The sequence below is a fragment of the Rhodococcus sp. GA1 genome (assembly GCF_024321955.1).
GTDB classification, from domain to species: domain Bacteria; phylum Actinomycetota; class Actinomycetes; order Mycobacteriales; family Mycobacteriaceae; genus Rhodococcus; species Rhodococcus pyridinivorans.
The window spans coordinates 1,438,115-1,552,398 of the sequence record NZ_CP097186.1; the positions used below are offsets into that span (position 1 = coordinate 1,438,115).

Here is a 114,284-nt window from a genome sequence, read left to right on the forward strand (position 1 = left end):
GGCGCGGTGGACCCGTCCGAGAAGAAGACCGTCAGTTGCGCCCCCTGACCTCCACCCGCCACGACGTGGTTGTTGGTGAGGATCAATCCGTCCGACGACAGGACCACGCCCGACCCTTCACCCGCGCCGGTGCGTCCTGCGACCTCGATCCGCACGACGCTCGGCACGACCTTGTCGGCGACGGCCTGCACGCTGCCCTCGGGGGCAGCGGCGACCGACTGGGTATCGGGCTTCGGAGCGTCGAGGGAGTTGACGACCGGTCCGGACGAATCGCGCACCGACCACGCGCCGACCGCGCCACCGATGCCGCCGCTCACCAGCGCGAGCGCGATGGCCCCCACGGCGAGGGCGGAGCGACCCGGCATCCGGCCAAATCCTGCGGTCGGTGGCGGAGGTGCCGACTGCTGGGGTGTCTGCGGGTAGGGGCCGGTGTATCCGCCGGGGCCGTACGGATGGGGTTGCGGTTGCGGTGCTCCCGCGCCGCGGGTGGGGTCCTCACTCATTCGTCACTTCACCTTCGTCCGCCGGGGCCACCGGACGCATACGGGTCGACGTCGGCGTGCGGTGGCCGATGATGCGGGGTGCGTCGAGCACCTCCGCGCTTCTTCGTCAAGCATGGACCGGGCAGCTGAGAGTCGCCTCAGAAGTACCCGCGATTCTGCTGTCGAATTCACTCGATCTCGGTGGGGTGTGTCTCTCCGTCGAGGGCCGGTGTGCCGGGCAGCACGATGCGGATCAGCGCGCCGCCCCGATTCGACCGTTCGACGGCGATCGTCCCGCCGTGCTTCGTGACCATCTGTCGCACGATGGCCAGTCCCAGACCGGATCCCGGCATCGACCGCGCGGTCGTCGCCCGGTAGAACCGTTCGAACACCAGTTCGCGTTCCTCCTCCGGGATCCCCGGGCCGGCGTCGTCGACGGTCAGCTCCATCAGACCGCTGGCGATCTGCCGCATGTTCACGACGACGTCTTCCCCCGCCGGGCTCCACTTGGCCGCGTTGTCGAGGACGTTGACCACGGCGCGGGTGAGTCCGGCCTGGTCGCCGAAGACGAACCACTGCTCGGTGGTGGCCCGGAACTCGATGTCGGTACGCCGTCGACGCGCACGTTCGAGACTGCGGTCCACCACCTCGGCGACGTCGACGACCTCGAAGACCGTCTCCGGCGCATCCTCACGAGCGAGGTCGACGAGATCGCCGACGAGCGTCGACAACTCCTCGATCTGGCCGATGACGTCGGCCCGCAGCTCGGCCATGTCCTCGTCGGGCAGGCTCGGTGCACCGGGACGGCTCGCGGCGATGAGCAGTTCCATGTTGGTGCGCAGCGAGGTCAGGGGTGTCTTCAGTTCGTGGCCGGCGTCGGCGACCAGCCGGCTCTGCCGTTCTCGCGACTCGGCGAGCGCACGCAGCATCATGTTGAAGCTCTCGGTGAGGCGGGCGAGCTCGTCGTGGCCGGTCACCCGGATGGGCCGCAGGTCGTCGGTGCGCGCGACCCGCTCGGCGGCGGCGGTGAGCCGGGCGACGGGACGCAGACCGGTGCGGCCGACGGTCGCGCCGACGGCGGCGGCGAGCACCACCCCGCACCCGCCGACGATGAACAGCACACTCGCCAGGCGGTTGAGGATCTCGACGGTGGGACGCAGTCGCTGCGCGATCACGACCGTGCTGCCGTCGGGCATGCGCTGGGCCAGTACGCGCTGCTGGGCGACGGTGCGCAGCGACGACTCCCGGTCGCCCTCGGCCACCGCCAGTTCGGGTTCGCCGATGGGCACCGACGAGCCCGGCGGCACGTACCTGCCGAGATCCGGGTAGATCAGGGCAACGCTGATGTCGGAGCTGTAGAGCTGGGCCCCACCGATGTAGCGCGGGTCGTAGGTGATGAGGGTGCTCGACTCGACGAGCGCGGCGGCCCGCGCCCGCAACTGGGTGTCGACCTCCGAGTACAACGCCCGCGAGACCACGGCGTAGGCCGCGATGGAGGTGACGGCGACGGCGAGCGCCACTGCGCCGGCCGCGAGAAGTGTGACGCGGATGCGCAGCGGCACCGAGCGGGTCAGGAGAAGAGGTGGTCGCATCAGGTCGCTCACGGCGGGGTCTCGCGCAGCACGTACCCGACGCCGCGCACCGTGTGGATCAGGCGCGGTTCCCCACCGGCCTCGGTCTTGCGTCGCAGATACCCCACGTAGACCTCGAGGGCGTTGCCGGAGGTCGGGAAGTCGTAACCCCACACCTCCTCGAGGATGCGGCTGCGCGTGAGAACCCTCCTCGGGTTTGCCATGAGCATCTCCATCAGGGAGAACTCGGTGCGGGTGAGGCTGATCGGCCGGTCGCCGCGAGTGACCTCGCGGGTCGCAGGGTCGAGGCTGAGGTCGGCGAACCGCAGCACCTCGTCGGCGGACGAGTCCGGGTCGGGCGCGGCACGACGCAGCAGCGCCCGCAGTCGCGCGAGCAGTTCCTCGAGCGCGAACGGTTTCGGCAGGTAGTCGTCGGCCCCCGCGTCGAGACCCGCGACCCGCTCCGAGACGGAGTCGCGCGCCGTGAGGACGAGGATCGGCAGGTCGTCGCCGGTGCTGCGGAGCCGGCGGCACACTTCGAGGCCGTCGACGCGCGGCATCATGACGTCGAGCACCATCGCATCCGGACGCGACGTCGCGACCTGTTCGAGGGCGTCCTGCCCGTCCGTCGCGAGGTCGACCGTGTATCCGTTGAAGCTCAGTGACCGGCGCAGCGACTCCCGCACTGCACGGTCGTCGTCGACCACCAGAATGCGCATGATCACCATTGTGGCCTGCGCCTACTGAGAGCGCGCTGAGAACCCGCGGTGGCCGGCGGGCTCTACGACTCAGTCGGTCCGCGGGTCGACCTCACCCCTGTGCACGGCCTCGACGAGCCTGCGGGGCACCTTCACGGTCGTTCCGTCGACCGTGATCGGCACGAGATCGGGGACCTTCGCCGTCCACTGCGACCGGCGGTGACGGGTGTTGGAGCGGGACTTCCTGCGTTTGGGGACTGCCATGTCGTTCTCCTTCGATGTCGGGACGTGCGGGATCAGGGTCGGCGCCGGCCGTACTTGCGTTCGAACTTCTCGACGCGACCGGCGGTATCGAGCAGGCGGGCGGCGCCCGTCCAGAACGGATGCGAGTCGCTTGTGACGTCGACGACGATCAGCGGGTAGGTAAGGCCGTCCGACCAGACGGTCGTGCGTTCGGATGTCGCGGTGGAGCGGGTCAGGAAGGTGGCGCCGGTGTTGGCGTCCTGGAAGACCACGGGGTGGTAGTCGGGATGCAGGCCTGATTTCATCGGTGTCCTTCTCTCTCGTTGTCGCGGCGGTCTGCCGGGAGGTCGTCACAAGGGTCTTCGTGGAATCGGCCGAAGGGGTCGCGCCAGGTCGGCCACAGATCGGGGCGGGCGAACTCGTCGTCTGTCACGACCGCCGCGCGCAGCGTGCGGTCGATGAGTTCCGAGTCGGCGTCGTGGACGAGGACGACGATGCTCGTGTCCCGGTCGCCGTAGCGTTCGTCCCAGCGCAGCGACGCCATCGCGCGGCGTTCCGCCGGGATCTCGCGCTGCTGATCGGGAGTCATCGACGCGAGCCATGGCCCCGCGTGAGCGACCCGCAGTCCTCCACCGGCTGATTCGACGAGCAGCGCATTGTCGGGTTGGGTGGCGACCCACAGTCGCCCGCGGGCGCGCACGACGCCGTCGAGCAGCACGTCGATCGCGTGGTGGAGACGTTCCGGATGGAACGGCCGGTCGGCGGAGAACTCGACGAGGCGGATTCCGCAGTCGTCGTCGAGAGGCGGTTGACCTCGCAGGAGAGGCGAGTGCGCCCCGTCGATCGCCCCCCGACGAGCGGTGGCGGGTATCTCCCGGAGGAGCCGCTCGACGTCCGGTTCCCCCGCCCACGCGATCGGCGCGTCCGGGGCGAGTCGGGTGAGCACCGCGTGCAGGCGCGCCTGCTGCCAGCCGTCCGCTCCGGGGAGCACCACCAGCGCATCGGCGAACTCGACCTGGCCGACGACGACCTGCGCCAGGGTGCGGTCGTCGTCGACACGCTCGTTCAGTTCGTCGTCGCCCGTCGCGTCCTCGAGCCAGGTTGCGGCGTCGAGGCAGGTCACGACGCCGTCCACCCGGACATCGAGGGACGCGGGTCCGTCGACACGACCGACGATCCCGCTCACCACGACATGTTCGACTGCCCAGCACAATGCCTCGGGTTCGAGTTGCGGGTCGAGGTGCAGCACGATCCGGTCGACGCTGCTGTAGTCGCGCATGCGGCGCAGAAGCGGCAGCAGATCCTCGCGCAGTGTGCAGGAGACGCACCCGTGCGCGAGTTCGAGGATCTCGGTGCGTTCATCCTCGACGGTGAGCACGGAGCGGCGGAGTACGCCCTGGTCGAGACCGGACAGGTCATGGTGGACGACCGCGGTGCCCGGACGCAGTAGTGACCGCGCGGCCTGCGCAGTCCGTCCGCGCCATCCGCAGACGATGACGAGCGGCGTCCTGATGTCCACAGCATCCCTTTCGATAACGATTGTCATTAACAATGTCAAAGCGTACAGTTGGCGGCGCACTTTGTCGAAAATGATTGTCGTTACCTACGAAAGGAGCCGACGTGTCGGCCACGTGCCAACTCACCGGGCGGCGACCCGGTTTCGGGAGATCCGTATCGCACTCCCATGTCCGCACCAACCGGCGGTGGAACCCGAACATCCAGCGCAGAACCTATTTCGTACCCTCGCTCGGACGCCGGGTCGCGCTGAACCTGTCCACCAAGGGCATCAAGATCGTCGACCGCGACGGCATCGAGAGCGTTGTCGCACGTCTGCGTGCCCGCGGGGAGAAGTTCTGATGGCAGCACGCAGCGAGATCCGGCCCGTCGTCAAGCTTCGCTCGACCGCCGGGACCGGCTACACCTACGTCACCCGGAAGAACCGCCGGAACGATCCCGACCGTCTCGTCCTGCGCAAGTACGACCCCGTGCTGCGCAGACACGTCGACTTCCGCGAGGAGAAGTAGTCGTGGCGAAGAAATCGAAGATCGCACGCAACGAGCAACGGAAGGCGATCGTGGCCCGGTACGCCGAGCGCCGCGCGGAACTGAAGGAGGTCGTGCGCCGACCGTCGGCCTCGCCCGAAGAGCGCAGCGAAGCCCAGCGGGCACTGCAGCGTCTACCCCGCGACGCCAGTCCGGTACGATTGCGCAATCGAGACGCTGCGGACGGCCGCCCGCGCGGCCACCTGCGAAAGTTCGGGCTCTCACGAGTGCGTGTGCGTGAACTCGCCCACCGCGGGGAACTACCCGGCGTCCACAAGTCGAGCTGGTGAGGAGCGAGATATGGCAGTCAAGCGAGGACCGTCGAAGAAGTCGCGTGCCGTAGAGGGACGCAAGCCCAAGAAGAACCCCCTCTTCGCGGCGAAGATCGAGTACGTCGACTACAAGGACGTCAATCTGCTCCGCACCTTCATCTCCGACCGCGGCAAGATCCGCAGCCGTCGCGTCACGGGCCTGACCCCGCAGCAGCAGCGTCAGGTGGCCGTCGCGGTGAAGAACGCCCGTGAGATGGCCTTGCTCCCCTACGTCAGCAGCAAGTAGGTCGTAGCTTCCGACGCCGCCTCTCCCCATCGGGAGGGGCGGCGTCGTCGTATGTGCACCCGAGACCGGTGTTGTTTTCGAAGATCGGCCGAGAATCACAAACAACACCGGTCTCGACGCTCGCTGCGGTCCGATGGCGGGACGACACTCCGGGGTCCTTAGACTAGGCAACCGTGTCGGGTGTGATCGCGGGGTTCAGTGTCATCTTCGTGATCATCGCCATCGGCTTCACGCTGGGGCGCCTGGGCACCCTCGGGCACGAGGCGCAGACGGTGCTCAGCCGGCTCGTCTTCTTCGTCGCCACCCCCGCGCTGCTGTTCGACGTGCTCGCGACGTCCGACCTGTCGGTGATCTTCTCGCCCAATCTCTACATCGCAGCGGCCACGGCGTTCGCCGTCGCGATCGTGCACTTCGTCGTCGCGAAGCTCTGGCTGCGACGTGCGGTTCCCGAGGCGACCATCGGCGCGCTGTGCGCCGGCTACGTCAACTCCGCGAACCTCGGCATCCCCATTGCGGTCTTCGTGCTCGGCGACGCGTCGTTCGTCGCGCCCCTGTTGTTGTTCCAGATCGTCGTGCTCTCCCCCATCGCGCTGACGATGCTCGACCTGTCGACGATGCGCGCCGGGGTCTCGCTCCTCGACACCCTGCTCGCGCCGTTCAAGAACCCCATCGTCCTGGCCGCCGCGGCCGGACTCGCCATCGCGATCAGCGAGTGGGCGCCTCCCGAGGCGTTGCTGCAGCCGTTCCATCTGCTCGGCGGCGCGTCGGTGCCCGGTGCGCTGCTCGCGTTCGGATTGTCGCTGCAGGGCGTCCGGGTGCTCGAGAAGGGGACGAGCCCGCGCCGCGACATCGCGCTCGCCTCGGTGCTCAAGATCTTCGCCCAGCCGGTGCTCGCGTATCTGATGGGGCGTTTCGTGTTCGGCCTCGACGGCCATGCGCTGTTCGCCGTCGTGGTGGTCGCCGCGCTTCCCACCGCGCAGAACGTGTTCGTCTACGCGAGCGCTTACGGTCGCGGCACGGTGCTCGCCCGCGACGCCGCCCTCGTCACCACCCTCGCCTCCATCCCTGCGATCGGCGTGACCGCCGCCCTGCTGGCGTGATGAACACGCGACACGGGAATACCGTGGGAACCATGCGTTCCGTCGTCCGTGCTTGCCGGGGAATCACCGTCCTCGCGATGTGCCTGCTCATCGCGGCCTGCGGATCGAGTTCGGGTACACCGGACGTCCCCGCGCTGCCCGAGGAACCGGTTCCGGCAGGGGCGACGGCGTTCTCGGCGCGACCCGACATCGTCGATGCGCATCCGCTGACGATCCTGTCGTGGTCGCGGGTGAGCGACGACCGGATCGCCCTGCACTTCGAGACGGGCACCCCCGAGTGCTTCGGCGTCGACGCGACCGTCACCGAAACGGACGACACGGTGACGGTGACGCTCCTCGGCGGCACGCTGCCGGAGATGCAGGACCGCATGTGCATCATGGTCGCCGTCGTCGGCGCCCTCGAGGTCTCCTTGCAGTCGCCGCTCGGCGACCGGGTCGTGACCGCCGGCGCCTGACATATGCCGCATCCTCCGCGTCACTGGCTGCTGTATCTGTGCTTGTCCACGGCCCTGCTGCACGCGGCATTCCAGTCGATCCGTGTCCTGGTCTCCTACCGGATTCTCGCGCTGGGCGGTGACGCGACGACCATCGGTGCCGTCACCGCGCTCTACGCCATCGTTCCGCTGATCGCGGCGGTGCGGATGGGACGTGTCGTGGACCGCGGGCACACGACCGCCATTCTGCGTTCGGGCATCGTCGTCACCACGGTCGGTGCCGGGTTGATCGCTCTCAGTTCGGGATTGTTCGTGCTCGCCGCCGGCAATGTCGTGCTCGGTCTCGGACAGTTGCTCGTCACGGTGTCGGGGCAGGCATTCGTGTCGATCCTGTCGCCGCCGGGGCAACTGGATCGCGGGTTCGCCGGTCTCACGCTGGGTGTGTCGGTCGGTCAGGCCGTCGGTGTGCCCGTCGCCGGCGTGATCGCCGCGACCACCGGCGACGGCAACGGCTCCGTCGAGACCACTGGAGCGTTGCTGGTCATGACGGTGTTTTCGCTGCTCTCCCTGCCGCTGGTGCTGGGGCTCCGCGAGCCGCCCGGCTCCGGTCGCACCGCGGAGGACGGCGCGCCGCAGTCGATCCTGTCGATGCTCGCGACGAAGGGCATGAAGCCCGCAATGCTGTCGAGCCTGGTGGTCCTCGCCTCGGTCGACCTGGTCGTGGCCTACCTGCCGTTGCTCGGTGAGCAGTTCGGGTTCGGTGTGCTCCTGGTGTCGATCCTGCTCACCGCCCGCACCATGGCGTCGATCGTCTCGCGTGCTCTGCTGCCGTGGGCGTTGCGCCGGATTCCGCGCAGGTGGCTGCTCGTCTCCGCGACCGCCGGGACCATCGTGCCGGTCGCGCTGCTGCCGCTCGTGCCGAATCCCTGGGTCATCGGCGCGTTGCTCGCCGTGTGCGGAATGTTCTGGGGCGTCGGCCAACCCCTGACGATGACGTGGGTGGTCGAACTCGTCGCACCGGCCGACCGCGCGTCGGCGCTGGCGGTGCGATTGACCGGCAACCGTCTCGGGCAGGTCGCGGTGCCCATGGTGGCCGGCGCGATCGCCGGGGTCGCCGGTGTCGCGTCGATCTTCTGGGTGACCGCCGCCCTGCTGTCCGCCGCCGCGACGACCACGTGGCGGTCGGTGCGCCACTGAGTTCCCGGGGCGCCTCGCGCCGAGTTCCTACGACCGCCGACGGGCCCGCACGTAGTCGGCGACGACCGCCGCCCCGAGACCGTCGACATCGGGCGCGACCACTCGTCCCCCGACGCGACGCGCCAGCACGTCGACGACCCGCGCGAGCCCCGGATCGCTGCCGAGCCGGAAGATCGTGACCTGGGCGCCGAGCCGCGCGATGTGGTCGAGTTCGCGCACCGTCAGCCCCAGAGTGCGTGCGCTCGGCGGGTAGTCGAAGGCCGCGAAGCCGTCCGGTTCGAGGTGAGCGGTGGGTTCACCATCGGTGACGACGAAGACCACCGGCTGCGCGTTGGGATGTCGACGCAGGTGACGACCCGCGAGCATCAGGGCGTGGTGCAGATTGGTGCCCTGCTCGTAGACGCCGTCGAGCCCGGCGAGTTCGGGCGCGGACACCACACGGGCGTGCCGGCCGAACGCGATGAGCTGCAGCGCATCCCCGCGGAAGCGCGTGGACACGAGATGCTCGAGCGCGAGGGCCGTGCGTTTCATCGGCACCCAGCGACCGTCCATGACCATCGAGAACGACGTGTCGACGAGCAGCGCGACCGCCGCCTGCGTCCGCTGCTCGGTCTCGATCACCTCGACGTCCTGCACCGACATCCGCACCGGCAGACCGGGATTGCGCAGGGTCGCGTTGGTGAGGGTCCGTACGACGTCCCACGGTTCGGTGTCGCCGAACTCCCATGCCTTCGACGCGCCGGTCGGTTCGCCGAGCACACCCGCCCGCCGCGACTCGCGTTGCCCGGTGCGCGACGAGATGCGGTTGACGACGTCGCGCAGCGCCGCTTCGCCGAGCCGGCGCATGGCCTTGGGCGACAGTCGCCACTGCCCGTCGGCACCGCGGTCGAAGAAGCCCTGTCGCTGCAGTTCTTTCTCGAGCTCGGCGAGGGTGCGTGCATCGGCCGCGGCCTCGGGTCCGAGATGACGGGCGAGCGCGTCGAGGTCGATGTCGTCGAGGGACGCCCCGGCGTACTGCTGCGACAGCTGCTCGGCGAGCTGGTCGAGTTCGGACAACTCCTGCAGCGCCGAGGTGGCCTCGCCGAGACCCATGCCCTGTTCGCCGCGCACCTGCTCGGAGCCGGTCCAGTCCTCGCCGGGACGCGCGGCCCGCAGGTGGCCGTCGAGACGGTCGAGCTGGCTCATCAGATCCGGGGATCCGAACGCCTGCTGTGCGAGAGCGTCGAGTTCGTCGCGTTGCTCGGGGGTGAGGGAGTTGCGCAGCCGCTGCGCCGCCGCGGCCCGCTGTGCGAGGGAGTCGAGCAGTTCCTCGACGTTCTGCGGGTTCTCCGGGAAGAACTCGCCGTGCTGGGCCATGAACTGCTCGAAGTCCTCCTCGGTGTCCTCACCGCGGGAGTGCTTGTCGAGCAGGTCGTTGAGGTCCTCGAGCATCTCCGAGATGCGTTGCCGGTCCTCGTCGGTGGCCCCCTCGAGCGCCTGCTTCATCCCGGAGAAGCGCTGGTCGAGCATCTCCCGGCCGAGCAGGTCGCGGATCTTCTCGTAATCCTGTCGGGCCTGCGCGCTGCGCCAGTCGTAGTCGGCGAGTTCCTGCACGGCCTGCGCCGTCGACGGCGGCAGTTCCTCGATCCGCATCTCGGCGAACCGCGCGTCGTCGTCGAGGGCCCTGGCCAGTTCTTTGCGTTCCTCGAGCACGGCGCGATCGAGAAGCTCGCGCACCTCCTGGAGGGTGCCGTCGAGGTTGGTGCGGTCGAGCAGCTGCCGTCGACGCCGATTCGCCTGCGCGGCAAGCTTGTCGAGGCCACGCATACCGTCGTGACCGCGGCGCAGCAACTCCCGCAGGGCGCGCTTGGGTGAGGCGCCGGCCATGACGTCGTCGCCGATCGCGGCGAGCGCGTCGCGCAGGTCCACCGGTGGGGCGAGCGGATCGCCCCCGGTATACGGACCGTAGCGGGCGGACCTGCTCATCGGGAGTACACCGCCGAGCCGTCGTCGCCGGTGTCCTTGGCGATGCGCCGTGCCAGATACAGACCTTCGAGGGCGAGTTCCACTGCCGCAGCGCGACTTCCGGTGTCGGTGGCACCGAGCCGTTCGGCGACGGCATCGAGCACAGGCAGTTCGGGGAGTTCGTCGAGCAGCACCTTCGCGGTGATCCGCTCACCGGTGACCACCGGCTCGCCCTGCTCGACGGCGGAGACGAGCGGCCCGAGATCGACGCCCGCGAGTCGCGAGCGGGCCGTTTCGGCCGTCGCGCGCCGGAGGAGATGATCGAGGACCTCGAATTCCCTTCCTTCCTCGCCGGATTCGAACTCGACCTTGCCTCGGAGCACCTCCACGACGGTGCCGAGATCGACGGGACGCGCGACCGGATCGTCCTCGCCGAGGACCGCACCGCGATGCAGGGCCGCGGCCGAGACGGTCTCGGCGCCGGCGACGGCGAACCGTGCAGAGACACCCGAACGCTGGTCGACGGACGTCGATTCGCGCAGCAGCCGGGTGAACCGTGCCAGGATCTCGAGCAGATAGTCGGGGACGCGGGCCTGCAGATGCGCCTCCTGCTCGATGACGGCGATCTCGTCCTCGAGTCGCGTCGGGTAGTGCGTGCGGATCTCCGCTCCGAAGCGGTCCTTGAGCGGAGTGATGATGCGGCCGCGATTCGTGTAGTCCTCGGGGTTCGCACTCGCCACGAGCAACACGTCGAGGGGCAGGCGCAACGTGTAACCGCGCACCTGGATGTCGCGTTCCTCCATGACGTTGAGCAGCGACACCTGGATGCGTTCGGCCAGGTCGGGCAGTTCGTTGACGGCGACGATGCCGCGGTGCGCGCGGGGCACGAGACCGAAGTGGATCGTCTCCGGATCACCGAGGCTGCGGCCCTCGGCGACCTTCACGGGGTCGACGTCGCCGACGAGGTCGGCGACCGAAGTGTCGGGCGTCGCGAGCTTCTCGGCGTACCGCTCGCTGCGGTGCCGCCACGCGACGGGCAGGTCGTCGCCGAGTTCGGCGGCCCGGCGGATCGACGCCGGGGTGATGGGCTCGTAGGGATGCTCGCCGAGCTCCGAACCGGCGATGACCGGGGTCCATTCGTCGAGCAGCAGCGGCAGGGTACGTAGCAGGCGGGTCTTGCCCTGACCGCGTTCGCCGAGCAGGACCACGTCGTGACCGGCGATGAGGGCGCGTTCGAGCTGCGGGACGACGGTGTCCTCGAAACCGAGGATGCCGGGCCACGGATCGGTACCGTCGCGCAGCGCAGCGAGCAGGTTGTGCCGGATCTCGTTCTTGACGGACCGTTGCACGTGGCCGGAGGCGCGGAGCTCGCCGACCGTGGAGGGGCGCGGTGTGGGTGACGTCACCTCACCCAAGGTACGACCGAACCGCCGTTTCGGCATCCGCGATCCCGCGACCGGTCCGCCTACACTCGCCGCATGGACACCTGGATCCTGGCGGCCCTGCTCGGGCTGGGGCTCGCGGCCGCCACCGGGCTGCGCACCTTCCTGCCGCTGCTGCTCCTGTCGGTCGCGGTCCACTTCGAACTCTTCGGGGTCGTCCTCAACGAATCGATGCAGTGGCTCGGGTCCACCTCGGCGCTCGTCGCCCTGACGATCGCCACCGCCGTGGAGGTCGTCGCCGACCTCGTGCCGCTCGTGGACAACGCACTGTCCGCCCTCGGCACGGTGACCCGGCCGGTCGCGGGTGCGCTTGCGGCGTGGGCGGCCTTCGCGAGTCTCGATCCCGCGATGGCGGCACTCGCGGGCATCGTCATCGGCGCCCCGACCGCCCTGGCGGTGAGCACGGCGCAGACGGGCACGCGGGTCGCGAGTACCGCGACCACCGCCGGTTTCGGCAACCCGGTGCTGTCGATCGTCGAGAGCGTCGCCTCGTTCGTCACGTCGCTGATCGCGCTGCTCGCTCCCCTGCTCGTCGTCCCGCTGCTGGCGCTGTTCGGATGGCTCGGCGTACGGGGCTACCGTCGGGTACGCCGGGCCCGTTCGTCACGCACGAAACCGACGCCACACCGCGGCGCCCTCGACACGGGCCGGTCCGGCGACTTCTGATAGACACATGACATGTCGGACACCGAGATCACCTTTTCCAGCGGCGACGTGACCCTGCACGGCAGCCTGCGGGTACCCGTCTCCATGAGGGGTCCGGTGCCCGCCGTGCTGCTGCTCGCCGGCAGCGGTCCCACCGACCGCAACGGCGACAGCGCACTGCTCCCCGGATCGATCGGCACCCTGCGGCATCTCGCCGACGTGCTCGAACGCAAGGGATTCGCGAGTCTGCGCTACGACAAGCTCGGCAGCGGTGTGACCGCGCTCGGCCCGTACAGCGTCGAGGACGTCGCCGATCTCGGTTTCTCGACATTCATCGACGGCGCCGCCGACGCGCTCGCCTTCCTCGGTTCGCAGCGCGGGGTCGACCCGGAGCGGCTCTACGTCGTCGGGCACAGCGAGGGCGCGCTGATCGCGCTGTCGCTCGCCCAGGACAACGACTCGATCGCCGGACTCGGCCTGATCGAACCGCTCGCCGTGCGCCTGCTCGACCTGCTGACCGCCCAGATCGACGCACAGCTCGACGCCGTCGTCGCCGCGGGACAACTTCCCGTCCAGATCGCCGATGAACTGCGGGTCGCGCTCACCGGCGCGGTCGAGTCGCTCCGCGCCGACGGCACCCTCAGCGACACTCTCCCCGAGCCGCTGCGCAACGCCGGGCTCGTCCCCACCAACGCGAAGGCACTCGCCGAGGAGGACGCGCTCGATCCGCGGATGCTCGCCGCACAGGTCGCCGGCGACCTGCCGGTGCTCACCGCGGTCTCGTCCAAGGACATCCAGGTGCGGGTCGAGGACGTCGACGCGCTCGACGCGGCACTCGTCCACACCCGTCTGACGTCGCTGCGCATGACGCGCACCAACCACGTGCTCAAGGACATCGGCGACCAGCAGTCGACGGGCGCCGACTACGTCGCCGACCTGCCCTTCTCCGACGAGTTCACGTCCGGTTTCGAGGCGTGGCTCGACAAGCTGAGGGGCTGATCGGCCCACCCCCACGCACGGACGACGCGGAAATAACAAATGTCCATTCCGCGTTGTTCGTGTATGGTCATCCGTTAACCAACTGGTTCACATGAGAAAGGTACGGTCCGATGCGATACAAGCACATGTACGTAGCCGGTTGTTCCGTACCGTTTTCTCACTTCTTCTTCCACTTCGCGGCGGAGCGATCCCGAGAATAGAAGTCACACGACGACTCGTTCTCGGGCACTCGGGGCACATACGCCCCGGGTGCCCTTTCTCTATCCCCGACCGCGACCCGTACAAGATCACCTCGACAGGAGAAACACCATGAAACTGAGAATCGAATCCGGCGGCACCGTGTCGACCGAACTGCCCGAAGACCTCACCGGTCACGCCATCACCATCGACCTGAGCCGGGTCGGCGGTACCGAGAGCGGCGCCGCCTCCGCGGATCTCATCCGCGAGCTGCTCGACCGCGGCGCTGCCAAGCTCGTCATCTCCGAGGGGCGCGGCAAGCGCACCGTCGAACCCACCGCGCACGACAACGGCACCCACGCGCACGCCGCCTGAGCGACGATGCGCGTGGGTGCCGCGCGTGTGTGTTCGTGACTAGTGCGCGAAGTGCCGCGCGCCGGTGAGGTACAGCGTCACGCCGGCCTCGCGAGCGGCCTCGATGACCTCGTTGTCGCGCACCGAGCCACCCGGCTGCACGATCGCCTTCACGCCGGCCTCGGTCAGCACCTGTAGACCGTCGGCGAACGGGAAGAAGGCATCCGACGCGGCCACCGACCCGGCGACACGATCACCCGCACGGGTGACGGCGAGTCGCGCCGAGTCGACGCGGTTGACCTGACCCATGCCGACACCGACGGTCGCGCCGCCCGAGGCCAGCAGGATCGCGTTGGACTTCACTGCACGGCATGCGCGCCAGGCGAATTCGAGATCGCGCAGCGTGGCCTCGTCGGCTGCCTCGCCGCACGCGAGCTGCCAGTTGGTGGTGGAGTCGCCGTCCGCGGTGAGCACGTCGCGCTCCTGCAGGAGCAGCCCGCCGGAGATCTGACGGATCTCGACCGGAGCCGACTTCGGCGAATCGGCGCGCAGGATGCGGATGTTCTTCTTGCGGGAGAGCACGTCGACAGCCCCGTCGGCGTACGACGGGGCGATGATCACCTCGGTGAAGATCTCGGCGACCTGCTCCGCCATCTCGACGCTCACCTCACGGTTGGCGGCGATGACGCCACCGAAGGCCGAGACCGGATCGCACTCGTGCGCGTTGCGGTGCGCGGTGGCGATGTCGTCGGCGATCGCGATGCCACACGGATTGGCGTGCTTGATGATCGCGACGCACGGCTCGCTGTGGTCGTGCGCGGCGCGCCAGGCGGCGTCGGCGTCCTGGTAGTTGTTGTAGGACATCTCCTTGCCGTGGAACTGCTCGGCCTGCGCGAGCCCCGGCTCACCGGCCTCGTTCACGTACAGGGCCGCGGCCTGGTGCGGGTTCTCGCCGTAGCGAAGGACATTCGCGCGGGTCCAGGTAGCGCCGGTCCACGCCGGGAACTGCGACTCGTCGCCCTCGGGCGCCGCGTAATCGCTGTTCATCCAGCTCGCCACCGCGACGTCGTAGGCGGCGGTGTGCTGGAACGCCTGCGCGGCAAGACGCTTTCGCTGCTCGAGGGTGAAACCGCCACCCTCGACGGCGGCGAGCACGTCACCGTAGGCGGCCGGGTCGACGACGACTGCGACCGACGGGTGGTTCTTCGCCGCGGCACGCACCATCGACGGGCCACCGATGTCGATCTGCTCGACGCACTCGTCGGGGCTCGCACCCGAGGCGACCGTCTGCGTGAACGGGTAGAGGTTCACGACGACGAGTTCGAACGCCTCGATGCCCAGATCGGCGATCTGATCGAGGTGGTCCTGCTTGCGGGTGTCGGCGAGGATGCCGGCGTGCACGCGCGGGTGCAGGGTCTTCACCCGGCCCTCGAGGCACTCGGGGAAGCCGGTCAGTTCCTCGACCTTCGTCACCGGCACGCCTGCGTCGGCGATGGTCTTGGCCGTGGAGCCGGTCGAGACCAGCTCGACACCTGCCGCGTGGAGCCCTGTCGCCAGCTCCACCAGCCCGCTCTTGTCGTACACGCTGACCAGCGCGCGGCGCACAGTCTTACGTTCGGTCACCGGGGATCACGGCCTTTCGTCCATCGGAAACAACTCCACGGGTGGCGACGGCGGCGACCATCTCGGCCAGCAGCCGCCGCTCCACAACCTTGATGCGCTCGTGCAGGGTGTCCTCGTCGTCGTCGTCGAGCACCTGCACGGCTTCCTGCGCGAGGATCGGTCCGGTGTCGACTCCCCCGTCGACGAGATGCACCGTCGAACCGGTGACCTTGACGCCGTAGGCCAGGGCGTCGGCGACGGCGTGCGCGCCGGGGAACGACGGCAGCAGCGCGGGATGAGTGTTGATGATGCGGCCGGCGAACCGTTCCAGGAACGCCGAACCCAGGATCTTCATGAAGCCTGCGGACACCACGAGGTCGGGTTCGTGGGCGGCGACCGCGTCGGTCAGCGCGCGGTCCCACGCGGTGCGGTCCTCGAAGTCGCGCAACGCGACGCGGAACGAGGGGATCCCCTCGTCGGCGGCGTGCCCTTCGGCGGGGCATTCGCGGTCGACACCGACAGCGACGACTGTCGCGGGATATCCGTCGGTCCGGGTGGCGTCGAGCAGCGAACGCAAGAGGCTGCCCGTGCCCGAAGCGAGGACGACGAGCCGCGCCGGCGCGGTGGGCGGCAGCTGGTCACGCGAGGCAGTCAGGGTCCACTCCTGTGAAGTCGAGGTGGGTCGGCCGATCGACCGGCCGTAGGAGAGCCTAGTCGGCACCCTTTTCGGCCTTGTTCGCGACCTCCTCGGCGGGCTCGTCGTCGTCCTCGGCGTCATCCTCGTCGACGACCTCGACCACCTCGGCGTCGATGACGTCGTCGGCGTCCGCATCCTCTTCGAGGCTCTCCGCGTCGTCCTCGGCAGCCTCGTCCTCGTCGACTGCGGCCGCTTCGTCCTCGTCGACTTCTGCCACCTCGCGCTCGGCGGCGGTGGTGTCCTCTGCCACAGGAGCTTCGAGTGCCGAGGTCTCGTTCTCGGCCGCCTCGAGTTCTCCGTCGGCTCCTGCATCAGCGGCGTCGTCGGCCTCGGCCGCGTCCGTCGCATCCTCCGAGGTCTCCTCGTCCACCTCGGTGTCGGCGCGCAGTGCCACCGCGGCCAATCGTCCTTCGCGCCACACGAGCAGCTGCGCCGTGATGATGCCGAGCAGGCCCGACCAGGCGAAGACGAGGATGCCGGCGAGCCACCAGTTGGCGCCGACCGTGCCGAAGACGCCGAGCGGGCCGCCCGCAACCCAGGTCGCCAGCGCCGTGACGAGTCCGGCGCCCGCTGCGGCAGCGAGCACCGTCCATGAAGCGTCGGCGCTGCCCACCGGGGCACCGTCGGCCTTCGCCTGCAGGGTTCGCTGCGCGGCGAAACGTCCGAGCAGCGCACCGACCGTCGCCGGAACGGCCAGCAGCACCGGCCAGAACGCTGCGGCCGGACCCGAGGGGACCGCCGCGAGCACCGGCAGCGCCGGGAGGTCACCGCCCGTCGCCTCGAACAGGCTCAGGTGGATGTCGCCGACGTGCACGGTGCTGCCCGCCAGAACGGCCGCGGCACCGATGATGACGTTGGGCAGGTACAGGATCGACATCACCGTCAGCCCCAGCACGCCGGTCCAGTGATCCCCGCGCGCGAGCAGTTCACCGACGACGTTCCACGACCACAACAGTCCGGCGACGACCGCCACCCCACCGAGGGCGAACATCCCCAGCAGCACCCGCAGTGCCGGACGGAAGGCGAGCACGAGCCAATCGGGAGCCGAGTAGTAGCGCACCAGCGGCTTCCACACACGGGAGCCGATACCGATGAGAGCCGCGGCCAGGTAGATGGCGGTGACCCACGCGAGCGCGGCAGCTGCATTCGGAGGCGTCACCGGCAGCACGCTCGCCGCATCCTGCAGCACGATCAGCGACGCCGCGGTCACCAGTAGCGGGCCGGCGAGGACGGCGACGGTGATGCGCGAGACATCCTGACGGTCGAGGGCGTACCCACTGTTCTCGACGAGCGCGTCGGCCGCAGACGCACACCCGCGCGCCGCCTGCCACACCAGGACCGCGGTGGGCAGCAGCGGCAGCACACCGAGCGACGTGCCGTCGATCGTGAGCGTCACCTGGTGCAGTGCGAGCCACGTGCCGGCGATCGCAGCGTAGATGCCGGTGAGGTCGCTGTTGGCGACGACCATCGTCGTCACCACGATGGTGGCCACGACGGCGAGCGTCACCGCCGGAACGCGGGCCGCGGTGCCGAGCAGGATGCGAAACCGCTCCGGGTCCAGGCTGTCGTCGTCGGTTGGAACGTGCCGGGTGGACCGGCCGAGCGTCGAAGTCATCGGTTCGAGAGTGTCACCGACACGGCGATCGTGGTGTCAGGCGCGCCGATCACCGCTGGTCGTCCGGTGCGCGGAAGGCCTGCGTGGCGTCCTGGTCGCCGGTCGCAGTGGTCCCGGTCTCCTCGCGACGTTCCGTGCCCGTCGTGTCGTCATCGGACACTGTGCCGTCCGCCCGGGTGGCTGGGCCGTCCGCCCGGGTGTCGGTGTGGTCCGTCGAGTCCTGAGCGCCGTGCGGTTCCTGGACCGGGTACTGCTGGGTCGGCTGCGCACCCGTGTACTGCTGGCCGGCGCCGTACTGCTGGGCACCGGAATACTGTGCTCCCCCGCCGTACTGCTGAGCGCCCGGGAACTGCTGAGCGCCCGGGAACTGCTGGGAACCGGGGAACTGCTGGGCTCCGCTGTACTGCTGCCCGCCGTACTGCTGGGCGCCCGGATACTGCTGGGACCCGCCGTACTGCTGCGACCCCGAATACTGCTGCGCGCCGGAGTACTCCCCCGACGTCTGCTGTCCGGGATACGCCTGGTGTCCGGGATGCGGCGCACCGAACTGGGACTGCCCGACGGCTCCTTGCTGCGAGCCGTAGGGCTGGCCGTATCCCTGCGGACCGTAAATCTGCGGCGAACCGGAGCCCTGGGGCTGACCTGTTCCCGCACCGGTCCCGAATCCCTGGTACTGCCCGGCGCTCTGCGGCGACCCGAAGGAACTCCGCTCACCCGACCGGCCGGACACGAGGATGCCGAGGCCGAACAGCAATGCGACGAGCGCCAGCGCGAACTGCAGGAAACCGAGGACGAGGATCGTCACGCCGCCCCACGCGATCCCGGTGTCCTCGGGCAGATGGAAGAGCTGGAACAGGGATGTCACGAAACCGACGCCCGACGCCGCGACGGCCACCGCACGCAGGTCCTGGCCGGGGAGCAGCGACAGCGCCGCGCTCACACCGCCGAAGAGCAGGAAGGCCAGCGGCACGACGGCGAAGCCGAAATCGAAGGACGTGAGCGCCACCTGCGAGCCGAAGGTGATGCTCACGAAGGGCGTGAGGCCGAGGAGGAAGTTCACGGCACCGAGCACGGCCACCGCGAGTGGCAGCAACAACGGCACCACCTTGCTCTGGGCGGATGCGCCTGCGGGGAATGTCATCGATTCTCCTGCCGTCGATCGGTGTGTGTCGGTCACTCGTCCTGCAGTCAACAGCCTAGGGACTACCCGAGAGAATGGGGTCCATGCCGCACACTCTCGCCCCGGGCCCCGACGTCGTGGTCGAGACGGAGGTGAAGCACTCGCGTTTCCTCGCCGCGGTTCGTCGTGTCGACACGGCCGACGCCGCGCTCGCCTTCGTCGACGAACAACGCCGACTGTATCCCGATGCCCGACACCACTGCTGGGCGTTCGTGGTGGGTGACGACCCGTCGGCGCGTGCCGAGCGGTCGAGCGACGACGGGGAGCCGGGCGGCACGGCCGGCATCCCGATGCTGCAGGTCCTGCACCACCGGGATCTGGTGAACGTCGCGGTGGTGGTAACCCGATGGTTCGGAGGGATCAAGCTCGGCGCGGGCGGGCTGGTGCGCGCGTACTCGGGTGCGGTCGCGACGGCCTTGGACGAGGCGCCCCTCGTCGAGCGCAGGCAGCAGGAGAAGTTCACCCTCGCGATCGATCACGGCGAAGCGGGTCGCGTGGAGGCGGAACTGCGCGGCCGCGGGGTCGCAGTGCTCGACGTGACCTATGCGGACCGGGTGGTCCTCACCGTCGCGGGGCGCGAGCGGAGCGAACTGGAGGGCTGGGTGGCGTCACTGACGTCCGGGGCGGGCGAACTCGAACCCGCGGGAGTCGACTGGATCGACTCCTGAAACGGCGCGTGCGCGCCTCCCGATGGCGGAACGCCACCGGAAGGCGCGCACGGAAGGCGACGCTGCTGTCAGAGCGACTGCAGGATCTCGCGAGCGAGCGCAGCGGTCTCGGACGGCGTCTTGCCGACCTTCACGCCAGCCGCCTCGAGAGCGTCCTTCTTGGCCTGAGCGGTGCCCGAGGAGCCCGAGACGATGGCGCCGGCGTGGCCCATGGTCTTGCCCTCGGGAGCGGTGAAGCCTGCGACGTAGCCGACGACGGGCTTGGTCACGTTGGCCTTGATGTAATCGGCCGCGCGCTCCTCGGCGTCGCCGCCGATCTCGCCGATCATGACGATGACCTTGGTCTCCGGGTCCTTCTCGAACGCCTCGATGGCATCGATGTGGGTGGTGCCGATGACCGGGTCGCCGCCGATGCCGATGGCGGTCGAGAAGCCGTACTCGCGCAGCTCGAACATCATCTGGTAGGTCAGGGTGCCCGACTTCGAGACGAGGCCGACCGGACCCTTGCCGGCGATGTTCGCCGGGGTGATGCCGACGAGCGCCTCACCCGGGGTGATGATGCCGGGGCAGTTGGGGCCGATGATGCGGGTCTTGTTGCCCTTCTGGACGTTGTACGCCCAAGCGTAGGCGGAGTCCTGCACCGGGATGCCCTCGGTGATGACCACGAGCAGCGGGATCTCCGCGTCGATGGCCTCGACGATGGCGTCCTTCGAGAAGGCCGGGGGAACGAACGCGATCGAGACATCGGCGCCGGTCTCCTTCATGGCCTCGGCGACGGAGCCGAAGACGGGGAGCTCGACCGGGTTGCCGTCCTTGTCGGTGTGCGAGACCGTCGTGCCGGCCTTGCGGGCGTTCACGCCGCCGACGACCTGGGTGCCGGCCTTGAGCATGAGCGCGGTGTGCTTGGTGCCCTCGCCGCCGGTGATGCCCTGGACGATGACCTTGGAATCCTTGGTAAGGAAGATTGCCATTGTTCTGTGTGTCCCTTTACTTCGCTGCGAAGGCGAGTTCGGCCGCCTTGTCGGCAGCCTCGTCCATGGTGGCGACGACCGTGACCAGCGGGTGGTTGGCCTCGGCGAGGATGCGGCGACCTTCGTCGACGTTGTTGCCGTCGAGGCGGACGACCAGCGGCTTGTTGGCCTCGTCGCCGAGGATCTCGAGGGCCTTGACGATGCCGTTCGCGACCGCGTCGCACGCGGTGATGCCACCGAAGACGTTGACGAACACGCTCTTGACCTGAGCGTCGTTCAGGATGACGTCGAGACCGGCAGCCATGACGGCCGCAGAGGCGCCGCCACCGATGTCGAGGAAGTTGGCGGGCTTGACGCCGCCGTGCTTCTCGCCTGCGTAGGCGACGACGTCGAGGGTCGACATGACCAGGCCGGCGCCGTTACCGATGATTCCGACCTCGCCGTCGAGCTTGACGTAGTTGAGGTCGTTCTCCTTGGCCTTGAGCTCGAGGGGATCCGTGGCGTCCTTGTCCTCGAACTCGGCGTGGCCGGGCTGACGGAAGTCGGCGTTGGCATCCAGGGTGACCTTGCCGTCGAGGGCGAGGATCTGGTCGTCCGGGGTACGGACGAGGGGGTTGACCTCCACGAGAAGAGCGTCTTCCTTGACGAAGACCTCCCACAGCTTCTGGATGGTCACGGCTGCGGCGTCGAGGACCTCGGCGGGCAGGTGGCCCTTCTCGGCGATCTCGCGCGCGAACGCGAGGTCGACACCCTTGACGGCGTCGACGGGGACCTTGGCGAGGCGCTCCGGCTTGGTGGCGGCGACCTCTTCGATCTCCATGCCGCCCTCGACCGAGCACATCGCCAGGTAGGTGCGGTTGGTGCGGTCGAGCAGGAAGGAGATGTAGTACTCCTCCGCGATGTCGCTGGCCTCGGCGACCAGGAGCTTCTTGACGATGTGACCCTTGATGTCGAGCCCGAGGATGTTCTCGGCGTGGGTCTGCGCGTCGTCTGCGGTGGCGGCGTACTTCACGCCACCGGCCTTGCCGCGGCCGCCGACCTTGACCTGGGCCTTGACCATGACCGGCTTGCCGATTTCCTCCGCGATCTCGCGGGCACCGGCGACAGTGTCGGTAACACGGCCGGCCGACGTCGGCACGTCATGCTTGGCGAAGAGTTCCTTCGCCTGATATTCGAAGAGATCCATCTGCTCACCGTCTCGTCTGCGTTCACGCCCGCTCCGGGGTATCGAGCGGGTCGTTTCGGACTCTAGTTTCTCGGCCGGGCCGCGGATCACGCGCGGCAGTCCCATGTGGCACAGGTCACGCGCGCGTAGGTCCGGGAACGACTTCACAGTTCCCCTCCCGGGACGTGGCGGGCGCCACGTTCGAGCGGAGCACTCGGTTCAGAATGACAGGTACCCACTCGCTCCCCGACACCGGATCCCACGCTGCCGCGATGCAACAGACTCGTGACGTGTCGGAAAACAGTGTTTGGAACTCCGGCCGCTGGGGCATGTCCCAATTTGCCCCGGTTTGCACTGTGATGCCACTCACATAACGTCCGCCGGACGAACTACGGCTTGCCACCCCCGCGATCACTTCGTTACCGTCGCCTGGTCGAAGTAACGATGAGGTCACGAACGGAGGATGGCGATGCGCTCTGGTAACCCGAGTGCCGAGAGCCGAACCCGCCGTCCCGAATCGGCACCCGAAGACTGGAATGCCTGGGAAGCCGCCACGATGGACTTCCGTAACACCGGCCCCGGTTCCGAGCCCACCTACTACTCCGACTCCTTCGGCCACGCCGTCCGCGACGACCGCTTCGCGCAGGATCGTCGCGACGAGAGCACCGACGTCACCGCTCCCGCATCCCGCGGTGGAGCCCATCGACTTCCCACTCCCCCCACTGCCCTCAAGGGCCGCGCCGCAGTCTTCGCGGTCGCCGCAGGCGCCGTGGTCGCCGCGGGCCAGGCCGCAGCCAATGGTGGTCCGGGACAGAACACCGAGCACTCCGAGGTCGCTCTCGCCGCCGGCGAAGCCGATTCCTCGATCATCACGGCCACCGCAGTGCCGCAGGCCGCACAGTTCGCGCCGAGCGCCGACGCCGAGCCGTCGCAGGCCCCGCAGGTGCTCAACATCGCCGACCCGAACGACCTGTCGCAGTTCTCGAATCTCCTGGCCAAGGGCCAGCGATTCAGCGAGGAACGCGCTGCGCGCGAGGCCGCGGCCCGTCGCCCGCTGTTCGTCCTCCCCGCCGCGGGGTCGTTCACCTCGAACTTCGGCGCACGCTGGGGCACCCTCCACGCCGGCGTCGACATCGCAGGCCCCATCGGCACCCCGATCCTCGCGGTCGCCGACGGTGAGGTCATCGATTCCGGCCCGGCTTCCGGCTTCGGCATGTGGGTCCGCCTCCTCCACGCCGACGGCACCATCACCGTGTACGGGCACATCGACCAGTCCCTGGTGACCGTGGGTCAACACGTCATGGCCGGCGACCAGATCGCCACCATGGGCAACCGCGGCTTCTCCACCGGCCCGCACCTGCACTTCGAGGTGCACCTCAACGGCGTCGACAAGATCGATCCCGTCCCGTGGCTCGCCACCCGGGGTATCGCCCTCGGCATCCAGCGCGACTGACCGACCTCGCCGCCGTACGTTCGGCGTGCGTCACGTTCCGCCCTCTTTCCCGCTTCGGTGCGGACCCGCTCTTTCGTGCGAATCCGCGCCTGACACAGGCTTTCAGGGCATCACAGTTTGATCATCGGCACACCGCCGACGAGCATCAACCGCACCTTGCCGGCACTGCCGAAGTCGATCACGACGGTGGCCGTGGGGCCCGAGCCCCGAGTTTCGAGAACTGTTCCGAGACCGTACTTGTCATGGCTGACGCGGTCGCCGACGTCGAGCACCAAGTGGTTGTTGCGTCCGCGCGCCGCACCGAAACTCGGTGTTCCCGAGGATCCGCGCCGCTCGCCCGCACCGAACCGTGAACCAGTGCCCGAGCCGATCGCCTGACCACGGGCGGGCGTGGGCTCGAGGCGTCGCCAGTCGATGAGGTGCTGCGGAATCTCTTGCAGGAAACGAGATTCCGGATTGGTGAGCGGCTGCCCCCAGGACGAACGCAACACGGCCCGCGTGAGATAGAGACGACGCCGGGCGCGCGTGATGCCGACATACGCGAGTCGCCGTTCCTCGGACAGCTCGGCCGGATCGCCGAGGGCACGCATGTGCGGGAACTGGCCGTCCTCCCAACCGGTGACGAACACAACCGGGAACTCGAGGCCCTTCGCGGTGTGCAACGTCATCAGCGTGACCACACCGGCCTCGTTCTCCGGGATCTGGTCGGCGTCGGCGACGAGCGAGACCTTCTCGAGGAACGCCGCGAGCGATCCTGGTTCGGGATCCCCCTCTTCACGTTCGTCGTCGACGATCCCGGCCGCGTTACGGACGTCGGCACTGAATTCCCTTGCCACGCTGACGAGTTCATGGAGGTTGTCGAGACGGGCGCCGTCCTGCGGGTCGTCGCTCGCCGACAACTCGGCGCTGTATCCGGTGCGATCGAGGATCGCCTCGACGACGTCGCCGATGTCCACCATGTCGTTGCCGTCGGCGTCGCTCGCGACGAGCATCGCCCGCAGGCCGTCCATCATCTCGACGAAACCGGCGATCGCCTTCTGCGCCCGCGTGTTCAGCAGCGCGACCTTGCCGGCCGCGGCGTCGGCGAGGGCCTGCCCGAAGCTCACACCGAGCCGCTCGGCGTGCACCGCCACGCACGCCTCGGCACGATCGCCGATACCGCGGCGAGGGGTGTTGAGGATGCGGCGCAGGCTCACCGTGTCGTCGGGGTTGTCGAGCACCTTCAGGTACGCAACGACGTCGCGCACCTCCTTGCGCTCGTAGAACCGCACACCGCCGACGACCTTGTAGGGCACACCGTGCCGGATGAAGACGTCCTCGAACGCGCGGGAGGCATTGTTGGTGCGGTAGAACACCGCGATGTCGGAGTAGGTGGTGTCGCCGCCGTCGACGAGCCGGTCGATCTCGGCGGCGACGAACCGCGCCTCGTCGTGCTCGTTGTCGGCGACGTAGCCGGCGATGAGTTCGCCCTCACCCGAATCGGTCCACAGCCGCTTCTCGCGGCGACCCGTGTTCTTGGAGATGACGGAATTGGCCGCCGACAAGATGTTCTGGGTGGAGCGGTAATTCTGTTCGAGCAGGATCGTGCGCGCCTGCGGATAGTCGCGCTCGAACTCCTCGATGTTGCGGATCGTGGCGCCGCGGAAGGCGTAGATCGACTGGTCGGCGTCGCCCACCACGCACAGTTCGCTCGGGGGGACGGCGGATTCCTCCTCCGGATCGCCCACGAGGGTGCGCACCAGCACGTACTGCGCGTGGTTGGTGTCCTGGTACTCGTCGACCAGGACGTGACGGAACCGGCGCCGGTAGTACTCGGCGACCTGCGGATGAGCCTGCAGCAGCGCCACCGTCTCGCCGATGAGGTCGTCGAAGTCGAAGGCGTTCGCCGTGCGCAGGCGCTGCTGGTAGTGCGCGTAGACCCGAGCGACGACGCGGGTGAGTTCGGTGGCCGCCGAATCGGTCTCCGCCTCGTGGGCGGCTTCTTCCGGCCCGATCAATTCGTTCTTCAGGTTCGAGATCTGTGTGGACAGCAGCCGGGCGGAGTACTTCTTGCTGTCGAGTTCGAGATCCTTCGCGATCATCGTGAGCAGACGACGGGAATCGTCGGCGTCGTAGATCGTGAAATTCGAATTCATGCCCTGCAGCAGACCCGCCTGCGCGCGCAGGATCCGGACGCAGCTCGAGTGGAAGGTCGAGACCCACATCGCATTCGCGCGCGGCCCCACCAGAGCCGCCACCCGCTCGCGCATCTCGGCGGCGGCCTTGTTGGTGAACGTGATGGCGAGCACCTGACCAGGGACGACGCCGCGCTCGGCCAGCAGATAGGCGATGCGACGCGTGAGCACCGCAGTCTTGCCGGAGCCCGCGCCCGCGACGATCAGCAGCGGGGCTCCTTCGTGCGTGACCGCTTCCCGCTGCTGCGGATTGAGCCCTTCGAGAAGAGCATCGGATCCGGGGCGGGAGTTTGCGAGCGCGACGGGAGTGTTCATCGTTTCACCAAACTACCGGACCGTTCGGACAACGGATCCGGACCACACAGTCGATCAAGCCGAGTGGCAGGGCCTACATGGTGAGTGGCAAACTGGAGACCATGTCTTCTGTCCTTTGCAGGCTCGGATCGAGTTCCGGTTGTCGCTGTCGATTCCCGACTGCCGGCCCGACCCGATACCGGTAACAGCCGCTCCCATACGGGCGATCCTTCAGAGCAGATGCGAGGAGACGACATGAGCACGCACATCGATTCTTCCCTTTCCGGCGAGCCGGACCAGGCGAACGCCGGAACACCGGCCGCGACCGACGACACCGCAGTGCCCACCGAGGCCGAGATCGAGGAGCTCCGCAAGGAGATCGATCGTCTCGACGCCGAGATCCTGGCCGCGGTCAAGCGCCGCACCGAGGTCTCCCGCATGATCGGGCGTACCCGCATGGCGTCCGGCGGTACCCGTCTCGTGCACAGCCGCGAGATGAAGGTCCTCGAGCGGTTCAGCGAGTTGGGCCAGGAAGGCCACACCCTGGCGATGCTGCTGCTCCGCCTCGGGCGTGGCCGCCTGGGCCACTAACGGCGTGGCCGTCCGCGTCACTGACGGCGAGGCCGTCCCGACCATCGCCGAGTTCCCTACTGCAGGGCGATGTACTTGGTTTCGAGGAATTCCTCGATGCCTTCGGTACCGCCCTCGCGTCCCAGCCCGGAATCCTTGATTCCGCCGAAGGGGGCCGCGACATCCGAGACGACACCGCGGTTCACACCGACGATGCCCGTTTCGAGCGCATGCGACACGCGCAGGGCCCGGTCGAGGTCGCGCGTGAAGATGTAGGCAGCGAGCCCGTAGCGGGTATCGTTCGCCGCTGCGAGGGCTTCCTCCTCGGTGTCGAAGCCGGTGACGGCCGCGACCGGCCCGAAGACCTCTTCCTGCAGGATGCGGGCCTGCTTCGGCACGTCGTCGAGCACGGTGGCCGGGTAGAACCATCCCGGTCCGTCCGCGGGTTCACCGCCCAGGCGCACCGAGGCACCCGCCGACACCGCGTCCTGCACGAGTTCGATCACGGTCTTCTTCTGGTTCTCGTTGACCAGGGGGCCCAGCGTCGCGTCGGGGTCCGTTCCCGGCCCGAGCTTGTACGACGCCATGCGTTCGGTGAGCTTGGCGACGAAGGCGTCGCGCACCGAGTTGTGGACGTGGAAGCGGTTCGCGGCCGTGCAGGCCTCTCCCCCGTTGCGCAGTTTGGCTGCCACCGCGCCCTCGACCGCGGCGTCGAGGTCGGCGTCCTCGAAGACGACGAACGGCGCGTTGCCTCCGAGCTCGAGCGAGGTGCGCAGCAGCGAACGACCGGCCTTCTCGGCGAGCATGCGCCCGACCTCGGTGGAGCCGGTGAAGGTGAGCTTGCGCAGCCGGGGATCCTCGAGGATCGGCCCGGTGACCTCACCGGCATGTGAGGACGGGAGCACCGACAGGACACCCTTGGGTAGTCCTGCCTCGTCGAAGAGCTGCGCGAGCAGCTGGATCGTGAGGGGCGTCTCGGACGCGGGCTTGACGATGATCGTGCATCCCGCCGCGAGGGCGGGACCGATCTTGCGGGTTCCCATCGCGAGCGGGAAGTTCCACGGTGTGATGGCCAGGCAGGGACCGACGGGTTGTTTCGTCACGAGAACGCGACCGGTGCCGGCAGGGGCGGGCGTGTAGCGACCGGCGATGCGGACCGCCTCCTCGGAGAACCATCGCAGAAATTCGGCGCCGTAGGTCACCTCCGATCGGCTCTCCGGTAGTGCCTTACCCATCTCGAGTGTCATGAGCAGCGCGAAGTCGTCGGCGCGTTCGGTGATCTTCCGCCACACCGTCCGCAACAGTTCGGCGCGTTCTCGCGGCGGGGTCGCAGCCCATTCCGGACCGGCTGCGACGGCCGCGTCGAGGGCCCGCAAGGCATCACCGGGCGCGGCATCGGCGACACGGGTGAGTTCGTCACCGGTCGCGGGATCGTGGACTCCGAAGGTGGCTCCGTTCTCGGCCGCCACCCACTCACCGCCGAGGAACAGGTCGGTGGGGACGGACCGAATCAGTTCTGCAGCATCCATATGCCCCATCATGCGCGTCGCGGTCGCTCGCTGTGGGAAACCGAGGGATCCCTTCGTCACACACCGGGGCCCAGTTGCACACCGGGCGCACCGTGTCGGGGCGCACTACTGTCGACGACATGAGCGACGTAACCGCAACGGCACCGTGGAAAGCTCTGGAAGACCATCGCGACCGGCTCGAATCGGTGTCGCTGCGGCAGTTGTTCACCACCGAACCCGACAGGGTCTCGGCGTTGACGGTCCCTGCCGGGGATCTGGTGATCGATTTCAGCAAACAACGCCTCGACACCCCGGTCGTGCAGGCCCTGCTCGAGCTCGCCGACACCGCGGGGATCGCCGCGGCTCGGGAGGCGATGCTCTCGGGTGCGCACATCAACGTCACCGAGGATCGGGCGGTGCTGCACACCGCCCTGCGCCTGCCCCGCGAGGCGGAACTGGTCGTCGACGGGGTCGATGTCGTCGCCGATGTCCACGCCGTGCTCGACCGGATGGGCGAGTTCACCGACCGCCTCCGCAGCGGCGACTGGCGCGGCGCCACCGGGCAGCAGATCACCACGGTGGTCAACATCGGCATCGGCGGCTCCGATCTCGGCCCGGCGATGGTCACCCGCGCACTGCGGCGCTTCCACGACGGGCCGGCGACGCGGTTCGTCTCCAACGTCGACCCCGCCGATCTGACCGCGGCACTGGCCGACCTGGACCCGGCGACGACCGTGTTCATCGTCGCGTCGAAGACGTTTTCCACCCTCGAAACCCTCTCCAACGCCACCGCCGCCCGCCGCTGGCTCGTCGACGCCCTCGGGGAAGATGCGGTGGCGAAGCATTTCGTCGCGGTGTCGACGCACACCGAGCGGGTGGTCGAGTTCGGCATCGACCCGGCGAACATGTTCGAATTCTGGGACTGGGTCGGCGGCCGTTATTCGGTCGGCTCGGCGATCGGGCTGGCGGTGATGTGCGCCATCGGACGCGAGCGGTTCGCCGAGTTCCTCGCCGGCATGCACACCATCGACACCCACTTCGCCACCACCGCCCCGGCACAGAACGCACCGTTGCTGGCCGGGTTGATCGGGGTGTGGAATGCGAGCGTCCTCGGCCACCGCTCGCGGGCGGTGGTGCCCTATGCGCAGGATCTGGCGCGGCTGCCGGCCTATCTGCAGCAGCTGACCATGGAATCGAACGGCAAATCCGTGCGCGCCGACGGCACACCGGTGGTGTGTCCGACCGGGGAGGTGTTCTGGGGTGAGCCCGGTACCAACGGTCAGCACGCCTTCTTCCAGCTGCTGCACCAGGGCACCGAGATCGTCCCCGTCGACTTTCTCGGCCTGGCCCGTAGCGGCGACGACCTGCCGGCCCGCGACGGGCAGACCAGCATGCAGGTGTTGTTGCTGGCGAACATGTTCGCCCAGGCCAAAGTGTTGGCCTTCGGGCGTGATGCCGACGAGGTCCGCGCCGACGGCGTCGACGAGGCGTTGGTCGCGCACAAGGTGATGCCCGGGGATCGGCCGTCGACGACGATCCTCGCCCCCGAACTCACCCCCTCGGTGGTCGGGCAGATCATCGCCTTCTACGAACACCAGACCTTCGTCCAAGGCATCGTGTGGGGGATCGACTCGTTCGACCAGTGGGGCGTCGAACTCGGCAAGACCCAGGCCACCGCCCTGCAGACCGTCCTCGCCGGCGACGACACACCCGACACCGGCGACGCGTCCACCGACCACCTGATCGAGATCTACCGCAACCTGCGCGACGGTGGAGTGTTCCCGCTAAAGTGGCCACTGCAATTAAGCGGCGAGTTCGTATATGTCTCTGAATCCTAGTTCAAACTCGGCTGGTGTCAAATAGCCCAGTGTGGAATGTCGTCGGGCCCTATTGTAGTACTCCTCAATCCAGGTGAATGTGCTCTTTTTGAGTGCTTTTAGAGTGGGCCACGGGCGCGTGTGAATGAGTTCCTTCTTGTAGCTCGCGAAGAATGATTCTGCGACCGCGTTGTCGAAACAAATGCCAGTGCGCCCCAATGATCGTCGGATATTGTTTTTCGTGCAGTACTTATCGAAGTCGGTGGACGTGTATTGAGTTCCGCGATCGCTGTGGAATATGACTTTTCCGGGTGGTCGACGACGAGCGATGGCCATGTCCAGTGCGTCGGTGACCAGCTCGGTTCGCATGTGGTCGGCCACGGCCCATCCGACGACCATCCGGGAGTGCAGATCGATGACGGTGGCCAGGTACGCCCAGCCGTTCCAGGTCCGTACGTAAGTAATATCGCCGCACCATTTGGTGTTCGCCTCGGCCGCCGTGAAGTCGCGGCCGATGAGGTCAGGTGCCCCAACGGGGCTGTCTCCGGCGACGGTGGTGCGTTTCCACGCCTTCGGGTGGCGGCCTTCCAGACCTGCGACCTTCATGAGCCGCCACACCCGCTTGTGCGAGACCCGGTGGCCGCCGGCGGCGAGTTCCGCACGCATGCGCCGAACGCCGGGACGGCCGTTGAGGTGCTCGTAGTGGTACTCGATCAGCGCTGTTAACTCGTCGTCTCGGAGGTCTCGAGCTGAGCGCGACTTGCCGCGCCACTTGTAGTAGCCAGAAGTCGATACGCCGAGTTGAGCACACATGAACGTGACCGGATATGAATCGGATTCAGCCCAGTCCGCGATAGCCGCGAATTTCACCGCGGGTCTTTCGCGAACCAGGTCGCTACTTTTTTTGCGAACTCCACCTCCATCCGGGCGTGCTTCACTTCTTCGCGAAGGCGCTCGAGTTCCGCCCGCTCGTCCTCATTCAACGGGCGGTCAGACTCACCGTTTCCCTCGTCTCGAGTCTTCTTCACCCATTTCCCCAACGTCATCTCGTGAACGCCGATACTGCGTGCAACTTCGGCGATCGCACGGCCATCATCGATGACCAAACTTACCGCGTTGGCCTTGTACTCGGCAGTGAAGCTCCGACGAGTAGATCCCATAATCCGCTCCCTCTATCTTGGGGGAACTCACCGCTCATCTCCGGGTGTCCACCAGAGCGGGAACGGTCCACGGAGCGTCTACGTAAACCTGATACTTCCTGCCACCTACATGCCAGGCGGCCCAGATCCACGTTCCTCACGGCTACCCGAGACATCATCCGATGCCGCGGGCTCGACCGTGTCCCACACCGACGCTTCAGGTGCAGGACGAGGCTTCAACGTGTTCACCCCCTCAGCGGGAGTCGGGGCCGGAACACTATGGCGGACCCGGCGATGCCGCGGCCTGCCCGGGGTAGGGCCGGTCTTGTCCCGGCACCGGCGCACCGGCGCATGCTCGGTGGTGCGGATCTCCAGGCGCCCAGCGCGGGTGCGGACCGCCGCACCTCGGCCGAGGAGAGCGCGTTTGGCGAGGTTCACCCCCGCCACACGATCACGATTCCCTCCAAGTCGACAGGATTCGCACCAGGCATCGTGATATCCCTTCGGTCGGGCAAGTTCCTCGTTGCAACCCGGACACCACGCCGACGACCCCTTCGCCGGCACCGTCACCGCCACCACACCCACCCGTGCGGCAGTATGCGCCAGCGCGTCGGCGGCCTTGCGGCGCGCGGACTGCGCCGCCCGATTGTTGTTCACCCGGCCACGCCCACGCGGTTCGAGGGTCGCGAGATCTTCGACGGCGATCATCGTCGCGTCGGCGGCGACCGCGTAGTCGGTGACCTGACGCGCGAAATGAAACGCCAGCTCCCGGTTGATCTTTCTCCGCTTGGCACCGACCGCGGTGCGATTCTCGTCGAGCACGGCGATCTTCGCTTCCAACTCCGACCGCACCTGGGGTGGCGCATTCTCGGCCAGCTGGCGCAGGCGGGCGGCCTTGCGGTGCAGGAATTGGCCTTCGGTCTGCAGGCGGGCGAGTTTGATACCGAGACCGCGGTCATCGTAGGTGTAACCCCGAAAATCGGAGACCAACCCGTCACCGGTATCGGTGGCGATCGCGGCGGCCCCGAGGGCCGACGGTGACCAGTCCACCCCCACCGCGACCGTGGCACTGCTCAGGTCACCGGTGGGGACGGCTTCGGTGGCCGCGCAGCGCAGCAGCAGACCCCGGCCGTCGAGGGTCAGGGTCGGCAGATGCCACGCAGTAATCGGGCGACCGTGCAGGTGCGGCGGGAGCGCGGCGGTCAACCGCACCGCCCGCCATTGCGCTCGCGTGGTGGGTGTCGCGGTGGTCGGGAGTTTCACCGTCAGCACCATCGTGCGGTCGGTGACGGTGAGCTCGGTGAGTTGTTTGTCGGCGGCGGACAGGCGGGCCATCGCGGTGACCTTCGGTGGGGTTTGGATGTCGGTGATCCGCAGCCGTTCGGGCTGCGCAGCATCCGACGTTGCAGCATCCGAGGTTGCCGCATCCGAGGCGGCATCGTCTGTGGTCGCCGCGCCCGAGGTCGATGCACCCGCAGCATCGGCCCGGCGGGTACGGGCGAGCAACTGCCGCCGTACACCTCGGGCGAAGCCCGACGGCACGGGCACCTCCCCACCGGCAGGCGGGGCGATACGCCCGGTAGCGGGATCGAACCGGGCCGAGAGCGACGCGATAGCAGTGTCGCGGTAGGCCGAGGTCCGTAGCGTCGCGGTGGCCTGTGCGGTGACCACCCGTGACACCCGTGACGGCACATACACTCCGTCCGGGTAGGTCGGGGCCCAGCCGAGACGAGCGGCGACGACGTGCCCGTGTTTCGGCAGAGCCCGGCCGTCGCGGTCGCGGCCGGCGGAGAGGGTGTCGAAGGTGGCGGGATGCCACAGACGTGTGAGTAGTTCGGTTTCGGCGCCGGTGATCAGGTCGAGCAGCCATCGGATACGGGTGTCGAGATCGTCGAGTCCGATCGGATCTCCGGTGGTGTCGTCGACTGCGAGATACGGTCGGGTGGTAAAAGCGAACCGACAGTGGTCGGTGGTGTCGGTCATTGCTCATCCCTGCCCAACCGTGCCCCCGCATCATCGAGAAGTCGACGTTGGTTCTGCTTCGACCGCAGCCGGTAGAACCGACCCGAAAACGACGCCAGCAGTGCCATGAAGTCGTCCATCAGTTCCTCCGCCAGCGATATCTCGCCCTGCTCACGCAGCACCTCGACGGTAACTCCGACCACCGACAGGTACCGTTCGATCCACACCACCCCGAACCGTGCCAAGCGATCCCGCCACACCACCCGTACCACCGTGAAGTGTCCCCGGGCGGCGTCGTCGAGCAACCGATCCAATCCGGCCAGCTTCTCTCGCAGCCCGGATCCACGGTCCTTGTACACCCGGTACACGGCACCGGTGGCGCTCTCGCGCAACATCGCCTCTTGATTGGCGAGCGATGATTCCTGCCCTGCGGAGCCCGACACACGGCAGTACAACGCTTCGATCCGGGCCGAGGGCGTCCTCCCGGCTGCGGGCCGACCGAGATACAGGTCGAGGTCTGCTTGCTCGAAAATGCGCTGACCGGAACCCGTACGGCGAGAAGGCAACCGGCCTTCCGCCGCTGCCTTACGCACCCCCGACGACTGACATGTTCCGATATTCGGCGGCCTCTCCGATGCGCGCGGTTGAGTGAGTATCAGAAAGTATCATGTAGTGTCAGGTATTTCGCCCACTGTTGTCAGCCTGACCGCACCCTGCTCGAGAGATCAAGCAGCCTTCGGATCGGACCAGGCCGTGGTGGTCCGGACCCGTCCGTGCGTGTCGACGAGACGCGCCGGCAGGGCGTACTGTTCGAGCCACGACAGGGCTCCGATGCCCCGCTGCAACGCCGTCGCCGCGGCCGCATGAGCCCACACCGCGTCGGGAGCGATGACGCTGACGAGACGCCACCGCTCGGGGTCGGCGACGTCGCTGGTGTGCGACGCCATCGCCGATCCGGCCGGCAGTTCGACCGAGCCCCGGTCCGGGAGCGGCACCTGCCATCCCCCGGCAGGCGCGTGCCCCGCGGTGGCCATCACGTCGCCGATGCGCACGAGCGCCCCGCATTCGAGCAGATTCGCGACGAGCGCCGCGGAGTAGTCGACGGTGTCGGCCACGGCCGTCGCGCCGAGTTCGAGACTCACCCCGAAAGGAGCGAGCACGATGTCTCCGTCGATCTGCACGTCGCGGTAGGTGTGGATGGGATGGATCGGCGGGATGGCTCCGGCATCGACGGAGGCGTCGTCGGAGTCGACCGGGGTGATGGTCCCGCCCGTCATGCGGGCCGCCCACAGCGCCGACCGCACCATCGATGCCAGTCGGGGGCTCATCGTGACCGGAGTGCCCTGCGCGAGGTTGACGGAATGGATCTCGGCGTCGCCCCGGCGGCTGTCGCTCACCGCCTCGGATTCGGCGACGACGCCGCGCACGATCATGCGGGCACGGTGCAGTGCATGCGGCTCGGTCACCGCGAGTGCGATCTGCCGACCCCACTCCCACCATTCGTTGCTGCCGATCATGACGGGCTCCACCCGTAGTCGATTCCTCGCAGGACGTATTCCAGTATGCCCTCGACCTGAGACGGGTGACAGCGCCGCAGGATCGGACCCGCCCTCGTCAGACCCGGTCGAGGATCGCGGCGGTGTCCACGCCGGTCGGCAGTGTGCCCATCGCGATGCCCCAGTCGTCGTCGAGCCGACTGCGGCAGAACGCCTCCGCGACGGCGGGATGTCCGTGCCGGACGAGCTGCGCGCCCTGCAGGGCCAGGGCCATGAGCTCCACGACCCGCCGTGCCCGGTACTCGGCGTCCTCGAGGTCGGCGAGTTCCTTGCCGATCCGGGCGATGGCCGAATCGAGCCGCGGATCGGCACCTTCCGCAAGCCTGACCTCGGTGAAGAACGCCTCGACGGTGTCGGGTTGCCGCGCCATTGCACGCAGCGCGTCGAGTGCCGCGACGTTGCCGGATCCTTCCCAGATCGACATGAGCGGCGACTCGCGATAGAGCCGCGGCATGCCCGATTCCTCGGCGTAGCCGTTGCCGCCGAGGCATTCGAGGGCTTCGGCGGCGACCGCGGGTGCCCGCTTGCACACCCAGTACTTGGTGACGGCCAGCGCGATGCGGCGCAGGGCGGCCTCCTGCTCGTCCCCGGCAGCGCGGTCGGTGGCCCCGGCCAGACGCATCATCATCGTCGTCGCGGCATCGGACTCGACGACGAGATCGGAGAGGACGTTGCGCATGAGCGGCTGGTCGACGAGCAACGCGCCGAACGCCTGCCGGTGACGGGCATGGTGAACCGCGCGCAACGTCGAGATCCGCATGTTCACGGCCGAGCCGATGACACAGTCGAGTCGCGTCATGTTCACCATCTCGATGATGGTGTTGATGCCGCGACCTTCCGGGCCGACGAGCCAGCCGATCGCGTTCTCGTACTCGATCTCGGAGGAGGCGTTCGACTTGTTGCCGAGCTTGTCCTTCAGCCGCTGGATGCGGATGGCGTTGCGGGTGCCGTCGGGCAGGACGCGCGGGAGCAGGAAGCACGACGGTCCGTGCTCGGTCTGCGCGAGCGTGAGGAACAGGTCGGACATCGGCGCGGACGTGAACCACTTGTGCCCGACGATCGTGTACGAACCGTCGGCGTTGGGGGTCGCGGTGGTGGTGTTGGCGCGGACGTCGGAACCGCCCTGCTTCTCGGTCATCGACATCCCGGCGATCAGGCCACGTTTCGTGGAGGGTTCGCGCAGCCCGAAGTCGTAGTGCGGCGCGGCCAGCAGCGGCTCGTAGCGCTCGGCGAGTTCGGCGTTGTGGCGCAGCGCCGGGATCGCGGCGTAGGTCATCGAGATCGGGCACATGTGCCCGGCATCGGTATGCCCCCACACGTAGAACTTCGCGGCACGGGCAACGTGCGCGCCGGGACGCGGGTCGCGCCAGGGTGCCGCGTGCAGGCCGTTCTCGACGGCGACGGTCATCAGGTCGTGCCAGTGCGGATGGAACTCGACCTCGTCGACGCGGTGGCCGTAGCGGTCGTGGGTGTGCAGCACGGGCGGATACTCGTTGGCGAGCCGCCCCCAGTCCTGGGCACGGGCGGTGCCGGCGAGGGCGCCGAGTTCGCGGACCTCGTCCTCGGCCCAACTCGCCCCTTCGCGGCGCAGTCCTTCGAGGAGGGCGGGGTCGTCGGCGGCCCCGTAGGGCTCGAGGTCCGGTACCTGGTTGAACACTTCGTGGGTGGCGGGGAAATTCACGGCTTCACTCCTGAGTCGTTCCGGAAGGCAGATGCCCCGCCGCTCGCAGTACGAGGACGACGAGGTCGGGGACGGTGGATCCGGCCGCGCTGTCTCGAAGGCGACCGTCGGCCGCACTGTCTCGAAGGCGACCGTCGGCCGCGCCGGGGAGGCGACCGGTGAGCACCTCACCGACAGCCCCGACGAGCGCCGCGGCGGTGAGCTCGACGTCCTGTTCGGGGAATTCACCGGTCTCGACGCCGTGGCGCACGGCGTTCGCGAAGGCCGCTGCGAAGGCGCGGCGCAACACGAGTCGTTCGGCGTCGACCGCGGCGTCGACCGGTTCGGCGAGCAGGGCGTAGGCGAGGGTGGGATTGCGCAGCGCACGGCGGGAGAAGGTGTCGACCACCGCGGTCACCCGGTCGGCACCGGATCCGGTTGCGGCCGCGGACGTCACGGCCTCGACCTCCCGCTCGCACAGTTCCCGGAAGATCCGCACCATGAGATCGGACTTGTCGACGTAGTGCCGGTAGACGCTGCCGGTGGCGACGCCGGCCCGTTCGGCGACCGCCGAGACGGACAGTCCGCTGTATCCGCGTTCGCTGAGCAGAGTCACGGCGGCAGCGGCGATCGCCTCGCGCTGCGCGTCGAGTCGCTCCTGCACTGCGGGTGTCCGACGGTACGCCACACCAAGGATTGAACCTCGGTTCAGCGCTTCGGTCAACGGTCGGCGCTACGGTCGGGATTGTGAATCGCCTGAGCGTCGTGGACGAGATGTTCCTCCACCGCCACAAAGGAACCGGCCTGCCGTCGGTGATGCAGGGTCTGTGGCGCACCGACGAGACCGTGGACGCGACCCTGTTGCTGTCCCTGCACGACGTGCTGTCCGAAGGCCCGCTCGGTCGCCGTGTGGTCCGTCCCCGGGTTCCCGGTGCACGCCCCCGCTTCGAACCCAACACGCACGTCCATCCACTGCGCTATCCCGCGACCCCCATCCCCGACGACGAGCTCCTCGCCTGGGCCGACGAGCACGCGAACGTGGACGTCGATCCCGAGCTCGGTCCCGGCTGGGCGGTCGCCGCGACCCGACTCACGAGCGGCGGCACCGCACTGTCGATCGTGTGCTCGCACGTCCTGACCGACGCGCGGGGATTCGTCCGCGCGGTCGCCGACGCGCTCGCCGACCGGCCGCGACGACCCGACCCCGGTCGCCAATCCGACCTACGCGATGCGATGCAGTTGTTCCGGAAGGTCGGCAGCGGGCTGCGCCGCGTGAAGTACACACCTCGCACGGAGAAACCGCCCGCGCCGCAGACGGTGCACTCGCGACCGCGCACCGCGCTCGTCGACGTCGACGCGGCGCAGTGGAAGGCCGTCGCGGCCGCGGAGGACGGCAGCCCGAACGCCCTGCTGCTCGCCGTGTCCGCCGGTGTCGCCCGGCGCGCCCGCATCCCGTTCCCCGTGCGCATCTCCGTTCCGGTCGACGACCGGAAGGAGGGAACCGTCTCCAACGGCGTGTCGATGGTGGGGATCACCGTCGACGACGGCGACACGCTCGCCTCCATCCGGGCCCGCGCCGCGCACGCCTATTCGCAGCCGCGGGAGGGCGCGCCGCACAACATGCCGGCCGAGATCCTGCAACTCCTCCCCGACCGGATCGCCGCCCGCGTCGCGCGCGGTGCCGGTGAGCGGGACCTGTTGTGTTCCAACATCGGCGCGGTGCCCCGCGAGCTCACCACGCTGGGCCCGTACCGCACCACCGGGATCGCGATGCGCGCTATGCACCCGGGACTCGACACCCGGCCGGCCCGCACCACGACCCGCCTGTCGGTCTACGCCTGCCACACCGACGAGCGGTACACACTCGCGTTCGTCGCCCTCGACGAGGAGCGCTTCCCCGACACCGCGACGCTGCGCACCTACGTACGGGCAGAGCTCGCGGGCCGAGGCCTCGAGCCCCACTTCTGGTGACGTCGACGGTGGACACGGCGGCTACCGTGACGCCCCGTCACGTACAGTGCGGAGCATGACGCCCGAGACCCACGTCACATTCGCCGACGGAACCGTCCGCGGCACCCGGCTCGGCGGCCTCCTCGCCTGGCGCGGCATTCCCTACGCCGCTCCCCCGGTGGGCCCGCTGCGGCTGCGGGCGCCGCAACCGGTCGAGCCCTGGACGGGAGTGCGCGATGCGACGCAGTTCGGAAATGCCGCCCCGCAGCGTCCGCGCTACGCCGAGACCGGTCGTCGCGGGGTGCGAGTGCGTCCCGACGAGGACTGTCTGACCCTCAACGTGCTCGCCCCCGCCGGTCGGGTCCATGCGCCGCGACCGGTCATGGTGTTCATCCACGGCGGCGCCTTCACCCTCGGCACGAGTGCCCTGTCGGTCTACGGCGGCGAGTCGCTGGTCCGACGCGGCGACGTAGTCTACGTGTCGATCAACTACCGCCTCGGAGCGCTCGGCTATCTCGACTTCGGGTCCTTCTCCACCGATTCGGTCCGATTCGATTCCAATCTCGGTTTGCGCGACCAGGTGGCGGCACTCGAATGGGTCCAGCGCAACATCGCCGCCTTCGGCGGCGACCCCGACAACGTGACGATCTTCGGCGAGTCCGCCGGCGGCACCTCGGTGACGACCCTGCTCGCGACGCCCGCCGCGCGCGGACTGTTCTCCGCCGCGATCGCACAGAGCCCGGCGCCGAATCTCGTCGTCACCTCCGACCGCTCGGCCGAATGGGGCCGGAAGTTCGTCGAACTGCTCGGTGCCGATCCGGATACCGCCGCGCAGGCGCTGCTCGACACCTCCCCCGTCGAACTCGGGCGGGTGGGATCGCGCCTCGGGGCGCAGGTACTGCGCGCGACTCCCGGTCTGCATCCCTTCGGCCCGGTCGTCGACGGCGATTTCGTTCCGCTCCAACCGCTCGAGGCGTACGAGACGGGCGCGGCGCATCCCGTTCCGCTCGTGCTCGGGACGAACGACCGCGAAGGTGCACTGTTCCCGAAGTTCCTCGACGCGCTGCCGACGAACCCTCGGCGGATCGACGCACTGTTCGCCGCGACAGATCCCGAGGCGAAGGATCGCATCACGGGGATCTATCCGGGATATCCGGACGAGCGTGCCGCGATCGATCTCGGCGGCGACCTCACCTTCTGGTATCCGTCCGTGCAGTTCGCGCAGGCACATTCGCGTTTCGCGCCGACCTTCATGTACCGCTTCGATCTCGCGCCGCGAGTGCTGCGCTGGACGGGCTTCGACGCGACGCACGCGGTGGAGTTGCTCGCGGTCTTCGACCAGACCGACGAACCGCTCGGCCGGGCGCTCACGGCACTCGGTGGGCGACGCGGCCTGCGGACGGCCGCCGGGGCGATGCAGCGCCAGTGGCTGAACGTGGCCCGGCACGGTGAACCACTGCCGTCGTGGCCACCCTACGACGAGAAGGACCGCGCGACAGTGATTTTCGACGAGGTCACGCGCATCGAGCACGATCCGCGTCGCGAGCGCCGCCTCGCGTGGGAGGGCTACCGCGGGTACGCCGCTCCGGCACCTGTTCAGTAAGCGCCGCTTCTCGACGCGCGCAATGAGCGTCGCTACTCGGCGCGTGCAGTGAGCGACGCTACTTGGCGACGGTGAGCAGGAAGGCGACGTCCTCGATGGCGCTGACGCTGTGCCGGACCGGCGGGATGATGATCATGTCGCCCGCCGAACCCTTCCACACGTCGTTGCCGGCGACGAGCTGGAGCTGACCCGACAGCACCTGCAGGGTCGCCTCGCCCGGGCTGTCGTGCTCGCCGAGTTCGTGCCCCGCCAGCAACGCGACGACGGTCTGCCGCAGGTGCTTGGTATGCCCACCGAAAACCGTCTGGGAGCTGCGTCCGCTGCTGGACGTCGCTGCGAGTTTGAGCTGCTGCCGTGCCATGGCGGTCAAGGAGAGCTTGTCCATGTACCGCAGTATCGCTCAGATGCCGCCGCGAGAACTCAGCTTCGGGCGTACCGGATCCAGCGGAACCTGATTCCCTTGGTGGACGTCAGCCATTCTCCGGGATCCGCCACCCACTCGGCGCCGATCGGAGGTGCGGTCGCATCTCCTGCGACGTCGAGGTCGACCTCGGTCACGAGCAGCTGCTTCGCGAACGGCATCGCCTGCGCGTAGATCTGGCCCCCACCCATGACGACGACCTCGTCCTCACGGGCGAGTGTCAGTGCGTCCTCGAGGCTCGTCGCGGTCTCGGCGCCCTGGGCCGACCACTCGACGTTGCGGGTGACGACGATGTTCCGGCGTCCCGGTAGCGGCCGGAACCTCGGCGGCAGTGAATCCCAGGTGAGCCGGCCCATGATCACCGGCTTTCCCATCGTCGCGTCCTTGAAGAACGCCATGTCCTCGGGGATGTGCCACGGGATAATGTTCTCCCGGCCGATCACACCACCACGTGCCTGAGCCCAGACGAGGGTGACATCCCCCATCAGACGGCCACCGGCGCCTTGATCGCCGGGTGGTGCCGGTAGCCGACGACCTCGACGTCCTCGTAGCGGTAGTCGAAGATCGAGTCGCGCGGGTGCAGCTTCAACGTCGGGTAGGGATACGGATCACGGGTGAGCTGTTCGGTGACCTGCTCGAGGTGGTTGGAGTAGATGTGGCAGTCGCCGCCGGTCCAGATGAACTCGCCGGGTTCGAGTCCGGTCTGCTGCGCGACCATGTGGGTGAGCAGCGCGTAGCTGGCGATGTTGAACGGCACGCCGAGGAACATGTCGGCGCTGCGCTGGTAGAGCTGGCAGCTGAGCTTGCCGTCGGCCACGTAGAACTGGAAGAAGGCGTGGCACGGCATGAGCGCCATCTTGTCGAGCTCGGCCACGTTCCATGCGGAGACGAGGATGCGACGCGAGTCGGGGTCGGTGCGCAGGGTCTCGATCACCTGGCCGATCTGGTCGATGTGCTGCCCGTCGGGGGTCGGCCACGAGCGCCACTGCACGCCGTAGACCGGGCCCAGATCGCCGTCGGGTGCGGCCCACTCGTCCCAGATCGTCACGCCGTGCTCCTGCAGCCACTTGACGTTGGAGTCGCCGCGCAGGAACCACAGCAACTCGTAGACGATGGACTTCAGGTGCACCTTCTTCGTGGTGATCAGCGGGAAGCCCTCGGACAGATCGAAGCGCATCTGATGGCCGAACAGGCTCCGCGTGCCGGTTCCGGTACGGTCGGCCTTCTCCGCGCCGGTCTCGAGGATCAGGCGCATCAGGTCTTCGTAGGGCGTCGACACAGTCACGAGCGCAGTCTATCGGTGGGTCGAAGGTGTCCGTCGCCACCCGCGAACGGCCCGGCGACCGTAGCCTGTTCCCATGCCCGAGCTCCCCGAGGTGGAAGCACTTGCGGTGTTCCTGCGCGAGCACGCGGTCGGCAGCGTCATCGGACGCATCGACGTCGCGGCGCTGAACGTGCTGCAGACGGCCGACCCGCCGATCACGGCGCTGCAGGGACGCGACATCACCGGAGCGGTGCGCTTCGGCAAGTTCCTCGCGATCGACTGCTCGGGGCTGCACCTGATCACGCACCTGTCGCGCGGCGGCTGGTTGCGCTGGCTCGACGAACCGTCGCAGACTCCCCCGAAACTCGGTCGCGGTCCGCTCGCCCTCCGCGTGCACCTGTTCGCCCCCGACGCGACGACACCGGCCTTCGATCTCACCGAGGCCGGCACGAAGAAGCGCCTCGCGGTCTGGATTGTCGACGATCCGCAGCAGGTGCCCGGCATCGCCCGCCTCGGCCCCGACGCGCTCGCCCTCACCCGCGACGAGTTCGCCGAGCTCCTGACCGACAGCACCTCGCGCCTCAAGACGTTGCTGATCGACCAGAAGATTCTCGCGGGCATCGGCAACGCCTACTCCGACGAGATCCTGCACGTCGCGCAGCAGTCACCGTTCGCGACCGCCGGACGGCTGACCGACGACGAGGTGACCGCGCTGTACGGGGCGATGCGGTCGGTGCTGACCGATGCCGTCACGCGCTCGGTCGGGCAGGACGCGGCGCGCCTCAAGGGCGAGAAACGGTCGGGGCTGCGCGTGCACGGCCGCACCGGTGAGCCGTGCCCGGTGTGCGGCGACACCGTCCGCGAGGTCTCCTACACCGACCGTTCGTTCCAGTACTGCCCGACCTGCCAGACCGGAGGGAAGGTCCTCGCCGACCGGCGGATGTCCCGCCTGCTGAAGTAGCGGGCACGCAGTGCAGGCCCCTTCCCGTCTCCGCGAAGAAGTCCGCATCCTCGCGCCGGGTTACTTCGCCTTCGTCATGGCCGGCGGAATCGTGTCCACCGGACTCCACCTCCGCGGTTTCCACCTCGCATCGGCCGTGCTGCTGATCGTGTCCGCGATCGGATACGCGACGCTGGTGGCCCTGTCGGTGTGGCGGTTCTTCGCGTTCCGCGACGAGGTCCGCGCCGATCTCGCCGATTCCGGACGGGCGTTCGGCTTCTTCACCTTCGTCGCGGGCAGCAACGTGCTCGGCGTACGCCTGATGATGGACGGCTGGCATTCCACCGCGGCCGTACTACTCGTGGGCGCGGCGGCGACGTGGCTGGTGCTCGGATATGTCGTCCCGTGGACCGCCGTGCTCGGCACGGCGGAGCGTCCCGTCCTCGCGAAGGCGAACGGAACGTGGTTCATCTGGGTCGTCGCCAGCGAGTCGGTGGCCATCGCCGCGGCCACGCTCCAACCGGTCTACCGCGAACTGGACCGGCTCCTCGCCGCCCTCGCGGTGTTCACCTGGGGCGTCGGGCTGTTCCTGTACGCGGCGGCCGGCGTCTTCGCCGCGGTTCGGATGTTGGAGTACCCGTTGCGACCCACCGACCTGACCGCCCCTTACTGGGCTCTTCGCGCTTGAGCGGGGTGCCCGGTAGTTGATGGGGCTCGTGGCCCCGACATGCTGTTGGTCTCTCACAACGCGACAACAGCGAGACCACGAGCATGAACGAGGGTACGTCAGTGCTGCTCGGGCTGGAGGACGAGTTCACCGTCCCGCAGCTCGAACGAATCGATGCCGACACGGTGCGTGTCGTCATCGAGGTCATCGACCCGGAGGGCGCCTGCCCCGAGTGCGGGGTGCTCACCTCAAGGATCAAGGAGCGGCCACTGGTTCGAGTCAAGGACTTGCCTGCCTCCGGCCAAAGAACCGATCTGTGGTGGCTCAAACGGCGCTTGGTGTGCCGCGAACCGGCCTGTGGGACAGCGACATTCACGCAGCAGTCCCGCGCTGCGCCGGCACGGTCGCGGCTCACGACCCGGCTACGAGAGAAGATCGGTTCGGCGATCGCGTCGGGCAACCGCGCCGTCAGCGAGGTCGCTAGCGAGTACCAGGTGGCGTGGTCGACCGCGCACCGGGCGCTCATCGCACTGGCCAACCAGTGGCTGCCCGAGCCGGAACCCACCCGCGTGCTCAACATCGACGAGACCCGCGCCCGGTCGGTGCGCTGGGTGCTCGAAGAGGCCGGCTGGACACGGTCGAACCCGTGGATGACCTCGTTCGTCAACGCCGACCCCACCCTGCCCGGGCACCTTCTCGGGCTGACCCCGGGACGCTCCGGGGCGTGCGTGATCGACTGGCTCGCGCTGCAGACACCCGCGTTCCGGGCCGGCATCGACCTGGTCGTGATCGACCCGTCCGCGCCGTACGCGGGCGGGATCCGCACCGCCCTGCCGGACGCGCGGATCGCAGTCGACAAGTGGCATCTCGTCGCCCTCGCCAACCTCATGGTCACCCAGGTCCGTCAACGGATCACCCGGCAACTGCACGGCCGCCGCGGCACCGCCACCGACAAAGTCTGGGCCAGCCGGCAACTGCTGCTCACCGGCTACGAGCACCTCACCGTGAAGCAAAAGGCCCGGTTCAACGCCGCCCTCGCCGCCGAGGATCCGACCAACGAGATCGCCGCCGCGCATGCCGTCAAGGAACGCCTGCGCCTGCTGCTGGCCGAACACCAGCCGCACCAGATCCGGCGCAGGCTGTACGACTTCTACGACGCCGCCGCCCGCGCCGACATGGAGGAAACCAGCCGCCTGGCGACCACGATCGACACCTGGTGGCCAGCGGTGCTCGTCGCGCTCACCGAGGACGTGACCAACGCCCGCACCGAGGGCTTCAACCGGATCATCAAGCAAAACCAAGCGTGTCGGATGCGGCTTCACCAACATGGACAACTACCGAAGGCGCATCATGGTCCACATCGCCCTCACCCGAGGGCAGAGACCAGCAGCATGAAATCAGCACACGCCCCGCTCAAATGCGGAGAGCCATTTATCTCTGCAGTAAACGCCCGGCCCGTCTTCGGCGCCTCGTGCCACACATGCCTTCCCGCCCGGGTTGCGGCGGGCCATAATTCGCCTTTCACGTGCCCGGCTTGCCGTCTTCGGAGCTGGGCCTTGACACCCCTGCACCGGGTACCCCCGCATCAGTACCGCACCTGCCGCTGGGCAGTCGATGCATCACCTGTCCGAACGGAATCGACCGGCCCCACGCTGATCACTGCTCCCACACCGCCGAAGCACTTCAACCGATCCGTCACTGCAGCATCATCGAGAAGCCGTCCTCGACACCGGCAGGTCCCGGGCCCGCTGGCTGTGATGTCTTCGCGCTGGCGGCGTCGGCGGGGAGAGGATTTCGCAGTGAGCAGCACCGCTCTCTCCGGGATCGAGGCGACCACCGAATCCGGCCCGCGGTGCTGCACGAAACCTTGGGGCTCCATCGAGCCAGTGGCAATCGGCCCGTGGTTGCCTCACCATGGAGCGGTGACTGCTAAGCGTCGCCGATCCACCGCCGATCCTGCCGAACCCCTTTCCGATGCCGAGCTGCTCATCGGCCTGGTGGTCTCACCATCCCTGAGTGCGATGCTCGGCCCCGAGGTCACCACCTCGGTGCGCAAGATTTTGGTGCAGCGGTATCCGGGAGTGCGCTGGCAACTGAAGATGGCCGAAGACCGGCTGGTCGATCCACCCACCGAGACCTTGGACCTGCTGGAGGCGGCCCGAAACCGCGTGCTGGAGGAGAACTGGGATTTGGCCGTGGTGCTCACCGAGATCCCCCTGAAGACCGGCCGACGTCCGGTGCTCACCCAGCTCAGCCCCGTGCACGGGGTAGGACTGGTCTCCGTCCCAACCCTGGGAGCCGTGCACGTGCGGCAGAAGGTGCAAGAGACCACCGTGCACGTGGTCGGGCAGCTCCTGGGCTACGACGCCGAAGACCTCAACGCCCAGCGGGATCTTGCTCGAAGAGCCCACCAGCTGTCCACCGATCTCGACGAACGCCCGGACGACAACGTCGTGCAGTTCACGGCCCGAGTGCTGAGCGGCAACGTGCGGTTGCTGCTGGGCATGATCCGCGCCAACCAGCCTTGGGCCTTCGTGGCCCGGCTCTCCCGGGCGATGGTCGTGGCAGCGGCCACCGGCATGCTGACATTGGTGGCCTCGGACCTATGGGTACTGGCCATGGCCTACGGGCCGGTGCGCCTGGTCCTGCTGGCGGTGATGGCGATCGGGGCGGTGAGTGCCACCCTGATCCTGGGAGCCGACTTGTGGGAGCGCCCACGGCGGCGAGCCCAACGTGAGCAGGTGATCCTGTTCAATTTGGCCACCACCGCGACCGTGGCCATCGGGGTTGTGGTGTTCTACCTCGGCTTATTCATCCTGTCCTGGGTCGGCGCGCTGCTGCTCATCGACGAGCAGGTACTGGCCGGTGTCGCCGGTCACCCAGTGAACGCTTTGGACTACGCGAAGATCAGCTGGCTCACCGCCAGCCTGGCCACCGTGGGCGGAGCACTAGGAGCTGGACTGGAGGACGACGATGTGGTGCGCGCCGCTGCCTACACCCGGTCCAGCACCTGACACAGCCCCAGCACAGAAGAAACTGAAACATCTACGCGTTGATGCCACGTCTATGCAGGTGTCATTGCCGGTCGCGATGACTTGGTGGGCTCAGCGCAGTGCGCTGCCTCGTACTCGGCGGGTGGGGCGTTGCCGAGGCGGGTGTGCGGGCGGGCGCTGTTGTACCTGTCGATCCGGGATCCGCACCGCCCTGCCGGACGCGCGGATCGCAGTCGACAAGTGGCATCTCGTCGCCCTCGCCAACCTCATGGTCACCCAGGTCCGTCAACGGATCACCCGGCAACTGCACGGCCGCCGCGCATGCCGTCAAGGAACGCCTGCGCCTGCTGCTGGCCGAACACCAGCCGCACCAGATCCGGCGCAGGCTGTACGACTTCTACGACGCCGCCGCCCGCGCCGACATGGAGGAAACCAGCCGCCTGGCGACCACGATCGACACCTGGTGGCCAGCGGTGCTCGTCGCGCTCACCGAGGACGTGACCAACGCCCGCACCGAGGGCTTCAACCGGATCATCAAGCAAACCAAGCGTGTCGGATGCGGCTTCACCAACATGGACAACTACCGAAGGCGCATCATGGTCCACATCGCCCTCACCCGAGGGCAGAGACCAGCAGCATGAAATCAGCACACGCCCCGCTCAAATGCGGAGAGCCCCTTACTGGGTGTCGATGGGAGCGTGCTCGATCACCGTCGTGGCGGGTTCACGGATCGTCGAGATGGACGACGCACCGATGGTCGACGCGACCCGCGGACTGATCGCGGGCCTCGCCGTCGTCATCTGGGTCTTCGCGACGTGGCTGCTCCCCCCGCTCGTCGCGGCCGGTTGGTGGCGACACCGCGTCCACCGGGTGCGGCTGGACTACGACTCGTCCCTGTGGTCGATCGTCTTCCCGCTCGGCATGTACGCGATCGCGGGGATGTATCTGGGTCGCGCCGACGATCTGCCACTGGTCGGCGCGATCGGCGCCGCCGAATTGTGGGTCGCGGTGGCGGCCTGGGTCGCGGTGTTCGCCGCGATGCTGCACCGCATGTGGGTACGGCTCATACGGCCGGTCGAGCGCGACCGACGGTGACCGCCCGTGCTCGGGCCCGCCCCATCCCGCCGTACCAGCGGACGGCGAGCACGACAGCCAGGGCCACAGGCCTGGTCGCCGGTGCGGCCGGCGTGGCCGCCATGACCGTCGGGGAGAAGATCGAGCAGGCCGTCACCGGGCGACCGAACTCCCACGTGCCGGGCCGCGTACTCGCACGGTTGACGGGCGCCTCGGAATCGGCCGGACAGCGCTCGACCGCCCTGAACTGGGCGATGCACTTCGGGCAGGGTATCGCCCTCGGCGTCCTGCGTTCGGTCATGGCCGAGGTGGGCCTGCGGGGGCCGCTCGCATCGTCGAAGTTCACCGTCGTCCGTCTGACCAACGACCAGATTCTCGAGAACGCGACCGGCGTGGGAGCACCCCCGCAAACGTGGCCCCGTTCCGAGCTGGCGATCGACGTCCTCCACAAGAGCGTCTACGGCTTCGTCACCGGTGCCGTCGCCGACGCGGCGGTTACCGTATCGGTGTGAATGTCGAACCGCTGGACACCGGCACCGTGGCCGGTCACCTGCATCTTCCCGAGGGCAGTCCGCGGGGTGCCGTCGCGTTGACGCACGGCGCCGGCGGCAACTGCGACGCCCGGATCCTGCAGCTGATGTGCTCCCGGTTCGCCGATGCCGGCTTCCTCGCCCTGCGCTACGACCTGCCGTTTCGCCGTCGCAAGCCCAAGGGACCCCCGCAGCCGTCCCGCGCCGCGGAGGACCGCGAGGGTGTGTCCGCCGCGGCCGCGGAGCTGCGCGACCGCGTGTCCGGGCCCTTACTGCTCGGCGGCGTCTCCTACGGCGGCCGGCAGACGTCGATGCTCGCGGCCGACGAACCCGGCATCGCCGACGCCCTCGTCCTGCTGTCCTATCCCCTCCATCCCCCGGGCAAGCCGGAGAAGCTGCGCACCGAGCACCTGCCGAAGATCTCGGTGCCCACGGTGTTCGTCCACGGCGACCGCGACCCCTTCGGTACCTTCGACGAACTGCGGGAGGCACTCGATCTCCTGCCCGCGGCCACGACTGTCATCGAGGTCACCGGGGCCGCACACGACCTGAGCCGCGCGAAGACGGATCCCTCGGAATCCGCCGTGTCCGCCGCGCTGCACCTGCTGGAAGAGAAGAAGTCATGATCGAACCCACCGACGTCGCCATCGACACGCTGCTCGCCGAGCTCCGCGACCGGCTCGACGATTCCGTCGACGCCCCGACGACCCTGCGCGGACTGCTCGAAGCGGTGCTCGTCGTGGGATCGGGTCTCGAACTCGACTCCATGCTCCAGCGCATCGTCTCCGCCGCGACCGCCCTTCTCGACGCCCGCTACGGCGCGCTCGGCGTGCGCGCCGCCGACGGTGGTCTGTCGGAGTTCGTGTACGTCGGGATCAATCCGACGCAGCGCGAGGTGATGGGCCATCTGCCCGAGGGCCGGGGCATCCTCGGTCTGCTCATCAACGATCCCCGGCCGGTCCGTCTCGGCGACCTGTCGAAGCATTCCGCCTCCATCGGTTTCCCGCCCAACCATCCGCCCATGAAGAGCTTCCTCGGAACTCCGATCATGGTGCGCGGCAAGGTTTTCGGCAGCATCTACCTCACCGAGAAACTGGGCGCACCCGAGTTCACCGAAGAGGACGAGGTGATCCTCAAGGTGCTCGCGATGTCCGCCGGTGTGGCCGTCGAGAACGCGCGCCTGTTCGAGGGCTCCCTCGACCGCGAGAGATGGCTTACCGCAATGGCATCCATCAACTCCCGGCTGCTGATGGGTGGGTCGGTGGACGAGACGCTGTCGATGCTCACCGGCCAGGTCCGCGAACTCGCCCGGTGTGCGGGCGCCTATGTGATGCTCGTCGACGGCCACCACGGCCGCCTGCAGGCCGCGTCCCCCGCGGCGCCGTGCGGGAAGGACAAGCGTTTCGATCTCACCGGATCACCTGTGCTGAAAGCGCTCAAGAGCAGGCAGCCGATGCACCTCGATACCCTCGAGGGACTGCCGCCGACGGAACAGGGCGACGAGGGCCACGCGGTGGTGCTGCCGCTGTCGGCGACGTCGACCGTCACGGGTGTGCTCGTCGCGACCCGCGAGGCCGGTACCGAACCGTGGGACGACGAGGACGTGGCCCGCTTCGAATCCATGGCGAACCTCGCGGCCGTGGCCCTCGAGTTCGCCGAACAGCAACGCAAGAAGCGGTTGCTCGACGTGCTGGCCGATCGTGATCGCATCGCACAGGACCTGCACGACAACGTCATCCAGCGCCTGTTCGCCACCGGCATGAGTCTGCAGAGCGCGACCGCGGACGGTGCGGGTACCGAACGCGTCGTGGAGGTGATCCGCCACGCGATCGAACAGCTCGACCGGACGGTGCGCGAGATCCGCACGACCATCTTCGATCTGCACACCACCGGCGCGGCGGCGTCGAACAGTCTGCGCCGGAGACTGCTGGACGTGGTGGGCGACCTGAGCATCCACTCCTCGGTGGCGCCCAACGTGCAGTTCGTCGGACCCATCGACACGCTGGTGCCGATGCGCATCCACCCGCATGCCGAGGCTGTGCTCCGCGAGGGGCTGAGCAACGCGCTGCGCCATTCCCAGTCCGACAACATCTCGGTGTCGGTCTCGGTTCAGGACGATTTCCGGATCGAGATCCTCGACGACGGCACGGGTCTGCCCGACATGCCTCGCCGCAGCGGGCTGGCGAACCTCGAGCGGCGCGCCGTGCAGTGCGGCGGGTCGTGCGAGATCGGTCCGGCCCACCCGCGCGGCACCCGGGTGCTGTGGGCGGTCCCGCTCTGACGGAACGGGTCCCGCCCGCGTCGGACTAGGACGTCGGCTTGCCGCGCTCGTTGCGCAGTTCGGTGGCGAGCACCGCGGCCTGCGTGCGGCGCTGCATGCCGAGCTTCGCCAGCAGCCGCGAGACGTAGTTCTTCACGGTCTTCTCCGCGAGGAACAGCCGTTCGGCGATCTCGCGGTTGGTCAGGCCTTCACCGATGAGTTCGAAGACGGCGCGTTCCTGCTCCGACAGCTCGGCCAGCGGATCGGCCGTGCGCGATGCCCGGATCCGCTCCATGAGGGCGGCGGTGGCGCGGCTGTCCAGCAACGAGCCGCCCTCGCCGACGGTGCGGATCGCCGAGACGAGGTCGGTGCCGAGGATCTGCTTGAGCACGAACCCGGAGGCGCCTGCCATGATCGCGTCGAAGAGTGCCTCGTCGTCGGCGTAGGAGGTGAGCATCAGGGCGCGCAGATCCGGCATGCGGGTACGCAGCTCGCGGCACAGTTCGACACCGTTGCCGTCGGGAAGCCGCACGTCGAGCACCGCGACGTCGGCACCGCTCTCGGGCACGCGGGCCAGGGCCTCCCCAACCGAGGCGGCCTCACCGACGACGGTGAAGTCGGGCACGCTGCTCAGCAGATCCACCAGGCCGCGCCGCACGATCTCGTGATCGTCGACGAGGAACACGCGGGTCATCTCGGGCACCTTTCGTTGACATGCTGTCCCGTCATTGTCCCAGGTGTACCGCGATACCCACGTCCTCGGGGCCGTTCGACACCCATCTGGGGACCTTCTCCCCCTGCCCCGCGGGCGCCGCTCGGGAGACGCTGGAAGGGCAGAGGTGGACATGTAGGGCGAACGAGCCGACGCGGAGGATGTCGTGACTGTCGATGCCGGAACCTGGTCGCTCGGTGACACCGAGATCATTGCGCGTGCGGTGGTGGAGGCACCCTCGGTACACGACACGCAACCGTGGAATCTGCGACTGCCCGATCACAGCGCCGAACTGGAGGAACGCCTCGAGTTCGCCGAGCCGGGCCCGGACCCGCTGCGTGTCGACCGGTTGATCTCGTGTGGCACGGCCCTCGCGAATCTCGAGCTCGCGATCCGGGTCCTCGGCAACCGATCGCGCACCTCGGTGCTGCCCGATCCGCAACGTCCGGAGCTCATCGCCCGGATCGAGACGCTCGGCTCGGGTACCCCGAGTAGCCGCGACCTGCGGTTGTACGCCGCCATCTCGCATCGGCGCAGCCATCGCGAATCGTTCACCGACATCCCGGTGCCGACGGCGACGCTCGCCGACGTCGTCGCCGCGGCCGGGGAGATACCCGACGTCGACGTGCGTCTGCTCGCCGCCGACGAGGCCGTCGCCCTGGCGCAGGTGCTCGCCTATGCGGCGGAGGCCCGCCGGCGTCACCCGCACTACCAGCGGGAGATGTTCTCGTGGACCTCCCACTGGCAGCCGCGCGGCAACGCCGAGGTGGTCACCACCTGGAGCGCGACCCTCGACGAACACGGCGCGGCCGGCGAGGCCATGGTCACGTCGGGGATCCCGGACGTCGATGCGCTGGCGGCGGCGATCGCGCGCGAATCGGTGCTGCTGTTCTCCGCACCGTCCACCTCGCCGGCGGATCTGGTCCGGGTGGGCGCGGCGGTGGAGCGGTGCTGGCTCGCGGCCATCGATGCGCGATTGTCGGCGTCGGTCGTGACGCATCCGCTGCGGGTCGAGGACGCCGGTTCGCGCCTGGCCGAGATGCTCGACCTGCCGGTCGTGCCGCTGGTGATCCTGCGCGTGGGTTTCTGACGAGAAGAGAGATCGAGGTGACGATGAGCGCACCGACCGAGGATCCGATCGACGATCCGACCCGCGAGTTGTTCCGCACGGCCCTGGACATGGCGCAGGCCGCCAAGGCCGGCAACGTCTCGGGCTGGCTGACCGCCCGCTACGAGTGCGGGCGCGTCGAGGACGTCGCGTTTGTACTCTCGCAGATGCTCGGGGTGCTCATCGAGAACGGCGCAATCAGCCGCGGCGTGCATCCGGCCGACGCGTGGAGGGAACTGCGCGAGCGGGGCGTCGACGACTTCGGGTGACGCCCCGCATCGCTCCCTCGTCCGGGATCAGTCCTCGGTCTGCTTCGACCGGACGACGAGGACCGGGCAGTCCGCGGTCTGGATCAGCGCGTTGCTCGTGGAGCCGAGCAGCAACCCCTTGAAGCCGCCGCGTCCGCGGGTTCCGACCACGAGAAGCTGTGCGGCCTCGGCGTATTCGCTGAGCACTCGCACCGGCCGGTCGCGGGCGACGACACGTTCGACGGTGACGTCCGGGTACCGCTCCTGGTATCCGGCGAGACGTTCGGCGAGCACGATCTCCTCACCGGTCTGGATCCGGCTCCAGTGCGGGTCCTCCGGGACAGCGCCGAGCGAGGGCTGGACGCTCACGTCGCTCCACACGTTCACCGCGACGAGCGTCGCGCCGCGTGCGGATGCCTCCTCGAACGCGACCTCCACCGCGTCGCGGCACGAGACCGAGCCGTCGACACCGACGACGACGGGCCCCTTTGTCGGCGGCGCACCGTCGAAGGTGCGGCCCCGCACCACGACGACGGGCGCCGTCGCGTGCGAGACGACCGCCGTGGAGACCGAACCGGCGAGCAGGCCCTTCACCTCGCCGAGGCCGCGCGAGCCGACGACGAGCCGGTCGGCGTGCTCGGCCTGTGCGATGAGCGTGGGAACGACCTTGCCTTCGAGCTGTTCAGTGGTGATCTCGACGTTCCCGTGACGGTTCTCGTCGATGATCTGCCGGGCGAGCACGGCCGCGTTGTCGAGCCGGTCGCGGGCCGTCGCCTTCATCTCCTCGTGGAAGCTCTGCGCGAGGTAGGGCTCGGAGTAGTAGAAGGCGGGGATGTGCACGACGGTGACGATGCGCAACGGCAGGCCGCGGATCGCAGCCGCCCGTGCCGCCCAGTGCACCGCGGTCGTGGACGCGTCGGATCCGTCGACGGCCACGACGATCGGCTTGTTCTCGGTCATCGCACGAGGAACCTTTCTCGGTGGGTCAGCCGCAGATCTGCCGCAGCTGTTCGATCAGTCGCACACGACCTGCGGTGTCGGCCGCGAAGGGGGTGACGTTGAGGGTGGTGACCCCGGCCTCCGCGAAGGCAGCGACTCGCTCCCGCACGAAGCCCTCCGAACCGATCAGGGAGATCGAGCGGAGCAGTTCGACGGGCACCGCCGCGGCCGCCTCCTCCTTCTTGCCGGCCAGGTAGAGCTCCTGAATGGTCTCGGCTTCCTTCGCGTAGCCGTAGCGGATCGCGAGGTCGTTGTAGAAGTTCTTGCCCTTGGCGCCCATGCCGCCGACGTACAGCGCGACCATGGGCCGGACCCAGTCGAGCATGTGGTCGACGTCGTCGCCGATGGCGAGCGGGGTCTGCGCGTAGATCTGCAGGTCGCCGAGTGCGGGATCGCGCTTGGCCTTGCCCTTCGCGATCGATTCGCCCCACACGTCGGCGGCCTTCTCCGGGTAATAGAACAGCGGCTGCCAGCCCTCGGCGATCTCGGCGGTCATCTCGACGTTCTTCGGGCCGAGCGACGCGATGATGATCGGGATACGTTCGCGCACAGGCTTGTTGATGATCTTCAGCGGCTTGCCGAGTCCGGTGCCGCGGTCTTCGGGCAGCGGGATCTGGTAGTACTTGCCCTGGTGGTCCACCTTCTCGCGGCGCCACACCTGCCGGCAGATGTCGACGATCTCGCGGGTGCGACCCAGCGGCGCGTTGTAGGGAACGCCGTGGAAACCTTCGATGACCTGAGGGCCCGACGCGCCGACACCGAGCACGAATCGGCCGTCGGAGACGAAGTCCAGACCGGCCGCCGTCATGGCAGTGAGCGTCGGTGTCCGGGTGAACAACTGGAGGATGCCGGAGGCGAGTTCGACCCGGGAGGTCTTCGCCGCCAGATAGCCGAGCTGACTCACCGCATCGAACGAATAGGCCTCGGGTACGAACACGATGTCGAGGCCGGCCTTCTCCAGGTCGGCCACCTCCGCCGCGGTCTCCGCGAAACCTCCGCTGTAGTTCAGTCCCATCCCGATGCGCATGCGCCACCTTCGTCCCTGCTGCACACCCCCGTTCGGGGGCGCGATCGTCCATGTGCCCCGCACACTACCGCCGTCAGGAGGTGACCGGTCGCACCACCATCACCGGGCAGCGCGCCTCGCGCATGAGCGCGTTTCCGGTAGAACCGAGCACCATCCCCTTGAAGCCTCCCCTGCCGCGAGTCCCTACCACGACGAGCTGGGCTTTCTCGCTCCAGGACTGCAGATGGGCGCGGGGGCCGTCGACGTAGACCTTCCGGTGGACCGTCACGTCCGGATAGCGCTCGCCGTAGCCCGCGAGGCACTCGGACAGCAGGGAGTGCTCGTACTCCTCGAACGCGCGGGGATCGAAGTCGAGGGGCGACTCGTCGATCTCCCCGACTTTCAGGTCGCTCCAGACGTGGACGGCGACGAGGTCGACCCTGCGCCAGGATGCCTCCTCGAACGCCAGATCGACCGCTTGGCGGCTCGCGGGGCTGCCGTCCACGCCGACGACGACGGGTCGCTCGTCGGGGACGGGCCCTTCCGGTCCTCGCACCACGACGACCGGGCATTCGGCATGACCGGCGACGGAGACCGGGGTGGAACCGAGGAAGGCCTCCCCCATCTTGGTGCTGCCGGTGGCCCCGAGGACGATCATGCGCGACGTGCGGGACAGTTCGACGAGCCACTTGGCGCTTCCGGTGAGGGCGAGCTCGGCGGTGATCTCGAGGTCCGGCGCCACCGCCTCGGCGGTCTCTGCAGCCTCCTTCAGGAGTGCCTGAGCCTCGGCCTCGCTCCATTCGAAGACCTGCGAGGGGCGGAAGAAGGGAAGTTTCGTCCAACCCGAGGGTGCGAAGTCCACCGCGTGGACGAGATGCAGTGGGATCTTCCGGCCGGCCGCGGTGGCGGCAGCCCACCTCACCGCCCGCTCGGAGGCCGGGGAACCGTCGGCACCGACGGTTACGTGGTTGTGGTCGCGGGGTGCTTCACCGAGAGGTTTCACGTCCGTGAGGCTAGTCGGATCCGGTACGTCCGGATACGGACTTTGGTCATCACATCGGGATTCCTTCGGTGGCAATGCATTCCATCGACAGCGATGTGCGTCACATAAAATTGTCATCGCGAATGCGAATTTACTAGCGTAGGGCCATGCAACTCACCCGGTTCACCGATCTCGGACTGAGAGTTGTGATGCATCTCGTCGCCGGCCCGGCGGGGAGTATGCCCGGTACCAGAACGATTGCAAACCAGCTCGATCTGTCGTACGCACATACGACGAAGGTCGTCGCCCGACTCGGCGAGCTCGGGGTGGTGGCCACCCGCCGCGGACGCGGCGGAGGCCTGACCGTCACCGAACTCGGCCGCACGGCGAGCCTCGGATGGCTCACCCGAGCCCTCGAAGGTGAAGAAGAAGTCGTCGAGTGCGAAGGAGCGAAGCCGTGCCCCCTGCGTCACGGCTGCACCCTGCGCTCGAAGCTGCGTACCGCACAGGACGCCTTCTACGCCGCTCTCGACGACGTCACGATCGCCGACCTGGCGACCCCTGACGCCGGTCCGGTCCTGCTCACCCTCGAACCACCCACCGGCCGCTGACCCACGGCGAGGCTGCCGGTGCAGCCCGTCACGACACACACGAGGAGACACACCATGCCGCTCTCACCCGAATCCAAGGACGTCATCGCCGCGACCCTCCCGGCGGTGGGAGCCGCCATCGGCGACATCACCCCGTTGTTCTATAGCAAGATGTTCGCCGCCCATCCCGAGCTCGAACGCGATCTGTTCAACCGCGGCAACCAGAAGCAGGGTGAGCAGCAGAAGGCACTCGCCGGATCGATCGCGGCCTTCGCGACGCTCCAACTCGATCCCGATCCCGCCCGTGTCGAGGCGATCCTGTCCCGCATCGCCCACAAGCACGCCTCGCTCGGCATCAAGCCCGACGAGTACTGGATCGTCCACAAGCACCTCTTCGAGGCGATCGTCGAAATCCTCGGAGAGGCAGTGACTCCGGAAGTCGCGAAGGCGTGGGACGAGCTGTACTGGCTGATGGCCAATACCCTCATCTCGATGGAGGCCGATCTGTACCGGGCCGCAGGTGTCGAGGCCGGCGACGTCTGGCGCACCGTCCGCGTCGCCGACCGCGTCCACCAGTCCGCCGACACCGTCTCGTTCGTGCTCACCTCGCTCGACGGTTCCCCGCTGCCCACCTTCCGTCCGGGCCAGTACCTCTCGGTCGGCGTCCGCCTCCCCGACGGCGCCCGCCAGATCCGTCAGTACAGCCTGTCGAGCGCACCCGCGAAGGGCGACTGGCGTATCACCGTCAAGCGGGTCCTGGAGACCACCGCACCCGACGGCACCGTGCTTCCCGCCGGTGAGGTGTCGAACTTCCTGTACAACAACGTCTTCGAGGGCGACGAGCTGGAAGTCACCACTCCCTTCGGCGATCTCGTACTCACCGAGGACGACACCCCGATCCTGTTGGCGTCCGCCGGCATCGGATGCACCCCGATGATCGGCATGCTCGATCATCTCGCCGGCGTCGGCGACGAGCGTCCCGTCGCGGTCCTGCACGCCGACCGGTCGGTCGCGAGCCACGCCCACCGCCGCGAGCTCGAGACCCTTGCCGAGAAGATCCCGTCGGCCCAGCTGTACCGCTGGTACGAGGACCTCGGCAACCGCCGGCCGCTCGAGACGGTCCGCGTCGGACGTGCCGACATCTCCGATCTGCCGCTCGATCCGAAGACCCAGGCCTACCTGTGCGGCCCGCTGCCGTTCATGCTCTCGCTGCGCGAGGCCCTGATCGAGCGCAACGTCCCGGCCGAGAACATCCACTACGAGGTGTTCGGGCCCGACAGCTGGGCGCCTGCCTCCTGATCCGACCCGATCCGATCGCGGTGCCCCGGCCGAGTCTGCCGGGGCACCGCTGCATTCGCGGCTAGGCTGCACCCATGGACTCCGCCGCGGCTGTTCGCCACCCGGCCCGGTCCCCGCGCAGCCGATTCACGGCACTGGGTAGCCGTGTCCTCGCACTGATCGGAGTCCTCCTCGTGGCGGGCCTCGTCGCCCTGTTCCCCGGGTCCGACGAGCCGCTCGGAACCGACGCCCCCGCCGACGTCTTCAGCGCCGCCCGCGCCGGCGAACACATCGACGCGATCGCCACCGGCCCACGGCCGCTCGGATCGACCGCCCACGCCGATGCCCGTGACCATCTCGTCGCCGTCCTCGAGGAACTCGGGTGGTCCACCCGCGTCGACTCCGGCGTCGGATGGATGGCGCGGTCCGGTGAGGCCACCCAGCGCGGCGCCCGCGTGCAGAACATCGTGGCGACCCGGGACGGTACCGACCCCACCGGCACCGTCGTGCTCGCCGCGCACTACGACACGGTTCGGGGCTCCCCCGGCGCGGGCGACGACGGGATCGGCGTCGGCACGGTCCTCGAGGTCGCGCGTGCCATCGATTCCGGTCCTCCCCCACGGAACGACGTCGTCGTCCTGCTCACCGACGGTGAGGAGAACGGTCTGCTCGGCGCCCACCGGTTCGTGGGCACGGAGTCGGTGCGGGCCGGTCCGGTCGTCGTGCTCAACCACGAGGCCCGCGGGAACGCCGGTACACCGACGACCTTCCGGATCACCTCACCGAACGGCGTCCTGATCGACAGTCTGGCGGGGGCGCCGGGAGCGAACGCGGACTCCCTCACCGAGCTGATCTTCGAGGCGCTGCCGAACGACACCGATTTCCGCCGCTTCGCCGAGCACGGCCACCACGCCCTCGACACCGCGATCTCCGCGGGATCGGCGTACTACCACAGCCCTCTCGACACCCCCGACCGTCTCAGCCGGACGTCGCTGCAACACATGGGCGACACCTCCCTCACGACCGCCCGCACGCTCGCCGGATCCGATCTCACGACCGTCGGCGACGGCGGCGACCAGGTCGTGACGACCGCGCCCTGGGGACTTCTCCACATTCCGCGCTGGGCCGAGATCGTCGGGGCGATCACGCTGGCCGGAATCGTGGGGGCGATCGTCGTACTGCAGGTGCGCCGCGGCGAGACGTCTGCCTGGCAGGTCGGCGCGGCCGTGGCCGTGGCCCTGCTCGCCGCCGTGCTCGCGGCGGGCGCAGCGTGGCTGCCGTGGTGGATCGTGCAGACCGTCGATCCGGGCATGGCCGCGCCGGTCGCCGACGAGCCCTACCGGCCGGGTGTCTTCCAGTTCGCGGCGGTCGTCGCGGCCCTCGGCGTCCTGCTGGTCGCGCGATCGTGGTGGGGTCGCGGCCGTCCGGCCGCCGCGCTCACGTGCGGAGCGTTCACGCTCGTCGCGCTGCTCGCGCTCGCCGGCATCCCCTTCGCCGGTGTGCCTCTGACAATGCTCGTACTCATCCTGCCGGCGGCGCTGGGTCTGCTGGTGGCGCTGCTCCTTCCGCAACGCGACACGGTGTGGCCGCTCGTCGCGATCACGCTGGGCGCGCTTGGGTCGCTGATCTTCGGCCTGCCCGCCGTGTTGGTGTCGTTCGACGCCGGACTCCTCTACGGGGCACCGGTGGCCGGTCTGTTCGTCGCATTCACGTTCGCCGCGGTACTCCCGCTGTGCGAGCCGTTCGCGTCGACCACCCGCGGGCTCGTCGTCTCCGCGACCGGCACGATCGCGATCGTCGTGGTGGGCACGCTGCTCGCCGGCTACCTCAACCGGGACGGGGCGACCGATCCCCGGCAGGAATACCTTTGGTACTCGCTCGACGCCGATCGGGGTGCCGCGGTGTGGGGATCGCCGGACGGCCCGAGATCCGACTGGAGCGAAGGGCTGCTCACCACCGGTCCCGAATCGCTCCCCACCGCCTTCCCGTGGCGGGAGTACCGGCCGATGTACCACGGGCCCGCTCCGGTCGCCGACCTCGAGGCGCCCGAGGTCGAGATCCTCGAGGACACGACCGGCGGAAGCGCCCGGAAGATACGACTGCGGTTGAGCTCACCGAGGAACGCCCAGGCTGTCGGGTTGTGGATCGACAACACCACCGCCCACGTCCACGGCGCGACGGTGGACGGCTTCCGCGCCGAACCGTCCGACGACTTCGGTTTCCTGTTCTGGGCTCCCGGCGCCGACGGGATCGAGGTCGAGCTGACGTTGAGCATGCTCGAGAGCCGCCTAGGCGTCCGCGTCGCCGATCTCGGTGACGATCTCGGCGAAGTAGCCGGCTTCGAGCCACCCGCGGATCGCGTCGTCGTCCAGCCGACGGTGGCCGTGACGCGGACCCTACAACTGTAGGGCCGTCACTCCCACTCGTGAGCGGGAGTACCCGAGGCCATGTTCTGCACGTAGTCCTTCATCATCCCGAGCAGGGCGGTGCGACGGTTCTCGCCGGCAGCCTCGCGTCGGGCCACCTGCCGTCGTTGCCACGCCGCCCCGGTCTGACGGGTCAGTGCACGCCCCTCGACGATGCCGAGATAGCGGTCGCGGACCGCCGCCGACAGTCCGTATGCCTCGAGGCCCTGGTGCGCAAGCGGCAACAGGCACCGCAGCACGAGTTCGTCGGCGCCGACCCATCCGGTGCGCGGCCAGTACAGCTTCGCGTCGAGACCGAACTTCGCACCGAGCACGAGGTTCCGCTCGGCGGCGTCGAAGCTGAGGTCGCGCCAGAGCGGCTCGTCGGCGTCGGTGAGGGCGCGCAGCGTCCCGTAGTAGAAGGCGGCGTTGGCCATGGTGTCGAGGACGGTCGGTCCTGCAGGGAGCACACGGTTCTCGACGCGCAGGTGCGGATGGCCGTCGCTGATGTCGTAGACGGGCCGGTTCCACCGGTAGATGGTGCCGTTGTGCATCTGCAGTTCGCGCAGTTCGGGAATCCGGCCGGCGTCGAGTTCGGCCATCGGATCGACGTCCGAGACCTCCGGAAGGAGAGCCGTGAAGTAGTGGGAGTTCTCCTCGAACAGGTCGAGGACGGAGTCGATCCACCGCTCACCGAACCACACGCGGGGACGGACACCCTGGTTCCGCAGTTCGAGCGGACGCGTATCAGTGGCCTGCGCGAACAACGGGATCCGGCTCTCGTGCCACAGCGCCTTGCCGGCGAGGAAGGGCGAGTTCGCCGCGAGCGCGACCTGCGCTCCGGCCAGGCACTGGGCGGCGTTCCAGTGCGTCGCGAAATCTTCGGGGGCGATCCGCAGGTGCAGCTGCAGGGACGTGCAGGCAGCCTCGGGGACCACCGAATTCATGTCTGCACGAAGGGTTTCCACGACATCAGTGCCGGGCAACGGCACACCGTCGAGATCGAGTTCGATGTCCTCGCCGCGCGCCGCGAAGATCTGCTCGTTGAGCGCTTCGTAGCGGGGATTGGCGGTGATCCGGCCCCGTTCGAGATCGTCGAGTTCGAGCGTGGGCAGCATGCCGATCATGACCAGCTGCGCGTCGTGCAGGTGCATCCGCTCGTCGGCGCGCCGCAGCGACGACCGCAGCGACTCTTCGAGTTCGAAGGGTTCGTCGCCGGTGAGACGTCGTGGCTCGACGTTCATCTCGACGTTGAACTGGCCGAGTTCGGTCTGGAAGACCGCGTGATCGTCGATCGCCTGGAGTACCTCGAGGTTCGACATCGCGGGCGACATGTCGTCGCGGACGAGGTTGAACTCGATCTCCATGCCGAGATGCGGTTCGGGTGACGAGTGCACGTCGACGAAGACGTCCTCTCGAAGCATCCGCTCGAGCGCCTTCATGCAGTCGCGAACCTTGCTCCGGAACATCCGCCGGTCTTCCCCGGTGAACGAACGTGCGGATATCTCAGCTCCCAATGGAACCCCCGGGTCGGCGCGCGGTCTGTCGAGCCAAGCCTAGCGCGCGCTCATGCTGGCGGTGGGATCGAACACTGCGGTGGGATCAGACGGCGCGCCGTCGGGTGGGATCGAACACTGCGGTGGGATCAGACGGCGCGGTAGCCGCCCCAGTCGGTGACGACGCCGCGATCGCTCAGCCACGCGTTGGGGTTGATCTTGGTTCCTTCGGTGTCCCAGACCTCGAAGTGCAGGTGCGGTCCGGTGGACCAGCCCTCGTTGCCGACGGTGGCGATCTGCTGGCCGGCGTTGACACGCTGACCCGCCGAGACCTGGTAGGTGCTCACGTGACCGTAGACGGCGGTGGTGCCGTCGTCGTTGAGGACGCGGACCCACTGGCCGAAGCCGGAAGCCGGTCCGGCGTCGAGGACCGTGCCGTTGGCCGCGGACTTGATGGGCGTTCCGATCGGGGCTGCGATGTCGATGCCGCCGTGGTGGGCGCCCCAGCGCGGACCCCAGTCGGAGGTGAGGGTGCCGGAGACGGGCTGGACGGCGGAGGGAGAAGCCGGGTTGAGCTGGTCGAGCCAGCTGGGACCCGAGAACTGATCGAGGAAGCCGGTGACCTCGGCCGGAAGCTCGGGTGCGTCCTGCTCGGCCGGGGTGGTGATGCCGGGGATGGCCGGGATCTCGACACCCTCGGGCAGCAGGCCCGCGGGGAGCTCGAAGGGCAGGCTGGGCGCGGGGGCCTCGGCCTGGACGTGGTCGTGGCCGGGATGCGCGGCAGCGGTGCCGGCGCCGATCTGCGAGCCGACGGCGAAGAAGGCGCCCGTGGCAGCGGCGACGGTGGCGGCCTTGACCGGAGCGGACGTACCGGTGGGTTCTACGCGGTGACGGCCCTTGCCGGAGAAGGGCGCGCCAATCGTCTCGAGGTCGAATGCTTCGTCTTCGCGTGTGCGCTGATGGCGTCCCACAGTGTGTCCCTTGTTTCGTCCCGACTTCGACCGGGTATCCCCCCGGCCGCTCCTGGCGACCCAAGGTAACAAAACGGTATAGGGAAAGGCCAGTGTTACCTTTCCTTGATCTCAATCGGCGGGAACATGCAGGTCGTACGCCCGGCCTCGAGAGCCTCGAGAACGGGCGCTTGGTTACGGCACGCGCCCGGCGGCTACACTCACAACGCGCCAAGGTCGGCTTCGCCCGGCCGGACGCCTCCGTAGCTCAGGGGATAGAGCACCGCTCTCCTAAAGCGGGTGTCGCAGGTTCGAATCCTGCCGGGGGCACACATCGGGTCCGCCGGCTCCGCGGGCACTCCCGGACCCCACCCCCGGAACGTCACGGGCACCGTCCCGTCCACGCATCACGGTTCGATCTAGTCGGCCCTCCACCGTTCGCGCGACAGTTAGCATCCACAACGACGCCGCTCGACGACGACGGAAATCGAGGACCCCGCATGGACATTCGGCCTCGTGCCCGACATCTCGCCGTGATCGTCTCGGCGGCGGTCCTCGGATTGTTCGTCACTCCTGCACCCGCAGGAGCCGGGGGAGTCTCCGGCCTGGTCGAAGGACCCGCTCATCCCGTCGGGGCGGGCAACGCCCGCACGTACGTCACCGTCGACGAGGCGGGCACGCCGGCCACCATCGGGGTGCGACTCGATGCGGCGGCCCTCGACGACCTGCCCGGTGCGCTGCTGCCGGTCACCGAGGCCTACGTGCTCGAGTTGCCCGAGGAAGCGGCCGCCACCGCGTTCGACCACGTCACGGTCGACTGGAACTCGCACGGCCACGACCCCCAGCACGGCTTCGACGTCCCGCACTTCGACGTCCACTTCTATCTCCTGGATCGGCCCACGGTGGAGTCGATCCATCCCTTCGCCCCCGGCTACATCCCGGCCGCGGCCCGCGTGCCCGACCCGCGTTACATACCGGAGGGGTACGCACCGTCCGGGGATCCGCTGACGTCGACCGTCGCGGGCATGGGACTGCACTGGGTGGACACCACCGAGTCGGAGCACGATCCGGCGGCGGGACACCACCTCACCGAGACCGTGCTCTACGGCACGTGGGACGGACGGCAGGCGTTCATCGAACCCATGCTGAGCCGGGAGTGGCTCGCGACGCGGCCGGCGCACCACGAGGAACTCCGACTGCCCGAGGCGTACCAACGCGAGGGCCTCTACCCCACCACCTACTCCGTGTGGTGGGACGAGGCGTCGCAGACGTACACGGTCGAACTCGGTGGGCTCACGATGCGCGAGGCGTCGTAGGCCGGTCGGTCGAGCGGAGGCTCAGTCCAGCGGGGAGACGCGGATGAGGTTCCCGTCCGGGTCCGAGACCACGAACGTCCGCCCGAACACCTCGTCGTGCGGCGCCTCCACGACCGTCACCCCCTTACCGGCCCACTCGTCGTGGATCGCATCGACGGCGGCGGTCGAGCCCGGCACCATCACGCCCACCTCGGAGAACCGCGGAGCGGTCGCATCCACGGTCTCCGCGCGACCCGACCACAGTGCGAACAGCACTCCCGGCGCCACTTCGAAGGAGACGTAGCGCGGGGTCGTCATCTGCGGGGTCATGGCGAACAGGTCGCTGTAGAAGCGGGTCGCGCGTTCGACGTCGGTCACGTAGATCAGGAACAGGTTGGGCGACGACACGGTCATCGGTCCCTCCTTCCGGTAGGCGGCGAAGGCTTCGAGGACTACCGTGACACCGAAACCCGACAGTTCCTGTCGTGTTTTCGAAAGGAGATCGCGCATCCGATGAACCGGCCGCAGCGGTTGCTGAGCATGCTGGTCGTCCTGCAGGCCCGCAGCCGGGTCACGGCCGCCGAACTCGCGGAGGAGTTCGGCGTCTCCGAGCGCACCGTGTTGCGCGATGTGGAAACGCTTGCTGCTGCGGACCTTCCGGTGGTCGCCGAACGCGGCAGGTACGGCGGCATCGTGATGCTCCCCGGCCGGCAGACCGACCTGAACCGGCTCAACGCGTCCGAGGTGGATGTCCTGCGCGCCCTGGGTGTCGACATGGGCCGGGCCCGCCAACTCGGTGTCGACGCCGCCGCGCGGGACGCCGTCCACAAGCTCACCGCACGCGCCCGGCGCACGCCCTCCACCGCACGCGAGAACGACCTGCTGCCACTGACCGAGGTGGTCACCGTCGACAATCGGGGATGGTTCGCCACCGAGGACCGGGCCGACGTCGCTGCCCTCACCCGCGACCTGCGGCGCGGACGGCAACTCGCCATCACGTACCGGTCGAGCGGGCACCGCGGCGAACGCGAGATCGTCGTCGATCCCTACGGTGTGCTCTCCCGCGCCGGCCGTTGGTATCTCGTGGCGGACGACGAGGGGCGACCACGACTGTTCGCACTGACCCGCCTGAGTGCGTGGACAGTGCTCGACCGGCCGCGCCGCCTGTCCCCCGGCCGCACCCTGCCCGCGCTGGCACGCGAACTCGGCGACGCACTCGAACGACGCGAGGACGTCGTCGTCACCGCCGATCTCGCGGCGAACCGCCTCGATCTCGCCCGGCGCATCCTCGGTGCCCGCCTGCGCGGGAGCACCGCAGGGCCGCGACCGGACGTCTCGCGGATCACGGTGGCCTACGACTCGATCGACGGTGTGCGGCAACTGCTGCAGTTCGGTGAGCACATCGAGATCGTCGGGCCACCCGAGGCACGGAACCTCGTGGCGGAACTGGCCGAATCCCTCCTCCGCCGTCACACCGCGCATCGCCGCCGCGAGTGAACTCCCGCTGATCCGAACCCTGTTCCGCTCGGACCGGGCTTCCTATCGTGGGGAGATGTTCGACGCCCACCTGCACATCATCGATCCGCGTTTCCCCCTCGTCGAGAACGATGGCTATCTGCCCGAACCGTTCACCGTCGACGACTATCTCGCGCGGGTCGCGCATCTGGGTGTCACCGGAGGCACGGTGGTGTCGGGGTCGTTCCAGGCTTTCGACCACGGCTATCTCGTCGACGCGCTCGACCGGCTCGGGCCCACTTTCGTCGGCGTCGTACAACTTCCGGCCACCGCCTCGGACGACGAGATCACCCGGCTCGACGCGGCGGGAGTGCGGGCCGTGCGATTCAACGTCCGCCGTGGCGGATCGGCGGCACTGTCCGACCTCGACCGGCTCGCCCGGCGGGTCCACGATCTCGTAGGCTGGCACGCCGAGTTGTACGTCGATTCGCGCGATCTGGCCGAGATGCACACCACGATCGCGGCACTGCCCGCCGTCTCCGTCGACCACCTGGGACTGTCGCAGGACGGCTTGCCGTCACTGTTGCGGCTGGTGGAGAGCGGTATCCACGTGAGGGCAACAGGGTTCGGGCGCGTCGATCTCCCGGTGGCCGACGCGCTTCGCGCCGTTGCCGATGTGAATCCCGGGGCACTCGTGTTCGGCACCGACCTGCCGTCGACCCGCGCACCGCGACCGTTCCGGGACAGCGACATCACCCTCGTCGAGGACGTCCTCGGCGACGAGCTCTCCGACGCGGTACTGCGCCGCAATGCTTCCGAGCTGTATCGGATCGAGACCGAAACCGCTCCTGGGTCTTCGGTGTCTCGATAGACTCACGCACGTCATCGGTGCGCGGGACGCGCCGCGGTATTCCTCGCTGCGGTCGGCTCCCGGACGTGACCTTCCCTTTCCGAGGAGCAGCACCATGCCTGCACTGCGAATTCCACGTCGAGTTCTCACCCTGGCGGCACCCGTCGCCGCCGCAATCGCATTCACCGGTGTGGCCACCGCTGCACCCCCTCAGCCTCTGGGCACGGCGATCACCATCGGCTGCATCAACCAGGGCAGCCTGGCGTCGTTCACCTCGGTCACGGCGCAACCCGGACCGGACGAGGGCATCCCCGGTGGCCACGTCCTGTTCTCCACACGGGAGGCCCTGTGGCCGGTCCCGGCAGCGGGGCAGGTCAGCGTCGCATGGCTCAACCGCAACAACGGCCGCACCGGCATCGTCGATCTGGTCGGTACGTACCCGAACCTGTCGACCCTGGTCGACACCGGTCCGGGCGAGGTCGTGGCGACGGTCTTCGGTTCGGTGAATCTCGGCAGTGGACCGCTGTGCAACTCGACCCCCGCAGTCGGCAGCGTCGTGGTGCCGTGACGCCCGGACGAGGCATCCGGCCGAGTTGTGCCGTATGCCTCGTCACCGAGGTGGTGCCGGATGCGTCGTCACCTGGGTGAATACATGATGATGGCGACGCCGGCGAGGCACACCAGCGCGCCCGCGACATCCCACCGATCCGGCCGGAAGCCGTCCATCACCATGCCCCACACCAGGGAACCCGCCACGAACACACCGCCGTACGCCGCGAGGATGCGACCGAAGTTCGCGTCGGGCTGGAGTGTGGCGACGAAACCGTAAGCGCCGAGAGCGATCACGCCCAACCCCATCCAGATCCAGCCGCGGTGTTCGCGCACGCCCTGCCACACCAGCCACGCGCCACCGATCTCGAACAGGGCGGCAACGGCGAACAGCAGCAACGACTTCAGCACGGTCACGAGGTGTGACTCTAACCCTGCGACGCCTTGCCCAGCTCGATGCGGCGCACGGAGTCCCCGCGCACGAGGATCGTCACGAGGGCCCGGCGTCCTGGGGGCAGGACCCGCACCGTGACGGAACCGTGTGACACCGAGTCGAGTTCGTCGGCGACCGCACTGCGGAGGCGGGCCTGTTCGTCGGGGGGCACCCCGTCCAGGCCGTGATCGTCGAGCATCACCACGTCCACGCCTCGCCGGCGCGCGGCGTCGGCCGCCTCGACGACCTGGGGGTCCTGCAGGGCCGGTGCTCGAAGCCCGTCCCGCAGACGTGCTTCGAGCAGCACACCGGCGCGTCGCTCCCCCGCCTCGAGTACCTCCCCGGTCGCGATGCGTTCGAGGAGGGGCCGGGCCAGGGAGTCGAGCCGGTCGAGCTGCGCGTCGCGCTCCTCGAGCGCTGCAGCCGAGGCCGCCTGTTCTGCGCTGCGTTGCAACGACATCGCACGCAGCAGGTAGATGGATCCGGCGAGGGGTCGCAGGGTGAAGGCGAAGAAGGTGGACATGAGGACCGGGGCGGCGTTGACGAGCGACAGCGACAGGCCGGAGCCGATCCCCTGTCCGGTGGCGTAGGTCCAGAAGGTCGCGGTCGCGATCATGCAGGCCAACCCGATCCACGCCGCGAAGGTGCGACCGCGCACGCACATGAAGGTGAAGACGACCGTGGACATCCCGAGCGGCCAGGTCGCGATGCCTCCCGGAGACGGCACCGGTAGCACCGAGAACACGAGCGCCGACGAGACCGTCCCGGTGGCGGCGAGCAGGATCGTCGCCGGCATCGGCAGCGGGTCGCCCGGAACGGTGATGAGGGTGAACGCCGCGAACGTGCACACGAGCACGGCGAGGGCGGGAGGCCAGCTCGCGGACGTGTGCTCGGCGCCGAACGCCGCCAGCACGAGGCAGACCAGGGCGTAGAGGCTCACGAGCACACGTGCGGCCGTGGTGCGCATCCCCAGCAGGTCGCGCACGTCGCGGGTGGGTTCGGCGGTCACGGCGCGCGACGCTCGGCCGGATCGCACCAGTGCAGCGTCACCGTCGTGCCCGCGGGACCCGAGGTGATCTCCGAGTCGCCCCCGGCCATGCCGCGCATGCGTCCGTGGATGCTCGCGCGGATGCCCATCCGGTAGGGGTCGATCTGGGCGGGGTCGAATCCGTGGCCGTCGTCGCGGACGACCACCCGGACCGATCCAGGCCCGAGGTCGACGTGCACGGCCCGCTGCGTGCCCGGGCCGGCGTGGCGCACGCTGTTCCGCACGGCCTCGGCCAGTGCGGCTGCGACCGCTCTGATCACGTCGGCCGGGTAGTGCGGTCCGGCATCGGTGCTCGTCGTGGTCGTGAACTCGACGTCCTCGTCGACCTCGGAGGCTGCCGAGCGGAACTGGGCTGCCACCCGGTCGGCGTCGAAGCTGCTCTCGGTGTCGTCGCCGCGCCGCAGGGAGTCGAACATCTCCAGCGCACGACGGGCCTGGGCCGCGACGGGACCGTCGGATGCGCCGCGACCCGAGGCGAGCAGGGTGGACATCACCCGGTCGTGGACGAGTGCGTCGAACCGCTCGCGTTCGACCGTCCTGGCCGCGGCCGCCGCTGCTGCGACGACGGATTTCTCCGTGGCCGCGACGGTGGAATCGAGGACGTCGCCCGTGCGGAAGGCGACGATCGCCGCGGCGGCGAAGACCCCGCAGAACATGAGCGCGAACGCGAGTTCCGGGACGAAGCGGTATCCCGTCGTGGTGTTCACCAGCAGATAGTTGGTGGTCTGCACGACGAGCACCACCACCGTGAGGTAGGCGAGCGCCGTCCGCGGCCGCCACGCTGCCGCCGCGGACAGTCCTGCCACTCCGGGGAAGAGCGCCTGCCAGGCCGTGTTCGTGGAAACCTCACCCGTCCAGGCCGGGAACCACAGGACCGCCGCGACCAGGAAGGCGACGGCGTTGGCGGCTGCGAGTCGTCCGACCCACCGGACATCACTCAGGAAGGTTGCCACCCCGAGCGCGATCCCGGTGCCGAAGATCGCGAGCAGTGCCGTCGGCAACCACCACCATGCCGTGAGGTGGGCCTGCGACACCGCTGTGGGGACGACGAACAGCAGGTAGAACACGTAGCCCGCGCTGATGAACCGACCGAAGACCCGGTGGATCCGGTCGGCCGCGCTCGTCGGATCCGTCGTGTGTCCACCCTGTGTGGTGGCAGGCCGACGGGTCACAGTTCGTCGATGGAGACCACACCGTCCTGCAGAGCGCGGGCGAGCAGTGCCGTCTTCGTGGTCGCCGTACGCCCGACGCGGGCGTACTTCTCACGGATGCGGACGATGTGGGTGCTGACCGTGGCTGCGGTGACGAACAGGCTCGCAGCCGCCTCGGACTTGGACTCGCAGAGCAGCCAGGCCCGCAGGATCTCGATCTCGCGAGCCGAGAGTGCGGGCTTCTGAGGCGCAGGCTTCTGTGCCGGGGAATGTTCGAGCATCGTCGTCATAGCGCGTCCCTACCGAGATGGATACATGGGATCGAACCGAGTCCCCCGACGAACTCCGTTTCGAGTGCCTACAACTTAACGGTTGAAACCGACAACTACCCAGACAGATTTTTCTCTGCCCAAGAAAATATGGGCATCGGTGTTTCGCCTAATTACCGGTGCGCCGGCCGTCGTGTCCGATCTCGATTCGGCGCACATCCTCGCCCTTCACGAGCATCGTCACCATCGCCGCGCGGGCCGGCGGCAACACACGCACGGTCACCGACCCTTCTCTCACCGAATCGAGCGCGTCCACCACCTCCCGGTAGACGGCGCGCCGAACCTCGGGAGATGCCGAGTCCATGGCGTGGTCGTCGAGCATAACGATCTCGACGCCGCGCCGGCGGGCCGTAGCGGCGGCCCGGTCGACCTCGGGTACCTGGAGTACGGGCGCACGCAGACCGTCGCGCAGTCGTGCCTCGACGAGTCCGCACTCGATCCGTTCGTTCTCGTCGAGGGGTTCGCCCGAGACGATCCGCTCGAGCAACGGACGCGCCGACGCGTCGAGGCTTCCGAGGCGGACGTCACGTTCCTCCAGAGCCGCGGCGGCCGCGGACTCCGCCGCGATCCGCTGCATCGACCGGGCGCGCAGCAGGTAGATCGACCGCGCGAGCGGGCGGATCGTGTAGGCGCAGACGGTGCCCATGAGCACCGGTCCCGCACTCGTGATCGTCAGGCCGAGCCCGTAGCCCATCCCGGGGCCCGTGAGATGCGACCACAGCGCGGCGACGACGAGCATGAGGAGCATCCCGCACCAGGCGAACGCCGTGCGTCCCCGCACGCACATGAACACGAGGATCGTCGTGGACATCCCGAACGGCCATAACTCGATGGGGTGCGGTGCCGGCTCGGCGGGCACCACCCACAGCACCGACGCCGACGCGATCGCTCCCGAGAACGTCATCGCCAGTGCGGGTCGCACCGGTAGTGGGTCCCCCTCGACTGCGACGAGCGCGTAGGCGGCGGCCACACACACGATCACGGCGATCGCGAGGGGCCAGCGGACCTCCGCATGGGGCGCGGTGTTCAGGGCGAGCACCACACAGGTCACCGCGTACAGGACGGCGAAGGCCCGCGCGGGCCGACTGTGCATCCGCAGCAGATCGGAGACGGTCGAGTTCGCAGTGTTCATACGGCCGGATCTCGCCAGTACAACAACACCCGGGTCCCGGCCCCCGGCGCGGACTGCACGACCGCCCGGCCCCCGGACAGGCGGCGCATACGTCCTCGGATGCTCACTTCCAGACCGAGCCGGTGCGGGTCGACGGCCTCGGGTTCGAAGCCTCTGCCGTCGTCCACGACCTGCACGGAGATCCATCTCGGTGCCACGTCGACCTCGACCGTGCGGGACGCGTCCTTCCCGGCGTGCCGCACGCTGTTGCGCACCGCCTCGGCGAGGGCGGCGGCGGTCGCGCGCGCAGGTTCGGGCGGGAACGCAACGTCGCCGGATCCCGGGGCGACACGGCCGGTGAAGACGACGTCCTCGTCGGCCTCGGTCGCCGCTGAGCGGAGCCGCGCCACGACTGCGGCGGCGTCGAGCGCCGAGTCCCGATCGGTGCCGCGCCGCAGCTCGTCGAGTTCGGCGACCGCTCGTTCGGCCTGCTCGACGAGCGACTCTCGGGGTGCGTTGCGTGACACCGCCAGCAGGGTGGACATCACGCGGTCGTGGACCAGGGCATCGAACCGTGCGCGCTCGGCGTTCCGTGCTTCCGCTGCGGCCGCGGCGGCCGCCGTGGCCTGGGTGGCAGCGATGGTCTCGTCGAGGGTGCGGCCGGTGCCGAGTCCCACCACCGCGGCCGCGAGGAAGACCGTGCAGAAGACGAACGCGAACGCCAGGTCGGGTGCGAGGAAGTATCCGAAGGGGGCGTCGCGGACGAGGTGGTTCGCGCCCTGCGCGAGCAGGACCGCGACGAGCATGTGGACGAACGCCCGCCGGGGTCTCCACGCGACCGCCGCCGCGAGCGACGCGAGGCCGGGGAAGGCGGTGAACCACAACGAGTGGTCCTGCGGGATCTGAGTCCCATTCCACGCCACGAACCACAATGCGACCATCACGACGTAGGCGAGCGCATTGACGGTCGCGGTCCGCTGCATCCACACCGTGCCGCGGAACGAGGCGAAGCCGAGCGCGACCCCGGATCCGAACATGAGGACGGCCGCGGTGGGAGTCCACCACCACGCGACGAGTGCCGACACTTCGAGGATCTCCGGCACGAGCAACGCGAAGTAGCAGAGATATCCGATCGCGACGAATCGCGCGAACATCCGGAGAAGTCGGTCGGCAGCCGCCGTGCTGCGATCGTGCGACTTCTCCCCGGTGTCCCCGGCCGGCTCGTCAGCGACGGCGGACATCCGACCGTTCGGGCATCGGCAGCCACCCGTCCTCGACGGCACGTTTGTACAGATCCGTCTTCGTGGGTGCGGGACGACCTGCCTCCGCGTACTTCTGGCGGATCCGCTGCAGGTAGTCGTTGACGGTCTGCGGAGCGAGACCCGTCAGCCGGGCGACCCGGTCGAGCTTCTCCCCCGACGCATACAGTTCGAGCACTTCGAGCTGCCGCGGACTCAGGCCGACATCGTCGAGTTCGGGATCACCGTCGATCGCCGCGGCCCACTCGGTGCTGGCGACCTGCCCTCCGGCGGCGGCCACGCGGATCGCCTCGATCACCACGGCCGCGGGCTCGGATTTCCGCACCACCCCGAGCACACCGGCGCGGGCGGCCGAACGCAGCAGATACGGGTTCTCGGCGCCGGTGAAGACCAGGGTCTCGAGGCCCGCCGCGCGCAGCTGCTCGACGTTGCTCTTCGGGGAGGATCCGTCGGACAGGCGCAGGTCGAGAACGGCGAGGTCGAGGTCGGTGACCTGCTCGAGCAGACCCGAGACGGTGGTGGCGGTACCTGCGAGCTCGAGATCGGGTTGATCGGCGAGCATCGCTGCGAACCCGAGCGCGACCGACTCGTGATCCTCGACCAAACCGATCCGACGGACGACGCCACGCGAGCCCTCGGCCATTGATGCCTCCCCTAATGCCCGATCACCCGACTTCGAACGAACGTTAGCAGTCAGCGCCTGTTTCCTCTTCTCGCACCACACTCGACGCGTCCACATCGTCGCGCAGACCACGCCAGCTCGCGTGCCGCACCCGGTCTCCTTCCGTCCATCCTCCGAACCGCACCTCCCCCACGAGTTCGGGCCGCAACCACACCGCATCGCGGCGTTCGGCGGCCGGCACTTCGTTCGCGAACGGGTTCGTGCGGCTCGTGCGCCCTTTCACAGCCTTCGCCACCGACAGGAGCGTCTCGTCGTCGAAACCGGTGCCGACCTTGCCGACGTACACGAACTCACCGTCGTCGTCGTAGACGCCGAGCAGCAGAGAGCCGAAGGTCGAGGCACGGTTGCCGTTGCCACGGCGGTATCCGCCGAGCACGACGGTCTGGGTGAGCCAGTTCTTCGATTTGATCCATCCGGCGCCGCGCTTGCCCGGCAGATACACGGAGTCCCGGCGTTTGGCGACCACGCCCTCCCAGTTCTTCGCGCGGCTGCGCGCGAGAGCCTTCGAGCCGTCACCCGAGAGCAGATCCGGGACGATCAGTCCGTCCGTGGCAGCGGCGAGCGCCTCGAGGACCCGTCGGCGATCGTCGTAGGTCTTGCGCAGCAGCGACACCCCGTCGAGATACAGCACGTCGAACACGCGGTACTCGTAGTTCACGCCCCGCTGCAGCATCGAGAAGCTCGTCACCCCGGAGCGGTCGACGGCGACGATCTCCCCGTCGAGCACCGCCCGGTGACCGTCGAGGATCGTCGCGAGTTCGACGAGCTTCCGGTAGTCGCCGGTGACATCGCGACCGGATCGGCTGCGGAGCCTGACGGTGCCGTCCTCGATCTCCGCGATGGCGCGGTATCCGTCCCATTTGCCTTCGAACGCCCAGTCTTCGGCGTCGAGACCCGAGACGTCACCGGAGGTCGCGAGCATGGGCGCGAGATCGCGCGGGAAGGCCTTGGACCCCGACGATCCGACGAGGGAGGCCGGATCGGCATCGGACGACTCGGTGCTCGGCGACGACTGGTCCTTCATGCGGTGCGCCAGCCACTGGTTCTTCTCGGTGCGGATCAGCGCGTACCGTCCCTCGATCCGGTCGCCGTGGAACCGCACGATCACCTCGTCGTCCCGCCACTTCTCGGTCTCGTAGGTGCCGGTGTCCCACACGGTCATGCTGCCGGCGCCGTATTCGCCCTTCGGGATCGTCCCGTGGAAGGTCAGGTACTCGATCGGGTGGTCCTCGGTCCGTACCGCGAGATTGTTGCGCCCCGAGGTGTCCGGCAGGTTCTTCGGTACGGCCCACGACGCCAGCACACCGTCGCGTTCGAGCCTCAGGTCGTAGTGCAGGCGACGCGCGTGGTGCTCCTGGATGACGAACCTGTTGCCGGGACCGTCGTCGGGGACGCGGTCGGGTACCGGTTCCGGGGTGCGCGACGCGTCGCGCTTGCTGCGGTAGGTGTCCAGGGCGTCTCCGCCGGACACGGTCTTGCCGCCGGACCCGGCCTTGTCTCCGGACACGGCCTTGTCTCCGGACACAGCCTTGCCGAGGGGCGGGTCGAGACCGGCGAGCAGGTCCCCGAACTCCTCGATGCGGGCGAGGACCTCCCGGAACTGCAGTTGCGCGAGGTCGGGGTCGTCGAGTTCGTCCCAGCTGCGCGGCGCCGCCACCCACGGCTCGTCGCGACCGCGCAGCGAGTACGGCGCGACCGTCGTCTTGGAACTGTTGTTCTGGCTCCAGTCGACGAAGACCTTGCCCTCGCGCGCCGATTTCGCCATCGTCGCGGTCACCAGGTCGGGAAGGGTGGTCTCGAGATTGCGCGCGACCTGCTTCGCGACCTTCGACGCCCCCGACGACGACAGCATCCGATCGAGCGGGACGTACAGGTGGATGCCCTTGCTGCCGCTGGTGACCGGATAGGCCGACCACCCGAGTTCGGCGACGGTGTCGCGCACGTGGCGCGCGACCTCCCCGCACTCGGCCAGGCCCACGCCGGGCCCCGGGTCGAGGTCGAAGACGATGCGGGTCGCGGGTCCGGCCTTCTCTCCGTCGAAACGCCACTGGTGCACGTGGAGTTCGAGGGCTGCCTGTTGCCCGAGCCAGACGAGCCCGGCGGCGGAATCGAACAGCGGGTAGGTGACCCGGCGGTCCTTGTGGTGCAGGGTGCGACGGTCGATCCAGGCCGGTGCGTGGTCGGGGAGGTTCTTCTCGAAGAAGGACTGTTCGCCGACACCGTTCGGCCACCGGTTGCGGGTCGCGGCCCGGCCGACGATATGGGGAAGCATCGCCTCGGCGACGGCTTCGTAATACTCGACGACCTCGCCCTTCGTCGTCCCGGTGCGCGGATACAGCACCTTGTCGAGGTTGGTCAGGGTGATGCGGTGACCGTCGATCGTCCGGGTCGGCATATCTCGAATTCTGCCAATTCGGACGCGTTCGGGTGCGGTGTCGAAGGGTGACGATCGGGACTGCACGTCCGGGAACGCCGAGCTTCGAAAGGAGGTAGGTTCGGAGAGTCGGTCTGACGCGGCGATGAACTATTTCCCCGACGGCGAGCATCGCCGGCAACTCCTCGCTGCGCTCCGCGCTTCCGAACCCGGTGTCGAGGAGTTGTGGCTCCGCCACTTCGCACTCGGCGGCGAGGTGGGGAAGATGGAGATCGAGGCGTATCTCGACGGCCTGCTTCCCCTCTCCCGTGTGCAACACGATCTGATCTCCCGTGTGCAACACGATCTGATCGCCCATGCGATCAACGAACGCCTCGACGGGGTCGCCCCACCCCGTGCAGCCTATGCAGCCGAACTCCCCGCGTCCCTCCCGAAGTGGACGACGGCGACGACGATCCCGGCGAATCACGAGGAACGGGGCCGGATTCCGACCGCTGAAGTGATGACGCCCGCGCGCCGAACGACCTGCGGCGCGCCGAAACCCTGCCACCCGAGCAGGGGGAAATGGGCGACAGGGTTCGGCATCGCCCGAGTGGCCTACCTCTGATCCACCCGGCGCCGGCGATCGTCCGCGCAGGGGGTGACAGGCGATCACCGATGTCCTGAGCATACGCCGAAATGCCCTGACCGGGACCGATTGTGCGTACTCGAGGCACTGCCGACGTGGCAGGTCGACAGATCCGACCCCCTGCGTCGGAAGTCTCGCGCCCCGCCGACAGAGTCGACAGCGAACGCATCGTTCGCTTCCGGTGCAGTCTATTCGTTTTCTACAGGATCGGCAGTAGTTCGATCGGACCACAGCCTGCCCGACCGGGTCCCACGAGGCGCCCGGCCGTAGACGGACCGGTACTGCGTCGCGAATCGTCCGGGCGACGAGAAGCCCCACCGCGCAGCGATCGACGCGACCGTCTCATCGTTCGGGTCGGCGGCCTGCAGATCTTGGCCCGCGAGGCCCACATCTGCTCCTCGGTCGGAGCTGCAGCAGCGAGGTGGGTCTCCTCCGCCCACTCGTTCGCCCGTGTGTCCATCTCCCGATCCCACCATCCGAACGTCCCGTATGTCAGCACACCTGCACGTTGACCGCATGTCGACCGAAGATCCCGTAACCGATCTCGAATCGGACCCGTTGACCCCCGGTCAGGAAGCGGTAGCCGCTCCCGTCGATCTGTGAGTAGTGCACCAGGATCTCCGTACCGTCGTCGTCACGGATGAAGCCGTGACCCAGACCGGCGTCGAACCACAACACAACACCGTGTTCCATCTTGTTCCCCTGCCACCGTTCGCGAACTTCCCCGACGGAGCAAGCGACGCGGAAGCGTATCCCCTGCGCTCCCGACAGCCCCTCTGCACCTGTCATTGAAACGTGCTCGGCGGGTCCGGGGAAGCGTGCGCGCCGAATCGGCGACATTCGTACGATTTCTACCGATTTTCAGGCGCGCCAATGTGGTTCGTTCGATGGACAGACACCGACGAACACGGGTGCGTATGCGGGGCAGCATGTACCCACAGGATACATACAGCACGCACGGTGTGGACGAAGATCTCGCGGAGACATGGCATTCGGAGGATGTCGGATCAGACGGCCGGTGCTCCGTCGGCCGGATCCACTGCCCGTGCCCGTTCGGCGACGGTGATCGCGCAGGCCGCGCCGACGAGAGTGAGGTGACTGAATGCCTGGGGAAAGTTGCCGACCTGTCGTCCCGCCTGCACGTCGTATTCCTCGGCGAGCAGTCCGAGGTCGTTGGTGAGTCCGAGCAACCGCTCGAACAACGCGCGGGCCTCGTCGACCCGGCCGTTGAGCGCCAACGCGCTCACCAGCCAGAACGAGCAGGCCAGGAACTGTCCTTCGTCCCCGGGAAGCCCGTCGTCGGTATCCGTCGTCGAATACCTGGATACGAAGCCGTCGCGGCCGAGTTCGTTCCGGATCGCGTCGATCGTGGACGTGACCCGATCATCGGTCGGGGGCAGGAAGCCGACGAGCGGAATCAGCAGAACGCTGGCGTCGAGTTCCGTGGAGCCGTAGTACTGCGTGAACGTGCCACGGACCGGGTCGTATCCACGTTCGCAGATCTCGTCGTGGATCTCGTCGCGGGTCCGCCTCCACCGGTCGAGAGGTGCGTCGAGCCCGAATCCCTCGGCGAGCCGGACCGCGCGGTCGAAGACGACCCAGGCCATGACCTTGGACTGCGTGAAATGGCGCCGGGGGCCGCGTGTTTCCCAGATCCCGTCGTCGGGTTCCTGCCAGATTCCTTCGACGTATTCGATCACGGCCTGCCAGCGGGGCCACATGTGCGGCTCGATCCTACCGAGCGCTTCGGCTCCCTTGTACGCCACGCTGAGGACCTCGCCGTACACGTCGAGCTGGAACTGTTCGGCTGCGGCGTTTCCGACCCGGACGGGCGCCGACCCTTCGTAACCGGGCAGATGTTCCACCTCGAACTCGGTCAGTCGACGCTCTCCCCTGATCCCGTACATGATCTGCACATCGGCAGGATCACCCGTTCCCACCCGGAGCAGGAAGTCGCGGAAGGCCAGAGCCTCGCCGGTGTATCCCCCGGCGAGCAGCGCTTCGAGCGCCAACACCGAGTCGCGCAACCAGCAGTAGCGGTAGTCCCAATTGCGTACCCCGCCGAGCGCTTCGGGCAGGGAGGTGGTCGGGGCCGCCACGATCGCACCGGTCGTCTCGTCGGTCATCCCCTCGAGGACGATCAGAGAGCGGATCACCTCGTCGCGATATGCCCCTTTGTAGGTGCACCGGCCGGTCCACTCGCGCCACCACTCCACGGTGCGCGCGAGCGCGGATTCGGCATCCTCGACGACGGGGGCCGGTTCGAAGGATGGGTACCGGTCCAGAGCGAATCGGTATCGGCCGCTCTCCACGGCGACGAACTCGGATTCGACGGTCCCGGCACGGATCTCCAACGGCACCGTCGTGCACAGGTGGAAGGCGTCCGGGCCGGCCGTCGCGACAGCACCGTCGGTCACCGCCTCGACCCACGGTGTGACCGCCGCATAATCGGGGCGTATCGCCAAGTGCATTCGCATCGGCACACGGCCCCGCAACCCCTCGACGATACGGATCAGCCGAGGTGGACCCGATCCCCGACGAGGCATGAAGTCGATCAGACGGACGGCGCCCTCTGCAGTCTCGAAGTCGGTCTCGAGCACCAGGGTGTCGTCGACATAGCGACGGGTGACCGCCACGGGTTCCGCCGCAGGCGCGACGAGCCAGCGTCCGTGCTCCGGGCCGCCGAGCAGGGCCGCGAAACACGACCCGGAGTCGAACGCGGGCATACACAGCCAGTCGATCGAGCCGTTCCGGCCGACGAGCGCGGAGGTCTGCAGGTCACCGATGAAGCCGTAGTCCTCGAGAAGCATGACGTTACCTCGCGAGAAGAGGAGTCGAGTTCTTCGATCTTCCTCCGGTCTCGGATATCAGGTCAAGGTCACGGTTTCGACTCGTCGGCGCCACCGTCCACCACCGCGGTGGATCATGACGTTCAGAGTTTCGGCGACGTCCTTCGCGACGGGAAGTACGAGATGACCGAGAATCCGGTGGCGAAACCTTCCGCCCCTATTCGGCGAATGTTGCTCCCACTCGCCCTCGCTCAGTTCATCTGCAGTTTCGCAGGTTCGAACATGAACGTGATGATCAACGACATCAGCGTCGACCTGGACACCACGGTGCAGGGTGTGCAGACCGCGATCACCGTGTTCCTTCTGGTCATGGCAGCTTTTATGATTCCGGGTGGGAAACTGACGGACCGATGGGGTCGCAAGCGGTGTTTCGTCGCCGGACTCATCCTGTACGGCGTGGGCGCCCTCCTGAGTGCGGCAGCACCGGGTCTGGGAATCCTGATCCTGGGCAACTCGATCTTCGAAGGAATCGGCACCGCACTGCTCATCCCGCCCGTGTACATCCTCACGACGATGCTCTTCACCGATATGAAGTCCCGGGCACGGGCCTTCGGCGTGATCACCGGCATGGGTGGGATAGGCGCCGCAGCCGGGCCGCTGATAGGTGGATTGATCACTACTGCGATCGACTGGCGGGCCGCCTTCGTCTTCCAGGCACTGATCGTCGCCGCCATAGTCGTTCTGAGCAAAGGACTCGAGGATCCCCTGCCCCCGGATCCGACCACACCCTTCGACGGGATCGGTGCCGTCCTGTCCGCCGCAGGTCTCGTCTGTATCGTCATGGGGATTCTCCAGGCGGACAACGCACTCTCGGTATCCGCCGGCCTCATCGGTATCGGAATCCTGCTCGTCGTCGGGTTCTTCCTGCACGTACGACGCTTCGAACGGGCCGGCAGAGTGTCACTCCTCTCGACCGACCTGTTCCGTAATCGCACATCGAATCTCGCGCTCGTCACCCAGAACATCCAGTGGCTGCTGCTGATGGGCGTCGCGTTCGTCGTCTCGGCATTCTTGCAGGTGGTCCGCGGCTACAACGCAATCGAGACGGGCATCATCTTCACCGCCGCCACCGCCGGCATTCTCGGTTCCTCATTGCTGGCGGAACGATTGGCCGCCCGGCATTCACAGCGTGCCCTCATCATGAGCGGCTTCGTCGTCACCCTCGGCGGCATCGTGGTGCTGCTCCTGATGGTCCGTGCATGGACCAGCGCATGGGCGTTCGCCCCGGGCCTGTTGCTCATCGGCGTCGGACTGGGTGCGATGCTCACTCCGTCCGTGAACGTCGTGCAGTCGGCGTTCCCAGAGGAACAGCAGGGTGAGATCTCCGGCTTGTCGCGGTGCGTGTCCAATCTGGGTTCGTCCCTGGGCACCGCCGTGGCAGGCACCGTCCTCGTCGTCGGCCTCGCCACGCCGGACCGGTCGTATGCGGCCGCGATGATCGTGCTGGCGTGCATCGGGCTCGTCGGACTCGTCGCGTCCGCGCTCCTTCCCGCGACCTCGAGTGCCACGCCTTCCGCCTCCGGAGCCCAGTGACGACCGTGTCGCGAGGAGAGGGCCCGAGACACACGGAATACGCTCTCTTTCAACAGATACAGTGCGTCACCGCTACGATCTCAGGTCGACGGCGGCCGACGGGCCGACCAGTATTCCGGCTCGACCTCCCCGACGTCGACGTCGTGCCCGAAGAGCTGACGGGCCAGCACACGAGCGCGGTCCTGCACCTCCGTCGGGGTGAGGTCGTCCGCCAGTACCAGCGACAGCCTCGCCACGTAGTCGGTCGGCTCGTCGATCCGGTGTACCGTACACCTCCAGTCGCCCATGAAGCTCGTTCCTCGACCCGTCGGCGGCGCGTGGGAGTGGTCGTGTCCGCTCGACGCAGAGGCCGGACTCGGGCTCAGGATGCGAGAATTCGCGCCTTCTCCCTCTCGAACTCGGCCTCGGTGAGCACACCCTGGGCCTTCAATTCGGCGAGGTCCTTCAGCGCGGTGATGCGATCCGTTCCACCCGGAGGCGGCGCGGGCATGGGTTCGGGTTCGGGTGCGTACTGGGCGGGACGCCCGTAGACGGCCTGGCCCTGCGATGCCCATCGTTCTCCCTGCCGGCGGGAGACGCGGTTGGAGACGGCCGTCGCCGTCCCGGCTACGACTGCGGTGCGAGCCACCCCGCGGAGTAGTCCTGGCATGTCGATCTCCTCGTGTATTTCGTTCGCTCGAGTCACATTTCGACGTCGAGCTTCTCCAGCGAAGCCAGGATGCTCTGGACCGGGATACGCCCGGACGCGACGAGTTCGGCGCCGTTGCGACGCAGTGCCCGCGCCAGCGGAGCAGCCCAGGTGTTCTCGTAGACGAGCACGGCCGCCGAGCAGCCGGGTTCGAGCGCAGCCCCCGCTTCGTCGAAATCGGTGTCGCCGAGCAGGCCCGACGACGCCTCCGCGAACAACGTCACGTCGACTTCTCCTTCGAGCCCGACCTCGGAGATGTCGATCCCGGCGACCGAACCGTCGGTGTCCTTGCGGACGAACGCGAGATCGAGCACCCGGATGATGCCTCGCTCGACAAGGTCGAGCAGCAGCGGTAGAGCAGAACCGTTCGGTGGTCGGTCGGCGGGGAATTCGATGACGAGATAGTCGACCGGGCCCATCTCGTCGATATCCGAATCGGTCACCTGAAGCCTCTTTTCGATGAAAGATCGTTGGCGGAAGCCGGGAGTGGACTTCCGTCGGTGTCGTCGACAACAGATCCCCTCCTGTCGAGTATGACCACTCGAAGTCCACTTCTGAAGGGAATAGGATCCAAATTCCAACCGGAGTTGTCGGCAACGGCGCATAATGGGTCCGGCCCCGAAAGGGGGCGATGCAGGGATGACCACAAACATCGGCACAGGCGGTGAAGGTCCCCGACCCGACCGACTGGACGACGACGAGCGCGCCGAACTCGATCGGTTGCGTGCGGAAGTCGCCACGCTTCGCGAACGAGCCACTGTCGGGGTGGAGCCCGTTCCCGAGCCGCGGCCTGCGAGACACGGCTGGCGCTGGGCTGCCCTTGCACTGCTCGCCGTGCTGGTCGCGGTCCTGGCCGTCCTCTCGGTCACCGCACGGTTCGTGCGCAGCGAGATCCTCGACACCGACCGGTACGTGACAACCGTCGCCCCGCTGGGCTCGAACCCCGCCATCCAGACGCAGATCGCGAATTCCGTCACCGACGAGATCTTCACACGCGTCGACGTCGAAGGTCTGACGACCGACGCTCTGGTCGCTCTCACCGACGCCGTTCCGGCCACAGAGAACGCGCCGCGCGTCGACCGCGCCGTCGAGGGACTGGCACCGGTGATCACCGGACAGGCGCGGAACTTCGTCAACGAGACGGTGTTGTCACTGGTGCAGAGCGAGCAGTTCGAGGATCTGTGGATCCAGGCCCACCGCGCCGCCCACAACGCATTGGTCGCGGTGGTGACCGGCAACGTCGGGCCGTCGTCGGTGACGGTCGACGATTCGGGCACGGTGAGCATCTCGCTCGGCACGGTGATCGACAACGTGAAGGGCCGTCTCCTCGACCGCGGTTTCACGTTCGCGGAGAAGATCCCGAGTGTCGACAAGCAGTTGGTCCTGTTCCGATCACCGGAACTGGTCCGGGCGCAGCGAGCCGTGAACACTCTCGACAACATTTCGGATGTGCTGCCCTGGATCACCCTCGCCGCTGCTGCCGGCGCAGTCGCCGTCGCGCCGCCGGGCCGTCGCCTACGCGCACTCGCCTTCGTCGGCCTCGCACTGGTCGTAGGAATGTTCGTTCTGGCGGTCGCGCTCATCATCGTCCGGTCGCTGTATCTCGACGATGTCCCGCCCGACGTCCTGTCGCCGGAGGCGGCAGCAGCCATCATCGATGCCGTGCTGATGCCGCTGCGGACCAGCCTTCGGGCGGTCGCGGTGCTCGGACTGGTGATCGCTCTCGGTGCCTACCTCACCGGTGGCTCGTCCTCCGCCCGGACCGTTCGGCGTGGGTTCGGCCGCAGCCTCGGTGCCGTCCAGCGGCTACGTCGGCCCCGCCCGCCGAATGCGTTCGAAGAAGCGGCCTTCCGTGCCCGCGTCGCGATCCGGGCGGTCGTCATCGGAGTGGCTGCACTGCTCGTGATGTTCTGGCGCTACCCGACCGGGCTCGTGGTCGCGCTCATCGTGCTGGGTGCGGTACTGGCGCTGCTGGTCCTGGAACTGGTGATCAGGCCCGCCCGTACCGTCGAGGACCGACCGACGATCGAGGATCAGCCGACGATCTGATCGTCGCTTCGACCGGTCCTGCCGATGAAGGCGTTCACCGCGTCCTCGACGGTCGGATGGAAGCGAGTCGGGTCGAACCTGTCCCCGACCCCGAATCTGATGAGCCGGTCCTTGATCGGCCCCTTCATCTCGGCGAACACGAGGCGGATGCCGTTGCCCTCCAGATAGGTGTCGAGGTCGACGAGCTCGTCGACGGCGGTCGTGTCCAGTCCCGTGATCGGTTCGGCCGCGATGACCACCCATTCGACCGGCGCTTCGGTTCGGGCCACCACCGACCGCACGTACTGATCGAAGATCTCCCCGTTGGCGAAGAACAGCGGGGCGTCGAACCGGACGATCACCAGACCCGGGATACGACTGCCCTCGGGATGACGTTCTACGTCGTGGAATCCCGGACGATCGGCGGTCCGCACGAGCTCGGTGCGATACGGCTGCCAGGCGCGCGCGACCACCGAGACGAAGGACAGACCGATCGCGACGACGATGCCCTGCAGCACGCCCACCAGAGCGACCCCGAGGAAGGCCGCGACGGCCAGCCCGAACTCCACCGAGCTCATCCTCCACATCCGGACCATGCCCCGGACGTCCACCAGGGCCGTGGCGGCGACGATCACTACAGCACCGAGAGTCGCATCGGGTAGATAGGTGGTCAACCCCGGAGCGACGAGAACGAAGACGAGAACGGCGACCGCTCCCACGACACACGCGAATTGGGTTCGCGCGCCGCTCTGCTCGGCGACCGGCGTCCGAGATCCGCTTGCGGAGATCGGGAACCCTCCGAAGAGTCCTCCGGCGATGTTGGCGACACCCACCGCTTTCATCTCCGTGCTCCCGTTCACGTTCTCACCCCGTCGCGCGGCGAAGGTGCGGGAGAGCACTCCGGTGTCGGCGAAAGCGATCAGCGCGATACCGGCTGCAGGTCCGACGAGACGGGCGACGTCCGACCACTCGACCCCGCCGAACGACGGGAGCGGGAGTCCCTCGGGCAGCGCGCCGACCATTCCGATGTCGTCGGTGAGATCCAGCGCAGCGGAGGCCACGATCGCTCCGACGACCGCGACCAGGACTCCCGGTATCCGCGACAACCACAATCGGAAACCCACGATGACCGCGAGCGAGGCGAGCCCGATACCGGCTGCGACCGGGTCGATCCCACCACCTACCACGGTTTCCCCGATCTCTCGGATCTCCCCCAGGAGGCCGGGCGCGTCGACCGAGAAGCCGAGCAGTTTCGGAAGTTGTCCGACGATCACGACGAGTGCGATGGCGTTCAGGTAACCCAGCCGGATCGGTTTGGACAGCAGTTCGGTGACGAAGCCGAGACGGAGGAATCCTCCGACGAGCAGGATCACGCCGACGAGCACACCGAGTACCCCGGCGAAGACCAAGGCGCTCTCCGGATCGTCTGCGACGGCGAGCGGAAGGACGGCCGCTGCGATGAGCGGAGCGAGCGACGAGTCCGGGCCCAGGACGAGGATCTTCGACGGGCCGACCACCGCATAGGCCAAGAGAGGAACGATGGTTGCATAGAGGCCGGCATAGGCAGGCAGACCCGCCGCTTCCGCGTAGCCCATTCCGGCAGGGATGAGCAGTGCGGTGAGGACGAGACCGGCAGTGATGTCCGGACGCAGCCACTCCCGGCGATAGGCACGAGCTGTTGCGATTCCGGGAAGCGCCCCCAAGCCCTGGATTCGTGACATGACCCGGCCTCAGTGAGCACGCGCAGGAGCAACCGCCACCGGCGCGGGGATCGACAGGTCCGGTGTGTGTCGGTGACGCCGGATCGCCTTCTCCGCTTCCACGACGACCGGAACGATCACCGACCAACCGATGCAGACCAGCCATTGAGCGCCCGTCAGCGACGTCGTCATGAGAAGGTCCTGCAGGAAGTCCGACTCGACGGCGAGCACGGTGACCACCACCGGAATCGACAGGATCCGGAGGGCGCCCACGATCGGCGCGGCGAATCCGGATTCGGGATCGCGCCGCATGGACAATCCGGCGAGAACGGAGCCGAACGACAGCACGACGAAGGCGGTCGTCATCGGCACCGACGGTTCGGTCGTGCTCATTTCGCCCGGGGCGAGGAGCAGGGCCGCGAGAGCCACGGCGAATTGAAGGGTTCCGTAGACCGTCCACTGCACGAAAGCGGCTCTGTTTGCGATGGGTGTATTCGGGTCACGAGGCGGCTTGCTCATGAGATCCGGTGAAGGCGGGTCGAGCATGATGACGGCGACCGGGAACAACGTGATGAAGAAGTGCTGGAACAACACCATCAACGGGGTCAGGGCGACGCCGTCGTTGATGTCGAAGATGCTCGCGACGAGGAAGAGCAGAACGAGCGACAACAGCTTCGACATCTGGTACCGGATGTACGACACGATCTTCTCGTAGATGTTTCGCCCCAGCCGGATCGCAGTGACCAGCGTTCCGAAGTTGTCGTCGGTCAGCACGATTCTCCCGGCCTGCTTCGTCACTTCGCTGCCCGATCCCATCGCAACTCCGATGTCGGCCTTCTTCAGCGCTGCGGCGTCGTTGACGGCGTCTCCGGTCATCGCGACGACCGCGCCCTCCTTCTGCATGAGATCGACGAGGCGGAGCTTGTCCTGGGGAGTGACACGGCCGAACACGTGCAGGTTCGGAAGCTCCGCCGCCAGAGCCTCGTCGGACATCGCTCGGAGGTCGGGTCCGCTGACGACCCCTGGGCCGAGACCGAGTTCGGCTCCGATCGCGGACGCTGTGATCGCATGATCACCGGTGATCATGCGGACATCGATACCTGCCGCGTGCGCGGTTCGTACCGCCTCGACCGCCTCGGGCCGGAGTGGGTCGATGATGCCGACCATCCCGACGAAGGTGAGATCGTCCACGAAGGACATCGGGTCTGCCCGGACCACCTCCTCCTGCCCGTCGACGATGCGGGCCGCGAACGCCAGCACCCGCAGCCCCTTCTCGGACAGAGTCCGGTTCGCGGCGACGAGTTCGTCACGAGCCTCGTCGAGTGGAACCGCGTGTCGCCCGGGGCGATAGGCGGTGCTGCACAGTGCCAGAATCACGTCCGGGGCACCTTTGACGAGTTCGACCAATCGCGTGGCTCCGTCGACCGGAAGGTGATGGAACGTCGCCATGAACTTGTACGCGGAGTCGAACGGCACTTCGGCGATGCGGGGGTACGACCGGCGGGTGAGCGGGGCGTCGATGCCGAGTTTGGCGGCCAGCACGACCAGAGCCGCCTCGGTGGGATCTCCGACAACCACTCCGCTGTCGGACACCGTGGCATCGCTGTCGAGGCACAATCCGTATGCGAGAAGAGTGAAGTCGGGCAGCTCGTCGCCGGCGGCACGCGTGATCCGCCCGGTCTTGCTGTATCCCTCACCGTCCACGGTGTACCACCGGGTGTGGAAATACAACGAGCGCACGGTCATCTGGTTCATCGTGAGCGTACCGGTCTTGTCCGAGTTGACCGCGTTCGTGGCACCGAGGGTCTCGACATCGGAAAGGTTCTTGACGACGGCCTTCGCTTCGGCGAGCTGCCGGGCACCGAAAGCGAGCATCGCCTGCACGAAGGTCGGCAGGCCGGTCGGGATCGCCGACACCCCCATGGCGATGCCCAGCAACAGCACCGTGGTCAGATCCTGCCCGCGGATCACGCCGATGACGACGATGACGGCAACCGCGGTCCACGCGATGACCCCGAGCAGCCGGGTCAGCGAGTCGAGTTCGCGTTGCAGCGGTGACTTGCTCGGAGCAACGGCCGAGAGCATCGACGCGATCCGGCCCATTTCTGTGTCCATGCCCGTTTCCGTCACCACCATCCTGGCGGTACCACGAGTGACGGATGTGTTCTGGAACAGCATGTCGGAGCGATCGCCCAAGGGCACGTCACCGACGGGAAGGGTCGCGGGGTCCTTCGGAACGGGTGCACTTTCTCCGGTGAGCGCTGCTTCCTGCGTCTCGAGCGTCGCCGACGTGATCACACGTCCGTCCGCGGGCACGAGGTCGCCGGCTTCGAGTTGCACGATGTCGCCGGGCACCAGGTCGGTGGCCCCGATCTCGCTCAACACTCCGTCGCGGATCGTTCGCGCCTGCGGAGTCTGCATTCTCGCGAGGGCGTCCACGCTCGCACGGGCCTTCACTTCCTGCCGCGTGCCCAGCACCACATTGAGTGCGACCAGGACGACGACGACGAGTGCGGTGGAGATCTCCCCGATCACGATGCTGACCGCCGTCACGGTGATCAGCATCAGGTTCATCGGATCCCGTACCTGCCGCAGTGCGACCGTCCACGTGGACGGTGCGGGTTCGGACACGATCGTATTGGGTCCGAAGCGTCGGCGACGTTCGTCCGCCTCTGCCGTGGTGAGACCGGATCGTTCGTCGGAGGACAGCGCTGCGATCACGTCGGCGGCGTCTGTGGCATACCAGGACGGTTCTTCCCGACCGGGGACGAAATGCTTCGCTCGGTCCGGTCCGGATCTCGTAGTGGCCATCGCGGTTCGTCCTTCCCTACCGGAAGAGCCTCAGTAGAGCGTGGGTATCCAGTGAAGAGGCTGGGTTGGTGCCGTGTACCCATCGGCGTCCTGCCGCTGCGGCAGAACCAGATCGGGGCGCTCGAGCGGCTCGTAGGGGATCCGGTCGAGCAGATGGGCGATGACGTTGAGCCGACCACGTTTCTTGTCGTCGTTGTCGACGACATACCAGGGAGCCCAACCGGTATCCGTGAAGTGGAACATCTCGTCCCGTGCCCGGGAGTAGTCGTACCAGCGTGTGTACGACTCCAGATCCAGATCCGACAGCTTCCAGGTCTTACGAGGATCGTCGATGCGACTCTGCAAGCGCAGCGTCTGTTGCTCCGGGCTCACTTCCAGCCAGTACTTCAGAAGGATGATGCCGGAGTCCACGATCGCGCGTTCGACCGTCGGGATCATCTGGAGGAAATGCTGTGCCTCCTCCTCCGTGCAGAAGTCCATCACTCGTTCGACGCCGGCGCGGTTGTACCAACTGCGATCGAAGATCACGACCTCACCTCCGGCCGGCAGGTGGGGTACGTAGCGCTGGATGTACATCTGAGACCGTTCACGCTCCGTGGGTGCGGGCAGCGCGACGACGCGGAAGACCCTGGGACTCACTCGTTCCGTGATCGCCTTGATGACACCACCCTTACCTGCGGTGTCGCGGCCCTCGAACAGGATGCAGATACGAACTCCGGACGATCTCACCCAGTCCTGCACGGCGACGAGTTCGGCGTGCAGCGGACGGAGCAGGCGACGGTACTCCTTGTTCTTCATGGGTTCGCGGACCGGCGATGCGCCCTGCTGCGGTGGACCGGGGGGACGAAGGGCGCCGGAATCGGAACGCGCGGTGAGCGACTTCTCCGGCGATCTCTTCCGGTGCTTCTCGTGCCCCGTCTTGTGTCCCACGGTTCCCCCTCGGACGTTCACCCATTGTCCGCCTCCGATCCCGCGTTCGTGGGAGAACGATCGGTTCGGGGCGATGGACGCGGACCGGCCACCACGTACCAGAGGTGTTGCCGAATCGTGCCCGAAAGCGGTGCATCCGATACCGTTTCGAGCCTTGACGGATCTCGGGGCCGACGTCACGCTTGGCCGATGAGCGGTGACGACGAGTTCCGTCAGATACAACAGGTGATCGAACGTCTGGTCATTCGATATCCGCTTGTTCCTCCGGACGACATCGAACGTGCGGTGCACGGCGTCCACCTCCGATTCGCTACGAGCAGAGTTCGAGACTTCGTTCCGCTACTCGTCGAGAGGGCGGTGAAGCGCGAGCTCACCGGACACCCGATGCTCGATTCGACTCTTCCGCCTGCGGTTCCGAATCTCGGCAGGTAGAACGTGAGCAAGCACGAGAACAGCACCCTGTCCGTGAGCGCCGCAGCGTACGACCGGATCGAGGACGCTGTGGCCGACTTCGAGGGACTCGAGCGTCTCCACCGTGAGGTACGCCCCTCCCACGGCTTCGACGCATCCGTCATCGTCAAGGAGGAGAACGGGAAGATCCGTCTCGTCGAGAAGCACGAGCACCCCACTCGTCACGGGGCAGCGGTCGGTCTCGGCTGGGGTCTGGCCGTCGGGGTGGTGGCCGCCTTGTTCCCACCCGTGGGTATCGGTCTCGTCGGCGCCACCGCAGGTGGAACAGGCATCGGAGCCTTGCTCGGGCATGCGGGAGACCGGATGGACCGCAGAGACGTCCAAGAGCTCGGTGAGGCTCTCGAACAGGGGCAGGCCGGTGTCGTCGTGGTGTACGCAGCCGACCTCACCGACCGGATCGCCGCCGAGATGAAAACAGCCCGCCGGATCGTCTCCAAGACCACCGGTATCGCCGTCGACCTTCGCGACACCGAACGAAACCACTGACCGAACCGACCGAAATCTCCTGTCCCGAAGAGCTTTCGTTCTCCCTGGGCCCGGTCACCCACCTCTGATCGTCGCGTGGTGATCGGTCGTTGCTGTGGGCGGTCCCGCCGATCGATCCCGCCACCCGGCGAGCACCTCGTGCACGTTCTCGGCGCCCTTCAGCGGCTCCGGGGGTGGGGGCAGCGTGGCGGGATAGAGGAGGAACGGAGTGCTTTGCGGACCACCCATACCGCCGTGCGAGCCGACCTGCTCTTCGAACGCTGCAACCTCGTCGGTCTCTGGCCAGTATGCACCGCCGACCATGATGTCGGCGACGTTGTCGAAGGTGTCGGTGCGCCGGACCTTCGCCAGCGCATCGGGACCCATCACCTCGAGGGGATTCCGGCCGGTGACCTCACCGGTCGTCACGTCCACCCGGCCGTGAGGTCCGAGCACGACGGATCCGCCCGGGGCGGCGACGAGAAGGAAGCCGATTCCGGGATGCGCCCGGAGAGCGGTGAGCAGTCCTGGGTGCGCGGCTTCGATGGTGTCGATGTCGGCGCGGCCGGGCAGGTGCGGGAAGTACACCAGACCGAGGTTGCCCGAGCCGAGCACGATCGGTTCACCGGCGACGGTGTGCGCCTGCTCCTCGGCCGGTGCGGCGTGCATGCTGGCTGCGGCATAAGCGCGCCCCTCCCCTCCTGGCTGGGCAAAGGTATCCGCCCTCCGCTCGTGCCGGTGACGATCGGCCGACTCGCTCCGTGCAGCCAACCGGATCACCAGTTGTCCCAGGCTCTCTCCGTAGCGTTGCAGAAATGTCGCGCCCTGGCTCTGCCCGTGATCCGAGAGCACGACGACGTGATAGGACCGGTCGGACTGTTCCGTCACCGCGAGCAACATCGCGACGATGTCGTCGACTTTCGCGAGCACGGAGAGTGTCTCGGGCCGAGAGATCCCGGAGTGGTGCGACACCTCGTCGTAGCCGATCAGATCGAGATAGACGACGGCACGCCCCTTGATCAGATCACCGACCACTGCGGCAGCGGTGACGTCGGTGGCGAGTACGGTCGCGAAAGCGCGGACGAACGGATACATTCCGCCGCGCGGAACCCGTGGACGGACGTCCTTCCGCTTCTGCCGCAGCGACTGACGAAGTTCCCGTTGCAGTTCCGCGATCATCCTGATGAAGGTGCGCAGTGCGCTCGCAGGATCGGCGAAATAGGCACTGTAGCCGGCACCCCCACCGAGCCGGGCACCGCGCATACGACTGACGACCAGTACGTTGTCCTGCGCACCACCGGTGAACAGGTTGCCCCGGCTCGCACCGTCGTGGGCGAGCAGCCCGGGCCGGTCCGCCCGCTCGAGTTCGCGCTGTTCGTTGTCGGCCGGGTTGCTGAACACGGAGATACGCCCGGTGGTCTTGTCGTACCAGCGGAATGCGGGCACGTTGTGGTTGGAACCGTGCAGCACGCCCAGTTGGGTCGCTCCGGTCTGACTGCTCCAATCGGTGTACCACGGCACCAGCCGGTGGGTCTCACGCACCAGCGTCGCCAGGCGGGGCGTGACACCGTCGGCGATCGCCCGCCGCAGTACGTCGTACCCGAGCCCGTCGATCTGGATGCACAGCAACCCCGGAGGTGCACCCACGAGCGTCGCGTTGCGCCGCAATCGAAACCGGTGCCGCCGCACCTGCATCAACCGGTAGGCGGTGTCGGAGCGGGAGGCGATCGCGCCCGAGATGACGGAAGTGACCAGCGAAACCAGCGCGGCGAGCACGATCGCATCGCCCGGACGGTCCACCGTGGCGACCGGTACCAGGTACAGCGTCAGCAGCATGATCGCACCGCCGGCCAGGAAAACTCCGACGAACAGCAATACCGGGCCGATCCACGACATCAACCGCATCATCACCGGCCACAGCGCTGCGTTCAGCAGACCGAACACCAGCGCCAGTACCAGCGCGGCCGGGAGCGTCGGTATCGGAGCGAAGCCGGACCGGTCGAGCGTGACGCCGTCGAGGACCCGGTCGAGCACGACGAGCGCGAGCGCCGACGATCCCCACAACACGAGGAACTCGACGAGTATCCGCAACAAGCCGCCCACCGTACGCATCGCGGGCCCCTTCCCACGTCTGGAATCGTAAGGTTCATGAGCACGCCACCGCGGGTGAATGCCCCGGTATCCGGTCTGCGCTGGCTCGGGCATGCCACCACGCTGATCGAGGACCGTGGGACGGTCGTCCTGACCGACCCGGTGCTCACCGACCGCGTCGCGCATCTGCACCGCCGCCGGGGACCCACCCCTACCGGACCCCACGTGCACGACCCGGATGCCGTCCTGCTCTCGCACCTGCACGCAGACCACACCCACCTGAGGTCGTTGCGGTTGCTCGATCCGGACGTTCCGATCGTGGTCCCCTGGGGAGCCACCGACGGATTTCCGGCACTGCGTCGGTTCGCCGACCGCCTCGTGCCGTTGCGTCCCGGCGAGGGAATACGGATCGGCACGGTCACCGTGCGCACCGTGCCCGCCCGGCACGATGGCCGCCGTTGGCGCCGTGGCCCGGAACTCGCGCCGGCGGTCGGGTACGTCGTCGAGGGAGCCCGCCGCACCTATTTCGCCGGCGACACGGATCTGTACCCGGGTCTCGCCGACCATGTCGGGCCCGTGGATCTGGCGTTGCTACCCGTCGGAGGTTGGGGGCCCACCCTCGGCGACGGCCACCTCGATCCCGGCCGGGCCGCTGTCGTCGCCCGTCTGGTGCAGGCGGGTCTGGCCGTACCGATCCACTACGGCACGCTGTGGCCGATCGGTCTCGACGCCGTCCGCCCCCGGTTGTTCTTCGGGCCCGGTGCCGAGTTCGTCCGTCGGGCCGAGCACGCAGGGATCGATACCGTGGAGCTGAACCCGGGCGACGCGCTCGGCGCATCGGGTACCGGTCCGGCCGACCCGTGAGATCGTGATCGACGCTGGGGAATCCGTGGCGATCAGGTCGATCGCACAGGCGAAACCGGCTCGAACGCCCGGAACTGCTCTTCCCTGCCCCGAATGATGCCCGCGCTCGACTCCGGCACCTCCAGCCAGGCCCCTTCGAGATCCCGGAGGGGTTCGGACACCACGAAACGGGTGTCGTCCCCCAGCCTGTACAACACCTCCACTTCGGGATGTTGCGCCCTTACCGCCGTGATGTCGGCCGAGTAGAACAGCGAACGCGTCTGTCGCTCCGTCGAATACCGGAAAATCCAGACCGAGATGCCGTCCGTGGTCGCAATCGTTCCCTGCATGGGATTCTCGACACCGCGACGGGCGCCGACGTCCTCCACGAAACCGACAGCCTTCGCCACAGCGGTGAACGGATCATCGGTGAGACCGAAGGTCAGCGCGAGGAAGAACAACATCTCGGAATCGGTCGAGCCTTCGATCCCGTCGTAGAGACTCGGATCCACGGCCATTGCCAGAGTACGCTTCATCACGTGGAAGCCGTGCACCGCGCCGTTGTGCATCCACATCCAGTTCTCGTGCCGGAAGGGATGACAATTACTGCGTTGCACCGCAGTTCCTGTCGAGGCACGGATGTGCGCGAACAACAGCGGAGTCCGGATCTGGGAGGCGATCTCCCGAAGATTCCTCTCGTTCCAGGCAGGTTCGATGCATTTGAACACCGCTGGTTTCGGCCCCTCCCCATACCACCCGATCCCGAAGCCGTCCCCGTTCGTGGTCGTCGCGCCCATCCGGGAGTGCAGGCTCTGATCGATCAGCGAATGAACCGGACGGAAGAGCAGGTCCTCCACGAGGACCGGATCACCGGAATATGCCATCCATCTGCACATCCCTCCATTGAAAGCGTCGGACACGTGGAATGCGGGGATAGAAGAATTCAATTCGGCCACAATATTTCCCGTAACCGGGCGAAGTCCGGCCTCGGCGGCGGCAGCCGCACACCCGGACGGTCGCGGGGAACTCGAACCCGTAGCGCTCCGGTGGAGATCGTGCATCGAACGGGTGTCGACAACATCACCGACTCACCGTCGACTCCGACGGGAATCTCCGGCACGTCCGCATCGACGGCCACCTCCGTCGCAGTGCGCTGCAACAGTCCTCGGTCGTGAGTGCGACGGAACAGGCCGACGGCCTGGCGGGCGTTCGAGACCGAGATCGCGACGACACCGAGCCGCCCACTGTCCAGACGGGCTCTTCGCCCGAGTCCCGCCAGGTCGTCGAATGTGTACGGGCCGTTGCTGACCAGGACTGCCTGCGGTCCCTCGACGGTCTCGGTATCGATTCGCGCCCGCAACCCCGGCCTACCCTGCTCACCGAGCAGATCCGGCAGCATCTGCAACACCGTCGCCGTCTTGTCTGCACGGTACTGCGGGCTCCGCACCACCTCCGCGTAGACGCCGAAGGACGCATTGTTGACGAACGGGCGACCGTTGATCCGGCCGAGATCGACGCGCAGTTCGACCCCGTCGCGGAGGGCGTCCAGACCCGCAGCCGGGTCGTCCCGGTCGAGCCCGAGGTCGAGGGCGAAATGGTTCCGGGTTCCGGCGCTGATCACCACGAACGGAAGACGGTGTTCCGCTGCGACCGCGGCGACCAGGGCCTGCGTTCCGTCGCCACCCGCGACGCCGAGCAGGTCCGCTCCTCGTTCGACTGCGTTCTCCGCCAGTTCGGTGACGTCGAGTTGCTGCGGTCCGCTCAGCAACACGACTTCGGCGCCGAGTTCCTCGGCTTTGCGCTGCAGGTCGAAGTGGACGACCTTGCCCCCGCCTGAGCGTGGATTCATGACGAAGAACGGGTGCTGCACGGGAACGGCCGGGAACTCCGGCTGCGGACTCACGCGATCGGCCCGCAGGGCGCGGCGCCCGCACGCGACCGCCACGGCGACGAGCAGCACCGACGCGATCGCAACCCACAGGTGACCCGACGCCGCGAAGACGACGATCACGACCACAGGCGCGAGGACGGTCACGGCCAGAGCGGCCCCGCGGATCACGCCCCGGTGGGTGAGGAACCAGTAAGCCGCGGCAACGGCCAGGGCTGCACCGGCCGCCGCGACCAGCAACAGCGCGACGACACCGCGCAGACCGGCTTCGGCGATCGGAAGCACGATGGCAACGATCAGCACCACCACGGCGGTCCACGCCCACCGGCGGGAATCGGCGGGCACCGGGTCCCGGTGCGATTCGTGTACCTCGGCCATCGACTCGACCTCGCAATCGTTCCTGCGCGCCCGGGCAGCCGACCTCGCGGGCCGGACGGACTTCTCGGGTCGAGGACCGACCACCTCTTCCGAGCTTGGCACGATCGTGTGCGGGTGAGGAGTGTTTTGCCGTTGCAGAATTTTCTGCGACACCGAATGTTTCGCTGCGTCGGCGATGCCGACAGTACGGGTCGGGGTCAGCTCAGCACGAGGACACCGACGAGGGCGATCAGCACCACCCACAGCGTGGAGGCAGCAGCGAGCACGAACGGTCGCAGCCCGATCGAGCGCAGCAGTCCGACCCGGACCCCGAGACCCAACCCGAACATGGCCGTGGTCAACAGCGCTGATTGCACGAGCGCGGCGTGCTCGAGCACGACGTCGGGAAGCAGTCCGGAGGACCGCACCGCCACCGCTGCCAGGAATCCGATCACGAACACCGGCACCAGAGGCGGCTGCCGGCCGACCGTGTCCTCGTGGACGCCCGTCTCGCGACTGCGCCGTCGGCGGACCACGCCCAGATATGCCATCACCGGGGCCAGCATCAGGACCCGGGCAAGCTTGACCACGGTGGCGACCGCGAGAGTTCCACCGCCGATCATGCCTCCGGCAGCGACCACCTGCGCGACCTCGTGGATCGACCCACCGGCGAGGATGCCGGACTGCAGGTCGTCCATCCCCAGAACTCCCACCAGCAGCGGAATCCCCGGGATCATCAGTGTGCCGAAGACGACGACCAACGCGATCGAGGTGATCACCTCCTTGCGCTTCGCGTCGACGACTCCGTCTGCGGCAGCCACCGCCGCGGCGCCGCAGATCGAGAATCCGCACGAGATGAGGACCCGCTGAGTCCACGAAAGTCCGAGGACCCGCCCCAGGTACATCGTCCCGGTGATCCCGGCCGCGACGATGACCACGACGAGCGCGATGACACCCCACCCGAGGGTGAGGATGTCGTGGAAGACCAGTTGGAGGCCGAGCACGGCGATGCCGAGGCGCAGCAGCCGCTTGGTCGAGAAGTCCACGCCGGGGCCGATCCACGCCGGGACGGGAACCAGATTGGCCACCAGCGCTCCGAGCACGATCGCGATCAACATCGGGTTCACGGCGGGAAACAACCGACCGAGCACGATCGCGATCGCAGCGCCGGCCGCGCACGCGCCGATACCTGCGACGAGGGCAACCGCGCGGGAACGCGGACCCACCGGCGTCGCCTCCGGCCGGACGACGTCCTGCGGCGTCGATGTCACCTCGACCTCACCCGACATCCGGCGAACCCTGACCCGTCGATGTCGTGCTCGCCGATACCACGCCTGCCGATACCGTGCTCGTCCGTACCGTGGCGACGAGTTCGCGTTTGAGGATCTTGCCCGTCGCGGTCGTCGGAAGCGTCGTGACGATCTCGATCGAGCGCGGATACTTGTATCCCGCCATCCGGTCGCGGCACCAGGAGATCAATTCCTCTTCCGTGATCTGCGCCCCGGCCTCGAGGACGACGAAGGCGCCGACCTCCTCGCCGTACACCTCGTGGGGAACGCCGACGACCGCCGCGAGTGACACCGCTTCGTGGGTGATCAGCACTTCCTCGATCTCTCGGGGGTAGACGTTGAAGCCTCCGCGCACGATCAGATCCTTCGCGCGATCGACGATGTAGTAGAAACCGTCCGCATCCCTGCGAGCGAGGTCGCCGGTACGCAGCCAACCGTCCCGCATCACTTCGGCGGTGGCATCCGGCCGGCCGTGATATCCGGACATGACATTGTGTCCGCGCAGGGCGAGTTCCCCGATCGTGTCGGTAGCTGTGACGGTGTTCCAGTCGGCGTCGACGAGGCGGGCCTCGACTCCCCACACCGGGACTCCGGTCGATCCGGGACGTGGGTCACGTTCCGGATCGCTGAACAACGCGAGCGGAGACGTCTCGGACAGTCCATAGCCCTCGAGGATCCGGACACCGAAGCGCTCGGAGAAGCGGGTGAGGATGTCGACGGGCAGGGCGGCGCCACCGGAGATCGCCCGGCGCATCGTCGCGGCGATCCGCTGCACGTCGACCGTCTCGTCCACCGCATCGAGCAGAGCCCAGTACATCGTCGGGACCCCGGCGAAGACGGTGATGTCCTGCTCGGTCATCAGTGTCAGTGCGGTGCGGGCATCGAAACGCGGTAGGAGAACCAGCGTGGCTCCCACCGACAGTCCCGCATTCATGGTCACGGTCTGACCGAAGGAGTGGAACAGCGGCAAGGTCACCAGGTACGTGTCGGTACACATCGGACTGCTGTCGAACAGACGGTTCGCGGTGAGCGCGTTCGTCACCATGTTCGAGTGGGAAAGGCAGGCTCCCTTCGGCTTTCCTGTGGTTCCGCTGGTGTAGAGGATCACCGCCGTGTCCTGCGGATCACGTACCACCGACGAACGGACATCCGATACTTCCCCCAGCGCAGTATCGAGACTGTCCGCACCATCGAGTCCGCCGACGACGAACATGTCGCGACACTTCGGTGCTGCGGCGAAACCGGCACGACCGTATTCACCGATAGGCAGGTCGGGTCCACCTTCGGAGCAGAAGAACGCCCGGGCGCCGGAATCCTGCAGATGGTAGGCGATTTCATGCCCCTTGAGCATGATGTTCAACGGCACCACGACGGCGCCGGCCTTGAGGATGCCGTAGTAGACGATCACGAACTCCGGCACGTTGGGGATCGACATCGCCACGGTGTCGCCCGGCGCGATTCCACGCGCGATCAACAGGTTGGCCACCCGGTTCGCTCGGGCGTCGAGTTCGCCGTAGCCGATCCGGGTGTTCCCCAGCACCAAGGCGTCCCGGTCGGGATACCGGCGGGCGGAATCTTCCAGGAGAACGGACAGATTGAGCATCGTGCTCGCTTTCAGAGTTCGGACGGTACAGAGGTGATCTCGGACGGTGCTGCCGCAGGACGCCCGAGTAGCTCCCGCAGGAGGACGTCGGCGGCAGGCCAGTCGCCGAAGCCGGAGGCAGGATTCAGATGTCCCACCGCACCGAGGTCGACGAACCGGCTGCCCCACGCCTCTGCCAATCCCGCGACCCGACGCCGGTCGGCGAGCGGATCGTTGCTGCTCGCCGCGAGGATGCTGGGAAAGGGCAGGCGGCGACGCGGTACCGGAAGCCAGCCGCCCCTGTCGAGATCGTCGATCGTGGGATACCCCTCGGGTAGCGGCTTCTCGACGTCGGCCGGCGTCGCGAGCAGCGCACCGAGGACCGGCCTGGTCGATGTGTGAGCCCAGTGCGCGGTGATCAGGACACCGGCGCTGTGCGCGACCAGCACGATCGGACCGTCGACGTCGCTGACGACCGCGTCGAGCGCGGCGATTCGCGCATCCAGGCTCAGCCGGTCGTGGTCGAGCGGAGGTACGGTGCGTACCCGGTCGAGCCGATCTGCGAGCAGTGTCTGCCAGTGGTCGGCGACGTGGTCGCGCAGGCCGGGCACGATGATGACGGTCGGTTCGGTGTCGTCGTTCATCTCTCCGAAACTTCCCTTCGTACGGAGCATTCCCATGCAGGTGCGAGCCGCCGGGTGTCAGCCGTGGTGGGTGAAGCCGACCTGACCCGGGCGGCGGTTGGGGGCGTAGCCGAGCTTCGCGAGCGTCTCGTCGGCGTCACGGTAGGTCTCGCCGATCCGGTAGATCTCGCGGGCTTCCTTGCCTGTGGCGACCTCACGGCCGAGTTCGTCTGCGAGACGGACCAGTTGCCGGATCTGTTCGACCGAGGTCATCTTCTCGCCCTTGCGTCCCCAGAGGGTGTCCTCGTTGCCGCAGCGGGTGTGCAGCCCCATGGCGATGGCCATGGTGTTGACCGGCAGCACCGAACGCATGAGGGTTTCGAGTGTCAGGCAGGCACCGTCCGGGACACGCTGGATGAAGTTCATGATGTTGTACGGGTTCGGTCCGTCGAAACCGCCGCCGATCCCCACCCAGGTCAGGTTCAGCGGACCGGTGTAGATGCCGCGCCGGATCAGGCGTTCGACGGTCTCGAGCTGCGGGATCGACGACAGCTGGAAGTGCGGCTGGATGCCGGCGGCCTGCAGGCGTCGCAGGTGCTCCTCGACCCATTCCGGCCCGGCGGGCACGGTCATCTCCCGGTAGGTCACCGCGAGTTCCGGACGCTCCATCGAGGTGCCGGCGATGTCGTCCGCGGTCATGAGCTCCATGATGTTCATCTGGCTGGTGTTGATGGCGATGGTCACCTGGTCCGGCTTGGGATCCAGTTCGGCGAGCATGTGCCGAACATCGTCCGAGAGCCACTTCGCCTCGGCACCTTCACCTTCCGGCGCGAAGGAGATCGATCCTCCGACCTGCAGGATCATGTCCGGCACCGCTTCGCGCAGGCGGGAGAGCAGTTCGTTGAACTTCGACAGGCGCTTGCTGCCCTTGCCGTCGAGTTCGCGAACGTGGATGTGCAGCACGGTGGCTCCGGCCTCGTAGCAGTCCACCGCCTGCTGGACGTGCTCGTCCATCGTCAGCGGCAGGTCTTCCGGGAAATCCTCCGGCTCCCATTCGGGTCCGTACGGGGCCGCGGTGATGACCAGCTTCTCCTGGCATTCGGGGAACAAGGCATCGTCGTGGAAGTGCATCGTGGTCTCCTGTGGATCGGGTCGTGCGTGATGAGGGAAGGAAGTTCTCGAAGGTCAGAAGGGACGATCGCCGGCGATTCCGGCGCGCTCCATCCTCCGGACGGCAGGCCAGTAGTCCTGGACCGCGTAGTGCTGGGTGGACCGGTTGTCCCAGATCGCCACGCTGTTCGGCGTCCATCGCCACCGGACCTGGTACTCGGGGATCGTCGCCCGGCTCTGCAGGTACCGGAGCAGCTCGCCCGCCCCGGGGGCGTAGTCGATACCGCAGCGGACGTTTTGTGCCGTATGGAAATTCGTGAAGTGTGTGGTGAAGCTGTTGACGAAGAGGACCTTCTCCCCCGTTTCGGGATGGGTGCGGACGACGGGGTGCTCCGCGTCCGGGAACCGGTCCTTCAGAGCGAGTCGCTTGTCGATCGGCAGTCGCCCACCGAAAGATGCCTCGATGCTGTGACGCGCGCACAGCCCGGCGATCTGTTCCTTCACGTGCCCCGGGAGTTGCTCGTAGGCGAGTGCCATGTTCACCCAGATCGTGTCGCCACCGACGGCGGGACCTTCGACGCATCGGAGCACCGATCCCATGGGTGGGTTCTCCCGCCAGGTGGCATCGCAATGGTAGGAGTTCTCGAACGCCTCGGGTGGGCTGTCGAGGTCCTTGTAGATGCGAACCAGGCCGGGATGTTCCGGATCGCTGCCGAGTACCGGATGGTCCTCGAGCGAGCCGAAACGCTCGGCGAGCGCGACGTGCTCGGCCCTGCTCATCTCCTGGTTCCGGAAGAACAACACCTTGTGTTCGAGCAGCAGCGCCTTCAGTTCTGTGAACCGTTCGTCGTCACGGGCCACCTCGGCGAGGTCTACGCCGTGCAGTTCTGCGCCGATGCTGCCGGTCAGCGGTCGTACGTCCATCGAGAATCGGCGACATGTCTCGTCCCGGACGTGGGCGTGGTCGAAGGTGGTCATGACGGTCTCCTGAGCGTGAGGGGGTGGATCGGGCCGAAGGTCAGATCGAGAACACCGACGAGCCGACGCTGATGCCGGCTTCGAGGTCGCGGTGCGCTCGTTCGGCGTCGGCGAGTGCGTATCGCTGGTTGATCTCGATCTCGATATCTCCGGCCGCGACCTGCGCGAACAGCTCGTTCGCCAGTTCGGCTCGCTCGACCGGATCGGCGATGTAGTCCGCGAGCGCGGGCCGGGTGACGAACAGCGAGCCCTTGACCGCGAGGTCCATGGCGCTGATCGGTGGGATCGGGCCGGAGGCCGTTCCGAACGCGACGAGCAGGCCTCGGCGGGCGAGGGAATCGAGCGAGGAACGATGGGTCGAGGCCCCGACGCTGTCGAACACGACGGGCACGCCGGCTCCGTCGGTCAGCTCGCGCACTCGTTCTGCGATGTCCTCACGGGTGTGGACGATGACCTCGGCACAACCGTAGGACCGAGCGACCTCCGCCTTCTCGTCAGTGGACGTCGTTCCGATGACGTTGATTCCCAACCGTTTCGCCCATTGGCAGAAGATCAGGCCGACGCCCCCGGCTGCGGCGTGCAGCAGGACCGTGTCGCCGGCTTCGAGCGGGTGGATGCGGCGCAGGAGGTACGCCGCGGTCAGGCCGCGCATGGTCATCGCGGCCGCGGTGTCGAAGGGAATCGCGTCCGGCAGTGCGATGAGGTGTGCCGCGTCCATCACTCGTTCGGTGCTGTATGCACCGAGCGGGCTTCCCGTGTAGGTGACGCGGTCGCCTTCGTGGAAATCGGTGACGCCGGGGCCGACCGCCTCGATCACACCGGCGGCCTCGACGCCCATTCCCGCCGGCAACGGCGCCGGGTACAGCCCGGTACGGAAGTAGGTGTCTGCGAAGTTCAGGCCGACGGCTTCGTGCCGGATCCGCACTTCGCCGGGGCCGGGGTCGCCGACCTCGACGGCTTCCCATTCGAGGACGTCGGGGCCGCCCGTCTCGTGGAAGCGGATCGCGTGTGCCATCTGTGTTCTCCTTGGATGTCGAGCGTTCTGCTAGCGCAGAGTGGGTGTGACGCCGATAAGACGAGACTAACGAGCACAGATCCGGAATACTTATCCCTGCGGGACATATTCGTTGTCATTCGGGGACAGTCCTTCAGGTCGCCGGGAGATCGAGGAGATGCGCGATGACGCTGCCGAAGCCGTTGGCGCGCTACGCAACACTGACGGGTTTCGTCGAACTGGCCCGCTCGCTCTCGGTCGATCCGATCGAGCTGTTGCGCAGCGTCGAGCTGGATCCGTCCGGACTCGACCTGCAGGACCGGTGGGTACCGGCGGCGTCGATCGTCCGCTTGCTGGAACTGTCCGCTGCCGTCACCGCCCATCAGGATTTGGCGCTGAGACTCGCCGAACGGCGACGCCTCTCGGCCCTCGGCCCCTTGAGCGTGGCCATCCGCGACGAACCGAACGCCCGTAGCGCCCTGCGCATGTTGATCCGTTTCCAGCACACGTACAACGAGGCGCTGTTCATCGACGTCACCGAGCGTGACGGGCTGTCGACGATCGTGCTTCGCGTCGAACCGGGCGAACCCGTGCCCGTGCGCCAGGCCACGGAACTTGCGGTCGCCGTCATCCACCAACTTCTGCAGTATCTGCTCGGCGACGGCTGGCGGCCCGTGTCGGTGTGTTTCGAACACGGCCGGCCCGGCGACGACAGCACGCACCGTCGCGTCTTCGACGCGCCCCTCGTTTTCGACGGCAAATATTCCGGAATCGTCGTATACACCGGCGATCTGGATCTACCCAATCGCCTCTCCGATCCTGTCCTCCGCAGTTATTCGCAACAGGTCCTCGACGACCTCTCGGCATCCGAGACCCCCGCGCTCGAGCGGCGGGTCCGGGAGCTCGTCGAACTGTTGTTACCGACCGGGCGCTGTTCGGTCGACCAGGTGGCAGCGAGTCTCGGTGTGGATCGCCGCACCGTTCACCGGCACCTGGCCGGATCGGGACAGACCTTCACCCGGGTCGTCGACGACACCCGGGCCGAACTCGCCCAGCGGCTGGTGACGAGCGGGCGCCACACCTTCGCCGAAATCTCGGAAATGTTGTCGTTCTCGGCCCCGAGCGGGTTCTCGCGTTGGTTCACCCGCCGTTTCGGCATGACTCCCCGAGAATGGCGCAAGCGCTCCGAAGCCTGAGTGTCCCGAAATGGACAGAGCTGTGTCCCGTAGGGATAAGTAAGCACGTCGCACACCGATTATTGTGATGTGCACCACGACAATCGTGGACCGGCATGCATACCCTGCCACCTCCCCTTCTTTCGCATGAAACGAGTGTCGCGTGACGCCAGAACCCGATCCGACCCCGACCCTGGACGCCATGCGCCGAGACGGACAGTGGAACCCATTGTGGGACAAACTGTCCGATTGGGACCCGGAGTGGACCGAGCAATTCATGGCGATGAACGCCCTCCCCCACCGGCGAGGTGTATTCACTCCCCGATTCGTGGAACTGCTCAGCATCGCCATCGACGCCGCTGCGACCCACATGTACGCCCCCGGTGTACGCCGGCACATCCGGGCTGCACTCGACCTCGGTGTCTCCCGCGAGGAGATCCTCACCGTGCTGCAGATGGTCAGCGTTCTCGGAATCCATGCCTGCAATCTCGGTGTCCCGATCCTTGCGGAGGAACTCGAGGCCCAGCGGGTCCGCAGCATCGGTTCCTGACCCTCCCTTTCCTACCGAGGAGCTCCCATGGGAATTCTCCCCACTCCGATCGGCACCTCTGCCGAACTCGACCCCGAATCTCCTGGCGTCCACACGAACTCCGGTCACCCCGCACCCGAGAGGCGTCCACGCCGACGGATCGCGTATCCCTGGCTGGTTTTCGCGCTGACGTTCGCGCTGCTGCTCTCGGACTACATGTCGCGCCAGGTGCTCAGCGCGGTCTTCCCGTTCCTGAAAGCGGATTGGGCACTGTCGGATTCGCAACTCGCGTCGCTCACCAGCATCGTCGCCCTCATGGTGGGCCTGTTGACCTTCCCACTGTCGCTCCTCGCCGATCGGTGGGGCCGGGTGCGGAGCCTCACCCTGATGGCGGTGATCTGGAGTATCGCGACGCTGTTCTGCGCCGTGGCAGCCAATTACGAACAGCTGCTCATCGCCCGCTTCCTGGTCGGAGTCGGCGAGGCCGCCTACGGCAGCGTGGGCATCGCCGTGATCCTGAGCGTCTTCGTCCCGCGGGTCCATTCCGCACTCAGCGGCGCCTTCATGGCCGGCGGCTCGTTCGGTTCGGTCATCGGCGTCGCGCTCGGTGGCGTCATCGCGGTGCACCTGAGCTGGCGGTGGTCGTTCGCGGCCATGGCGGTCCTCGGCCTGATCCTCGTCGCCCTGTTCCGCACCCTGGTCACCGAAGGCAGGTTGGCGGCGCACAAAGTCGGTCAGGACACCCCGATCGAGCTGTCTCCTCGTCCGGATTCGTCACCCCCGATCCGGGTACCGATCTCCACACTGTTCACCAGCCCAGCCGTCTGGTGCGCCTACCTCGGGGGCGGCCTGCAGATGTTCACCGCCGCGGTGCTGTTGGCATGGACGCCCAGCTTCTTCAACCGCGAGTACGGTCTGGCCCCGGACAAGGCCGGGATGGTCGCATCGATCTTCGTCCTGCTGATCGGCACCGGCATGGTGGTGTGCGGGATGATCACCGACCGGGTCAGCCGCACGAACCCGTCGGCGAAGTGGACCAGCGCCATCGCATTCTGCCTCGTATCGCTCGTGTCCCTCGGCATCGGATTCCAGCTGGCACCCGGTTCGGCGCAATTGACTCTCATCGGGATCGGAGCATTCTTCGCCGCCGGGTCCTCGGGTCCCACCGCGGCCATGGTGGCACGGCTGACCCACGAGTCGGTGCGGGCTTCCGCGCTCGGCACTCTCACCGTCGCCAACAACGTCCTGGGGCTGGCGACCGGACCGTTCGTCGTCGGGATCCTCGCCGACCGTCTGGGTCTGCTCGCTGCGCTGCAACTGACCCCGCTGGTGTACGCACTCGCGATCGTGGCGCTGATCTTCGGTAAGCGTTGGTACGCAAGCGGCGTGGAACGACTTCACCGTCGGAGCGCGGCCGCTTCGGATCATGTTCCTGCTCGATGAGACCGAGCGTCGTGTCGCGCTGCGCCGGGCGTCAGTTCCCGCCGTAGCGGCGTGCGAAGGTGTCGAGCGACGACTGCAGGTCGCCGTGCAGGACGCGCGCAACCCCCGATCCGATCGGACCGAACAGGGGCGCACCGCCGAGGTCGATCTTCATCGACAGCGTCGAACCGTCCCCGCGAGCTGCAACGGCGAGTCGCATGGAGAACTTCGTACCTCCCTTGCCGGTCCCCTTCAGCACCACGTGGTGCGGCGCGTCCAGTTCGACGATGGTCCACGTGACGCGGTTGCGCATGCCCTTGACGGATACCACCGACTGCAGGGTGGTGCCCTCGGCGAGGGTGTCCGGCAGGTCGCTGCGCCACCCGTCGTGGATGCTCAGCCACTCCCCGAACGACTCGAGGCGGGAGGCGTGCTCCCACGCTGCGTGCGGGTCGAGCGGAAGGTCGGTGGACACTTCGAGTTTCGCCATGGTCCGCAACAGTAGACGGTCCGTTCCGCCGGCGGGGCGCCCCGACACGACGGTGGCCCGCCCCCGATCGGGAGCGGGCCACTGCGGCACGAAAGATCAGTGGGAGACGGCCTTCTCCACACCGACACCGGTGAGCGAGCGGACCTCCATCTCCGCCTGCTTGTACCGGTCCTCCTGCTTGCGGCGTCCGACGAAGGTGCCGACGATCCCGAGGACGAACGCGAGCGGGATCGACACGATGCCCGGGTTCGACAACGGGAACCACGAGAAGTCCACGTTCGGGAACATCGCCGAGGGTGCACCGGACACCGCCGGGGAGAACACGATGAGCACGAGGCAGCTGATCAGACCGCCGTAGATGCTGAACAGGGCGCCGGTCGTGTTGAACTTCCGCCAGAACAGCGAGTACAGCAGGGTGGGCAGGTTCGCCGAGGCGGCGACCGCGAAGGCCAGGGCCACCAGGAAGGCGATGTTCTGTCCCATGGCGAGGATACCGAGGACGATCGCCACCAGACCGATCACGACGACCGTGATCCGCGAGACCCGCACCTGCTCGTCCTCGGTGGCGTTGCCACGCTTGATGACACTGGCGTAGATGTCGTGGGCGAAGGATGCCGAGGCGGTGATGGCCAGGCCGGCGACGACCGCAAGGATCGTGGCGAAGGCGACGGCCGAGATGATCGCCAGGAACAGAGTGCCGCCGAGTTCGAAGGCCAGCAACGGAGCCGCAGAGTTCTCCTTGCCGGGAGCGCCGAGGATCGCGTCGGGGCCGACCATCTTCGCGGCACCGTAACCGAGCACCAGGGTGAACAGGTAGAAGGCGCCGATGAGGGCGATGGCCCAGGTGACCGAACGACGTGCTTCCTTGGCGGTCGGCACGGTGTAGAAGCGCATCAGCACGTGCGGCAGGCCCGCGGTGCCGAGGACCAGCGCGAGACCGAGCGAGAGGAAGTCGATCTGGGTCATGTTGCTGATGCCGTACTTGGCACCGGGAGCGAGCACGTCACGCTGCGCGACGGCCTCGTTCGACGAGCTCGACACCATCGCCTGAGCGTCGGCGAGCAGCTGCGAGAAGTTGCCCCGCACCGCGAACAGGACGAGCACGAACATCAGGCCCGCCCCGGCGACGAGCAGCACGGCCTTGACCATCTGCACGTAGGTCGTGCCCTTCATGCCGCCGATGAGCACGTACACGATCATGAGCACACCGACGACCGCGACGACGATCGCCTGGCCGGCCTTGCCCTCGATGTCGAGCAGCAGCGCGACGAGTCCGCCGGCGCCGGCCATCTGTGCGAGCAGATAGAACAGCGACACCGCGAGGGTCGAGAGCGCCGCCGCCATGCGGACGGGGCGTTCCTTGAGCCGGAAGCTCAGCACGTCGGCCATCGTGAACCGGCCGGTGTTGCGGAGCAGTTCGGCGACGAGCAGTAGGGCGACGAGCCATGCGACGAGGAAGCCGATCGAGTACAGGAAGCCGTCGTATCCGTAGACGGCGATCGCACCGGCGATACCGAGGAACGACGCGGCCGACAGGTAATCGCCGGCGATGGCGAAGCCGTTCTGCGGCCCGGAGAACTGGCCACCGCCGGTGTAGAAGTCGGAGGCCTTCTTCGTCGTGCGGCTGGCCTTGATGACCAGGCCCATCGTCACGACGACGAACGCGACGAAGATGGCGATGTTGAGGATCGGGTTACCGACGTCGGCCCCACTCTGCGCGAGAACGGTCACTGCTGCGGTCCTTCCAGTTCCTCGCGGATCGCGGCGGAACGCGGATCCAGCTCACGGCCGGCGAACTTCACGTAGACGGCGGTGATCACGAAGGTCGTGACGAACTGGCCGAGACCCAGGATCAGCCCGACGTTGATGTTGCCGATGACCTTCGTCGCCATGAACTCGTCCGCGTAGGTGGCGAGCAGGACGTACAGGGCGTACCAGGCCAGGAAGAACGCCGTCACCGGGAACACGAAACGGCGCAGACGGCTGCGCAGTTCCTGGAACTCCGGGCTCTCCTGCATCGTGACGAACTCCTGCGGCGTCGGTATCCGTCGCTGCTGGGGTACGCCACTCTCGCTGAGTGGTGCTGTGGTCACTACCGACTCCTTGGTCGTCGTGTGAGGTGAGGATGCTCACAACGCTAATGAGACGGTTGTCACACGAACAGAGGAGGCAAGAGATGGAACGACGAGGGGTGTCCTCGTGCGACGAACGGTCACGTCACCGCGACGAACGGCGCCTCTCCCCGGGTCCCCGCCCCCGGTCGCCGAACGCTCCGAGTTCGCGGTCGCGGCCCATGCCGAGCCGCTCGGGCACGTGCATGCGAGAGAAGGTCCTGCCGACGTCGCGCGGGATCCGGCGACGCGTCAGCACGCTCACCGCGATCATCGTGACGAACGCCAGCGGCACGCTCAACGCCGCAGGATAGGCAGAGAGCACCGTCGGCCACCCTGCGGCCACCGACGGATCGATCGGCAGCAGCACGGTGGCCAGGGCGGCGCCCCCCGCAACGAGACCACCGACGACCATCCCTGCCGCGGCACCGATCGCGGTGAGGCCACGCCACCAGATCCCCAGGACCAGCAGCGGACACAGCGTCGACGCAGCGATCGCGAAGACCTGTCCCACCGAACGCGACAGGTCGAGCGAGGTCACCGACAGCGCCAGCACGAGCGGCACCACGCCCGCGAGCACCGCGGCGATCCGGAAATCGCGCACCCGTCCGCGCAGCACGTCCGTGGACAGCACGCCCGCGACACTGACCAGCAACCCGGAGGAGGTCGACAGGAAGGCCGCGATCGCGCCCGAGGCTACGAGGGCCGCGAGCAACTGCCCTCCCCAGCCGGACAGCACCGATCCCGGCAGCAGCAGCACCGCGGCGTCCGACCGTCCCGTGATGAGCAACTGCGGGACGTACAGGCGCGCGAACACTCCGAGCAGCGTCGGGAACAGATAGAACAGCCCGAGCAGCCCGATCACGGCAAAGGACGTCATGCGCGCCGCGCGACCGTCCGGGTTCGTGTAGAAGCGCACCAGCACGTGCGGCAGACCCATGGTTCCGAGGAAGGTCGCAAGCATCAGCGAGTAGACCTGGAACAACGGATGTTCGCTGCTCGCCCCCAATCCGGCCCCCGGCGACGCCCAGCTGTCGTTGTCGGTCGGCGCACCGGCCACCACCGGCACCGGAGAACCGGCATCGAGGACGAGTTCGGTGCCTGCCCCGAGGACGTGCTCTCCCGGCTCGAGTTCGAAGTCACCTGCGACCGATCGGCCGTCGATCTCCCCGGTCACCACGACCGGCAACGGCTCGGCGACCTGCACGACCACGTCGATCGTCACGTCGACGGTCGTGATCTCCGCGACGGTGGGCGGCACGGGTTCGTCGACGGCCCGGTGGTCGCCGACGAAGTGCAACGTGAGGACCAGTGCGGGCAGGGCGACCGCGGTGAGCTTGAGCCAGTACTGGAAGGCCTGCACGAACGTGATCGAGCGCATCCCACCGCCGACCACGTTGGCCACGACAATCACCCCGACCACGGCGACGCCCACCCAGTCGGGCACTCCCAGAAGGATGTTGAGCGTGAGTCCCGCGCCCTGGAACTGCGGCACCAGATACAGGATGCAGATGATCGCCACGACCATCATCGACAGCGTGCGCAGCCACTTCTCCCCCAGCCGGAACTCCGCGAAGTCCGGGACGGTGTAGGCACCCGAACGTCGCAGCGGCGCAGCGACGAACAGCAGCAGACCCAGATAGCCGGCCGTGAAACCGACGGGATACCACAGGGCATCGGCACCGAACTTCGCGACGAGCCCGGCCACCCCGAGAAAGGATGCCGCCGAGAGGTATTCACCGGAGATGGCTGCGGCGTTCCAGCGTGGCCCGACGCTGCGGGAGGCGACGAGGAAGTCCGAGGTGGTGCGCGCCATCCGCACGCCGTACACACCGATCGCGACGGTGGCGATCGCCGCGGCGACGAGACCGACGACGGTGACGACGGGAATCGATCCGCTCACGGGGTCGTCAATCGTCGGTGAGGTCGGTGAAATCCTGCTCGTTGCGTTCGGCGAGGCGCAGATACACCCACGCGATACCGAGCAGGATCGGATAACCGACCACACCGAGCAACACCCACGGCAGGCGGATCCCGAGGACCGTCACCACGGCGAGACCGGGAGCGACATGGAACAGCACCGGAATGGCGCCCAGCAGGCACACGGTGAACAGCGCGACCCGCAGGGCGAGCCCGAGCTGTGCCCGGACCAGCCCGCGGACCATCGCGTCGCCCACCTCGGTCTGTTGCTGCACCTCGACCCGGGTGCGGACCATGCGCGCCCCGCGCCGTTCGGCGAGGACAACACGCTGCCGCTGCGGGGGCGATCCGCCGGTGGTGCTCATCGCGACGTCCACGACTGCATCGGACCGCGGATGAGCCGGTCCTTGAGTTCCCGCGTGTGCCGGCGGCTGACCGGCAGTTCGACGGGCGGGGAGTTGCTGTCGCTGCGCAGGCACACGACGAGACCCGAACCCACACTGCGGATACCGGTGACGAGCGGCAGCGCCACGAGAAAGGAGCGGTGCACGCGCAGGAAGCCGGCATCGGCCCAGCGGCTCTCGAGCGTCGATATCGGGATCCGCACCAGGTGCGAACCGGTCGCGGTGTGCAGTCGCGCGTAGTCGCCCTCGGCTTCGACCCAGTGGACCGACGAGCGCGGCACGAGCGTGGTGACACCGCCGAGCTCGACCGGGATCACGTCGTCGCTCTGGCCGGTGTCGGATGCGGCCTGCGCCGCGGGTCGGCTGCGTTCGGCGATCCGCCGGACCGCTTCGGCGAGTCGTTCCTCCCGCAGCGGCTTGAGGACGTAATCGACGGCGCCGAGGTCGAACGCCGAGACCGCGCGATCGTCGTGCGCGGTCACGAACACCACGGCCGGGGACACCGCGAAATTGCGCAGGATGCCTGCGAGTTCCAGCCCGTCGAGTCCGGGCATGTTGATGTCGAGGAAAACCGCGTCGATGCCTCCGTCGCGCAGCACGCGCAGAGCGGTCGTCGCGTCTCCCGCGGTGTGGACGACGCCGATCTCCTCCTGCGCGCGCAGCAGGTAGGCCAGCTCGTCGAGGGCGGGCGGTTCGTCGTCGACCGCCAGCACGGTCAGGTTGTCTGTGATCTCGTTCACGGCGAATCCATCGTGCCATGCCCGGTGTTCCTCACGGCCGGATACCCGCCCTGAACTTCGGCACGCGCATGCTCACCCGGGTGCCGGCCCCCGGCGCGGTCTCGACGACGAGGCCGTAGTCGTTACCGAAGGCCGCACGCAGCCGGTCGTCGACGTTGGCGAGACCCACGTGCGCGGACTCGCGGACACCGCTGCCGTGCTCGCTCTCGGCGATCGCGTCGAGCGTGCCCGATCGCAGCAGGTCCGGGTCCATGCCGATCCCGTCGTCCTCGACGCTGATGACGCAGTCGGTGCCTTCGTCCGCCGCGGTGATGGTGATCGTGCCCGTGCGAGTTTCCTTGCCCGCGATCCCGTGCCGCACGGCGTTCTCGACGAGCGGCTGCAGAGCGAGGAAGGGCAGCGTCACGTTGAGCACCTCGGGCGCGATCTGCAGGCGCACCTCGAGGGCGTTGCCGAAGCGGGCACGTTCGAGCGTCAGGTACCGGTCGATGTTGCGCAGTTCGTCGGCGAGCAGGGTGTACTCACCGGCCGCGCGGAACGAGTAGCGGGTGAAGTCGGCGAAATCCAGCAGCAGTTCGCGGGCCCGGTCCGGGTCGGTCCGGACGAACGACGCCACCGTGTTGAGCGCGTTGTAGATGAAGTGCGGACTGATCTGGGCGCGCAGCGCGCGGACCTCCGCGCGGTCGAGCCGGGCGCGGGAGGCATCGAGTTCGGCCAGCTCGATCTGACTGCACGCGTACCGCGCCACCTCGGTGATCGCGCCGAGCAGCGCCGGGCCGGGTTCGACGGTCGTCACGACGCCGAGCACCCCCGCCACACCCATGTCCTCCACGACGAGCGGCTGGGCGATCAGTGCGCGGGCCGCGAGGTCGCCGTGGTCTCGTCGCAGGTCGTGGTGCCCGACGAGCACGCGACGCTTGTCGGCAACGGCACGGCCCGCGGCGGTGATCATCGCGTCCGTCAGTTCGTCGAACGGGCCGTCCCAGGCGAGCAGGGCGCCGTTCTCGTCCAGCAGCGCCACCGCGCGCGCTTCGGCCAGCAGCATCCGCAGGTGCGGAGCGGCCTCCTTCGCGGACGACGCGTCGAGCCCGGCGCGCAGGGGGCGCGCCGCGAGGGACGCCGTGTGCAGGGTCGCGTGGACCGCGCGTTCGGCGGGTGTGGTGACCACCCGCCGGGTCCACAGCACCACCGAGACCACGACCAGCACCAGGAGCAGTACCACCGCGGCGAGCTCGATCGCGATCATGCGCTCACGTTACGTCGAATCGATCGCCGTCGAGTTGCGCCTCGACAACGGCAGCCTGCTCCCGGGAGGCGCAGTCAGTTCTCCCCACCGAGTCGGCCGGACAACCGGCGGAGGCGTTCTAGGCTCGCGCCGTCCAGTCCGACGATGGTGACCGTCTTGCCTTTGGCCGCGTACTTCTGCTGGATCGCATCGAAGGTCGCGACGGTGGACGCGTCCCAGATGTCGGCGGCGGTGAGGTCGACGACGACGTTCTCCGGGTCGCCGATGTAGTCGAACTGGAAGACGAGATCGTTGCTCGACGCCCAGAACAGTTCCCCCGTGACCCGGTAGGTACACGTGTCGTCGCTCGTGAGGGTCCTCTCGACCGTGGTCATGTGCGCGACCCGGCGGGCGAACAGCACCATCGCGGTGAGCACACCGAGCACGACCCCGATGGCGAGGTTGTGGGTGACGACCGTGGCCACGACGGTGACGACCATGACCAGGGTCTCACTGATCGGCATCAGTCTCAGGGTGCGCGGATGCACGCTGTGCCAGTCGATCGTCCCGACGGAGACCATGATCATCACGGCGACGAGCGCAGCCATCGGGATCAGGCCGACGATGTCGCCGAGCACGACCATGAGGATCAGCAGGAACACACCGGCCGCGAACGTCGAGATGCGGGTCCGCGCCCCGGACACCTTGACGTTGATCATGGTCTGGCCGATCATGGCGCAGCCGCCCATGCCGCCGAAGAATCCGGTGACGATGTTGGCGATGCCCTGCCCCCATCCCTCCCGGGTCTTGTCGGAGTGGGTGTCGGTGATGTCGTCGACGAGCTTGGCCGTCATGAGCGATTCCATGAGACCCACGAGCGCCATCGCGAGTGCATAGGGCGCGATGATCTCGAAGGTGTCGAGCGTGAACGGCACGTCCGGAATCAACAGGGAGGGCAGGCTGTCCGGCAGTTCACCCTGGTCGGACACGTTGGGCACGTCGAGCGAGAACACCACCGTCACCACGCTGAGGAGCACGATCGCCACCAGCGGCGCCGGGACGATCTGCGTGAACCTCGGCAGGAAGACGAGCACGAGGAGGCCGACCGCCACCATGGGGTACACGAGCCACGGCACGTCGATCAGGTGCGGCAACTGGGCGACGAAGATCAGGATGGCCAGCGAGTTGACGAAGCCCACCATGACGCTGCGTGGCACGAACCGCATGAGCCTCGCGACGCCGAGCAGGCTGAGCAGGATCTGGAAGACGCCCGCGAGGATGACGGTCGCGATGAAGTACTCGACGCCGTACTGCTTGGCCACCGGGGCGATCACCAGTGCGACCGCCGCGGTCGCTGCGGAGATCATGGCGGGGCGCCCACCGACGAACGCGATGGTGATCGCCATCGTGACCGAAGCGAAGAGCCCGACGCGCGGATCGACTCCCGCGATGATGGAGAACGAGATCGCCTCGGGAATCAGCGCGAGCGCGACCACGAGGCCGGCGAGCAGTTCCGTCTTGAGGCGTGCAGGTGATCGGAGGGCGGAGCGGACGGAAGTGTCCGTTTCGGGATCGTGCAGCGCCGAATCCCGGCCTTGCGGTGTGTTCACTTGCGGAAAGTCTACCGTTGCGCCTGTCGTCCGACCGTTGTGCGCCTGTCGTCCGACCGTTGTGCACCGTCGTCCTACCGCTGCGCACCGTCGTCCCGGCGCCGGCGGCGGATGCGCTCCTCCACCGCCGCTTCGTCGATGTCCAGGCTCTCGAGCACGTCGCGGAGGATCTCGTCGTCGAGTTCACCACGATCGCGGGCGTCGATGAGGGCCTGGCGTCGCGCCCGCAGGGATGCCCGCCGGATGTCGTCGAACAGCGCGGCCAGTCGCGTTCCGGCGTCCTCCGCGGTGTCCTCGACGGTCTCCGCCTCCTGCCGGGATCGGAGCGACGTGCGTGCTTTGGCCAGGAGTCTGTCGTAGATCTCCGGGTCCACGCCGTCGGGTGGCTGCGCGGCGAGTTCGGCAAGCACACGGTCGCTGGACTCTGCCGAGATCCTGCGGGCCACGGTCATCTGTTCCTCGGTCCGCAGCCGCTCGTAGGGGTCGGTGACCTCGAGTCGGCGGATGAGCCACGGCATCGTCGCGCCCTGGATGAGGAGTGTGCCGATGGCGACGACCAGCGCGGAGATCTGGATCATCTCGCGGCCGGGGAAGGGAGCACCCGATGCGATCACCACGGGCACCCCACCGGCCGCGGCGAGGGTGACGACCCCGCGCATGCCCGCCCACGACACCACGACGTGTTCCCGGAAGTTCAGCTGGTCGCGGCCGAGGCGTTCGGATCCGGCGCGCCGCACGAGCGCGCGCCGGCCCCAGTGCAGCAGACCCCACGCGGGTCGCACGATCATGACGACGAGCAGGATCACCACCGCACCGAGCAACGCGAGGCGCAGGTCGGCGCCGCTGTCGCGGACCTCGTCGAGGACGAACCGCAGTTGCAGGCCCATGTAGGCGAAGACGAACGTCTCGAGCACCACGTCGATGCTCTTCCACACCGCGCGTTCCTGCAGTCGCGTGCTCACCGAGACCTCGGTGGCACGGTGCCCGATGAACAGTCCGGCAGCGACGACGGCGAGCACTCCCGAGGCGTGGAGCTCCTCGGCGGCGAGATACGCCGCGAACGGCAGCACCAGCCCCAGCACGGTCTCGAGCGGCGAGTCGTACATCCGGACGCGGATCAGGTGGACGATGTATGCGAGTGCCAGACCGACAGCGACCCCACCCGCGACCTCGTAGAGGAAGAACAGGAGCGGCGAATCGGCGAGGATGTGTGTTCCCGTGACGGCCGAAATCGCCACGGTGAACAGGGTCAGGGCGGTGGCGTCGTTGACCAGACCTTCCCCGGTCAGCACCGCGATGACCCGTTTCGGCAGTCCGAGTCGCTGTCCCACGGCGACGGCACTGACCGCGTCGGTCGGTGCGACGACCGCGCCGAGAGCGAGTGCCGCACCGAAGGTCAGCGTCGCCATCATCGCGGACGCCGTCCACGCTACGACGAACGCCGTGACGAGCACCGTGTAGATCCCGAGCCGCAGGATCGACGGCAGATACTGCCGGAAGGTGGGAACCGAGAACCGCAGGGCCGACGAATACAGCAGCGGCGGCAGGACGACCCCGAGGATGATGTCCGGGTCCAGTTCGAGCCGCGGCAGACCCGGTGCGAACGACACCAGTGCTCCGACGGTGACGAGCACGAGCGGGGCCTGCAGGTCGCGTCGCGACGCGACGGCCGTCACCGCGATCCCGGCGATGACGACCAGCAGGATCCACGCGCCGTTCATCGCGACGGCACCGTGCCAGGTGTCCGGTTCACGGTGTGATGGTGACACAGCCGGCGGCCGGCCGAAGCGAACCCGCAGTCGGGTGCCGGATCCGTGATCACCCTTGTGCGGCCACCCCGGTGATGACGGCACGCGTCGTGGCGATCAGCCGGGTGAGTCCGGGCTCCTCGATCGGCCAGTGCCCGCAGTTCTCGAGCAGGACGGCCTGCGTCGGCGCGGAGATGCGGTCGAGGAACCGCAGGCTGGGCTCCGGTGGGGTCCAGCGGTCGGCGGCCGGGTGCACGAGCGTGACCGGGGCTGCGGTGAAGTCCTCGGGCGCGGCATGCGGGTAGGTGAACCAGTCGGCCAGAAATCCCAGCGGGATCCGGACTCCTCCCCCGAGCGGGTCCGACTCGCACATGCGCGTGAGGTCGGGGTCGTTGCTCATCCGGTTCATCCGCACGAGCCATCTGATCGGCAGTCGGAGATCACCTGCCACCCGGGCCACGGGCGGCAGAAGCGACGGTGCCACCTTTCCGGCGAAGCCCCATCGGGCTGCGGCTACCCGCCCCTGGGGGTCGCCGGGGTCGAGGAGGCAGGTCGCGACCACCGCGGCCACCTGTCCGGTGCGGGCCGCGACCTCGTAGGCCATCATCCCGCCCATACTCGCGCCGAAGAGGACCAGCGGCCGGGGATCGTCGGCGCGTTCGGCTGCGACGAGGTCGCAGAGCAGGTCGATCCAATCGCAGTACCGGACCTGCGAGGGACGGGGTTCGACGGTCCGTCCGTAGACGGGCATGTCGGGGAAGAGGATGTCCACGTCGTCGTCCGCGGCCAGCGAGGCGAACGACCAGAGCGCCGCGGAATGGCCGCCCGCGCCGTGGATTCCCATCACGCGCACCGGAGCATCGGGGCGAGGGTTGCGGGCGATGTGGACGCGGCGACCGCGCCAGTCCCACCAGGTGGACTCCGGTTCTCGACAGGCCGATCGGTAGTTCTCGGGCAGGAACTCGGCATAGGCCGCTGCGGTCATCGTCCGATCCCTTCGTCGTCGCACGACGGGTGATGTCTGCACCACGTATACGGCGCACGATAGCTGCACGCCCTTACCTGCACAATGTCGAGAAGATGTGAAAAATTCGCTGTGGCACAACGAATCCCGGATACACGG

At 67.9% G+C, this 114,284-nt stretch carries 108 protein-coding genes, 1 tRNA gene and 2 pseudogenes (1 of these 111 cut by a window edge); 43 read left to right on the forward strand and 68 right to left on the reverse strand.

Features of this window, described 5'->3' with window-relative positions:
- The 6 genes from M3330_RS06615 to M3330_RS06640 all read right to left on the reverse strand — a co-directional run.
- A protein-coding gene (locus M3330_RS06615) for a S1C family serine protease (RefSeq protein ID WP_198040599.1) crosses the window boundary here: on the reverse strand, positions 1 to 503 show its start. Its footprint begins 712 nt before the window's first position; the window shows 503 of its 1,215 coding nt (coding positions 1-503); the start codon lies at positions 501 to 503; the stop codon falls past the left edge of the window.
- A 167-nt stretch (positions 504 to 670) separates the two neighbouring features.
- Positions 671 to 2,074, reverse strand: coding sequence for a HAMP domain-containing sensor histidine kinase (locus M3330_RS06620; RefSeq protein ID WP_050993447.1), 1,404 nt, complete (start codon positions 2,072 to 2,074; stop codon positions 671 to 673).
- 8 nt (positions 2,075 to 2,082) lie between these two features.
- The gene (locus M3330_RS06625) at positions 2,083 to 2,778 is read right to left on the reverse strand and encodes a response regulator transcription factor (RefSeq protein ID WP_170318560.1); all 696 of its coding nucleotides are present in this window, start codon (positions 2,776 to 2,778) and stop codon (positions 2,083 to 2,085) included.
- Positions 2,779 to 2,841: 63 nt separating this feature from the next.
- Positions 2,842 to 3,015, reverse strand: coding sequence for a 50S ribosomal protein L32 (gene rpmF / locus M3330_RS06630; protein WP_006553782.1), 174 nt, complete (start codon positions 3,013 to 3,015; stop codon positions 2,842 to 2,844).
- Positions 3,016 to 3,047: 32 nt separating this feature from the next.
- The gene (locus M3330_RS06635) at positions 3,048 to 3,299 is read right to left on the reverse strand and encodes a type B 50S ribosomal protein L31 (protein ID WP_006553781.1); all 252 of its coding nucleotides are present in this window, start codon (positions 3,297 to 3,299) and stop codon (positions 3,048 to 3,050) included.
- A complete protein-coding gene (locus M3330_RS06640; protein ID WP_033098236.1) occupies positions 3,296 to 4,513 on the reverse strand; it encodes a GTP-binding protein in 1,218 nt (405 codons plus the stop codon). The genes M3330_RS06635 and M3330_RS06640 overlap by 4 nt, the downstream gene beginning before the upstream one ends.
- Before the next feature lie 101 nt (positions 4,514 to 4,614).
- Here M3330_RS06640 and rpmB point away from each other — a divergent pair, with 101 nt between their 5' ends.
- The 7 genes from rpmB (at position 4,615) to M3330_RS06675 (ending at position 8,325) form a co-directional block, all read left to right on the forward strand.
- Positions 4,615 to 4,851, forward strand: coding sequence for a 50S ribosomal protein L28 (gene rpmB / locus M3330_RS06645; protein WP_033098235.1), 237 nt, complete (start codon positions 4,615 to 4,617; stop codon positions 4,849 to 4,851).
- Positions 4,851 to 5,018, forward strand: a complete 168-nt coding sequence (rpmG, locus tag M3330_RS06650) for a 50S ribosomal protein L33 (RefSeq protein ID WP_006553778.1) — start codon at positions 4,851 to 4,853, stop codon at positions 5,016 to 5,018. The genes rpmB and rpmG overlap by 1 nt, the downstream gene beginning before the upstream one ends.
- 2 nt (positions 5,019 to 5,020) lie before the next feature.
- Positions 5,021 to 5,326, forward strand: a complete 306-nt coding sequence (gene rpsN, locus M3330_RS06655; protein ID WP_255027805.1) for a 30S ribosomal protein S14 — start codon at positions 5,021 to 5,023, stop codon at positions 5,324 to 5,326.
- 10 nt (positions 5,327 to 5,336) lie between these two features.
- The gene (gene rpsR, locus M3330_RS06660) at positions 5,337 to 5,594 is read left to right on the forward strand and encodes a 30S ribosomal protein S18 (RefSeq protein WP_006553776.1); all 258 of its coding nucleotides are present in this window, start codon (positions 5,337 to 5,339) and stop codon (positions 5,592 to 5,594) included.
- 173 nt (positions 5,595 to 5,767) lie between these two features.
- Positions 5,768 to 6,694, forward strand: coding sequence for an AEC family transporter (locus M3330_RS06665; RefSeq protein WP_255027815.1), 927 nt, complete (start codon positions 5,768 to 5,770; stop codon positions 6,692 to 6,694).
- Positions 6,695 to 6,726: 32 nt separating this feature from the next.
- Positions 6,727 to 7,149, forward strand: coding sequence for a hypothetical protein (locus tag M3330_RS06670; RefSeq protein WP_019288797.1), 423 nt, complete (start codon positions 6,727 to 6,729; stop codon positions 7,147 to 7,149).
- Positions 7,150 to 7,152: 3 nt separating this feature from the next.
- A complete protein-coding gene (locus M3330_RS06675) occupies positions 7,153 to 8,325 on the forward strand; it encodes an MFS transporter (protein WP_006553773.1) in 1,173 nt (390 codons plus the stop codon).
- 27 nt (positions 8,326 to 8,352) lie between these two features.
- On the opposite strand, the gene M3330_RS06680 is transcribed toward M3330_RS06675, so the two are convergent.
- Both M3330_RS06680 and M3330_RS06685 read right to left on the reverse strand, forming a co-directional pair.
- Complete coding sequence (locus M3330_RS06680; protein ID WP_255027818.1) at positions 8,353 to 10,290, reverse strand: VWA domain-containing protein; 1,938 nt, start codon at positions 10,288 to 10,290, stop codon at positions 8,353 to 8,355.
- Complete coding sequence (locus M3330_RS06685; protein WP_039583560.1) at positions 10,287 to 11,675, reverse strand: ATP-binding protein; 1,389 nt, start codon at positions 11,673 to 11,675, stop codon at positions 10,287 to 10,289. Before M3330_RS06685 ends, M3330_RS06680 begins: the two co-directional genes overlap by 4 nt.
- Before the next feature lie 72 nt (positions 11,676 to 11,747).
- On the opposite strand from M3330_RS06685, the gene M3330_RS06690 reads away from it, so the two are divergent.
- From M3330_RS06690 to M3330_RS06700, 3 genes are all read left to right on the forward strand, one after another.
- Positions 11,748 to 12,377 (forward strand): DUF4126 domain-containing protein, encoded by a 630-nt coding sequence (locus M3330_RS06690; RefSeq protein WP_039583541.1) that lies wholly within the window; start codon positions 11,748 to 11,750, stop codon positions 12,375 to 12,377.
- Positions 12,378 to 12,389: 12 nt separating this feature from the next.
- Positions 12,390 to 13,355, forward strand: coding sequence for an alpha/beta hydrolase (locus tag M3330_RS06695; RefSeq protein ID WP_019288801.1), 966 nt, complete (start codon positions 12,390 to 12,392; stop codon positions 13,353 to 13,355).
- A gap of 309 nt (positions 13,356 to 13,664) precedes the next feature.
- Complete coding sequence (locus M3330_RS06700; RefSeq protein ID WP_064061768.1) at positions 13,665 to 13,907, forward strand: hypothetical protein; 243 nt, start codon at positions 13,665 to 13,667, stop codon at positions 13,905 to 13,907.
- 39 nt (positions 13,908 to 13,946) lie between these two features.
- On the opposite strand, the gene purH is transcribed toward M3330_RS06700, so the two are convergent.
- Genes purH through M3330_RS06720 form a run of 4 tightly spaced genes read right to left on the reverse strand, consistent with a single transcriptional unit; the run spans position 13,947 to position 18,941 of the window.
- Positions 13,947 to 15,509, reverse strand: coding sequence for a bifunctional phosphoribosylaminoimidazolecarboxamide formyltransferase/IMP cyclohydrolase (purH, locus tag M3330_RS06705; RefSeq protein ID WP_006553767.1), 1,563 nt, complete (start codon positions 15,507 to 15,509; stop codon positions 13,947 to 13,949).
- Complete coding sequence (gene purN / locus M3330_RS06710; RefSeq protein WP_024103172.1) at positions 15,496 to 16,143, reverse strand: phosphoribosylglycinamide formyltransferase; 648 nt, start codon at positions 16,141 to 16,143, stop codon at positions 15,496 to 15,498. The genes purH and purN overlap by 14 nt, the downstream gene beginning before the upstream one ends.
- Positions 16,144 to 16,198: 55 nt before the next feature.
- Positions 16,199 to 17,800: a DUF6350 family protein gene (locus M3330_RS06715; RefSeq protein WP_033098232.1), complete on the reverse strand. Its 1,602-nt coding sequence runs from the start codon at positions 17,798 to 17,800 to the stop codon at positions 16,199 to 16,201.
- A 49-nt stretch (positions 17,801 to 17,849) separates the two neighbouring features.
- Positions 17,850 to 18,941, reverse strand: a complete 1,092-nt coding sequence (locus tag M3330_RS06720; protein WP_255027833.1) for a DUF5336 domain-containing protein — start codon at positions 18,939 to 18,941, stop codon at positions 17,850 to 17,852.
- Positions 18,942 to 19,024: 83 nt separating this feature from the next.
- On the opposite strand from M3330_RS06720, the gene M3330_RS06725 reads away from it, so the two are divergent.
- Positions 19,025 to 19,648 (forward strand): YigZ family protein, encoded by a 624-nt coding sequence (locus tag M3330_RS06725; protein ID WP_033098230.1) that lies wholly within the window; start codon positions 19,025 to 19,027, stop codon positions 19,646 to 19,648.
- Positions 19,649 to 19,716: 68 nt separating this feature from the next.
- Here the strand turns inward: M3330_RS06725 and sucD are convergent, their stop codons facing one another.
- On the reverse strand, positions 19,717 to 20,619 hold the full coding sequence (sucD, locus tag M3330_RS06730; protein WP_006553762.1) for a succinate--CoA ligase subunit alpha: 903 nt from the start codon (positions 20,617 to 20,619) through the stop codon (positions 19,717 to 19,719).
- A gap of 16 nt (positions 20,620 to 20,635) precedes the next feature.
- Positions 20,636 to 21,805, reverse strand: coding sequence for an ADP-forming succinate--CoA ligase subunit beta (sucC, locus tag M3330_RS06735; protein WP_006553761.1), 1,170 nt, complete (start codon positions 21,803 to 21,805; stop codon positions 20,636 to 20,638).
- 448 nt (positions 21,806 to 22,253) lie between these two features.
- Between sucC and M3330_RS06740 the strand changes: the two genes are divergently transcribed.
- Entirely contained in the window at positions 22,254 to 23,237 is a 984-nt protein-coding gene (locus M3330_RS06740) for a M23 family metallopeptidase (RefSeq protein WP_071936318.1), read from the forward strand.
- 110 nt (positions 23,238 to 23,347) lie between these two features.
- Here the strand turns inward: M3330_RS06740 and pcrA are convergent, their stop codons facing one another.
- A complete protein-coding gene (pcrA, locus tag M3330_RS06745) occupies positions 23,348 to 25,726 on the reverse strand; it encodes a DNA helicase PcrA (RefSeq protein ID WP_094980891.1) in 2,379 nt (792 codons plus the stop codon).
- Positions 25,727 to 25,960: 234 nt separating this feature from the next.
- Here pcrA and M3330_RS06750 point away from each other — a divergent pair, with 234 nt between their 5' ends.
- Positions 25,961 to 26,296, forward strand: coding sequence for a chorismate mutase (locus M3330_RS06750; RefSeq protein ID WP_006553758.1), 336 nt, complete (start codon positions 25,961 to 25,963; stop codon positions 26,294 to 26,296).
- Positions 26,297 to 26,352: 56 nt separating this feature from the next.
- On the opposite strand, the gene M3330_RS06755 is transcribed toward M3330_RS06750, so the two are convergent.
- The gene (locus M3330_RS06755) at positions 26,353 to 27,804 is read right to left on the reverse strand and encodes an NAD-dependent succinate-semialdehyde dehydrogenase (RefSeq protein WP_255027840.1); all 1,452 of its coding nucleotides are present in this window, start codon (positions 27,802 to 27,804) and stop codon (positions 26,353 to 26,355) included.
- Positions 27,805 to 27,923: 119 nt separating this feature from the next.
- Between M3330_RS06755 and pgi the strand changes: the two genes are divergently transcribed.
- Positions 27,924 to 29,621, forward strand: a complete 1,698-nt coding sequence (gene pgi, locus M3330_RS06760; protein WP_255027842.1) for a glucose-6-phosphate isomerase — start codon at positions 27,924 to 27,926, stop codon at positions 29,619 to 29,621.
- On the opposite strand, the gene M3330_RS06765 is transcribed toward pgi, so the two are convergent.
- The 7 genes from M3330_RS06765 to M3330_RS06795 all read right to left on the reverse strand — a co-directional run bounded on the left by M3330_RS06765 (position 29,586) and on the right by M3330_RS06795 (position 36,605).
- A complete protein-coding gene (locus M3330_RS06765; RefSeq protein WP_204650704.1) occupies positions 29,586 to 30,470 on the reverse strand; it encodes an IS3 family transposase in 885 nt (294 codons plus the stop codon). The genes pgi and M3330_RS06765 overlap by 36 nt on opposite strands.
- Complete coding sequence (locus M3330_RS06770; protein WP_006898371.1) at positions 30,467 to 30,760, reverse strand: transposase; 294 nt, start codon at positions 30,758 to 30,760, stop codon at positions 30,467 to 30,469. Before M3330_RS06770 ends, M3330_RS06765 begins: the two co-directional genes overlap by 4 nt.
- 105 nt (positions 30,761 to 30,865) lie before the next feature.
- Positions 30,866 to 32,722, reverse strand: a complete 1,857-nt coding sequence (locus tag M3330_RS06775; protein ID WP_071934476.1) for a zinc ribbon domain-containing protein — start codon at positions 32,720 to 32,722, stop codon at positions 30,866 to 30,868.
- A complete protein-coding gene (locus tag M3330_RS06780) occupies positions 32,719 to 33,294 on the reverse strand; it encodes a recombinase family protein (RefSeq protein WP_083543563.1) in 576 nt (191 codons plus the stop codon). Before M3330_RS06780 ends, M3330_RS06775 begins: the two co-directional genes overlap by 4 nt.
- A 132-nt stretch (positions 33,295 to 33,426) precedes the next feature.
- Positions 33,427 to 34,218, reverse strand: coding sequence for an FAD:protein FMN transferase (locus tag M3330_RS06785; protein WP_255027852.1), 792 nt, complete (start codon positions 34,216 to 34,218; stop codon positions 33,427 to 33,429).
- Positions 34,219 to 34,315: 97 nt separating this feature from the next.
- A complete protein-coding gene (locus M3330_RS06790; RefSeq protein WP_255027854.1) occupies positions 34,316 to 35,938 on the reverse strand; it encodes an acyl-CoA dehydrogenase family protein in 1,623 nt (540 codons plus the stop codon).
- A 4-nt stretch (positions 35,939 to 35,942) separates the two neighbouring features.
- Positions 35,943 to 36,605 (reverse strand): TetR/AcrR family transcriptional regulator, encoded by a 663-nt coding sequence (locus tag M3330_RS06795; RefSeq protein WP_024103164.1) that lies wholly within the window; start codon positions 36,603 to 36,605, stop codon positions 35,943 to 35,945.
- A gap of 59 nt (positions 36,606 to 36,664) precedes the next feature.
- On the opposite strand from M3330_RS06795, the gene M3330_RS06800 reads away from it, so the two are divergent.
- Both M3330_RS06800 and M3330_RS06805 read left to right on the forward strand, forming a co-directional pair.
- Positions 36,665 to 37,888, forward strand: coding sequence for a hypothetical protein (locus tag M3330_RS06800; RefSeq protein ID WP_255027856.1), 1,224 nt, complete (start codon positions 36,665 to 36,667; stop codon positions 37,886 to 37,888).
- Between the two features lie 55 nt (positions 37,889 to 37,943).
- Entirely contained in the window at positions 37,944 to 39,470 is a 1,527-nt protein-coding gene (locus tag M3330_RS06805) for a carboxylesterase/lipase family protein (RefSeq protein ID WP_064257677.1), read from the forward strand.
- Between the two features lie 58 nt (positions 39,471 to 39,528).
- Here the strand turns inward: M3330_RS06805 and M3330_RS06810 are convergent, their stop codons facing one another.
- From M3330_RS06810 to M3330_RS06820, 3 genes are read right to left on the reverse strand one after another with little or no spacing between them, the layout of a single operon-like run.
- Positions 39,529 to 39,855 (reverse strand): cupin domain-containing protein, encoded by a 327-nt coding sequence (locus tag M3330_RS06810; protein WP_006551553.1) that lies wholly within the window; start codon positions 39,853 to 39,855, stop codon positions 39,529 to 39,531.
- A gap of 35 nt (positions 39,856 to 39,890) precedes the next feature.
- Positions 39,891 to 40,376, reverse strand: coding sequence for a dihydrofolate reductase (locus tag M3330_RS06815; RefSeq protein ID WP_255027860.1), 486 nt, complete (start codon positions 40,374 to 40,376; stop codon positions 39,891 to 39,893).
- Entirely contained in the window at positions 40,376 to 41,176 is an 801-nt protein-coding gene (locus M3330_RS06820) for a thymidylate synthase (protein ID WP_303627225.1), read from the reverse strand. Before M3330_RS06820 ends, M3330_RS06815 begins: the two co-directional genes overlap by 1 nt.
- 73 nt (positions 41,177 to 41,249) lie before the next feature.
- On the opposite strand from M3330_RS06820, the gene M3330_RS06825 reads away from it, so the two are divergent.
- The 8 genes and pseudogenes from M3330_RS06825 to M3330_RS06860 all read left to right on the forward strand — a co-directional run bounded on the left by M3330_RS06825 (position 41,250) and on the right by M3330_RS06860 (position 49,640).
- A complete protein-coding gene (locus tag M3330_RS06825; RefSeq protein ID WP_006551556.1) occupies positions 41,250 to 42,116 on the forward strand; it encodes an Fpg/Nei family DNA glycosylase in 867 nt (288 codons plus the stop codon).
- Positions 42,117 to 42,126: 10 nt separating this feature from the next.
- Positions 42,127 to 42,783: a tellurite resistance/C4-dicarboxylate transporter family protein gene (locus M3330_RS06830; protein ID WP_019289860.1), complete on the forward strand. Its 657-nt coding sequence runs from the start codon at positions 42,127 to 42,129 to the stop codon at positions 42,781 to 42,783.
- An 83-nt stretch (positions 42,784 to 42,866) separates the two neighbouring features.
- Positions 42,867 to 45,776 (forward strand): ISL3 family transposase, encoded by a 2,910-nt coding sequence (locus M3330_RS06835; RefSeq protein ID WP_255027863.1) that lies wholly within the window; start codon positions 42,867 to 42,869, stop codon positions 45,774 to 45,776.
- A gap of 76 nt (positions 45,777 to 45,852) precedes the next feature.
- Positions 45,853 to 46,396: pseudogene (locus tag M3330_RS06840) on the forward strand (transposase).
- Positions 46,397 to 46,427: 31 nt separating this feature from the next.
- Positions 46,428 to 46,850: pseudogene (locus M3330_RS06845) on the forward strand (tellurite resistance protein permease); the annotation flags it as partial.
- Positions 46,847 to 47,341 (forward strand): hypothetical protein, encoded by a 495-nt coding sequence (locus M3330_RS06850; RefSeq protein WP_255027873.1) that lies wholly within the window; start codon positions 46,847 to 46,849, stop codon positions 47,339 to 47,341. The pseudogene M3330_RS06845 and the gene M3330_RS06850, both read left to right, overlap by 4 nt.
- On the forward strand, positions 47,338 to 47,985 hold the full coding sequence (locus M3330_RS06855) for an alpha/beta family hydrolase (RefSeq protein ID WP_064256938.1): 648 nt from the start codon (positions 47,338 to 47,340) through the stop codon (positions 47,983 to 47,985). The genes M3330_RS06850 and M3330_RS06855 overlap by 4 nt, the downstream gene beginning before the upstream one ends.
- A complete protein-coding gene (locus M3330_RS06860; RefSeq protein WP_094980897.1) occupies positions 47,982 to 49,640 on the forward strand; it encodes a GAF domain-containing sensor histidine kinase in 1,659 nt (552 codons plus the stop codon). Before M3330_RS06855 ends, M3330_RS06860 begins: the two co-directional genes overlap by 4 nt.
- Before the next feature lie 25 nt (positions 49,641 to 49,665).
- Here M3330_RS06860 and M3330_RS06865 read toward each other — a convergent pair whose 3' ends face one another.
- Positions 49,666 to 50,313, reverse strand: coding sequence for a response regulator transcription factor (locus M3330_RS06865; RefSeq protein ID WP_255027877.1), 648 nt, complete (start codon positions 50,311 to 50,313; stop codon positions 49,666 to 49,668).
- A 184-nt stretch (positions 50,314 to 50,497) separates the two neighbouring features.
- On the opposite strand from M3330_RS06865, the gene M3330_RS06870 reads away from it, so the two are divergent.
- Both M3330_RS06870 and M3330_RS06875 read left to right on the forward strand, forming a co-directional pair.
- Positions 50,498 to 51,421: a nitroreductase family protein gene (locus M3330_RS06870; protein WP_039583966.1), complete on the forward strand. Its 924-nt coding sequence runs from the start codon at positions 50,498 to 50,500 to the stop codon at positions 51,419 to 51,421.
- Positions 51,422 to 51,438: 17 nt separating this feature from the next.
- Entirely contained in the window at positions 51,439 to 51,708 is a 270-nt protein-coding gene (locus M3330_RS06875) for a hypothetical protein (RefSeq protein ID WP_094980899.1), read from the forward strand.
- A 27-nt stretch (positions 51,709 to 51,735) separates the two neighbouring features.
- Here the strand turns inward: M3330_RS06875 and M3330_RS06880 are convergent, their stop codons facing one another.
- The 3 genes from M3330_RS06880 to M3330_RS06890 form a co-directional block, all read right to left on the reverse strand.
- A complete protein-coding gene (locus M3330_RS06880; RefSeq protein WP_255027887.1) occupies positions 51,736 to 52,647 on the reverse strand; it encodes a universal stress protein in 912 nt (303 codons plus the stop codon).
- A gap of 25 nt (positions 52,648 to 52,672) precedes the next feature.
- Entirely contained in the window at positions 52,673 to 53,713 is a 1,041-nt protein-coding gene (locus M3330_RS06885; RefSeq protein ID WP_006551568.1) for an LLM class F420-dependent oxidoreductase, read from the reverse strand.
- Between the two features lie 73 nt (positions 53,714 to 53,786).
- Positions 53,787 to 54,695 carry a universal stress protein gene (locus M3330_RS06890; protein ID WP_006551569.1) on the reverse strand — a complete coding sequence of 303 codons (909 nt, stop codon included), beginning with the start codon at positions 54,693 to 54,695 and terminating at the stop codon, positions 53,787 to 53,789.
- Positions 54,696 to 54,841: 146 nt separating this feature from the next.
- On the opposite strand from M3330_RS06890, the gene M3330_RS06895 reads away from it, so the two are divergent.
- From M3330_RS06895 to M3330_RS06905, 3 genes are all read left to right on the forward strand, one after another.
- Positions 54,842 to 55,285: an Rrf2 family transcriptional regulator gene (locus tag M3330_RS06895; RefSeq protein ID WP_006551570.1), complete on the forward strand. Its 444-nt coding sequence runs from the start codon at positions 54,842 to 54,844 to the stop codon at positions 55,283 to 55,285.
- A 54-nt stretch (positions 55,286 to 55,339) separates the two neighbouring features.
- Positions 55,340 to 56,563 (forward strand): globin domain-containing protein, encoded by a 1,224-nt coding sequence (locus tag M3330_RS06900; RefSeq protein WP_019289865.1) that lies wholly within the window; start codon positions 55,340 to 55,342, stop codon positions 56,561 to 56,563.
- A 74-nt stretch (positions 56,564 to 56,637) separates the two neighbouring features.
- On the forward strand, positions 56,638 to 58,950 hold the full coding sequence (locus tag M3330_RS06905) for a M28 family peptidase (RefSeq protein ID WP_033096746.1): 2,313 nt from the start codon (positions 56,638 to 56,640) through the stop codon (positions 58,948 to 58,950).
- 5 nt (positions 58,951 to 58,955) lie between these two features.
- Here M3330_RS06905 and M3330_RS06910 read toward each other — a convergent pair whose 3' ends face one another.
- Together M3330_RS06910 and M3330_RS06915 are read right to left on the reverse strand one after the other, a co-directional pair.
- Positions 58,956 to 60,464, reverse strand: a complete 1,509-nt coding sequence (locus tag M3330_RS06910; protein WP_033096747.1) for a glutamate-cysteine ligase family protein — start codon at positions 60,462 to 60,464, stop codon at positions 58,956 to 58,958.
- A 128-nt stretch (positions 60,465 to 60,592) separates the two neighbouring features.
- Positions 60,593 to 61,414, reverse strand: a complete 822-nt coding sequence (locus M3330_RS06915; protein ID WP_033096748.1) for a M23 family metallopeptidase — start codon at positions 61,412 to 61,414, stop codon at positions 60,593 to 60,595.
- 236 nt (positions 61,415 to 61,650) lie between these two features.
- Between M3330_RS06915 and M3330_RS06920 the strand changes: the two genes are divergently transcribed.
- Both M3330_RS06920 and M3330_RS06925 read left to right on the forward strand, forming a co-directional pair.
- Positions 61,651 to 61,723, forward strand: a tRNA-Arg gene (locus M3330_RS06920).
- A gap of 170 nt (positions 61,724 to 61,893) precedes the next feature.
- On the forward strand, positions 61,894 to 62,709 hold the full coding sequence (locus M3330_RS06925; RefSeq protein ID WP_247848583.1) for a DUF5602 domain-containing protein: 816 nt from the start codon (positions 61,894 to 61,896) through the stop codon (positions 62,707 to 62,709).
- A gap of 21 nt (positions 62,710 to 62,730) precedes the next feature.
- Here the strand turns inward: M3330_RS06925 and M3330_RS06930 are convergent, their stop codons facing one another.
- Positions 62,731 to 63,102 carry a VOC family protein gene (locus tag M3330_RS06930; RefSeq protein WP_230826417.1) on the reverse strand — a complete coding sequence of 124 codons (372 nt, stop codon included), beginning with the start codon at positions 63,100 to 63,102 and terminating at the stop codon, positions 62,731 to 62,733.
- A gap of 99 nt (positions 63,103 to 63,201) precedes the next feature.
- On the opposite strand from M3330_RS06930, the gene M3330_RS06935 reads away from it, so the two are divergent.
- The 3 genes from M3330_RS06935 to M3330_RS06945 all read left to right on the forward strand — a co-directional run bounded on the left by M3330_RS06935 (position 63,202) and on the right by M3330_RS06945 (position 65,561).
- A complete protein-coding gene (locus M3330_RS06935; protein WP_006551589.1) occupies positions 63,202 to 64,185 on the forward strand; it encodes a YafY family protein in 984 nt (327 codons plus the stop codon).
- A gap of 55 nt (positions 64,186 to 64,240) precedes the next feature.
- Positions 64,241 to 65,014, forward strand: a complete 774-nt coding sequence (locus tag M3330_RS06940) for an amidohydrolase family protein (protein ID WP_255027942.1) — start codon at positions 64,241 to 64,243, stop codon at positions 65,012 to 65,014.
- A gap of 94 nt (positions 65,015 to 65,108) precedes the next feature.
- The gene (locus tag M3330_RS06945; protein ID WP_039583975.1) at positions 65,109 to 65,561 is read left to right on the forward strand and encodes a hypothetical protein; all 453 of its coding nucleotides are present in this window, start codon (positions 65,109 to 65,111) and stop codon (positions 65,559 to 65,561) included.
- A gap of 68 nt (positions 65,562 to 65,629) precedes the next feature.
- Here M3330_RS06945 and M3330_RS06950 read toward each other — a convergent pair whose 3' ends face one another.
- From M3330_RS06950 to M3330_RS06985, 8 genes are all read right to left on the reverse strand, one after another.
- The gene (locus tag M3330_RS06950; RefSeq protein WP_006551592.1) at positions 65,630 to 65,959 is read right to left on the reverse strand and encodes a YnfA family protein; all 330 of its coding nucleotides are present in this window, start codon (positions 65,957 to 65,959) and stop codon (positions 65,630 to 65,632) included.
- Between the two features lie 11 nt (positions 65,960 to 65,970).
- Positions 65,971 to 66,984: a hypothetical protein gene (locus M3330_RS06955; protein ID WP_039583988.1), complete on the reverse strand. Its 1,014-nt coding sequence runs from the start codon at positions 66,982 to 66,984 to the stop codon at positions 65,971 to 65,973.
- Positions 66,981 to 68,195 carry an ATP-binding protein gene (locus tag M3330_RS06960; protein WP_039583976.1) on the reverse strand — a complete coding sequence of 405 codons (1,215 nt, stop codon included), beginning with the start codon at positions 68,193 to 68,195 and terminating at the stop codon, positions 66,981 to 66,983. The genes M3330_RS06955 and M3330_RS06960 overlap by 4 nt, the downstream gene beginning before the upstream one ends.
- On the reverse strand, positions 68,192 to 68,464 hold the full coding sequence (locus M3330_RS06965) for a LuxR C-terminal-related transcriptional regulator (protein WP_016692216.1): 273 nt from the start codon (positions 68,462 to 68,464) through the stop codon (positions 68,192 to 68,194). Before M3330_RS06965 ends, M3330_RS06960 begins: the two co-directional genes overlap by 4 nt.
- Before the next feature lie 148 nt (positions 68,465 to 68,612).
- Positions 68,613 to 69,635 carry a hypothetical protein gene (locus M3330_RS06970; RefSeq protein ID WP_255027948.1) on the reverse strand — a complete coding sequence of 341 codons (1,023 nt, stop codon included), beginning with the start codon at positions 69,633 to 69,635 and terminating at the stop codon, positions 68,613 to 68,615.
- Complete coding sequence (locus tag M3330_RS06975; RefSeq protein WP_255027950.1) at positions 69,632 to 70,855, reverse strand: sensor histidine kinase; 1,224 nt, start codon at positions 70,853 to 70,855, stop codon at positions 69,632 to 69,634. Before M3330_RS06975 ends, M3330_RS06970 begins: the two co-directional genes overlap by 4 nt.
- Positions 70,839 to 71,516, reverse strand: coding sequence for a response regulator transcription factor (locus M3330_RS06980; protein WP_006551596.1), 678 nt, complete (start codon positions 71,514 to 71,516; stop codon positions 70,839 to 70,841). Before M3330_RS06980 ends, M3330_RS06975 begins: the two co-directional genes overlap by 17 nt.
- A 43-nt stretch (positions 71,517 to 71,559) precedes the next feature.
- A complete protein-coding gene (locus M3330_RS06985) occupies positions 71,560 to 73,950 on the reverse strand; it encodes an ATP-dependent DNA ligase (protein WP_255027962.1) in 2,391 nt (796 codons plus the stop codon).
- A 124-nt stretch (positions 73,951 to 74,074) separates the two neighbouring features.
- Here M3330_RS06985 and M3330_RS06990 point away from each other — a divergent pair, with 124 nt between their 5' ends.
- Positions 74,075 to 74,536, forward strand: a complete 462-nt coding sequence (locus M3330_RS06990) for a hypothetical protein (RefSeq protein ID WP_255027964.1) — start codon at positions 74,075 to 74,077, stop codon at positions 74,534 to 74,536.
- Positions 74,537 to 75,049: 513 nt separating this feature from the next.
- Here M3330_RS06990 and M3330_RS07000 read toward each other — a convergent pair.
- Positions 75,050 to 75,250, reverse strand: a complete 201-nt coding sequence (locus M3330_RS07000; protein WP_039587481.1) for a cold-shock protein — start codon at positions 75,248 to 75,250, stop codon at positions 75,050 to 75,052.
- A 314-nt stretch (positions 75,251 to 75,564) separates the two neighbouring features.
- Positions 75,565 to 77,367, reverse strand: coding sequence for a glycoside hydrolase family 15 protein (locus M3330_RS07005; protein ID WP_039587484.1), 1,803 nt, complete (start codon positions 77,365 to 77,367; stop codon positions 75,565 to 75,567).
- A 261-nt stretch (positions 77,368 to 77,628) separates the two neighbouring features.
- Here M3330_RS07005 and M3330_RS07010 point away from each other — a divergent pair, with 261 nt between their 5' ends.
- Positions 77,629 to 78,939 carry an MFS transporter gene (locus M3330_RS07010; RefSeq protein WP_255027969.1) on the forward strand — a complete coding sequence of 437 codons (1,311 nt, stop codon included), beginning with the start codon at positions 77,629 to 77,631 and terminating at the stop codon, positions 78,937 to 78,939.
- A gap of 80 nt (positions 78,940 to 79,019) precedes the next feature.
- Here the strand turns inward: M3330_RS07010 and M3330_RS07015 are convergent, their stop codons facing one another.
- The 3 genes from M3330_RS07015 to M3330_RS07025 form a co-directional block, all read right to left on the reverse strand.
- The gene (locus M3330_RS07015; protein WP_039587485.1) at positions 79,020 to 79,226 is read right to left on the reverse strand and encodes a hypothetical protein; all 207 of its coding nucleotides are present in this window, start codon (positions 79,224 to 79,226) and stop codon (positions 79,020 to 79,022) included.
- A 74-nt stretch (positions 79,227 to 79,300) separates the two neighbouring features.
- Positions 79,301 to 79,588, reverse strand: coding sequence for an SHOCT domain-containing protein (locus tag M3330_RS07020; protein ID WP_039587683.1), 288 nt, complete (start codon positions 79,586 to 79,588; stop codon positions 79,301 to 79,303).
- A 32-nt stretch (positions 79,589 to 79,620) separates the two neighbouring features.
- Positions 79,621 to 80,070 (reverse strand): DUF6325 family protein, encoded by a 450-nt coding sequence (locus M3330_RS07025; RefSeq protein WP_006551605.1) that lies wholly within the window; start codon positions 80,068 to 80,070, stop codon positions 79,621 to 79,623.
- Positions 80,071 to 80,266: 196 nt separating this feature from the next.
- Here M3330_RS07025 and M3330_RS07030 point away from each other — a divergent pair, with 196 nt between their 5' ends.
- Positions 80,267 to 81,676, forward strand: coding sequence for a hypothetical protein (locus M3330_RS07030; RefSeq protein ID WP_219129994.1), 1,410 nt, complete (start codon positions 80,267 to 80,269; stop codon positions 81,674 to 81,676).
- Here the strand turns inward: M3330_RS07030 and M3330_RS07035 are convergent.
- From M3330_RS07035 to ppk2, 3 genes are read right to left on the reverse strand one after another with little or no spacing between them, the layout of a single operon-like run.
- The gene (locus M3330_RS07035) at positions 81,661 to 83,376 is read right to left on the reverse strand and encodes a SulP family inorganic anion transporter (protein WP_039587489.1); all 1,716 of its coding nucleotides are present in this window, start codon (positions 83,374 to 83,376) and stop codon (positions 81,661 to 81,663) included. The genes M3330_RS07030 and M3330_RS07035 overlap by 16 nt on opposite strands.
- Positions 83,377 to 83,385: 9 nt before the next feature.
- Positions 83,386 to 86,166: a cation-transporting P-type ATPase gene (locus M3330_RS07040; RefSeq protein WP_255027974.1), complete on the reverse strand. Its 2,781-nt coding sequence runs from the start codon at positions 86,164 to 86,166 to the stop codon at positions 83,386 to 83,388.
- 30 nt (positions 86,167 to 86,196) lie between these two features.
- Positions 86,197 to 87,096 (reverse strand): polyphosphate kinase 2, encoded by a 900-nt coding sequence (ppk2, locus tag M3330_RS07045; protein WP_039587491.1) that lies wholly within the window; start codon positions 87,094 to 87,096, stop codon positions 86,197 to 86,199.
- Between the two features lie 189 nt (positions 87,097 to 87,285).
- On the opposite strand from ppk2, the gene M3330_RS24460 reads away from it, so the two are divergent.
- Both M3330_RS24460 and M3330_RS07050 read left to right on the forward strand, forming a co-directional pair.
- Positions 87,286 to 87,528: a three-helix bundle dimerization domain-containing protein gene (locus M3330_RS24460; RefSeq protein ID WP_039587493.1), complete on the forward strand. Its 243-nt coding sequence runs from the start codon at positions 87,286 to 87,288 to the stop codon at positions 87,526 to 87,528.
- A 3-nt stretch (positions 87,529 to 87,531) separates the two neighbouring features.
- Positions 87,532 to 88,053 carry a DUF1269 domain-containing protein gene (locus M3330_RS07050; protein ID WP_052227408.1) on the forward strand — a complete coding sequence of 174 codons (522 nt, stop codon included), beginning with the start codon at positions 87,532 to 87,534 and terminating at the stop codon, positions 88,051 to 88,053.
- A gap of 54 nt (positions 88,054 to 88,107) precedes the next feature.
- On the opposite strand, the gene M3330_RS07055 is transcribed toward M3330_RS07050, so the two are convergent.
- Positions 88,108 to 90,144, reverse strand: coding sequence for a phage holin family protein (locus tag M3330_RS07055; protein ID WP_039587494.1), 2,037 nt, complete (start codon positions 90,142 to 90,144; stop codon positions 88,108 to 88,110).
- 36 nt (positions 90,145 to 90,180) lie between these two features.
- Here M3330_RS07055 and M3330_RS07060 point away from each other — a divergent pair, with 36 nt between their 5' ends.
- Positions 90,181 to 90,987, forward strand: coding sequence for an MBL fold metallo-hydrolase (locus tag M3330_RS07060; protein WP_039587496.1), 807 nt, complete (start codon positions 90,181 to 90,183; stop codon positions 90,985 to 90,987).
- Between the two features lie 32 nt (positions 90,988 to 91,019).
- On the opposite strand, the gene M3330_RS07065 is transcribed toward M3330_RS07060, so the two are convergent.
- The 8 genes from M3330_RS07065 to M3330_RS07100 all read right to left on the reverse strand — a co-directional run bounded on the left by M3330_RS07065 (position 91,020) and on the right by M3330_RS07100 (position 99,808).
- On the reverse strand, positions 91,020 to 91,850 hold the full coding sequence (locus M3330_RS07065) for a class II glutamine amidotransferase (RefSeq protein ID WP_255027979.1): 831 nt from the start codon (positions 91,848 to 91,850) through the stop codon (positions 91,020 to 91,022).
- A gap of 59 nt (positions 91,851 to 91,909) precedes the next feature.
- Positions 91,910 to 93,232, reverse strand: coding sequence for a diacylglycerol kinase family protein (locus M3330_RS07070; protein WP_255027981.1), 1,323 nt, complete (start codon positions 93,230 to 93,232; stop codon positions 91,910 to 91,912).
- 197 nt (positions 93,233 to 93,429) lie between these two features.
- Positions 93,430 to 94,500 (reverse strand): YeiH family protein, encoded by a 1,071-nt coding sequence (locus tag M3330_RS07075; protein ID WP_255027983.1) that lies wholly within the window; start codon positions 94,498 to 94,500, stop codon positions 93,430 to 93,432.
- Positions 94,490 to 96,103: a long-chain fatty acid--CoA ligase gene (locus tag M3330_RS07080; RefSeq protein WP_255027985.1), complete on the reverse strand. Its 1,614-nt coding sequence runs from the start codon at positions 96,101 to 96,103 to the stop codon at positions 94,490 to 94,492. The genes M3330_RS07075 and M3330_RS07080 overlap by 11 nt, the downstream gene beginning before the upstream one ends.
- A gap of 11 nt (positions 96,104 to 96,114) precedes the next feature.
- Positions 96,115 to 96,726: an alpha/beta hydrolase gene (locus M3330_RS07085; protein ID WP_255027987.1), complete on the reverse strand. Its 612-nt coding sequence runs from the start codon at positions 96,724 to 96,726 to the stop codon at positions 96,115 to 96,117.
- Between the two features lie 57 nt (positions 96,727 to 96,783).
- Positions 96,784 to 97,836 carry a 3-keto-5-aminohexanoate cleavage protein gene (locus tag M3330_RS07090; RefSeq protein WP_039587506.1) on the reverse strand — a complete coding sequence of 351 codons (1,053 nt, stop codon included), beginning with the start codon at positions 97,834 to 97,836 and terminating at the stop codon, positions 96,784 to 96,786.
- Between the two features lie 54 nt (positions 97,837 to 97,890).
- Complete coding sequence (locus tag M3330_RS07095) at positions 97,891 to 98,739, reverse strand: TauD/TfdA family dioxygenase (protein ID WP_200886536.1); 849 nt, start codon at positions 98,737 to 98,739, stop codon at positions 97,891 to 97,893.
- Positions 98,740 to 98,833: 94 nt separating this feature from the next.
- A complete protein-coding gene (locus M3330_RS07100) occupies positions 98,834 to 99,808 on the reverse strand; it encodes a quinone oxidoreductase (RefSeq protein WP_039587511.1) in 975 nt (324 codons plus the stop codon).
- A 164-nt stretch (positions 99,809 to 99,972) separates the two neighbouring features.
- Between M3330_RS07100 and M3330_RS07105 the strand changes: the two genes are divergently transcribed.
- The 3 genes from M3330_RS07105 to M3330_RS07115 all read left to right on the forward strand — a co-directional run bounded on the left by M3330_RS07105 (position 99,973) and on the right by M3330_RS07115 (position 102,934).
- Entirely contained in the window at positions 99,973 to 100,983 is a 1,011-nt protein-coding gene (locus M3330_RS07105) for an AraC family transcriptional regulator (protein ID WP_255027992.1), read from the forward strand.
- A gap of 181 nt (positions 100,984 to 101,164) precedes the next feature.
- The gene (locus tag M3330_RS07110) at positions 101,165 to 101,512 is read left to right on the forward strand and encodes a carboxymuconolactone decarboxylase family protein (RefSeq protein WP_255028853.1); all 348 of its coding nucleotides are present in this window, start codon (positions 101,165 to 101,167) and stop codon (positions 101,510 to 101,512) included.
- A gap of 27 nt (positions 101,513 to 101,539) precedes the next feature.
- A complete protein-coding gene (locus M3330_RS07115; RefSeq protein ID WP_255027994.1) occupies positions 101,540 to 102,934 on the forward strand; it encodes an MFS transporter in 1,395 nt (464 codons plus the stop codon).
- A gap of 31 nt (positions 102,935 to 102,965) precedes the next feature.
- Here M3330_RS07115 and M3330_RS07120 read toward each other — a convergent pair whose 3' ends face one another.
- The 10 genes from M3330_RS07120 to M3330_RS07165 form a co-directional block, all read right to left on the reverse strand.
- A complete protein-coding gene (locus M3330_RS07120) occupies positions 102,966 to 103,403 on the reverse strand; it encodes an SRPBCC family protein (protein ID WP_006551607.1) in 438 nt (145 codons plus the stop codon).
- A gap of 96 nt (positions 103,404 to 103,499) precedes the next feature.
- Positions 103,500 to 105,134 carry a cation acetate symporter gene (locus M3330_RS07125; RefSeq protein WP_006551608.1) on the reverse strand — a complete coding sequence of 545 codons (1,635 nt, stop codon included), beginning with the start codon at positions 105,132 to 105,134 and terminating at the stop codon, positions 103,500 to 103,502.
- The gene (locus M3330_RS07130) at positions 105,131 to 105,496 is read right to left on the reverse strand and encodes a DUF485 domain-containing protein (RefSeq protein WP_019289889.1); all 366 of its coding nucleotides are present in this window, start codon (positions 105,494 to 105,496) and stop codon (positions 105,131 to 105,133) included. Before M3330_RS07130 ends, M3330_RS07125 begins: the two co-directional genes overlap by 4 nt.
- Before the next feature lie 124 nt (positions 105,497 to 105,620).
- Positions 105,621 to 107,417, reverse strand: a complete 1,797-nt coding sequence (locus tag M3330_RS07135) for a cation acetate symporter (RefSeq protein WP_019289890.1) — start codon at positions 107,415 to 107,417, stop codon at positions 105,621 to 105,623.
- 7 nt (positions 107,418 to 107,424) lie between these two features.
- Positions 107,425 to 107,799, reverse strand: coding sequence for a hypothetical protein (locus M3330_RS07140; RefSeq protein ID WP_024103122.1), 375 nt, complete (start codon positions 107,797 to 107,799; stop codon positions 107,425 to 107,427).
- On the reverse strand, positions 107,796 to 108,578 hold the full coding sequence (locus M3330_RS07145; protein WP_006551612.1) for a LytTR family DNA-binding domain-containing protein: 783 nt from the start codon (positions 108,576 to 108,578) through the stop codon (positions 107,796 to 107,798). Before M3330_RS07145 ends, M3330_RS07140 begins: the two co-directional genes overlap by 4 nt.
- 31 nt (positions 108,579 to 108,609) lie before the next feature.
- Entirely contained in the window at positions 108,610 to 109,824 is a 1,215-nt protein-coding gene (locus tag M3330_RS07150; RefSeq protein WP_024103121.1) for a sensor histidine kinase, read from the reverse strand.
- A gap of 74 nt (positions 109,825 to 109,898) precedes the next feature.
- Positions 109,899 to 111,413: a SulP family inorganic anion transporter gene (locus tag M3330_RS07155; RefSeq protein WP_064852102.1), complete on the reverse strand. Its 1,515-nt coding sequence runs from the start codon at positions 111,411 to 111,413 to the stop codon at positions 109,899 to 109,901.
- A 74-nt stretch (positions 111,414 to 111,487) separates the two neighbouring features.
- Positions 111,488 to 113,134, reverse strand: coding sequence for a Na+/H+ antiporter (locus tag M3330_RS07160; RefSeq protein ID WP_255028001.1), 1,647 nt, complete (start codon positions 113,132 to 113,134; stop codon positions 111,488 to 111,490).
- Between the two features lie 97 nt (positions 113,135 to 113,231).
- Positions 113,232 to 114,146: an alpha/beta hydrolase gene (locus M3330_RS07165; protein WP_039587520.1), complete on the reverse strand. Its 915-nt coding sequence runs from the start codon at positions 114,144 to 114,146 to the stop codon at positions 113,232 to 113,234.
- Positions 114,147 to 114,284 lie beyond the last annotated feature (138 nt).

Coding starts and splice junctions, on each gene's coding strand:
- M3330_RS06695 (WP_019288801.1), top strand. CDS start 12,390: ATGTCGGACACCGAGATCACCTTTTCCAGCGGCGACGTGACCCTGCAC.
- M3330_RS07095 (WP_200886536.1), bottom strand. CDS start 98,739: ATGGACGTACGACCGCTGACCGGCAGCATCGGCGCAGAACTGCACGGC.
- M3330_RS06720 (WP_255027833.1), bottom strand. CDS start 18,941: ATGACATTCCCCGCAGGCGCATCCGCCCAGAGCAAGGTGGTGCCGTTG.
- M3330_RS07060 (WP_039587496.1), top strand. CDS start 90,181: ATGAGCACGCCACCGCGGGTGAATGCCCCGGTATCCGGTCTGCGCTGG.
- M3330_RS07015 (WP_039587485.1), bottom strand. CDS start 79,226: ATGGGCGACTGGAGGTGTACGGTACACCGGATCGACGAGCCGACCGAC.
- pcrA (WP_094980891.1), bottom strand. CDS start 25,726: ATGAACACTCCCGTCGCGCTCGCAAACTCCCGCCCCGGATCCGATGCT.
- M3330_RS06965 (WP_016692216.1), bottom strand. CDS start 68,464: ATGACGACGATGCTCGAACATTCCCCGGCACAGAAGCCTGCGCCTCAG.
- M3330_RS06940 (WP_255027942.1), top strand. CDS start 64,241: ATGTTCGACGCCCACCTGCACATCATCGATCCGCGTTTCCCCCTCGTC.
- rpmG (WP_006553778.1), top strand. CDS start 4,851: ATGGCAGCACGCAGCGAGATCCGGCCCGTCGTCAAGCTTCGCTCGACC.
- M3330_RS07055 (WP_039587494.1), bottom strand. CDS start 90,144: ATGCGTACGGTGGGCGGCTTGTTGCGGATACTCGTCGAGTTCCTCGTG.
- M3330_RS06805 (WP_064257677.1), top strand. CDS start 37,944: ATGACGCCCGAGACCCACGTCACATTCGCCGACGGAACCGTCCGCGGC.
- M3330_RS07100 (WP_039587511.1), bottom strand. CDS start 99,808: ATGGCACACGCGATCCGCTTCCACGAGACGGGCGGCCCCGACGTCCTC.
- M3330_RS07110 (WP_255028853.1), top strand. CDS start 101,165: ATGCGCCGAGACGGACAGTGGAACCCATTGTGGGACAAACTGTCCGAT.
- M3330_RS06670 (WP_019288797.1), top strand. CDS start 6,727: ATGCGTTCCGTCGTCCGTGCTTGCCGGGGAATCACCGTCCTCGCGATG.
- sucC (WP_006553761.1), bottom strand. CDS start 21,805: ATGGATCTCTTCGAATATCAGGCGAAGGAACTCTTCGCCAAGCATGAC.
- M3330_RS06900 (WP_019289865.1), top strand. CDS start 55,340: ATGCCGCTCTCACCCGAATCCAAGGACGTCATCGCCGCGACCCTCCCG.
- rpmF (WP_006553782.1), bottom strand. CDS start 3,015: ATGGCAGTCCCCAAACGCAGGAAGTCCCGCTCCAACACCCGTCACCGC.
- M3330_RS06865 (WP_255027877.1), bottom strand. CDS start 50,313: ATGACCCGCGTGTTCCTCGTCGACGATCACGAGATCGTGCGGCGCGGC.
- M3330_RS24460 (WP_039587493.1), top strand. CDS start 87,286: ATGAGCGGTGACGACGAGTTCCGTCAGATACAACAGGTGATCGAACGT.
- M3330_RS06700 (WP_064061768.1), top strand. CDS start 13,665: ATGAAACTGAGAATCGAATCCGGCGGCACCGTGTCGACCGAACTGCCC.
- M3330_RS06970 (WP_255027948.1), bottom strand. CDS start 69,635: ATGAACACTGCGAACTCGACCGTCTCCGATCTGCTGCGGATGCACAGT.
- M3330_RS06990 (WP_255027964.1), top strand. CDS start 74,075: ATGAACTATTTCCCCGACGGCGAGCATCGCCGGCAACTCCTCGCTGCG.
- M3330_RS06635 (WP_006553781.1), bottom strand. CDS start 3,299: ATGAAATCAGGCCTGCATCCCGACTACCACCCCGTGGTCTTCCAGGAC.
- M3330_RS07070 (WP_255027981.1), bottom strand. CDS start 93,232: ATGGCCGAGGTACACGAATCGCACCGGGACCCGGTGCCCGCCGATTCC.
- pgi (WP_255027842.1), top strand. CDS start 27,924: ATGAGCGACGTAACCGCAACGGCACCGTGGAAAGCTCTGGAAGACCAT.
- M3330_RS06905 (WP_033096746.1), top strand. CDS start 56,638: ATGGACTCCGCCGCGGCTGTTCGCCACCCGGCCCGGTCCCCGCGCAGC.
- M3330_RS06895 (WP_006551570.1), top strand. CDS start 54,842: ATGCAACTCACCCGGTTCACCGATCTCGGACTGAGAGTTGTGATGCAT.
- M3330_RS06785 (WP_255027852.1), bottom strand. CDS start 34,218: ATGATCGGCAGCAACGAATGGTGGGAGTGGGGTCGGCAGATCGCACTC.
- M3330_RS06715 (WP_033098232.1), bottom strand. CDS start 17,800: ATGACTTCGACGCTCGGCCGGTCCACCCGGCACGTTCCAACCGACGAC.
- M3330_RS06945 (WP_039583975.1), top strand. CDS start 65,109: ATGCCTGCACTGCGAATTCCACGTCGAGTTCTCACCCTGGCGGCACCC.
- M3330_RS06775 (WP_071934476.1), bottom strand. CDS start 32,722: ATGACCGACACCACCGACCACTGTCGGTTCGCTTTTACCACCCGACCG.
- M3330_RS07140 (WP_024103122.1), bottom strand. CDS start 107,799: ATGAGCACCACCGGCGGATCGCCCCCGCAGCGGCAGCGTGTTGTCCTC.
- M3330_RS06885 (WP_006551568.1), bottom strand. CDS start 53,713: ATGCGCATCGGGATGGGACTGAACTACAGCGGAGGTTTCGCGGAGACC.
- M3330_RS07165 (WP_039587520.1), bottom strand. CDS start 114,146: ATGACCGCAGCGGCCTATGCCGAGTTCCTGCCCGAGAACTACCGATCG.
- M3330_RS06755 (WP_255027840.1), bottom strand. CDS start 27,804: ATGGATGCTGCAGAACTGATTCGGTCCGTCCCCACCGACCTGTTCCTC.
- M3330_RS07120 (WP_006551607.1), bottom strand. CDS start 103,403: ATGGCGAAACTCGAAGTGTCCACCGACCTTCCGCTCGACCCGCACGCA.
- M3330_RS07105 (WP_255027992.1), top strand. CDS start 99,973: ATGACGCTGCCGAAGCCGTTGGCGCGCTACGCAACACTGACGGGTTTC.
- M3330_RS06810 (WP_006551553.1), bottom strand. CDS start 39,855: ATGGACAAGCTCTCCTTGACCGCCATGGCACGGCAGCAGCTCAAACTC.
- M3330_RS06860 (WP_094980897.1), top strand. CDS start 47,982: ATGATCGAACCCACCGACGTCGCCATCGACACGCTGCTCGCCGAGCTC.
- M3330_RS06770 (WP_006898371.1), bottom strand. CDS start 30,760: ATGGGATCTACTCGTCGGAGCTTCACTGCCGAGTACAAGGCCAACGCG.
- M3330_RS07115 (WP_255027994.1), top strand. CDS start 101,540: ATGGGAATTCTCCCCACTCCGATCGGCACCTCTGCCGAACTCGACCCC.
- M3330_RS07030 (WP_219129994.1), top strand. CDS start 80,267: ATGACCACAAACATCGGCACAGGCGGTGAAGGTCCCCGACCCGACCGA.
- M3330_RS07090 (WP_039587506.1), bottom strand. CDS start 97,836: ATGCACTTCCACGACGATGCCTTGTTCCCCGAATGCCAGGAGAAGCTG.
- M3330_RS06675 (WP_006553773.1), top strand. CDS start 7,153: ATGCCGCATCCTCCGCGTCACTGGCTGCTGTATCTGTGCTTGTCCACG.
- M3330_RS06930 (WP_230826417.1), bottom strand. CDS start 63,102: ATGACCGTGTCGTCGCCCAACCTGTTCCTGATCTACGTGACCGACGTC.
- M3330_RS06620 (WP_050993447.1), bottom strand. CDS start 2,074: ATGCGACCACCTCTTCTCCTGACCCGCTCGGTGCCGCTGCGCATCCGC.
- M3330_RS06750 (WP_006553758.1), top strand. CDS start 25,961: ATGAGCACGCACATCGATTCTTCCCTTTCCGGCGAGCCGGACCAGGCG.
- M3330_RS06935 (WP_006551589.1), top strand. CDS start 63,202: ATGAACCGGCCGCAGCGGTTGCTGAGCATGCTGGTCGTCCTGCAGGCC.
- M3330_RS07085 (WP_255027987.1), bottom strand. CDS start 96,726: ATGAACGACGACACCGAACCGACCGTCATCATCGTGCCCGGCCTGCGC.
- M3330_RS06835 (WP_255027863.1), top strand. CDS start 42,867: ATGAACGAGGGTACGTCAGTGCTGCTCGGGCTGGAGGACGAGTTCACC.
- M3330_RS07150 (WP_024103121.1), bottom strand. CDS start 109,824: ATGATCGCGATCGAGCTCGCCGCGGTGGTACTGCTCCTGGTGCTGGTC.
- M3330_RS06725 (WP_033098230.1), top strand. CDS start 19,025: ATGCCGCACACTCTCGCCCCGGGCCCCGACGTCGTGGTCGAGACGGAG.
- M3330_RS07080 (WP_255027985.1), bottom strand. CDS start 96,103: ATGCTCAATCTGTCCGTTCTCCTGGAAGATTCCGCCCGCCGGTATCCC.
- M3330_RS06815 (WP_255027860.1), bottom strand. CDS start 40,376: ATGGGGGATGTCACCCTCGTCTGGGCTCAGGCACGTGGTGGTGTGATC.
- M3330_RS07020 (WP_039587683.1), bottom strand. CDS start 79,588: ATGCCAGGACTACTCCGCGGGGTGGCTCGCACCGCAGTCGTAGCCGGG.
- M3330_RS06825 (WP_006551556.1), top strand. CDS start 41,250: ATGCCCGAGCTCCCCGAGGTGGAAGCACTTGCGGTGTTCCTGCGCGAG.
- M3330_RS07065 (WP_255027979.1), bottom strand. CDS start 91,850: ATGGCATATTCCGGTGATCCGGTCCTCGTGGAGGACCTGCTCTTCCGT.
- M3330_RS07160 (WP_255028001.1), bottom strand. CDS start 113,134: ATGAACGGCGCGTGGATCCTGCTGGTCGTCATCGCCGGGATCGCGGTG.
- M3330_RS07035 (WP_039587489.1), bottom strand. CDS start 83,376: ATGTCACGAATCCAGGGCTTGGGGGCGCTTCCCGGAATCGCAACAGCT.
- M3330_RS07010 (WP_255027969.1), top strand. CDS start 77,629: ATGAACGTGATGATCAACGACATCAGCGTCGACCTGGACACCACGGTG.
- M3330_RS06740 (WP_071936318.1), top strand. CDS start 22,254: ATGCGCTCTGGTAACCCGAGTGCCGAGAGCCGAACCCGCCGTCCCGAA.
- M3330_RS06690 (WP_039583541.1), top strand. CDS start 11,748: ATGGACACCTGGATCCTGGCGGCCCTGCTCGGGCTGGGGCTCGCGGCC.
- sucD (WP_006553762.1), bottom strand. CDS start 20,619: ATGGCAATCTTCCTTACCAAGGATTCCAAGGTCATCGTCCAGGGCATC.
- M3330_RS07005 (WP_039587484.1), bottom strand. CDS start 77,367: ATGCTTCTCGAGGACTACGGCTTCATCGGTGACCTGCAGACCTCCGCG.
- rpsR (WP_006553776.1), top strand. CDS start 5,337: ATGGCAGTCAAGCGAGGACCGTCGAAGAAGTCGCGTGCCGTAGAGGGA.
- M3330_RS06680 (WP_255027818.1), bottom strand. CDS start 10,290: ATGAGCAGGTCCGCCCGCTACGGTCCGTATACCGGGGGCGATCCGCTC.
- M3330_RS06975 (WP_255027950.1), bottom strand. CDS start 70,855: ATGTCCGCCGTCGCTGACGAGCCGGCCGGGGACACCGGGGAGAAGTCG.
- M3330_RS06880 (WP_255027887.1), bottom strand. CDS start 52,647: ATGACCGAGAACAAGCCGATCGTCGTGGCCGTCGACGGATCCGACGCG.
- M3330_RS06925 (WP_247848583.1), top strand. CDS start 61,894: ATGGACATTCGGCCTCGTGCCCGACATCTCGCCGTGATCGTCTCGGCG.
- M3330_RS07040 (WP_255027974.1), bottom strand. CDS start 86,166: ATGGCCACTACGAGATCCGGACCGGACCGAGCGAAGCATTTCGTCCCC.
- M3330_RS06980 (WP_006551596.1), bottom strand. CDS start 71,516: ATGGCCGAGGGCTCGCGTGGCGTCGTCCGTCGGATCGGTTTGGTCGAG.
- M3330_RS06985 (WP_255027962.1), bottom strand. CDS start 73,950: ATGCCGACCCGGACGATCGACGGTCACCGCATCACCCTGACCAACCTC.
- M3330_RS07075 (WP_255027983.1), bottom strand. CDS start 94,500: ATGTCGGGTGAGGTCGAGGTGACATCGACGCCGCAGGACGTCGTCCGG.
- M3330_RS07000 (WP_039587481.1), bottom strand. CDS start 75,250: ATGGAACACGGTGTTGTGTTGTGGTTCGACGCCGGTCTGGGTCACGGC.